The 115,343-nt window shown below is 53.2% G+C and carries 104 protein-coding genes, 6 tRNA genes and 1 riboswitch (2 of these 111 running past the window's edge); of the genes, 52 read left to right on the top strand and 58 right to left on the bottom strand.

The window, feature by feature from the left end; all coding sequences use genetic code 11:
• From ACX1CU_RS17540 to ACX1CU_RS17510, 7 genes are all read right to left on the bottom strand, one after another.
• On the bottom strand, positions 1-136 hold the start of the coding sequence (locus ACX1CU_RS17540; protein ID WP_459399532.1) for a fimbrial protein. Its footprint begins 386 nt before the window's first position; the window shows 136 of its 522 coding nt (coding positions 1-136); the start codon lies at positions 134-136; the stop codon falls past the left edge of the window.
• Positions 137-148: 12 nt separating this feature from the next.
• The gene (locus ACX1CU_RS17535; RefSeq protein ID WP_459399531.1) at positions 149-625 is read right to left on the bottom strand and encodes a fimbrial protein; all 477 of its coding nucleotides are present in this window, start codon (positions 623-625) and stop codon (positions 149-151) included.
• Positions 626-655: 30 nt separating this feature from the next.
• Positions 656-1,195: a fimbrial protein gene (locus tag ACX1CU_RS17530; protein WP_459399530.1), complete on the bottom strand. Its 540-nt coding sequence runs from the start codon at positions 1,193-1,195 to the stop codon at positions 656-658.
• Positions 1,196-1,229: 34 nt separating this feature from the next.
• The gene (locus ACX1CU_RS17525) at positions 1,230-1,985 is read right to left on the bottom strand and encodes a fimbria/pilus periplasmic chaperone (RefSeq protein WP_459399529.1); all 756 of its coding nucleotides are present in this window, start codon (positions 1,983-1,985) and stop codon (positions 1,230-1,232) included.
• Between the two features lie 36 nt (positions 1,986-2,021).
• Entirely contained in the window at positions 2,022-4,562 is a 2,541-nt protein-coding gene (locus tag ACX1CU_RS17520) for an outer membrane usher protein (protein ID WP_459399528.1), read from the bottom strand.
• A 121-nt stretch (positions 4,563-4,683) separates the two neighbouring features.
• On the bottom strand, positions 4,684-5,217 hold the full coding sequence (locus tag ACX1CU_RS17515; RefSeq protein WP_459399527.1) for a fimbrial protein: 534 nt from the start codon (positions 5,215-5,217) through the stop codon (positions 4,684-4,686).
• Positions 5,218-5,277: 60 nt separating this feature from the next.
• Positions 5,278-5,832 carry a fimbrial protein gene (locus ACX1CU_RS17510; protein WP_459399526.1) on the bottom strand — a complete coding sequence of 185 codons (555 nt, stop codon included), beginning with the start codon at positions 5,830-5,832 and terminating at the stop codon, positions 5,278-5,280.
• A 571-nt stretch (positions 5,833-6,403) separates the two neighbouring features.
• Between ACX1CU_RS17510 and ACX1CU_RS17505 the strand changes: the two genes are divergently transcribed.
• The 7 genes from ACX1CU_RS17505 (at position 6,404) to ACX1CU_RS17475 (ending at position 14,684) form a co-directional block, all read left to right on the top strand.
• Positions 6,404-7,006 carry a CDP-alcohol phosphatidyltransferase family protein gene (locus ACX1CU_RS17505; protein WP_459399525.1) on the top strand — a complete coding sequence of 201 codons (603 nt, stop codon included), beginning with the start codon at positions 6,404-6,406 and terminating at the stop codon, positions 7,004-7,006.
• Positions 7,003-7,920, top strand: a complete 918-nt coding sequence (locus ACX1CU_RS17500) for a phosphatidate cytidylyltransferase (protein WP_459402848.1) — start codon at positions 7,003-7,005, stop codon at positions 7,918-7,920. The genes ACX1CU_RS17505 and ACX1CU_RS17500 overlap by 4 nt, the downstream gene beginning before the upstream one ends.
• 4 nt (positions 7,921-7,924) lie before the next feature.
• Positions 7,925-8,569 carry a lysophospholipid acyltransferase family protein gene (locus ACX1CU_RS17495; RefSeq protein WP_459399524.1) on the top strand — a complete coding sequence of 215 codons (645 nt, stop codon included), beginning with the start codon at positions 7,925-7,927 and terminating at the stop codon, positions 8,567-8,569.
• Positions 8,559-10,319: a bifunctional alpha/beta hydrolase/class I SAM-dependent methyltransferase gene (locus tag ACX1CU_RS17490; protein ID WP_459399523.1), complete on the top strand. Its 1,761-nt coding sequence runs from the start codon at positions 8,559-8,561 to the stop codon at positions 10,317-10,319. The genes ACX1CU_RS17495 and ACX1CU_RS17490 overlap by 11 nt, the downstream gene beginning before the upstream one ends.
• Positions 10,316-11,611 carry a phosphatase PAP2/dual specificity phosphatase family protein gene (locus ACX1CU_RS17485; protein ID WP_459399522.1) on the top strand — a complete coding sequence of 432 codons (1,296 nt, stop codon included), beginning with the start codon at positions 10,316-10,318 and terminating at the stop codon, positions 11,609-11,611. The genes ACX1CU_RS17490 and ACX1CU_RS17485 overlap by 4 nt, the downstream gene beginning before the upstream one ends.
• Complete coding sequence (locus ACX1CU_RS17480; RefSeq protein WP_459399521.1) at positions 11,587-11,994, top strand: hypothetical protein; 408 nt, start codon at positions 11,587-11,589, stop codon at positions 11,992-11,994. The genes ACX1CU_RS17485 and ACX1CU_RS17480 overlap by 25 nt, the downstream gene beginning before the upstream one ends.
• 593 nt (positions 11,995-12,587) lie before the next feature.
• Positions 12,588-14,684: a glycosyl hydrolase family 28 protein gene (locus ACX1CU_RS17475; RefSeq protein ID WP_459399520.1), complete on the top strand. Its 2,097-nt coding sequence runs from the start codon at positions 12,588-12,590 to the stop codon at positions 14,682-14,684.
• A 165-nt stretch (positions 14,685-14,849) separates the two neighbouring features.
• Here ACX1CU_RS17475 and ACX1CU_RS17470 read toward each other — a convergent pair whose 3' ends face one another.
• On the bottom strand, positions 14,850-16,163 hold the full coding sequence (locus ACX1CU_RS17470) for an NAD(P)/FAD-dependent oxidoreductase (protein ID WP_459399519.1): 1,314 nt from the start codon (positions 16,161-16,163) through the stop codon (positions 14,850-14,852).
• A gap of 281 nt (positions 16,164-16,444) precedes the next feature.
• On the opposite strand from ACX1CU_RS17470, the gene ACX1CU_RS17465 reads away from it, so the two are divergent.
• The 8 genes from ACX1CU_RS17465 to ACX1CU_RS17430 all read left to right on the top strand — a co-directional run bounded on the left by ACX1CU_RS17465 (position 16,445) and on the right by ACX1CU_RS17430 (position 25,166).
• Positions 16,445-17,083: a TetR/AcrR family transcriptional regulator gene (locus ACX1CU_RS17465; protein WP_459399518.1), complete on the top strand. Its 639-nt coding sequence runs from the start codon at positions 16,445-16,447 to the stop codon at positions 17,081-17,083.
• 3 nt (positions 17,084-17,086) lie between these two features.
• Positions 17,087-17,713, top strand: a complete 627-nt coding sequence (locus ACX1CU_RS17460; RefSeq protein WP_459399517.1) for a CPBP family glutamic-type intramembrane protease — start codon at positions 17,087-17,089, stop codon at positions 17,711-17,713.
• Positions 17,714-17,993: 280 nt separating this feature from the next.
• Entirely contained in the window at positions 17,994-18,767 is a 774-nt protein-coding gene (locus ACX1CU_RS17455) for a MipA/OmpV family protein (protein WP_459399516.1), read from the top strand.
• A gap of 428 nt (positions 18,768-19,195) precedes the next feature.
• Positions 19,196-19,576, top strand: coding sequence for a putative holin (locus ACX1CU_RS17450; RefSeq protein ID WP_459399515.1), 381 nt, complete (start codon positions 19,196-19,198; stop codon positions 19,574-19,576).
• Complete coding sequence (locus ACX1CU_RS17445; RefSeq protein ID WP_459399514.1) at positions 19,566-19,850, top strand: phage holin family protein; 285 nt, start codon at positions 19,566-19,568, stop codon at positions 19,848-19,850. The genes ACX1CU_RS17450 and ACX1CU_RS17445 overlap by 11 nt, the downstream gene beginning before the upstream one ends.
• Positions 19,851-20,114: 264 nt before the next feature.
• Positions 20,115-22,709, top strand: coding sequence for a ZirU family protein (locus ACX1CU_RS17440; RefSeq protein WP_459399513.1), 2,595 nt, complete (start codon positions 20,115-20,117; stop codon positions 22,707-22,709).
• A gap of 83 nt (positions 22,710-22,792) precedes the next feature.
• Positions 22,793-23,473, top strand: coding sequence for a ZirU family protein (locus ACX1CU_RS17435; RefSeq protein ID WP_459399512.1), 681 nt, complete (start codon positions 22,793-22,795; stop codon positions 23,471-23,473).
• A 76-nt stretch (positions 23,474-23,549) separates the two neighbouring features.
• Entirely contained in the window at positions 23,550-25,166 is a 1,617-nt protein-coding gene (locus ACX1CU_RS17430) for an Ig-like domain-containing protein (protein ID WP_459399511.1), read from the top strand.
• 18 nt (positions 25,167-25,184) lie between these two features.
• Here the strand turns inward: ACX1CU_RS17430 and hcaR are convergent, their stop codons facing one another.
• Entirely contained in the window at positions 25,185-26,081 is an 897-nt protein-coding gene (gene hcaR / locus ACX1CU_RS17425) for a DNA-binding transcriptional regulator HcaR (protein WP_459399510.1), read from the bottom strand.
• A 136-nt stretch (positions 26,082-26,217) separates the two neighbouring features.
• Between hcaR and hcaE the strand changes: the two genes are divergently transcribed.
• The 5 genes from hcaE to hcaD are packed head-to-tail and all read left to right on the top strand — an operon-like array spanning position 26,218 to position 30,434.
• Positions 26,218-27,579: a 3-phenylpropionate/cinnamic acid dioxygenase subunit alpha gene (hcaE, locus tag ACX1CU_RS17420; RefSeq protein WP_459399509.1), complete on the top strand. Its 1,362-nt coding sequence runs from the start codon at positions 26,218-26,220 to the stop codon at positions 27,577-27,579.
• Positions 27,576-28,097: a 3-phenylpropionate/cinnamic acid dioxygenase subunit beta gene (gene hcaF, locus ACX1CU_RS17415; protein ID WP_459399508.1), complete on the top strand. Its 522-nt coding sequence runs from the start codon at positions 27,576-27,578 to the stop codon at positions 28,095-28,097. The genes hcaE and hcaF overlap by 4 nt, the downstream gene beginning before the upstream one ends.
• On the top strand, positions 28,097-28,414 hold the full coding sequence (gene hcaC / locus ACX1CU_RS17410; RefSeq protein ID WP_459399507.1) for a 3-phenylpropionate/cinnamic acid dioxygenase ferredoxin subunit: 318 nt from the start codon (positions 28,097-28,099) through the stop codon (positions 28,412-28,414). Before hcaF ends, hcaC begins: the two co-directional genes overlap by 1 nt.
• Positions 28,414-29,226 carry a 3-phenylpropionate-dihydrodiol/cinnamic acid-dihydrodiol dehydrogenase gene (gene hcaB, locus ACX1CU_RS17405; protein ID WP_459399506.1) on the top strand — a complete coding sequence of 271 codons (813 nt, stop codon included), beginning with the start codon at positions 28,414-28,416 and terminating at the stop codon, positions 29,224-29,226. Before hcaC ends, hcaB begins: the two co-directional genes overlap by 1 nt.
• 8 nt (positions 29,227-29,234) lie before the next feature.
• Positions 29,235-30,434, top strand: a complete 1,200-nt coding sequence (gene hcaD, locus ACX1CU_RS17400; RefSeq protein ID WP_459399505.1) for a 3-phenylpropionate/cinnamic acid dioxygenase ferredoxin--NAD(+) reductase subunit — start codon at positions 29,235-29,237, stop codon at positions 30,432-30,434.
• A 403-nt stretch (positions 30,435-30,837) separates the two neighbouring features.
• On the opposite strand, the gene ACX1CU_RS17395 is transcribed toward hcaD, so the two are convergent.
• Positions 30,838-31,647, bottom strand: a complete 810-nt coding sequence (locus ACX1CU_RS17395) for a DNA-binding transcriptional regulator (protein WP_459399504.1) — start codon at positions 31,645-31,647, stop codon at positions 30,838-30,840.
• Between the two features lie 133 nt (positions 31,648-31,780).
• Between ACX1CU_RS17395 and ACX1CU_RS17390 the strand changes: the two genes are divergently transcribed.
• The 19 genes from ACX1CU_RS17390 to ACX1CU_RS17300 all read left to right on the top strand — a co-directional run bounded on the left by ACX1CU_RS17390 (position 31,781) and on the right by ACX1CU_RS17300 (position 51,135).
• Entirely contained in the window at positions 31,781-33,448 is a 1,668-nt protein-coding gene (locus tag ACX1CU_RS17390) for a bifunctional 3-(3-hydroxy-phenyl)propionate/3-hydroxycinnamic acid hydroxylase (RefSeq protein ID WP_459399503.1), read from the top strand.
• A 1-nt stretch (position 33,449) separates the two neighbouring features.
• Complete coding sequence (gene mhpB, locus ACX1CU_RS17385) at positions 33,450-34,394, top strand: 3-carboxyethylcatechol 2,3-dioxygenase (protein ID WP_459399502.1); 945 nt, start codon at positions 33,450-33,452, stop codon at positions 34,392-34,394.
• A 26-nt stretch (positions 34,395-34,420) separates the two neighbouring features.
• Positions 34,421-35,278: an alpha/beta fold hydrolase gene (locus ACX1CU_RS17380; RefSeq protein ID WP_459399501.1), complete on the top strand. Its 858-nt coding sequence runs from the start codon at positions 34,421-34,423 to the stop codon at positions 35,276-35,278.
• 14 nt (positions 35,279-35,292) lie between these two features.
• Entirely contained in the window at positions 35,293-36,090 is a 798-nt protein-coding gene (gene mhpD / locus ACX1CU_RS17375; RefSeq protein ID WP_459399500.1) for a 2-keto-4-pentenoate hydratase, read from the top strand.
• Positions 36,087-37,025: an acetaldehyde dehydrogenase (acetylating) gene (locus tag ACX1CU_RS17370; RefSeq protein WP_459399499.1), complete on the top strand. Its 939-nt coding sequence runs from the start codon at positions 36,087-36,089 to the stop codon at positions 37,023-37,025. The genes mhpD and ACX1CU_RS17370 overlap by 4 nt, the downstream gene beginning before the upstream one ends.
• On the top strand, positions 37,022-38,032 hold the full coding sequence (mhpE, locus tag ACX1CU_RS17365) for a 4-hydroxy-2-oxovalerate aldolase (RefSeq protein ID WP_459399498.1): 1,011 nt from the start codon (positions 37,022-37,024) through the stop codon (positions 38,030-38,032). Before ACX1CU_RS17370 ends, mhpE begins: the two co-directional genes overlap by 4 nt.
• 123 nt (positions 38,033-38,155) lie before the next feature.
• The gene (gene mhpT / locus ACX1CU_RS17360) at positions 38,156-39,358 is read left to right on the top strand and encodes a 3-(3-hydroxy-phenyl)propionate transporter MhpT (protein ID WP_459399497.1); all 1,203 of its coding nucleotides are present in this window, start codon (positions 38,156-38,158) and stop codon (positions 39,356-39,358) included.
• 107 nt (positions 39,359-39,465) lie between these two features.
• Positions 39,466-40,392, top strand: a complete 927-nt coding sequence (locus ACX1CU_RS17355; protein WP_459399496.1) for a LysR substrate-binding domain-containing protein — start codon at positions 39,466-39,468, stop codon at positions 40,390-40,392.
• Between the two features lie 86 nt (positions 40,393-40,478).
• Positions 40,479-41,882 carry an FAD-dependent tricarballylate dehydrogenase TcuA gene (gene tcuA / locus ACX1CU_RS17350; RefSeq protein ID WP_459399495.1) on the top strand — a complete coding sequence of 468 codons (1,404 nt, stop codon included), beginning with the start codon at positions 40,479-40,481 and terminating at the stop codon, positions 41,880-41,882.
• Complete coding sequence (tcuB, locus tag ACX1CU_RS17345; protein ID WP_459399494.1) at positions 41,869-42,987, top strand: tricarballylate utilization 4Fe-4S protein TcuB; 1,119 nt, start codon at positions 41,869-41,871, stop codon at positions 42,985-42,987. Before tcuA ends, tcuB begins: the two co-directional genes overlap by 14 nt.
• A 148-nt stretch (positions 42,988-43,135) precedes the next feature.
• Positions 43,136-44,446: a tricarballylate/proton symporter TcuC gene (gene tcuC, locus ACX1CU_RS17340; RefSeq protein ID WP_459399493.1), complete on the top strand. Its 1,311-nt coding sequence runs from the start codon at positions 43,136-43,138 to the stop codon at positions 44,444-44,446.
• Positions 44,447-44,621: 175 nt separating this feature from the next.
• The gene (locus tag ACX1CU_RS17335; protein WP_459399492.1) at positions 44,622-45,593 is read left to right on the top strand and encodes a phosphotriesterase family protein; all 972 of its coding nucleotides are present in this window, start codon (positions 44,622-44,624) and stop codon (positions 45,591-45,593) included.
• A gap of 9 nt (positions 45,594-45,602) precedes the next feature.
• Entirely contained in the window at positions 45,603-46,364 is a 762-nt protein-coding gene (locus ACX1CU_RS17330) for a creatininase family protein (protein ID WP_459399491.1), read from the top strand.
• Positions 46,336-46,770: a PTS sugar transporter subunit IIA gene (locus ACX1CU_RS17325; protein ID WP_459399490.1), complete on the top strand. Its 435-nt coding sequence runs from the start codon at positions 46,336-46,338 to the stop codon at positions 46,768-46,770. Before ACX1CU_RS17330 ends, ACX1CU_RS17325 begins: the two co-directional genes overlap by 29 nt.
• A gap of 35 nt (positions 46,771-46,805) precedes the next feature.
• Complete coding sequence (locus tag ACX1CU_RS17320) at positions 46,806-47,087, top strand: PTS sugar transporter subunit IIB (protein WP_459399489.1); 282 nt, start codon at positions 46,806-46,808, stop codon at positions 47,085-47,087.
• A gap of 2 nt (positions 47,088-47,089) precedes the next feature.
• Complete coding sequence (locus ACX1CU_RS17315; RefSeq protein ID WP_459399488.1) at positions 47,090-48,400, top strand: PTS ascorbate transporter subunit IIC; 1,311 nt, start codon at positions 47,090-47,092, stop codon at positions 48,398-48,400.
• Positions 48,401-48,417: 17 nt separating this feature from the next.
• Positions 48,418-49,158: a sugar isomerase domain-containing protein gene (locus ACX1CU_RS17310; protein WP_459399487.1), complete on the top strand. Its 741-nt coding sequence runs from the start codon at positions 48,418-48,420 to the stop codon at positions 49,156-49,158.
• 13 nt (positions 49,159-49,171) lie between these two features.
• Positions 49,172-49,927, top strand: a complete 756-nt coding sequence (locus ACX1CU_RS17305) for a GntR family transcriptional regulator (RefSeq protein WP_459399486.1) — start codon at positions 49,172-49,174, stop codon at positions 49,925-49,927.
• A gap of 245 nt (positions 49,928-50,172) precedes the next feature.
• The gene (locus tag ACX1CU_RS17300) at positions 50,173-51,135 is read left to right on the top strand and encodes a LysR substrate-binding domain-containing protein (protein WP_459399485.1); all 963 of its coding nucleotides are present in this window, start codon (positions 50,173-50,175) and stop codon (positions 51,133-51,135) included.
• Between the two features lie 294 nt (positions 51,136-51,429).
• Here the strand turns inward: ACX1CU_RS17300 and dcuC are convergent, their stop codons facing one another.
• The 4 genes from dcuC to ACX1CU_RS17280 all read right to left on the bottom strand — a co-directional run bounded on the left by dcuC (position 51,430) and on the right by ACX1CU_RS17280 (position 55,108).
• Complete coding sequence (gene dcuC, locus ACX1CU_RS17295; protein ID WP_459402847.1) at positions 51,430-52,800, bottom strand: C4-dicarboxylate transporter DcuC; 1,371 nt, start codon at positions 52,798-52,800, stop codon at positions 51,430-51,432.
• A 15-nt stretch (positions 52,801-52,815) separates the two neighbouring features.
• Complete coding sequence (locus tag ACX1CU_RS17290) at positions 52,816-53,640, bottom strand: alpha/beta fold hydrolase (RefSeq protein ID WP_459399484.1); 825 nt, start codon at positions 53,638-53,640, stop codon at positions 52,816-52,818.
• 111 nt (positions 53,641-53,751) lie between these two features.
• The gene (locus ACX1CU_RS17285) at positions 53,752-54,609 is read right to left on the bottom strand and encodes a MurR/RpiR family transcriptional regulator (protein WP_459399483.1); all 858 of its coding nucleotides are present in this window, start codon (positions 54,607-54,609) and stop codon (positions 53,752-53,754) included.
• 292 nt (positions 54,610-54,901) lie between these two features.
• Positions 54,902-55,108: a hypothetical protein gene (locus ACX1CU_RS17280; protein ID WP_459399482.1), complete on the bottom strand. Its 207-nt coding sequence runs from the start codon at positions 55,106-55,108 to the stop codon at positions 54,902-54,904.
• An 895-nt stretch (positions 55,109-56,003) separates the two neighbouring features.
• Between ACX1CU_RS17280 and ACX1CU_RS17275 the strand changes: the two genes are divergently transcribed.
• Positions 56,004-57,452, top strand: coding sequence for a GGDEF domain-containing protein (locus tag ACX1CU_RS17275; protein ID WP_459399481.1), 1,449 nt, complete (start codon positions 56,004-56,006; stop codon positions 57,450-57,452).
• A 2-nt stretch (positions 57,453-57,454) separates the two neighbouring features.
• On the opposite strand, the gene ACX1CU_RS17270 is transcribed toward ACX1CU_RS17275, so the two are convergent.
• Both ACX1CU_RS17270 and ACX1CU_RS17265 read right to left on the bottom strand, forming a co-directional pair.
• On the bottom strand, positions 57,455-57,616 hold the full coding sequence (locus ACX1CU_RS17270) for a YnfU family zinc-binding protein (protein ID WP_459399480.1): 162 nt from the start codon (positions 57,614-57,616) through the stop codon (positions 57,455-57,457).
• A 76-nt stretch (positions 57,617-57,692) separates the two neighbouring features.
• Positions 57,693-58,172 (bottom strand): cold-shock protein, encoded by a 480-nt coding sequence (locus ACX1CU_RS17265; protein ID WP_459402846.1) that lies wholly within the window; start codon positions 58,170-58,172, stop codon positions 57,693-57,695.
• A 283-nt stretch (positions 58,173-58,455) separates the two neighbouring features.
• On the opposite strand from ACX1CU_RS17265, the gene cspE reads away from it, so the two are divergent.
• Positions 58,456-58,665 (top strand): transcription antiterminator/RNA stability regulator CspE, encoded by a 210-nt coding sequence (gene cspE / locus ACX1CU_RS17260; RefSeq protein WP_002210315.1) that lies wholly within the window; start codon positions 58,456-58,458, stop codon positions 58,663-58,665.
• Between the two features lie 46 nt (positions 58,666-58,711).
• Here cspE and crcB read toward each other — a convergent pair whose 3' ends face one another.
• The gene (gene crcB / locus ACX1CU_RS17255) at positions 58,712-59,095 is read right to left on the bottom strand and encodes a fluoride efflux transporter CrcB (RefSeq protein WP_459399479.1); all 384 of its coding nucleotides are present in this window, start codon (positions 59,093-59,095) and stop codon (positions 58,712-58,714) included.
• Between the two features lie 74 nt (positions 59,096-59,169).
• Positions 59,170-59,232, bottom strand: a riboswitch (Fluoride riboswitch).
• 68 nt (positions 59,233-59,300) lie between these two features.
• Entirely contained in the window at positions 59,301-60,365 is a 1,065-nt protein-coding gene (locus ACX1CU_RS17250; RefSeq protein WP_459399478.1) for a diguanylate cyclase, read from the bottom strand.
• 396 nt (positions 60,366-60,761) lie between these two features.
• Between ACX1CU_RS17250 and tatA the strand changes: the two genes are divergently transcribed.
• On the top strand, positions 60,762-60,968 hold the full coding sequence (gene tatA / locus ACX1CU_RS17245) for a Sec-independent protein translocase subunit TatA (protein WP_459399477.1): 207 nt from the start codon (positions 60,762-60,764) through the stop codon (positions 60,966-60,968).
• A gap of 95 nt (positions 60,969-61,063) precedes the next feature.
• Here the strand turns inward: tatA and lipA are convergent, their stop codons facing one another.
• From lipA to leuS, 13 genes are all read right to left on the bottom strand, one after another.
• Positions 61,064-62,029 carry a lipoyl synthase gene (gene lipA / locus ACX1CU_RS17240; RefSeq protein ID WP_459399476.1) on the bottom strand — a complete coding sequence of 322 codons (966 nt, stop codon included), beginning with the start codon at positions 62,027-62,029 and terminating at the stop codon, positions 61,064-61,066.
• Positions 62,022-62,690, bottom strand: coding sequence for a lipoyl(octanoyl) transferase LipB (gene lipB, locus ACX1CU_RS17235; RefSeq protein ID WP_459399475.1), 669 nt, complete (start codon positions 62,688-62,690; stop codon positions 62,022-62,024). The genes lipA and lipB overlap by 8 nt, the downstream gene beginning before the upstream one ends.
• Before the next feature lie 109 nt (positions 62,691-62,799).
• Entirely contained in the window at positions 62,800-63,066 is a 267-nt protein-coding gene (gene ybeD / locus ACX1CU_RS17230; protein ID WP_142010880.1) for a DUF493 family protein YbeD, read from the bottom strand.
• Between the two features lie 104 nt (positions 63,067-63,170).
• Positions 63,171-64,382 (bottom strand): D-alanyl-D-alanine carboxypeptidase DacA, encoded by a 1,212-nt coding sequence (gene dacA / locus ACX1CU_RS17225; protein ID WP_459399474.1) that lies wholly within the window; start codon positions 64,380-64,382, stop codon positions 63,171-63,173.
• Positions 64,383-64,552: 170 nt separating this feature from the next.
• Positions 64,553-65,623, bottom strand: a complete 1,071-nt coding sequence (rlpA, locus tag ACX1CU_RS17220) for an endolytic peptidoglycan transglycosylase RlpA (RefSeq protein ID WP_459399473.1) — start codon at positions 65,621-65,623, stop codon at positions 64,553-64,555.
• A gap of 10 nt (positions 65,624-65,633) precedes the next feature.
• Entirely contained in the window at positions 65,634-66,746 is a 1,113-nt protein-coding gene (mrdB, locus tag ACX1CU_RS17215) for a peptidoglycan glycosyltransferase MrdB (protein ID WP_459399472.1), read from the bottom strand.
• An 8-nt stretch (positions 66,747-66,754) separates the two neighbouring features.
• A complete protein-coding gene (mrdA, locus tag ACX1CU_RS17210) occupies positions 66,755-68,650 on the bottom strand; it encodes a peptidoglycan DD-transpeptidase MrdA (protein ID WP_459399471.1) in 1,896 nt (631 codons plus the stop codon).
• A 38-nt stretch (positions 68,651-68,688) separates the two neighbouring features.
• Entirely contained in the window at positions 68,689-69,159 is a 471-nt protein-coding gene (gene rlmH / locus ACX1CU_RS17205) for a 23S rRNA (pseudouridine(1915)-N(3))-methyltransferase RlmH (RefSeq protein ID WP_459399470.1), read from the bottom strand.
• A gap of 3 nt (positions 69,160-69,162) precedes the next feature.
• Positions 69,163-69,480 (bottom strand): ribosome silencing factor, encoded by a 318-nt coding sequence (gene rsfS, locus ACX1CU_RS17200; RefSeq protein ID WP_459399469.1) that lies wholly within the window; start codon positions 69,478-69,480, stop codon positions 69,163-69,165.
• 151 nt (positions 69,481-69,631) lie between these two features.
• Positions 69,632-70,294 (bottom strand): nicotinate-nucleotide adenylyltransferase, encoded by a 663-nt coding sequence (gene nadD / locus ACX1CU_RS17195; protein WP_459399468.1) that lies wholly within the window; start codon positions 70,292-70,294, stop codon positions 69,632-69,634.
• Positions 70,284-71,318 carry a DNA polymerase III subunit delta gene (gene holA, locus ACX1CU_RS17190; RefSeq protein WP_459399467.1) on the bottom strand — a complete coding sequence of 345 codons (1,035 nt, stop codon included), beginning with the start codon at positions 71,316-71,318 and terminating at the stop codon, positions 70,284-70,286. The genes nadD and holA overlap by 11 nt, the downstream gene beginning before the upstream one ends.
• A complete protein-coding gene (gene lptE, locus ACX1CU_RS17185; RefSeq protein ID WP_459399466.1) occupies positions 71,315-71,875 on the bottom strand; it encodes an LPS assembly lipoprotein LptE in 561 nt (186 codons plus the stop codon). The genes holA and lptE overlap by 4 nt, the downstream gene beginning before the upstream one ends.
• Positions 71,876-71,889: 14 nt before the next feature.
• Positions 71,890-74,472, bottom strand: coding sequence for a leucine--tRNA ligase (gene leuS / locus ACX1CU_RS17180; protein ID WP_459399465.1), 2,583 nt, complete (start codon positions 74,470-74,472; stop codon positions 71,890-71,892).
• Between the two features lie 251 nt (positions 74,473-74,723).
• On the opposite strand from leuS, the gene ACX1CU_RS17175 reads away from it, so the two are divergent.
• A complete protein-coding gene (locus tag ACX1CU_RS17175) occupies positions 74,724-75,206 on the top strand; it encodes a zinc ribbon-containing protein (RefSeq protein ID WP_459399464.1) in 483 nt (160 codons plus the stop codon).
• 46 nt (positions 75,207-75,252) lie between these two features.
• Here the strand turns inward: ACX1CU_RS17175 and ACX1CU_RS17170 are convergent, their stop codons facing one another.
• The 10 genes from ACX1CU_RS17170 to miaB all read right to left on the bottom strand — a co-directional run bounded on the left by ACX1CU_RS17170 (position 75,253) and on the right by miaB (position 85,022).
• Positions 75,253-75,978, bottom strand: a complete 726-nt coding sequence (locus ACX1CU_RS17170) for an amino acid ABC transporter ATP-binding protein (RefSeq protein WP_459399463.1) — start codon at positions 75,976-75,978, stop codon at positions 75,253-75,255.
• Entirely contained in the window at positions 75,978-76,652 is a 675-nt protein-coding gene (gltK, locus tag ACX1CU_RS17165; RefSeq protein WP_459399462.1) for a glutamate/aspartate ABC transporter permease GltK, read from the bottom strand. The genes ACX1CU_RS17170 and gltK overlap by 1 nt, the downstream gene beginning before the upstream one ends.
• Positions 76,652-77,392, bottom strand: coding sequence for an amino acid ABC transporter permease (locus ACX1CU_RS17160; protein ID WP_459399461.1), 741 nt, complete (start codon positions 77,390-77,392; stop codon positions 76,652-76,654). Before ACX1CU_RS17160 ends, gltK begins: the two co-directional genes overlap by 1 nt.
• Positions 77,393-77,677: 285 nt before the next feature.
• Positions 77,678-78,574, bottom strand: coding sequence for a glutamate/aspartate ABC transporter substrate-binding protein (locus tag ACX1CU_RS17155; RefSeq protein ID WP_459399460.1), 897 nt, complete (start codon positions 78,572-78,574; stop codon positions 77,678-77,680).
• A 355-nt stretch (positions 78,575-78,929) separates the two neighbouring features.
• Positions 78,930-80,459 carry an apolipoprotein N-acyltransferase gene (gene lnt, locus ACX1CU_RS17150; RefSeq protein WP_459399459.1) on the bottom strand — a complete coding sequence of 510 codons (1,530 nt, stop codon included), beginning with the start codon at positions 80,457-80,459 and terminating at the stop codon, positions 78,930-78,932.
• Between the two features lie 7 nt (positions 80,460-80,466).
• Positions 80,467-81,345, bottom strand: a complete 879-nt coding sequence (gene corC / locus ACX1CU_RS17145) for a CNNM family magnesium/cobalt transport protein CorC (protein WP_459399458.1) — start codon at positions 81,343-81,345, stop codon at positions 80,467-80,469.
• 74 nt (positions 81,346-81,419) lie between these two features.
• Entirely contained in the window at positions 81,420-81,893 is a 474-nt protein-coding gene (ybeY, locus tag ACX1CU_RS17140; RefSeq protein ID WP_459399457.1) for an rRNA maturation RNase YbeY, read from the bottom strand.
• Positions 81,890-82,945: a PhoH family protein gene (locus tag ACX1CU_RS17135; protein ID WP_459399456.1), complete on the bottom strand. Its 1,056-nt coding sequence runs from the start codon at positions 82,943-82,945 to the stop codon at positions 81,890-81,892. The genes ybeY and ACX1CU_RS17135 overlap by 4 nt, the downstream gene beginning before the upstream one ends.
• 211 nt (positions 82,946-83,156) lie before the next feature.
• Positions 83,157-83,492 (bottom strand): zinc ribbon domain-containing protein YjdM, encoded by a 336-nt coding sequence (locus ACX1CU_RS17130; protein ID WP_459399455.1) that lies wholly within the window; start codon positions 83,490-83,492, stop codon positions 83,157-83,159.
• A 105-nt stretch (positions 83,493-83,597) separates the two neighbouring features.
• A complete protein-coding gene (miaB, locus tag ACX1CU_RS17125) occupies positions 83,598-85,022 on the bottom strand; it encodes a tRNA (N6-isopentenyl adenosine(37)-C2)-methylthiotransferase MiaB (protein WP_459399454.1) in 1,425 nt (474 codons plus the stop codon).
• Between the two features lie 184 nt (positions 85,023-85,206).
• Between miaB and ubiF the strand changes: the two genes are divergently transcribed.
• Positions 85,207-86,388: a 3-demethoxyubiquinol 3-hydroxylase gene (gene ubiF / locus ACX1CU_RS17120; protein ID WP_459399453.1), complete on the top strand. Its 1,182-nt coding sequence runs from the start codon at positions 85,207-85,209 to the stop codon at positions 86,386-86,388.
• 91 nt (positions 86,389-86,479) lie between these two features.
• Here ubiF and ACX1CU_RS17115 read toward each other — a convergent pair.
• The 11 genes from ACX1CU_RS17115 to nagB all read right to left on the bottom strand — a co-directional run bounded on the left by ACX1CU_RS17115 (position 86,480) and on the right by nagB (position 93,327).
• Positions 86,480-86,554: transfer RNA gene (locus tag ACX1CU_RS17115), tRNA-Gln, on the bottom strand.
• Positions 86,555-86,569: 15 nt separating this feature from the next.
• Positions 86,570-86,646: transfer RNA gene (locus ACX1CU_RS17110), tRNA-Met, on the bottom strand.
• Positions 86,647-86,684: 38 nt separating this feature from the next.
• Positions 86,685-86,759: transfer RNA gene (locus ACX1CU_RS17105), tRNA-Gln, on the bottom strand.
• Between the two features lie 44 nt (positions 86,760-86,803).
• Positions 86,804-86,878 (bottom strand) — tRNA-Gln (locus tag ACX1CU_RS17100).
• Between the two features lie 30 nt (positions 86,879-86,908).
• Positions 86,909-86,993, bottom strand: a tRNA-Leu gene (locus ACX1CU_RS17095).
• A gap of 7 nt (positions 86,994-87,000) precedes the next feature.
• Positions 87,001-87,077: transfer RNA gene (locus ACX1CU_RS17090), tRNA-Met, on the bottom strand.
• Positions 87,078-87,295: 218 nt separating this feature from the next.
• The gene (asnB, locus tag ACX1CU_RS17085) at positions 87,296-88,960 is read right to left on the bottom strand and encodes an asparagine synthase B (protein WP_459399452.1); all 1,665 of its coding nucleotides are present in this window, start codon (positions 88,958-88,960) and stop codon (positions 87,296-87,298) included.
• A 371-nt stretch (positions 88,961-89,331) separates the two neighbouring features.
• On the bottom strand, positions 89,332-90,084 hold the full coding sequence (locus ACX1CU_RS17080; protein WP_459399451.1) for an HAD-IIA family hydrolase: 753 nt from the start codon (positions 90,082-90,084) through the stop codon (positions 89,332-89,334).
• Positions 90,085-90,122: 38 nt separating this feature from the next.
• Positions 90,123-91,343, bottom strand: a complete 1,221-nt coding sequence (nagC, locus tag ACX1CU_RS17075; RefSeq protein WP_459399450.1) for a DNA-binding transcriptional regulator NagC — start codon at positions 91,341-91,343, stop codon at positions 90,123-90,125.
• 26 nt (positions 91,344-91,369) lie between these two features.
• On the bottom strand, positions 91,370-92,509 hold the full coding sequence (gene nagA, locus ACX1CU_RS17070; protein ID WP_459399449.1) for an N-acetylglucosamine-6-phosphate deacetylase: 1,140 nt from the start codon (positions 92,507-92,509) through the stop codon (positions 91,370-91,372).
• A gap of 17 nt (positions 92,510-92,526) precedes the next feature.
• Positions 92,527-93,327, bottom strand: a complete 801-nt coding sequence (nagB, locus tag ACX1CU_RS17065) for a glucosamine-6-phosphate deaminase (protein WP_459402845.1) — start codon at positions 93,325-93,327, stop codon at positions 92,527-92,529.
• A 379-nt stretch (positions 93,328-93,706) separates the two neighbouring features.
• Between nagB and nagE the strand changes: the two genes are divergently transcribed.
• The 4 genes from nagE to ACX1CU_RS17045 all read left to right on the top strand — a co-directional run bounded on the left by nagE (position 93,707) and on the right by ACX1CU_RS17045 (position 102,389).
• A complete protein-coding gene (nagE, locus tag ACX1CU_RS17060) occupies positions 93,707-95,746 on the top strand; it encodes an N-acetylglucosamine-specific PTS transporter subunit IIBC (RefSeq protein WP_459399448.1) in 2,040 nt (679 codons plus the stop codon).
• Positions 95,747-95,935: 189 nt separating this feature from the next.
• Positions 95,936-97,600, top strand: a complete 1,665-nt coding sequence (gene glnS / locus ACX1CU_RS17055) for a glutamine--tRNA ligase (protein WP_459399447.1) — start codon at positions 95,936-95,938, stop codon at positions 97,598-97,600.
• Between the two features lie 580 nt (positions 97,601-98,180).
• Positions 98,181-99,569 carry a chitoporin ChiP gene (gene chiP, locus ACX1CU_RS17050; RefSeq protein ID WP_459399446.1) on the top strand — a complete coding sequence of 463 codons (1,389 nt, stop codon included), beginning with the start codon at positions 98,181-98,183 and terminating at the stop codon, positions 99,567-99,569.
• Positions 99,570-99,725: 156 nt separating this feature from the next.
• On the top strand, positions 99,726-102,389 hold the full coding sequence (locus ACX1CU_RS17045) for a beta-N-acetylhexosaminidase (protein WP_459399445.1): 2,664 nt from the start codon (positions 99,726-99,728) through the stop codon (positions 102,387-102,389).
• A 192-nt stretch (positions 102,390-102,581) separates the two neighbouring features.
• Here the strand turns inward: ACX1CU_RS17045 and fur are convergent, their stop codons facing one another.
• The 6 genes from fur to ACX1CU_RS17015 all read right to left on the bottom strand — a co-directional run bounded on the left by fur (position 102,582) and on the right by ACX1CU_RS17015 (position 108,031).
• Positions 102,582-103,028: a ferric iron uptake transcriptional regulator gene (gene fur, locus ACX1CU_RS17040; RefSeq protein WP_459399444.1), complete on the bottom strand. Its 447-nt coding sequence runs from the start codon at positions 103,026-103,028 to the stop codon at positions 102,582-102,584.
• A gap of 331 nt (positions 103,029-103,359) precedes the next feature.
• Positions 103,360-103,899 carry a flavodoxin FldA gene (gene fldA / locus ACX1CU_RS17035; protein WP_459399443.1) on the bottom strand — a complete coding sequence of 180 codons (540 nt, stop codon included), beginning with the start codon at positions 103,897-103,899 and terminating at the stop codon, positions 103,360-103,362.
• 263 nt (positions 103,900-104,162) lie between these two features.
• The gene (ybfE, locus tag ACX1CU_RS17030; protein WP_459399442.1) at positions 104,163-104,450 is read right to left on the bottom strand and encodes a LexA regulated protein; all 288 of its coding nucleotides are present in this window, start codon (positions 104,448-104,450) and stop codon (positions 104,163-104,165) included.
• Positions 104,451-104,747: 297 nt separating this feature from the next.
• Positions 104,748-105,509, bottom strand: a complete 762-nt coding sequence (gene ybfF / locus ACX1CU_RS17025; protein ID WP_459399441.1) for an esterase — start codon at positions 105,507-105,509, stop codon at positions 104,748-104,750.
• A 111-nt stretch (positions 105,510-105,620) separates the two neighbouring features.
• Positions 105,621-107,399 carry a hybrid sensor histidine kinase/response regulator gene (locus ACX1CU_RS17020; RefSeq protein ID WP_459402844.1) on the bottom strand — a complete coding sequence of 593 codons (1,779 nt, stop codon included), beginning with the start codon at positions 107,397-107,399 and terminating at the stop codon, positions 105,621-105,623.
• On the bottom strand, positions 107,399-108,031 hold the full coding sequence (locus ACX1CU_RS17015) for a LuxR C-terminal-related transcriptional regulator (protein ID WP_459399440.1): 633 nt from the start codon (positions 108,029-108,031) through the stop codon (positions 107,399-107,401). The genes ACX1CU_RS17020 and ACX1CU_RS17015 overlap by 1 nt, the downstream gene beginning before the upstream one ends.
• A 625-nt stretch (positions 108,032-108,656) precedes the next feature.
• Between ACX1CU_RS17015 and ACX1CU_RS17010 the strand changes: the two genes are divergently transcribed.
• From ACX1CU_RS17010 to pgm, 4 genes are all read left to right on the top strand, one after another.
• On the top strand, positions 108,657-109,073 hold the full coding sequence (locus tag ACX1CU_RS17010; protein WP_459399439.1) for a hypothetical protein: 417 nt from the start codon (positions 108,657-108,659) through the stop codon (positions 109,071-109,073).
• 561 nt (positions 109,074-109,634) lie between these two features.
• A complete protein-coding gene (locus ACX1CU_RS17005; protein ID WP_459399438.1) occupies positions 109,635-112,973 on the top strand; it encodes an autotransporter outer membrane beta-barrel domain-containing protein in 3,339 nt (1,112 codons plus the stop codon).
• Between the two features lie 417 nt (positions 112,974-113,390).
• The gene (seqA, locus tag ACX1CU_RS17000; RefSeq protein ID WP_459399437.1) at positions 113,391-113,927 is read left to right on the top strand and encodes a replication initiation negative regulator SeqA; all 537 of its coding nucleotides are present in this window, start codon (positions 113,391-113,393) and stop codon (positions 113,925-113,927) included.
• A 76-nt stretch (positions 113,928-114,003) separates the two neighbouring features.
• Positions 114,004-115,343 carry the 5' portion of a phosphoglucomutase (alpha-D-glucose-1,6-bisphosphate-dependent) gene (pgm, locus tag ACX1CU_RS16995; RefSeq protein ID WP_459399436.1) on the top strand. The gene runs 304 nt beyond the window's last position, so only the first 1,340 of its 1,644 coding nucleotides appear in the window; its start codon is at positions 114,004-114,006; its stop codon lies beyond the right edge, outside the window.

Genomic DNA, 115,343 nt, shown 5'->3' with positions numbered 1-115,343 from the left:
TCTTATCGTTCTCCAATGTGCAGGCGGGCTCAATTAACTCACCCATAAAGGTCATATCGGCCGCAATTACCGAATGGTTGCAGATGAGAATACCTGCAAGCAGCAAGGCTGGTTGGCTAATAGAGTATCTCATCATCGCCTCTCTCTTTTATGGATAATCAACAGTCATGGTTGCCGACGCGGAGAAAGGCTGAGCCGTCAATGCACTTCCTGTACGTTTTACCGGTACTGCATACAGGTCAGGTTTCAGTGCCGGGTTAAACGTCCAGGCGGTATTTAAGGTAATGGGAGCACTCCCTACCAGCAATTGAATACCTAAATCAGTGACTGAGGTCTGGATGGTTCCTGCCGACGTAAACGATGATGCGGCCCCCGAGATTTTCAACGAGAGCGGGACCGTCGCTGTACAGGTCAGGGTATAATCCACCAGTTTCTTTTTATACACGCCATCAATCTGAGTGATGACGACTTTGTCAAAAGGGACGGTAATCGCCGCACCGCTGTTTATCGTACAAGGGGGACTCACCAATTCCCCGCTAAACGACATGGCAGCGTCAACCGCCTGTGCGGAATGGCTGAACACGCCTGAAAAAAATAACGCTAGCACCGCTTGATATTGCTTCATAAAAATAACGCTCCTGTATCGATAATTGTTCTAGGGATATTCCACTCTCATGGTGGCCGAAGCTGAATAAAAACTGGCTGCATTTAACACCGCTCCCGCGCGTTTTACCGGTACGGCAAATAACGCAGGAGGGCTGACGGAGTTAAAGGCGATGGCCTCATTAAAAACCACCGGCGTACCGTTTTCTTTCAACAGTTGAATACCTAAATCTTGTGAATTTATCCCGCCCGTCACCAAGGTTCCCGCTCCATACCAGGTCGCAGCAGCGTTGGTGAGAATAGTCATCTTCAAATTGGTCGCGGTGCTGCATGTCAACGTATAAGGGATCAGCGTCTTGCGATAATTACCGTTAACCTGAGTCGTGACGATCTGGCCCAGATTCAGCGGATTAACCCGGCTTACATCAATCGTACAGGGCACCCCTGCCAGGATGTTGAGCGTGACCGTCACCGTACGGTTGTCCACTGCCTGTAGCGGGAACGCGAGCAGGCAGCTTAATAAACCCAGCGTTCGGCCTGCGATGAGCATTATGTTGCCCGATCCTGGCCGCCAAACGGACTTCCGTTGCATCGTCTCTCCTTGCCGATGAGGCTCATCAGCGCTGTTACTGACCACGCGTCTCCGGCACGACCAGGCAGGAGCTGGAAATACAATTGAACGCCAGCGCCGGACGGCCGCCATAATCATTGACGTAGGTCAGTACCGGGCTATTGCCCAGAGTATTGGCATTGATATTCAGGTTTCCGCTGCTTTTTGGCGCAACCATCAGCGGTTCAAAACCTTTAATGCTCTCCGCGCCTTTTCTGCTGCCCGCGTCTACGATCGTCACGTAGTAAGGGGTCGGGTTATTCACCTGATATTTGTCCCCCATTCTGGTCAGCGTCACTTTCTCTTGCCACGGATTGGCAAGCTCCGTGGCCGTCTGCACGATGCTTTTAGGGCGATAAAACAGTTTGATACGCGTTTGCAGCGCGATCTGTAGCGTATTGCCCCCATCGCTGCGGGGGGGTATTTCACGCAGATTGAAGTAAAAGACCGACTCCCGATCCTGCGGCAGTTGAGCAATTGCCGGCAGTGCCTGGATCTTGATCTGGCTTTTCGCTCCCGGCTCTATACGTTGTACCGGTGGCAAAACCGCCAGTGGGCTGCTGATCTTGTTGCCTTGGGCATCCTCAATCCAACCCTGTGCCAGATAAGGCAACTGCTTATTGTCATTGCCGACGCTCAGGCTGATGGATTTGTCTGTGCCGTTAAAAATCACCCGCGTCCGATCGAGTGCTATTGCCGCCTGTGCTGGCTGAATACCGAGCGCGCCAAGCAGCAGGCCAACGGTAAATGGGGTACTCGCATTCATTTTCATCACGTTTCTCATTGTTAAGCTTATTAAATAACCCGATCAGCCCGCTTTGCTGGTGGTTAACCGCTGGCAGGGTAATAGCAGCTCTGCCATTCTGTTGGCTGGCAACTTCTTCGGTAGTGAAAGCACGCACTGTTTGCTGCCGCTCCAATGGGCGGTCATTGTTTCCCCTTCGGTGATCCCACTCAGATAAACGTTGCCCTCATCACTGATCATGCCAACGGTTTTCTCTCTCTGATTCACCACCGTGGCCCCAAAGGGCGGGGTTGACCCATCGGCCAAACGAATCACGGCCATCACTTTTTCACCGGACACCACGTCAAAGCGGCGGTAGCCAATCGCGCCTTCGGTCAGCGTGGCTTGCACCACTGAACTGACGGCTTCGGCGTTATCCGGCAGTTGGTTCAGGTCAATACTGACGCTGTCTCGGTAGTAACTGTTGATGTCCGCCACCACCGCTTTACCAAAGCGATTACTCCAGGTGGCCGTGGTGTTATTACCCTGGATGGGGATCCCGGCAACGCCATCGGTATCCAGCAGCAGGCGCGATCCGCCCAGCGAGCTGACGCGGTGCAGCGCGGCGCCTTCCTGGGTTAGGGTGGCACCTCCTCTCAGCGACATCCCCAGCGCGGTGTAACTGTTGCGTGCATAACTGGCGCTGAGGTTGACCAATGCGCTATCCCCGTTATGGTTATAGAATCCGGCCAACTTCAGCCCGTCACGATCCGCGCCGGTTGTGATCTGATAATTGTCATCACCGTTAATCCGGTCGGCATAGCTCACGCGCTGGTCGTTATTTTGCCGGGTAAACATGCTGCTATAACCGAGGGAGCCCCGATCTCCCCATGGGATAGAAAGCGACAGATACGCGCCGTCATCATTGATCTTGTTGTATTGATGGCGATAAGCATTAAGCGACAGGCTCAGGTTCTTGAAACGACCAAGGTTGAAATAGCGCGCCAGAGACAGGCTATAGCGATCGTTATCCGCGCGATCCCAATAAGTGCGGTGCTCATAATTCAGATAGGCGCTTACCCCTGATTCGCGAAACTGTTTGGTCAGGGAGACGGTGTACATCTCTTTACTGTTCTGAGAACGCACACCGCCGTTATTACGCATGTCCAGAAACTCAGCCATGCTCATGAAGTTTTTCTCGGAAAAGCGGTAGCCGGCAAATTCCACTTCGCTGTCGTAATCATCGAAGCGTTTCGAGTAGCTGAGGCGGTATGAGCCACCGGACAGCGTTTTTTCCGGGTCTTCCACGCGTACGCGCGACTGGGTCACATCAAACGCCAGTGCGCCGAGTATCATCAGGTCACGCCCCAGGCCAAGAGCCAGGGTGTTGTACTGTTCCCCCATAATTGCGCCGCCGTAGAGCGACCAACCGTTACTGACGCCCCAGGAGAACTCGCCAGCGGTAAAAGTCGGATCGCTGGTGTGGCGGTTGATATCAGACGGGCGCCCGGCAACCAGCTTGTAACGCACCGTTCCTGCCCGGGTCAGATAGGGGATATTGGCGGTGCTGATGCTGAAAGACTGCACGCTGCCGTCTTGTTCTTCCACACGCACATCCAACTGACCGGAGACTGCGCTATTGATATCCTGAATACGGAATGGGCCAGCGGCCACCAAGGTTTCATACAGCACCCGCCCTTGCTGGCTGATAACCACCTTGGCATTGGTGCGGGCAATACCTCTGACTTCCGGGGCATAGCCGCGTAAGTTTGGTGGCAGCATCCGGTCGTCGGTCGCCAGGCTGATCCCGGTAAAGCGGAAGCTGTCAAAAAGGCTGGAATCCAGAAACTGTTCGCCCAGCATCAAGCGCGCTTTCAAACGCAGGATCGCCCGGTAGGCGTATAAACGCTCCCAGTCCCAGCTTCTTTGCGTTGGTTGCTCGCGACCGGTCTGGTGCTGGAGTTGGCTTTGCCAACCGGCTCGCAGCCGCCACGACCCTTGGTTGACGCCCAGAATACCGTTGCCGCTGAGATCCTGATTCTGGTTACCCGGCTGTTGGCGTTGCTGCTGAACCTGTGCGTTAAGGTTGTAATCCAGCAAGATGCCGGGGATGCCGTTATCCCAGCGTGAAGAGGGCTCCCAATTTGCTGCAACATATTCCAGGTAGGCCTGAGGAATGCTGATAGACAGAGTGGAAGTGGCCAAATCACCGTGGGCTTCCATCCCTTCAAGGCTGTTAACCTGTAGGCACTGCCCCTGATGCCACCAGCCAAGGTGCGTTTGTGCCTGGGGCTTGAGCCCCAGTTGCTCAACCAGCGCCGGGGAAATACAGGCTTCACTGCCTTTCGGGTCATTCTCCGGTGGATAAAACAGAATGGTTTGTTCCGGTAAAGCCTGGTTGTTAATTTTTACCGCCATGCTGTATTCGCCCGGCATGATGTAGCCGCCACGGGAAAACTGTTGCAGATCGATATTGGTGCTGTCTTTTAAATCCAGTACGTCAGTATTGAATTGAATCTCTTCGGCATTCAGCCGATGGCTTTCTCCCCATAATACGAGGACGATTAATCCCCCCAGCAGTCGAGGGCGAAATAGGCGTAAAAACAGATATGGGGAGATCATCATCCGTTGACCTTGAGTTATATTAATCAATCATCCCGGTGGCCATATAATCGAAAACGCTGCGGTTATTCAGCAAATTAGATATAAGTCGGCTCTACGACAGAGAGTAAATAAAATGCCAATATCAGTAGTAATCAATCTTGAAGCGTAAAATGGAGGAGTACTCCCCTGCTTGCAGTTGCTGAGAATTGCTCACCAAGCGTGCTGAATACTGAAGAAACATATTCCCCGAACTCAATTGACCGGCAGGTAGAGGGATGCCGGGAACGGCAATATTCCCCTGATTGTCGGAAATTTGCAGCGCAACGCCTGCGGCATTGCCATCAACACCAAACTTGCCATTATCGTTACGGCCATCAAAGGTTATCTGAAAGTAACGCCACTCCGGCAGTTGCCCGTTGATCTGGAATAATTCGCAGTTCACGAGTTTTATCGTAAAGTTGTGTGAGATTCCCTGCCCGTTACGAATAAGCTGCCAGGCTGGTAAAAACCCCATATCCAGCGTTTGATTGCGGCTGGCGGTATCAATGGAACAAGGGACATCAATAATCGAGCCAGAAAGAGTAATATCCTCTGCCTGGCAAGGTGTGAGTATTATGCTTACGTTCAACATGCACAGTGAAAACATAATGGCAAGAGTACGTACTTTCCATTGCATACCACAGCTCCATGGCTGGCGTACTGCATACGGTTGCTCCGCATGCAGTACAACTGATGATTACTCGTAGTTCATAATAAAGTTAGCCGTAGAGGTAAATGCGCCTTCTACGATCTGCGCCGGTGTTACCCCTGGGTTCGGTACCAAATAGGCCGTGAACTCCAACGTATTGCCGTTACCGTTACTGAGGGCCTGAGGGCTGGTTTTCTGGCCCAGAGTGATCGGAGCGTTAGAATAGTCCACCAGTTTGATGCTGGCCCCTTTTGCCGCTCCGGTAATACCCAGCAGATCGTTAGATAACGACCCACCTGGTATTCCGCCTTGCGGGCCGCTAAAGGTTACGCTGACTTTATTTGGCGCAGTAGCACCAGTACCGACGATGCAGTTCAACAATTTGATGGAGAATTTAACTTCAGGCCCATTAAGATTTGCCGCTAACCCCGGTTTTGATACGGCACCCAAATCTACCGTTTGTTTTTTACTGCCGGGATCGATAGAGCAAGGGGCATCAGTAATAGAACCCGTGAAATTAACTTCTCCGCCTGCCGCTGCGTTAGCCAGAGATATAGAGCCACATGCCAGCATTGCAGCTAGCGCCATTTTGTTCAGCTTCATTTTTTATCCTTAAAAAGAGTCATTAACCGTAGATTTAAGACTTTATAATGTTGCAAGCAAGTACATATATATCCTTTCTCAATAACGGTAGAGAAAGTTCCGCTATTTTTCACAGGCGAATCGTGTTTGTCAAAGATGATAAATTGGCCAGTAAAAACCACAGCCTATTGATTTGCAATGTTTTTTATTACGGTGAAATCAGATGCTCGCAATATGCATTTTTTTCACTCTTTACTGTGGGGTAGGAGTTGAAATTAGTTTTAAACTCTGCGGTTAAGTTTTTTTTTTAAGTTTTTAGAATTATTTATTTTTTTTATTATATAAATCCACTCCATTTAAGCTTCAGGTGTTTTTAAATATAAAAAATAAGATATCCGGAGATGTTTTTTTATAAATTATCCTTCTTTAAATGAATCATTTTCTGTTGTTTGTCAGGCTCCGGGCCCCAAACCTTGCAGATAGCTTCAGAGAACCACCGCTCAAAGCCGTTACGCCGGAGCAAAACAGTGGCGGAGTTATTGTTTTCTGAGGCAATATAAGGCTGTAACGTAAAATAAATCAGGGATGAAGTATGACGCTCTATAAGATTAAGCCTGCTTTTCAGGCGCTGTTACGGCCCACTATGCGTTGGTTGAATAGACGTCGGGTGACGGCCAACCATATCACTCTGGCGGCTATGCTGCTGTCGTTTCTGACGGGCGGATTGCTGGTGTTATTCCCGCAACCAAGCCTGTTTTATCTCCTGCCAATCGTCTTATTTATCCGCATGGCGCTCAATGCGCTTGATGGCATGCTGGCGCGGGAGTGCAACCAGAAAAGCCGCCTCGGCGCCATGCTTAATGAGATCGGCGATGTGCTCTCCGATGTCGCCTTGTATATCCCCTTTATCTTTCTGCCGGGCAGCTATGCGCCGCTGGTGCTGGCCATGCTGTTCTGCGCGGTGTTGAGCGAGTTTTGCGGCATTCTGGTGCAAACCATCAACGGCGTGCGCAACTATGCCGGGCCGCTGGGCAAAAGCGACCGGGCGCTGCTGTTTGGCACCTGGGGGCTGGTGCTGGCGATCTGGCCACAAGCGTTGGAATGGAACAACTTGCTGTGGGGCGCTGCGACGCTGCTGCTGATCTGGACGGTAGTGAATCGCTGCCGTAGCGCCTTGGTAGAGGAGCGCCAATAATGTTGCTGGAAAAATCACTGGCGGTAATTTTTGCCCTGTTGCTGTTCGCCACGCTGGTGAACGGCCTGCTGGTTTGGTTGCGACCGGGTAAAGATTGGCACGAACTGACGCTGCGCATTCGCACCTGGTGGGTGATTATCGTGCTGTTTTCACTGGCGATGATCAGCCCGCACTGGCTGGCGCTGACCTTTTTCGCGCTGGTCAGTTTTATGGCGTTGAAGGAGTTCCTGACGCTGGTTCCCTCCCGGCATTCCGACCGGATGCCGCTGCTGTGGATGTTTATCGCCATCCCCATTAACTACTGGCTGATCGGCATTGGCTGGTACGGCATGTTTATCGTGTTTATTCCGGTGTATGTCTTTTTATTCTTACCCGCGCGCATGGTGATAGCTGGCGATACTCAGGGTTTTTTGAGCACGGTTTCGCAGCTGCACTGGGGCTTGATGACCACCGTTTTTGCTTTCAGCCACGTGGCCTTTTTGCTGGTGCTGCCCGCAGATGGCCTGCAAACCGGGGCGCTGCTGGTGCTGTTTCTGGTCGGCCTGACCGAATTTAACGATATCGCCCAGTATCTGTGGGGCAAATCGCTGGGGCGGATTAAGGTCACGCCGAAGGTCAGCCCGAATAAAACCCTGGCGGGGCTGGTGGGCGGCATCGGCAGCACTGCGCTGGCGGCGCTGCTGCTTGGCCCACTGCTGACACCGTTAAGCTGGCATATGGCGCTGTTGGCGGGGCTGATCATCGGCGTGACCGGGTTCTGCGGCGATATTGTGATGTCGGCGATCAAGCGCGACATCGGCGTCAAAGACAGCGGCACGCTGCTGCCGGGCCACGGTGGCATTCTCGATCGCCTGGACTCGCTGATTTTCACCGCCCCGGTTTTCTTCCACTTTATCCGTTACTTCTGTTACTGAAGCCATGATGAAAAAATTTCTCAGAACGCTGTTTTCCCTGTGTATCGTCTGGCCGGTGATCTGGCTGTGGCTTGGGCTGCGGGTAAAGCACCGGGAGCGCCTGCCAAAGCATGGCCCGGCGATCGTGGTGGCGAACCATAACAGCCATATGGATGTGTTTGTGCTGCTGTCGCTGTTCTCTATCGGTCAGCAGCATATTGTGCACCCGGCCGCGGCCGCAGACTATTTTCTGCGCAACAAGTGGATGGCGTGGTTTTCGCTCAATATTCTCAACATCATTCCGGTCTCGCGTCAGGGCGGGGAGGCTAATCCGCTGGCGCTGTGCGAACAGGCGCTTAGAGACAACAAAATCCTGATTCTGTTTCCAGAAGGCACACGCGGTGAACCGGGGAAACTGGCACCGCTGAAATCGGGGCTGTGGTATCTCAGCCAGAGCATGCCGGAGGTGCCGATTATTCCGGTCTGGCTGAAAGGCACCGAACGGGTGATGGCGAAGGGCAACCGTATTCCGCTGCCGCTGTTTATTGACGCCAACGTGGGTGAGGCTTTGCATTTTCATCCGGATAAAAACCAGTTTAAGGACGCGCTGTTGCAGCGTTTACTACAACTCCGCCAGGAGACAAAAGGAAATGAATCCCATGGCCAATAGCCGCACGCCAGACGAAAAAAGCTTTCTCACCAGCGATCATACCGAGCTGTTTTACCGCCACTGGCCAGCGCTGGAAAACGGCGCGCAACCTAAAGTCATCGTGCTGTTTCATCGTGGTCATGAACACTCTGGGCGCTTGCAGCATATCGTTGATGAACTGGCGATGCCGGATACCGCGTTTTACGCCTGGGATGCGCGCGGCCACGGGCGCTCGCCGGGCCAACGTGGCCATAGCCCATCGTTGACCCGTTCAGTGCAGGATGTGGATGAGTTTGTCCGCTTTGCCGCTGCCGACAGCCGGGCGGCGTTGGAGGAGGTGATCGTGGTGGCGCAGAGCGTTGGCGCGGTGCTGGCAGCAACCTGGGCGCACGACTATGCGCCTGCGATCCGCGGCCTGGTGCTGGCGTCACCGGCCTTTAAGGTCAAACTGTACGTGCCGTTTGCCCGCCCTGGGCTGGCGCTGCTGCACCGCTTGCGTGGGCTGTTTTTTGTCAATTCCTACGTCAAAGGCAAATACCTGACGCACGATCCTGAGCGGGTAGAGAGTTTCAATCAGGATCCGCTGATTACCCGGCCGATTGCCGTCAATATTCTGCTCGATCTTTACCGCACCGCCGAGCGGATCGTCAGCGATGCAGCGGCGATTACGTTGCCGACGCAGTTGCTGATCTCCGGTGAGGACTATGTGGTTCACCGCAAGCCGCAGTTGGATTTCTACCAGCGCCTGCGCAGCCCGATCAAAGAGCTGCACGTGTTGCCGGGTTTCTATCACGACACTCTCGGCGAGCGCGATCGTCAAATCGCGTTCGACAAAATGCGCGCGTTTATCGGCACGCTGTACGCTATGCCGCCGCAGCGTTTCGATTACCAAAATGAAGATCGCTGGAGCCCCGGCGCGGATAGCTGGCGCATGCTGAGCGGCGGCCCGGCACCTTATTCCCTTGATGATGTGGCCTATCGCGCCATGCGCTACGGCATGAAAATGCTCGGTACCCAATCAACCGGCGTGAAGCTGGGATTCGATACTGGTTTTGACTCTGGCAGTACGCTGGATTATGTCTATCGCAATCAACCTCAGGGTAGCAGTTGGCTGGGGCGGCAGATCGATAAAAACTACCTCAATAGCGTGGGTTGGCGGGGGATTCGCCAGCGCAAGGTTCACCTACAGCAGCTTATCCAGCAGGCGGTGGCGCAACTGGTGGAGCAGGGCAAGCCGGTGCGAGTGGTGGACGTTGCCGCTGGGCACGGCCGTTATGTGCTGGATGCACTGGGGGGCGAAGCGGCGGTCAGCGAGGTTTTACTGCGTGATTACAGCGAACTGAACGTGGCGAAAGGGCAGGAGATGATCGCTGAGCGCGGGATGGCGGATAAAGCGCGCTTTGAGCGTGGCGACGCCTTTAATCGCGCTGAACTGGCGGCATTGGATCCGCGTCCAACGCTGGGCATCGTTTCCGGCCTCTACGAGCTGTTCCCGGAAAATACGCTGGTGCGTAGTTCGCTGGCCGGGCTGGCAGACGCCATCGAACCGGGTGGGATTTTGATCTATACCGGGCAACCTTGGCATCCACAGTTGAAAACCATCGCCTGGTCACTCACCAGCCATAAAGATGGCAAAGCCTGGGTGATGCGTGTGCGTACCCAGGGCGAGATGGATGCGCTGGTGCGGGAAGCCGGTTTTGATAAATGTACCCAGCTCATTGATGAGTGGGGGATTTTTACCGTCTCGCTGGCGGTACGACGCTACCCATGATCGGTTCAGTAACGCGCCGTAGCCTGGTCATACAAGGCGTTGGCTGGCTGCTTCTGCTGGCGCCATTTTTCTTCCTCACCTATGGCCAGGTGAATCAGTTCACTGCAGGTAGGGAGGGCGTAGGCAGCGTAGTGTTTGCCTGGGAGCGGCAGATTCCGTTTATTCCGCTGACCATTCTTCCCTACTGGAGCCTGGATCTGCTGTATGGCCTGTCGCTGTTTGTCTGTTTCTCGCTCAGCGAACAGCGCCGTCTGGTTTGTCGGCTGGTACTGGCTTCTGTGGTGGCCTGCGTCGGGTTCTTGCTGTTTCCGCTGCGCTTTAGCTTTGTTCGGCCGCCGGTTTCCGGCTTTTCCGGTTGGCTGTTCGGGCAACTGGAGCAGTTTGATCTCCCCTATAACCAGTCGCCCTCGCTGCATATTATTCTCTGTTGGCTGCTGTGGCGTCATTTCAGCCGCCACTTGACCGGCCACTGGCGGCGGCTGTGCGCCGCGTGGTTTCTGCTGATCGCGGTCTCGGTACTGACCACCTGGCAGCACCATTTCATTGATGTGCTTGCCGGGCTGGCGATTGGGATGGTGATTGACTGGCTGGTGCCAGAGCAAGAGCGCTGGCGCTGGCAGCGACCGAGCGCCAGCGCTAAAACGTTGGCAGGGCGTTATCTGTGCGGTGCGCTGGTCTGCTTGGTGGCAGGATGGTTTTTCCCGTGGCTGTGGTGGCCCGCGATCGCGCTGAGCATTGTCACGCTGGGATATGCCGGGCTTGGCGTTGCCGCGTTGCAGAAAGATCAACAAGGGAAACTGACGCCCGCAGCCCGTTGGCTGCTGCTGCCCTGGCGGTGGGGGATGTTTATTTCCCTGTTATGCTACACGCGTCGTTTGCCTGCGATCAGCCCGCTGACGGCCGAAGTCTATCTTGGGTTTTACCCCCGTCGCCAGCCAGCGCAGCACGCGGTGCTGGATGTAACCAGTGAATTTCCCCGGTCGCGCCACCTAACGGGAGTTGCTTACCACTGTGTGCCGATGCTGGATCTGCTGTGCCCGGATGACACGCAACTCCGGCAGGCGGTAACGGTGCTGGAACAGCTGCGGCAATCTCAGGGTACCGTGCTAATCCATTGTGCGCTGGGGCTGTCGCGCAGCGCGATGGTTGCCGCAGCCTGGTTGTTAGAGCAACAGCCAGCGCTGACGGTGGCCCAAGCGGTGGCACATATTCGCGAGAAACGGCCGCAGGTCGTTTTCACCTCTCAACATCTGGAGCGGCTGGAACAATGGCGAACGAACATGATGAAGTAACCAAAGAGAGTGCGCTACAGGCGGCGCTGCTTGAACGAACGTTTGAAAGCTGGCGTTTTCTGCTGCTGATGGCTGCGCCACCGCTGCTGTGGACGATTTTCGCCGCCCCACCTGGCGCACTGCGTGCGGTGATTGCGCTGCTGATTGGCGCGAGTGGCTATGGCTGCTGGCGGCTGTGGTTGGACGTGGGATATTTCGCCCGCTTCAACGAAGCGCAGAATCAGCGAGCAGGGGAAGCGCTGGCGTTTATCTGGCAGCGGGAAAGGCTCACGCGGCTGTCATTTACCGAGCGGCAGCAGGGAGCAGTACGCCAACTCAGGCATACGATCATAATAACCGCGCTGTTGTGGGCACTTTGGCTACTCGCCCTGACGCTGTACTAGGAGTAACTATAGGCTCCTAAGCATCTGCCAAAAGCTTTTATCCACATCTATCTTTCAGCGGTATTCCTGACGAAGGCGTACCAGCCTGAAACAGACCATTTATTCTGTGAGCTGAATTATACTTTTGCTAAAAACAGCCTCTTCATTTAGTCAGTCAGGGATGAAAGTTTGAACTCTGTCGCGAAAAAAAGATAAGAACATAATTTAATAAAACAATGTTTTGTTATTTTTGGTATGTTGTTTTTGTTGTTGATTTTATCAAGGATTTATTATAATTAAATGCGATGAAAGTGATATTATTATCTGATTGTTACAAGTAACGGCATACCTTTATTACTTAATGCTGGGTGTGTAAAACGGCTTTGTTTTGAGAATGCGATAATATTTCGTAGGGGGTTTTATTGTATTTTAAAAAGCACCCTGATGTTGTTGTGCTGTTAATTCTATTTTTAGCCTTTTCCTGAAAGATTGGGAACATGTCTGACCCTAAATAATTCGAGTTACAGATAGGAGCTTACGGAGCGCGGATTGAAAGGTAACGGATATAAAGGAGAAGGCTCTTAGTACGTGATATTAATCATACAGGAGGTTGCATGTTTTATTCTTTACCCAAAATTCGTCTGACTCTCGGTGCTATTGTGGTTCTAAGCGGCCTGATGGCGGGGTGTGATAACGGTTCGAGCACGAATAACACCTTGAGCAGTGATAACGCTTCGGGCAGCAATAACACGTCGGGCGGTGAGAACACGTCGGGTGGTGAGAACACATCGGGTGGTGAGAACACATCGGGTGGTGAGAACACATCGGGCGGTAACAGCGTGGTGGATCGTTCCGCTGCGCCGCAAAAGGTTCAGGTACCTACGCTGGCGTATGATGAAGGCAGTGTGGTTCTGGTATGGGAAAAGCCCGAACAGTACAGCGATATCAAAGATTACAACGTCTACATGAACGGCCAACTGATTGGCAGTGCTAATGCTAATCACGATCTCCACTCACCGGCCAAACCTTATATCGATAATTTCTATCAGAATATCGACAGCGAAAGCTGGCACACCAAGATTGGCTTGCATAATTTTACGGTGACCGGGTTAACGCCAGCCACTGAGTACAGCTTCACCGTCCGCGCGGTTTATGCCGATGGTAAAGAGTCGGTAGACAGCGAAACCGTGAAGCAGGAAACCACGGCTAAACCCTATCTGATTGATGTGAAAGACTTTGGGGCAAAAGGGGATGGCGCGACGTTGGATACGGCCGCGATCCAGAGCGCTATCGATAACTGTACGCTGGAACGCTATGCACAAGGCTGTAAGGTGCAACTTACCGAGGGAACATACAAGTCCGGTGCGCTGTTCCTGCACAGCAACATGACCTTTGAGGTGGCCGAGAATGCCGTGCTGTTGGGCTCCGCCGATGCGGCTGATTACCCGCTGGAAAAGGGGTATATCCTGTATCCTTATACCGTACCGGCACCGCTGCCAAAACGCCCGCCATCGCTGTTGAACGTGTTGGAAGAGAACGATCAGGGCAGCACTCATGCGGGGACTTTTGAAAATATCCGCATTGTGGGTAAAGGCACTATTGATGGCAATGGCTGGACGCGCGGCATCAGCTCGGGCGGTGTGGATGAGATTACCGATGAAGTCGGTAATAAATTGCCGCAGTATCGCGCCAGTAAAGAAGACAAGGTTCACAACGACGGTATTCTGGCGAAATCCCAGGTTGCGGTCGCCGTGGGTGAGGGCATGTCGCTGACGGAGGCTTACAAGAACCGCCGTTCCAGCCTGATGACCCTGCGCGGGGTGCGTAATCTGTACGTTGATGGCCTGACGATCCTCAACCCGGCGTTCCACGGCGTGATGGTGCTAGAGTCTGAGAACGTGGTGATGAATGCGTTATCGCATACTACGTTTGATGCCAACAACGCCGACGGCATTGAGTTTGGCAACAGCCAGAATGTGATGGTATTCAATAACTTCTTTGATACCGGCGATGACTGCGTCAACTTTGCCGCAGGCTTTGGTGCTGGCGTGCAGGAGTTTGGTCAGAAAGCGCAGAGCGGAGCCTGGATCTTCAATAACTATTTCCGTAATGGTCATGGTGCGGTGGTGGCAGGGAGCCATACCGGTGCATGGATTGAGAAGATCCGTGCAGAAGATAACGTGATGTACCTTACCTTTGTCGGCCTGCGCATGAAGAGCCGCCCTTACTATGGCGGCGGCGCGCGTGACGTGCTGTTCCGTGATAACGCGATGGTGGCAATTAACGAACAACCGTTTGTTTTCACCATTAAATACGCTTCTGATGTTAATGACACGGTGCCTGCCAGCGAGCCTGCGCAGTTCCGCGACGTGACGGTGAAGAACGTGACGATTGACGGCACCAGCAAGAAAAACAGTATCCTGGTTGACGGCATGACCATCGCCGAGATGGAGAGCGCCTACGGTTTTGCCTTTGAACGTGATGCTTTCCACAGCGGCTTACATTTCGAAAACGTGAAGTTCAAGAATACCAAAGCGACGGATATTTCATTCCTGAGAGACAGCCAGTTTAATCAGGTGATATTCGAAAACGTGCCGGCGGCATGGAAATTTATGCAGGCAATCAATATCGCTCTGAAAGACAGCGTTAACGATGACGTGGTTAGCGTTACAGGTGCTGGAGTGATGACGTTGGAAGCAGCAACCGAGTAGTGAAGGTTTTCCCTGCGTCTTTGGCATGTAATGCTTACCGGTTGAAGCTAACCCTAACCCTCTCCTTGAGAGGGTTAGGGGAGTATCACCGTACGACAAGCCCCCGGTCCTCTCCCACAGGGATAGGGGCATCACGGTTATCATTGTGCCGAATGATTATGCTGATTAAATCTCTTTCCTACCCAGATATCTTTCCTTCATCAGCGACAGAGCGATAGCCACATCAAGCACCGGCGAAGGCGGCAGGTAATTCGCGTTGCCAAGCTCTAACATTGCGCCAATCAGCGGATTATCATGGCCCAGCGCATAGTCAGCCAACAGCGTCCCGGCGATGGTTTGCTTAGAAACGCCCGCGCCGTTACAGCCGCCTGCGGTATAAATCCCTTTTTTCAATTCCCCCCAAACCGGCGCGCCATTTCTGGTGACGCTGATGGTGCCTGACCAGGTGCGGGTGATCGGCACATCCTTCAACTGCGGGTAGATTTTATTGAATATCTGCTGGTGCAACTGGGTGGCTTGATAAGTCTGCGCGGCGGTTATTCTGCCGTTTAAAGCCGGTGTCACATGCTGGCGGATTAAGAAACGGTGATCCTGGGTATAGCGCAATGTTGCCCCGGCAATCGCATTGACCGGGGTTAACCCCCAACTGCTCATCGCCGGGAGTTTTTGCCGTTGTTCTGCGGTTAATGGCGCGGTGATGCTGGCGAAGGTGGCCATGGCCGCCTGCTGGCTGGTGACCGGAGCAAGCTCTCTGGAAAGGGCATTGGTGGCCAGCATGACTTTGCTGGTCTTAATGGTGCCGTAAGGGGTGAGCACTTGGGTAACTTTGCCGGGGCGGATCTCCAGAACCGGCGTATGGTTATAGACGGTCACATTACTCGGCAAATGATTCGCCAGGCCGGTAATCAGGCTGGCGGGATTCACCAGAATAGCGCTCGGGGTATAAATGCCTTTATGGTAAAAACGGCTGCCTAATTTCTGGTAGAGCGCATCTTGATCGAGAATGTGATACGGCTCGCTCATGACATCAAGGTTATCCGTATATTCCTTCAGCACGCGCTCATTGCGGGTATCGACCTGGCAATGATATTTGCCGACATTCTCCCACTCACAGTCAATTCCCTGTTGTTCAATCAGGGTGGCTAATTGACGGATGCCCTCTTGCAGCAAAGCACGATAAGACTGCGCCTTTTTAAGTTCTGCCGTTGAGCTGCCGATATTATGCGGTAACCCGATAATAAACCCTGAGTTTCTCGCCGAGGAACTCTCTGCCGCGCAGGCTGCATCAATGACGATGATCTTCAGGTGCGGCGCATGGGTTGCCAGCCTTCTGGCGAAGGAGATACCGGCAAACCCGGATCCGACCACCACCCAGTCCGCCTCGGTATCGCCGATCAGCACGGGATAGGCTGCGGGTAACAGATCGTCTTTTAGCCAACCATTCTGGTTCTGATTTAACGGCACTGATGCATATTTCAAACGTATTGTCCTTGTTAAATTTCGTCTGGCATCAATGCCGCAAGCTCGTATTGATACCACTTCAGCCTATGATACATGGAGCGATGCTCCCACTCACCTGCCTCGGCTGTCATTGACTGGAGTCAGGTCAACTCAAATGAAAGATAAAATAAAGCCTATTGGTTGCTTGCACCATCCCTAATCCGAGCCTGACGTGCTCAAAAAAATCTCACTTTTTTATTGACTGACCGTCAGTCATTATATATTGTGTCGATATTATCTACACAACACAGGAAAGGGTTATGGCTCGTACGGTGAAAAAACCAGAGGTGCGCCGAGCAGAAATTCTCAATGCTGCGGGTAACCTGTTTCAGACTCAGGGGTATGAAACCACCTCTGTGGATGAGATTGTCCGCGCGGCTGGCATCGCCAAAGGCACGTTTTATTACTATTTCAAATCAAAGGAAGAGATACTTGCGGCGCTGGCGCAGCAGATGTGTGCCGAAATTACTGCCCAATCACAAGTTATCGCTGACGATCCACATCTGGGGGCAATTGAAAAATTCTGCGCCATCATCGCGGCGCAAAATCAAACGGTAGATAGTGGGCAGTCTCTGGTCGAGGATTTACATCGCCCAGAAAACCGCGCGCTCCATGAACGCAGCAATATTGAAACGGTATTGGTTTTTGGCCCGGTGCTGGCAGCGGTCGTGGAGCAAGGTAACCGAGAAGGGGTTTTTCAGGTCGACGATCCGTTATCCACCGTTCAGTTTATTTTGGCCGGTTCGCTGTCGCTGTTTGGCCATCAAACTTTTCATTGGACGCTCGAAGAAGAAGCCGCGCGCATGCAGGCAATGCTGCTGCTGATTGAGCGCGCTTTCGGCGCAGCTCCCGGATCTTTTGCCAAAGTGCTTGGTGCCAGTATTCAAGGGCAGGGGTGATGTATGGCCAATCTCACCCATTCAAGCCGTTATTTCCCGCTGCGTTTTTTTTGCCTGGCGCTTGGGTTGTCGTGGTTACCATGGATGGTAGCCGCTTATATGAGCCATTTACCGGATAAACAGCCACTGACCACGGCGATGGCTCTGGTGGGTTTACTCGGCCCGGCCATTGCGGCAGGGATCATGATCCGCCCCGGAGCTAGCAGCAGGCTGTGGCAGGACTGCCGTAAGCGGTTGTTTTCGCTGACGGGGATAACACCAAGTCGCTTATTAATGATGTTCGGGTTGATCCTGCTGCCGTTGGTAATAGCCACCTGGCTGTCGGTACGGATGGGGCAGAACGCCGCCCAGTTTTCTTTTTCCGCTGGGTTTCTACCGATGTTGCCATTGGCGCTGATCGCAGCGCTAATGGAGGAGCTGGGCTGGCGCAGTTATGGCGTAGATAGTTTGAGAAGCATCTGGCGAATGCTATTACCGGTTACTCTGGTATTCAGCGGATTATGGGCGCTCTGGCATCTACCCTTATTCTTTATTCAAGGTACTTACCAGCATCAATTATGGCAGGCAGGCAGGCGGTATATACGTTGCCAATTTCTTTATCAGTATGTTTCCTGCTACCGTAATGGCTAATTGGTTCTATTACCGCTGCCAACGCAGTATTCCGGCTGCCGTTCTATTTCACTTTACTCTGGTAATGGCGGCAGAGTTATTACAGACAGAACCTTTGACCAAATGTATCTGGACTGCAATATTGTTTTTGGTTGCAGCATTATTGATTGCTATTGAACAAGATTTTTTCTGTAAAGAATAACTCGCACCATTTAATTACAACAATACTTTGATTCACTAAAAAAGCGCTGTTCAGCGCTGACGGTAAACTTTTAACTAAAAATACTCTGGGAACTTTATTATGACTAACTCAACTTATAGCTCTATTCGTACTTCATTGCTGTCAGCAGGTGTGTTTTCACTGATAACTCTATTATTCACCGGCAGTGTACAGGCAGGGGAATGGTCCGTAGGTGCAGGTGTGGCGGCAGAACAATTAGCCTATCGGGATTATGATACGCAGTTTATGCCAGTACCCATTATCACTTATCAAGGAGAGCAGTTTTTTATTAGCGGCCAAGGTGCGGGGATCAATATCATCAATACCGATACCCACGGGTTGAGCTTTAATGTTGATTACTCCCCGCTGAGTTTTAAACCCTCAGACAGCAGTGACCCAGCAATGAAAAAACTGGATAAGCGGCGTGCCACGGCCATGGCAGGTATGGGGTATCAATATAATGCCGACTGGGGAACCGTCAGCGGTAAAGTGGCGACAGATGTTCTGGGTTATAGCAACGGGGTGTTGGTGGATGTTGGCTATCAGTATTTATTCCAGTTTGGCAAATTGCAGCTGGTGCCGGGTATCGGCATGCAGTGGCAAAGCCGTTCTTTTAATGACTATTACTTTGGTGTCAGCAAGCAGGAATCACAACGCAGTGGGGTAGCAGAATACCGTGCGAAGAGCGGCGTCTCCTCTTATTTATCCCTCACCAGTTATTATGTGGTTAACGACAACTGGCAACTGTTCCTGATGGGTAACTATGAGCAGATGAGTGGTACGGTGAAAGATAGCCCGATGACCGGACGTGATTATAGTGTCACCGTAGCCACCGGGGTTTTATATAAGTTTTGATGGGCGGCACGAACGGGCTTAAGCATAGGCAACGTTATTCAGAACGTTGTGTGGTGACCAATACAATACTTTTGACATGCTTCGGAACCCATCTTCGGCTAGAATATGTTTACTGTATATAAAAACAGTTCAGTGCGTAGGCATTGATTAATGAAGATGCTGTTTATCTTCAATTTGATTAACCCTATAAAAAGTGGCTAATGATTTTATATTAAATTGGCTGAAAATAATTCGTATAGCTAGCTTAACTCAGACTGGGAGCAGGTACTATTGCGTGATGATAAATTGGCAGTAGTGAATTAACACCGCTCCTCAGTATATTTCCCTGCCTTCTTAAGCAAGAACAGCAGGATTTTCAGAGCCGTGCTCACGCGCGGCTTTTTTTATCTCTAACGCCTGGCGTTCGCTGAGTGAACAAAGGAGTCATAATGGGTGAACCAAGTTTGACCGTCATTGGTGGTATTACTTTGGCGGGAACCAGTGCCATGGCGCCCTTTGCCGGTATTGATTACGGCGTAGTATTCGGTGCATTTATCGGGGCGATGTATTTCGTTACGCGAGCTAAAGACATTTCTCACTTACGCCGGGGGATTTATTTCGTGGTGTCATTTGGGTCTGGTGTATTGGGGGCCGGAGTCGGGGGTGACAAACTCGAACACTGGCTTAATTACAGCGACAAACCGCTGGATGCATTGGGCGCATTAATCATCTCCGCCATAGCCATTGAGCTGCTGCAGTTTGTCAGCGAGAAGATGGAAGACCCGGCATCACTGCTGGCAAAGTGGCGAGGAGGTTCAAATGGTAAATGATCCGTTGGTGATTCTGAACGTGATGCTGTGTACCGCCATCGTCATTCGTATGGCGTTTTTTCAGCGCCAGGGCAAGCGGCATCGCGTCTTTGTCTCTTGGTTGGCGCTGGGGATTATCATTCTGTATGCGTCTGTCCCTATCCGCTTTTTTTATCAACTTTATACCGAGACCCATTGGTGGATGGTGGCCAGTAACCTGGTCATCTGCATTGCGGTATTTCGGGCAAAGGGGAACGTGGCAAAGTTTTTTGCTGTACCTAAGGCATCAGAGTAAAACGCCGATGCACGATTAAAACGCACCTGCCGCAGAACGTCGTGGCACCGATGATAAAATTGATTGTTTTTTAAAGGAAAAAAACGAGCTCCATATCATTGCGGTTACCGATCTGGTTTGAGAAAAACCGGAAGCGAGTCTACGCTAACTGATATCCAGAAGGAGTTTTCCTCGGTGACATGCAAACCTATTGTTGTGTGGATTAATATAGTCTTACAACTGCTTTTGCCGTTGAGCCTATCTTTTTACCCAGCAATAGCCAAAATGCTGACCCCTTCTCCCCAGACAGTGGCACCTTATGAAACGGTGCCCTACACCATGGCAGCGGGTGAAACGGTTTATCTGGTGGCAAAAAAACACCATCTTACGGTCGATGAATTAAAAAAAGTTAATCAGTTTCGTGCATTTTCAAAGCCCTTCGAACGGTTGGGTAGCGGCGATGAAATTGATATTCCGCGCAGTACCTCGTTACCTGTGAAAACCCACCAGGACGATGCTCAAACGACGCCGCCTGCTCAGTATCAAGAGCGCTTGGCGCATAACCTGCTGAAAGGTGCGACGCTGGTGGCCGACGACAACACGCCGCTGGCCGCTGCCGGTATGGCGCGCTCGATGGTGGTCGGCGAAGCCAACGATTCCGTGCAGCATTGGCTGAGCCAGTTTGGTACCGCACGTGTCCAGCTTAGTCTGAATGACCAACTCAGCCTTGAGGGCAGCTCATTCGACATGCTGGTGCCGCTTTATGATGACCAGCAATCCTTATTCTTCAGCCAGTTTGGCCTGCGCAATAAAGACAGCCGCAATACCGTCAACATTGGCGCGGGCATCCGCACCTTGCAGGATAACTGGATGTACGGCGCTAACGCTTTTTTTGATCGTGATATGACGGGCAAAAATAGCCGGGTAGGTTTTGGTGCCGAAGCCTGGACGGATTACCTCAAGCTCTCGGCGAACAGCTATTTACGCATGACGGGCTGGCATCAGTCCCGTGACTTTGCTGATTACAATGAACGCCCGGCCAATGGCTACGATCTGCGTGTCGATGCTTATTTACCGGCTTATCCGCAGCTCGGCGGTAACTTGATGTATGAACATTACTGGGGCAACGAAGTGGCGCTGTTCGGCAAGGACGACAGGCAGAAAGATCCTTATGCCTTCACCGCCGGGATCAACTACACGCCAATCCCCTTGATCACCATTGGGGCAGAGCACCGCGCTGGTAAAAGTGGCAGAAACGACAGCAATATCAGCGTCCAACTGAATTATCACCTTGGGGAACCCTGGCAGACACAGATCGATCCTTCCGCAGTGGCCGCCAGCCGCACGCTGGCCGGTAGCCGTTATGATCTGGTGGAGCGTAACAACGATATTGTGCTGGAGTATCAGAAACAGGATCTGATCCAGTTGGCATTGCCAGATCAAATGACCGGCAGCGCGTATGAAATCATCAAAATCGATGCGCAGGTAACGGCTAAATATGGGCTTGAGCGAATCGATTGGGATACCGCATCGTTAGTCGCAGCGGGTGGCGTGGTGCAACAAGTCTCCTCGCAAAGTATCTCGATAAAACTGCCGTCTTATACGGCAGGCAGCAATATTTATACGCTGGGCGCCGTGGCCTACGACAGTCAGGGTAATGCCTCAAACCACAGCACGACGCAGATTATCGTCACGCAGCAAGTGGTCAGTAAATACAATTCCACCTTAGAGGTTGCCCCGGCGGAAATACCGGCGGATGGTGTTGCCGATAGCCAGATTACCCTGAATTTAAAAGACGTGAATAATCTGCCGGTGAAGGGAATGGCGGATCAGCTGACGCTGGATTTACATTTTACGCCAGGCGCTACGGCGGCACAGCCAGCCAATCAACCGCTGTTGAGTGAGGTGGCTGAAACCGCTCCGGGTGTTTATACCGCCCAGCTAACGGCAGGTTTCACCCAAGGGGAAGCCGTTATTGTTCCAACTATTCAAAACATCTCTCTGGCATCAGCTAAAGTTATTTTAACCGAGAGCAATCATGCACCGATCTTGGATAACTCTTCTTTCAGCGTTGAGCCAGCAGAGATTATTGCTGATGGTGTGCACACCAGCACCCTGAGTTTTAGCGTCCAGGATAGTCACCATCAGCCGATTACAGGATTAACGGTGGCCTTTGACGTTACCGGCGAGCCGGAGGTGACTCTGAGCACAGTCACGGAAATTAACGGCGTGTATAGCGCAACACTGAGCGGGGTTGTGGCAGGCACCGTGACGGTGGCTCCTACGGTGAATGGTGACGCTGTGGCTGTGGAATCACACGAGGTTATTCTCATCGCCGATCACAGCACGGCCACTATTGGCCTGACGGTCATTAACGATGAGGCATTAGCGGATGGGGTTGATGTCAACAAAGTCAAAGCGCGCGTGACAGATCAACACGGCAATCCTCTAGTAGATGTGCCGGTAGAGTTTGATGCCGATAACGGTGCGACGGTGATACCTCCTGAAGGCATTACGGACGCCGAGGGGGAGGTGACGGTGCAACTGGCCAATATCAATCCAGGGGTGACCACGGTAACCGCCATTACCGGTGGGCATGAGGAACGGGTTGAAATCTATTTTATGCCAGAGACGCCGGAGAAATTGTTGATCTACCATAACGGTGTTGAATTGACTGAGCACCCGGTGGTTGGGGATACCCTGGTGGCAGTTGCGATGTGCTCGATTGCGCTGTGTAACGGGGTATCAATGAATTATCAGTGGGAAGTTGAGTCTGCGGTCGGTTCTGGGGTGTTCATCGCTATTCCTGGTGCCACTTCAGAAACATTGACGGTGACAGGTGATTTACAGAAACGGACAATTAGAGTGGTTTCGCATTAACGCTGGGTTTTTATCACCATTCCAAGCGGTTCTGGAATGCTATTCAAACATTGATTTTGAGTACAGATAGAGGATAGAAAACGATGAAGCATAAAATTGGCTCTCTGCTCTCGGGGATATTGCTCAGCGTGCTGATTGTCGGCTCGGCCTGGTCGGCAGTCACATCCAGCCCGACCACCACCGTAAGGGGCCGTGCACCTGTTGTGACGCAAAGCACCATTATTTCTGACGATGCTGGCGGCAACGGTCTGGTTGATGTCGGCGATACGTTAAGTATCGGCACTGCAGGGACGTTCAGCGATGAGGATGGCGATGCGGCGATACCGGAAACCTATCAATGGCAGGCTGATGGCGCAGATATTGCCGGCGCCACTGGCAATAGCTACACCATTGTTGCCGGTGACTTGGGCAAAGCCATTACGGTGGTCGTGACCCCACATACCGATCCGACTATCACCGATCCGGCCGAGGGTTTGGCCGTTGCGTCTAATGCCCTGACGGTGGTTGAGGGTGGTATCGTTACTAGCGTAGAGGTGACCGGTGAAGTGGGTGGCTATCCACAAGTTGATACGGCTCTGACCGCAACAGCAACCTGTGCGGGCGGTACCTGTATTGGTGTGACCTACCAGTGGCAGATCGAAACTGGCGTAGGTACTAATACCTTCACTGACATTAGCGGAGCAACCAGCAGCACCTATACACCAGTGCGGACCGACCAGAGACTGAGAGTCCAGGTGGTTGTAGGTAATTCACCAACTCGTTAATAAAGCGTCAGCCCAGGCAGGTGTGATCACTGCCTGGGCCTATTAATTTAATCAATCAGTATGATGGATACGCTGGATGCTGCGCCGCGACGATATCTTTAAGGTTTTTTTATTCAGGATATTACTGGTTCTGATTGTCGTCATGAGCCAGGTGGTGCAGGCCGTCCAGCAATCCACCACGCCAGTTCACGGGCGAGCGCCAACGGCCACGCTCTCGGTAAATAATACACAACCGCAGGCTGGAGACGTTATCACGGTCACCTCGGCCTTCAACGATGCAGATGGTGATGCCGAACAGGGCACCACCTATCAGTGGACGCTGGACGGTGCCGCGATCGGCGGGGCGACAGCGCCAAGCTATACCCTGGATCTCAGCGATATTCTGGCGGGCAGTGAGCTGAATGTGATCGTCACCCCGCAGACCGACCCCAATATCACCGTACCCAGCGAAGGCTTGCCGGTACAGCTCGCTAATCCGATCAATATCAAATGGCAACGAACTATTGCCAGCCTGACGTGGGCGGAAGCGCCATTGGGCGTGGTGGCCGATGGGCAGGCGGTGAATACCGTGCGCGCTAGCGTGCAATATCTGGATGGTACCCCCGCCGTGGGGGCCACCGTGCTGTTTGATGCAGACAACCTGGGCGTCATCTCCGCCACTGCGCAAACTGGCGTCGATGGCGTAGCGACGGCCTACGTGACCAACGTGAGCGCCGGTATCACCCACGTAACGGCCAGCATTGATAATGACAGCAAGTCTATCGATACGCTGTTTGTTGCAGGCCCGGCCTATGTAGTCGATGCGGAAGTGACCCAGAACAATGCGCTGGCCAACGGCGCTGACGATAACAATGTGCTGGTCAGCGTGGAGGATAGCCGTGGCAACAGTGTGGTAGGCGAAACCATTACTTTCACCGCCACCAACGGCGTGACGCTGAATACCACCAGCGCTCAAACCGACAGCGACGGCGAAGTGACCTTATCATTGACCAGCGAATCGGCGGTCAGCAGTGAGGTTACGGCCACCGCCAGCAACGGCGTGTCTTCTACGGTGACCGTTAATTTCTCTGAGGAGCTCAATATGACGCAAATCCTGGTCAACGGGGTTTCTTTCTCGGTCGATGACGGATTCCCAAGAACGGGGTTTGTTGGCGCGGCATTCCAATTGGTCATTGGCGAAAGCCCGGCAGATAACAGCGCCTATAACTGGAGTACCAATCAGAGCTGGGCCAGCGTGGATGGCAGCGGCAACGTCAGATTCAATCAGGAGCCGACATCGGGCAATAACAGCGTCACCGTTACGGCTGAGAACCCAGACAATGGCACCACATTAACCTACCAGTTCACCGTGAATCGCTGGTTTAGAAATAATGACTTCAACATTATGACATACAGCGCTGCCGCAGCCTGGTGCAGCTCCCAAGGCAGCGGCTACGCCGTTCCGGGGTATGGCCAGATGACCGATAGAACCCCGGCCAGCCAGACCGGTGCCAACCGGGATGCCGACGGCAGACTGTGGAATGAATGGGGCACGATGAACAGTTACTCTAACGGCTGGTTCGCCGGTAACTATTGGGTGACTGAACTGGTCAGCGGTGGTAACGCCCGGCATTACGTTTATCTGGGGAATGGCAGTTTGTTCGATTTCCCGCTGGATGGCTCAACCTATGTCACCTGTTCGACATCGCTGTAAGTCAGCATGGGGATGATCCTACACGGGTTCTTCTAACGCCTCTGCCTGCTCGACAACCAGCTCGAGCATTTGAGCCAAACCGGGGCTGTTATTTTCTTTGTGCCAGGCCATCAGCAGTTCGATCTGCGGGGCATTGGCCGGTAACGGCCGGAACACCACGTTCGCCGACTGAAAATGGCAAACATAGCGCGGCACAATGGAAATCCCGAGCCCCATCCCTACCAGATTCATGGTGACCAGAATATTGGTGGCGGCCTGCACGGTATTGGGCTTGCTGTGGGCTTGCGCCAGGTAAGTTTCTACCATCTGATACAGCGCGCCAGAGTGAGCCGGATCGGTGCTGATAAAGTTTTCGCCATCAAGATGCTGTGGGCTGAGCTGCGTTTCTTTGCTTAATGGGTGATTGACGTGCATCACCACCATCAGCGGTTCACGATAAACCACCCGATAGTTTAACTGGTTACTGACAATCGGCCGCCGCATAAAGCCGACGTCAATTTCCCCTTTCAATAATTTCTCTTCCTGCTGAGTAGTAATGATGCTGACCAATTCAATACCGGCAGCGGGGAGCTGCTGGCGCAACTTTGGCAGAACCTCGGGCAGGATATTCACTTCCGCACAGGGAACAAAACCGATAGTCAGCCGTACCTGTTCTTCCATCGCCTTGCGCGCCAACTGTTTGGCCTGTTCGGACAGTTCAAGAATATTGATCGCTTGCTGTAAAAACACCTCACCCGCGCGGGTCAGTGAAACCTGACGACTATTTCTGGCCAATAACGGCACGCCGATGCAGTGCTCAAGATCTTTGATCTGGCTGCTCAGGGAAGGCTGCGATGTGTGCAGTTTTTCCGCTGCCCGGGTGAAATTAAGCTCCTCGGCTACCGCGACAAAATAACGTAAATGCCTTAGCTCCATACCTTTTCCTCCCATCATAGAAAAAATGTCTAGCACGGTAGATTTTTACTATTTCACAAACTAGCAACTGGAAAGCAACATCCTTTGTGCAACCCCTACGAAGGTCAATACATCTCTTGGATGAGGATCAAATAATATGACCACGAGCGCAAAATTAGACATCTACAGCTTGATCGACGCTAAAAACGGGCAGGTTACGCCGCGTATCTATACCGATCCAGAAATTTATCAACTGGAACTGGAGCGGATTTTTGGTCGTTGCTGGCTGTTTCTGGCCCATGAAAGCCAGATCCCAAAACCAGGAGACTTCTTTAACACCTACATGGGTGAAGACGCGGTGGTGGTGATTCGCCAGAAAGATGGCTCCATCAAAGCGTTTCTCAACCAGTGTCGGCACCGCGCAATGCGCGTCAGCTATGCTGATAGCGGCAACACCCGCGCTTTTACCTGTCCTTATCACGGCTGGTCCTATGGCATTGACGGCGAACTGGTCGAAGTACCACTGGAACCGCGTGCCTATCCGCAAGGGCTGTGCAAATCGCACTGGGGGCTGAAAGAAGTTCCCTGCGTGGAATCGTACAAAGGCCTGATTTTCGGCAACTGGGACACCAGCGCCCCTGCGCTGACGGACTATCTGGGTGATATGGCCTGGTATCTTGACGGCCTGCTAGATCGTCGAGAAGGCGGCACCGAAATCGTCGGCGGCGTGCAGAAATGGGTGATTAACTGTAACTGGAAATTCCCTGCTGAGCAATTTGCCAGCGATCAGTATCACGCCCTGTTCAGCCACGTCTCGGCGGTGCAGGTGCTAGGCGGCATGGCGGACGGTAGCGATAAAAAACTTGGTAACGATCAGACCCCTCGTCCGGTGTGGGAAACCGCCAAAGACGCGGTGCAGTTTGGCCAGGACGGCCACGGCTGCGGCTTCTTCTTCACCGAGCAACCGGATGCCAACGTGTGGGTCGATGGTGAAGTCTCGCGTTACTACCGTGAAAGCTATGCAGAAGCGGAACAGCGCCTTGGCAAGACCCGTGCTTTGCGTCTGGCCGGGCATAACAACATTTTCCCTACCCTTTCCTGGCTTAATGGCACTGCGACTTTGCGCGTCTGGCACCCACGCGGGCCGGATCAGGTCGAAGTCTGGGCGTTCTGCATTACCGACAAAGCCGCATCGGACGAAACCAAAGCTGCGTTCGAAAACAGTGCCACCCGTGCCTTCGGCCCGGCCGGTTTCCTCGAACAGGATGATTCGGAAAACTGGTGCGAGATCCAGAAACTGCTTAAAGGCCATCAGGCCCGCAACAACCCGCTGTGTTTGGAGATGGGGTTAAATCAGGAAAAACGCCGTACTGACGGTGTCCCAGGCATCACCAACTACATCTTTTCTGAAACTGCCGCGCGCGGAATGTACCAGCGTTGGGCGGATTTACTGAGCAGCGACACCTGGAAAGAAGTACAAGAGAAAACCGCTGCGTATCAACAGGAGGTGATGAAATGAGTATGTCCGTCTCTTTTGAGCTCCATCATCAAATAAGCCAATTTCTCTATTACGAAGCGGCGCTGCTCGACGACTGGGAGTTCCGTGCTTGGTTGGAACTGCTGGATGACGATTTGCGCTACACCATGCGCACCACCGTCAATACCCAGACCCGCGATCGACGCAAAGGGGCACAGCCACCGACTACCTGGATTTTCAACGACACCAAATCGCAGTTGGAGCGCCGCGTCGCACGTCTGGAAACCGGTATGGCCTGGGCTGAAGAACCACCGTCGCGCACGCGTCACTTGGTCAGTAACTGCGTGGTGACTGAAACCGCGCAGCCCGATGTGTTTTCCGTACGGGTTAACTATCTGCTGTATCGGGCGCAAAAAGAGCGCGACGAGACCATTTACATTGGTACCCGAACCGATCTGTTACGCCGCCGTGAAACATCGGCAGGTTGGGGCCTGTGCGGGCGTGAAATCGTTCTCGATCAGGCGGTTATTACCTCCCACAACCTGAGTGTCCTGTTCTGATGAAGCGAATTCATGCCTGTTTTGCTGAGGAGCTGCCGGAGGGTGAAGCCCTCCGGTTGGATACCACGCCGGTGATCGCGCTGTTCCACGTGGGCGGCGAATATTATGCCATTAACGATCAGTGCAGCCATGGCAATGCCTCTATGTCTGAGGGGTATATCGAGGATGACGCTACCGTGGAGTGCCCGCTGCATGCCACCAGCTTTTGCCTGAAAACCGGCAAAGCGCTGTGCCTGCCAGCCACGATACCGTTGCAAACTTACCCGGTCACCGTCGCAGAAGGGGCGGTGTTTATCGATATCCCGGAGGAAGCCTGATGTCCGATCTCAATGACGACGTAGTGCTGATTACCGGCGGGGGCTCGGGTCTGGGGCTGGCGCTGGTGGCACGTTTTATAGAAGAGGGCGCCCGAGTGGCGACCCTCGAACGCTCGGCAGAGAAAGTCAGCCAGTTACAGCGGCAGTTTGGCGAGCAGATTGTGGCGGTACAGGGCGATGTCACCTGTTTTGCCGATAATCAGCGCGCGGTTGAGATGACGCTATCCCGCTTTGGCCGCCTGGACTGTTTTATTGGCAATGCCGGGATCTGGGATCACAACGCTTCGCTGTTGGCGACCCCAGCGGAACAGCTGCAATCCGGTTTTAACGAACTGTTTGGCGTCAACGTCAAAGGCTATCTGCTGGGGGCCAAGGCCAGCGCTCCGGCGCTGATCGAATCCGGCGGCAGCATGATCTTTACGCTCTCCAACGCTGCCTGGTATCCGGGCGGCGGCGGCCCGCTGTACACCGCCAGCAAGCACGCCGCCGTGGGGCTGATTCGCCAACTGGCCTATGAGCTGGCCCCTAAGGTGCGGGTCAACGGCGTTGGGCCGTGCGGCATGGCGAGCGATCTGCGTGGCCCACAGGCACTGGGGCAGCAGGACACCTCGATTATGCAATCCCTGACGCCAGAAAAGATCGCCGCTATTTTGCCTTTGCAGTTCTCTCCTGCGCCGGAAGATTTTACCGGCCCTTATGTCATGCTCGCGTCGCGCCGTAACAATCGCACGCTGAGCGGTGTGATGATCAATGCCGATGCGGGCCTGGCAATCCGAGGTATCCGCCACGTTGCTGGTGGCTTGTCGTTATAGGAGCCTAAATGAAACAGATAGTGATTATCGGCGGCGGTCAGGCGGGAGCCATGGCTGCTGCCGCGTTACGCGCACAACAGTTTACCGGCAGCATCACCCTAATCAGCGAAGAGCCAGAGCTCCCTTATGAGCGCCCGCCGCTGTCGAAAGACATGCTGCTGTCGCCAACCCCGCAGTTGCAAGACATTCTGCCGGCCACCTTCTATGAAGAAAATCGCATCACCCTGTGCAGCAATACGCGGGTGGTTGCCATTGATATCAGCCAAAACAGCGTGGTATTGGCCGATGGCGAAGAGCTGGCGTGGGATAAATTGTTGTTAGCGACCGGAGCCAAAGCGCGCCGTTTAGCGCAGTTGGACGCGCTGGGTGAAAAATCACACACGCTGCGTACGGCGGCAGATGCCCGGCGGTTGCGCTCTGTGCTGAACGAAAACCAGCAGATCCTGATTGTGGGGGCGGGCACCATCGGTATGGAACTGGCGGCCAGCGCCACGCAGCGCGGCTGCAAGGTGACGGTGATTGAACAGGCACCGATAGTGATGGGGCGTAACGCACCACCGCCGGTGCGTGATTATCTGACGAGCCTGCATCAACACCATCAGGTGCGTTTTTGCCTGAATGCGCGGATTGAGCACGCTGCCATCGAGCAGGATCGGGTGGTGCTGACCTTGCAGAGCGGCGAGCGGCTGACGGGTGACGCGGTGATTTATGGCATCGGGATTGAAGCCAACGATCAACTGGCTACCCAGGCCGGGCTGGCGACTAACAACGGCATCATCGTTGACGATCGTTGCCGTACTTCGGTTGCCCAGATTTACGCGGCCGGTGATGTCACTTTGCGTCGCCAGGGTGAGCAACTGGTACGGCTGGAAACCTGGGACAACGCCAACCAGCAAGCGCTGGCGGCGGCCAGCGCCATGCTGGATAAACCGCTGCCAGCGCCGGTACCCGTGTGGTTCTGGACCGATCAGTTCGACAGTAATATCCAGTTTGTTGGCGCGATGCAGAGCGAGCGCTGGCTGATGCGCGGCAATACCGAGGGGCACAGCGCGATCTGGTTTGCATTGCAAAACGGCAAGCTGATCGGGGCCATCACGCTGAATCAGGGCCGCGAAATCCGCCATCTGCGCAAGCTGATTCAACAGGGCGTAACGGTGGATGAAAAACAACTGGTTGATCCGCAGGTGGCGCTGAAAAGCCTGGTTTAGCGCGGTGACGGTTTTCCCCTCACCCCAACCCTCTCCCCAAGGGAGAGGGAGTTGATGCGGTGCTGATTTTCAGGTTTAGGGGAAGCAGTGGCACTGATACTTCCCTCTACCAGTAAGAGATGTCTTGTATGAGGGGATTTGGCTCGGCGCTTGACCTTAGGCACAGGATAAACCCGTGGCACGGGCAGTTCCCTCTCCCTGTGGGAGAAGGCTAGGGTGAGGGTATTTGGCTCGGCGCTTGACCTCAGGCACAACATAAACTCGTGGCACGGACAGTTCCCTCTCCCTGTGGGAGAGGGCTAGGGTGAGGGGATTTGGCTCGGCGCTTGACCTCAGGCACAGGATCACCCCGTGGCACGGGCAGTTCCCTCTCCCTGCGGGAGAGGGCTAGGGTGAGGGGCGCTTAGGCACTATGCCCAGATATTTCACGGCGTATGCCCGCTTCAATATGCCGTGCGGTTTCCTGTAGCGCGGCCAGATGGCGTTCGACGGCCTGCTCAATCGACATCGCTTTGGCGATATACACCAGGTTCAGGCTAGCGATCACCCGCTGTTGACTATGGATAGGCACGGCAATTGAGGCGATCTTCTGCTCTTGCTGCCAACCCATGTAGTTCTCGCCGTAACCGCGCTGCCGGATGCGTTGCAGAATACTACCCAAGCGCAGCGGCTCCCGCGCCAGGCGGTATTCCACTTCATCGCGGGTGGCCAGCAGTGAGATCAACGCTTCCCGCTCATGAGCCGGGCAAAACGCCAGATAAGTCAGCCCGGAAGCGGTCAACAGCAGGGGCAGGCGGCGGCCGACCATTGAGCGGTGGAACGACAGGCGGCTGAAACGGTGGGTGGTTTCACGCACCACCATGGCGTCGACATTCAGGGTGGTGAGGTCGGTGGGCCACACCACCTCTTGCAACAGCTTCCCCAGCAGCGGGGCCGCGATGGCCGAGATCCATTGCTCATCGCGGAACCCTTCGCTCAATTCACGCACTTTGAGCGTGAGCTGGTAGCTGTCGTCCGAGGAGCTGCGGCGCACATAGCCCTCTTCCTGCAATGTTTCCAGCAGGCGGCGCACGGTGGTGCGGTGCAAAAGTGTGATGGCGCTCAACTGCGCAATGCTGGCACCGCCGTCCAACCGATTCAGCACGTTGATCAACGCCAATCCGCGCGTCAGGCCGCGCACGGTTTTGTATTCGGTATTGTGGTCGGGTTGCATGATTAGCCTCAATAAATCCTTTTAAAACATTATTGTGCACCTGGTGCACAGCTTAAAGGGTTTTCATTGTAGGCGAAAAATGCGCCTCATATACTCCCAAAACAATAAAAAATTGTTAACAAGTGAGTAACCTATGCCCTACAACAATTCTTCAGAACAAAGTCTGGTTGCCGATTACCAGACTCAGGTTGCTATCGTCGGTGCTGGCCCGGTCGGCTTGATGATGGCGAATTATCTCGGCCAAATGGGGATTGAGGCTCTGCTGATCGAGAAGCTCGATACCCTGATCGATTACCCACGAGCCATTGGCATTGACGACGAAGCCCTGCGCACCATTCAGGCCGTCGGCTTAGTTGATAACGTGTTGCCACATACCACCCCGTGGCACGCGATGCGCTTTCTGACGCCCAAAGGGCGCTGCTTTGCCGACATTCAGCCGATGACCGACGAGTTTGGTTGGTCACGCCGCAACGCCTTTATTCAGCCGCAGGTGGATGCCGTGCTGTTCGATGGCCTGAAGCGCTTTCCCAAGGTGCGCAGCATCTTCTCCCGCAGCCTGATGGCGTTCAGCCAGGACGCCACCGGCGTCACGCTACAAATTGAGGATGACGAAGGCCAGCGCGAAACGGTGCGTGCCGCTTGGCTGGTGGCCTGTGACGGCGGCAGCAGCTTCGTGCGCCGTACTCTGGGCATCGCCTTTGATGGCAAAACCGCCCCCAATCAGTGGGTGGTGGTGGATATCGCCAACGATCCGCTCAGCACGCCGCATATCTATATGTGTTGCGACCCGGTGCGGCCCTATGTCTCGGCGGCGTTGCCCCACGGCGTGCGGCGTTTCGAATTTATGGTAATGCCGGGTGAGACCGAAAGCGAACTGAGCAAGCCGGAAAAAATGCGCGAACTGCTGGCGAAGGTGCTGCCCGATCCCGATCGGGTGGAACTGATCCGCCAGCGGGTTTATACCCATAACGCCCGTTTGGCCGCGCAGTTCCGCGTCGATCGCATTGTGCTGGCAGGGGATGCGGTGCATATCATGCCGGTGTGGCAAGGGCAGGGCTACAACAGCGGTATGCGCGATGCGTTCAACCTGGCCTGGAAACTGGCGATGGTGGTCAACGAGCAGGCAAAAGAGACGCTGCTCAACACCTATCAACAGGAGCGCCGTGATCACGCCAAAGCGATGATCGATCTCTCGGTGACCGCCGGGCATGTGTTGGCACCGCCACACCGCTGGCAGGGCAAAGTGCGCGATGGTCTTGCTTGGGCATTCAACTACCTGCCGCCGATCAAACGTTACTTCCTCGAAATGCGCTTTAAGCCGATGCCGCAGTACCAAACCGGCGCGCTGGTGGCGGGTAAAGAGAAAAACTCACCGGTCGGGCGCATGTTTATTCAACCCAAAATCATGCTCAGTAGCGGCCAGAAACGGCTGCTGGACGACGTCATTGGGCCGCACTTTGCCATTATCGCCTGGGGCTGTAACCCGCAATGGGGCCTGAGCGATGAGCAGATTGCCCAGTGGCAACAGGCGGGTACGCAGTTCATTCAGGTGGTGCCGGAAGTACAGCTACCGGCCGTAGGCCAACGTCCGGCCGGTGTGATTTGCCTCGGCGATACCACCGGGCGGCTCAAAGAGTGGTTCGCCAGTCAGCAGCATTCGATTGTCGTACTGCGCCCCGATCGTTTTATCGCCGGTATAGCGACGCCACAAACGCTTGGCACCCTGATGGATGCTCTGGCCGTGGCCGTTTCGCTGCGCTCTCCGGTGCTCACTCCCATTATTGAAAATAAGGTGGCTTGATATGAACGCTTATCTCCATTGCCTCTCTCACTCACCGCTGGTGGGGTACGTTGATCCGGCTCCCGACGTGTTGGCTGAAGTGGAAAAAACCATTGCTGATGCGCGGGAACGGATCCGCGTATTCGATCCCGAACTGGTGATTTTGTTCGCGCCGGATCATTACAACGGTTTCTTCTACGACATTATGCCGTCGTTCTGTATTGGTACGGCCGCCACGGCGATCGGCGACTTCAGCAGTGCCGCGGGCGAAATCCCGGTTCCTGCCGAGCTGGCCGAAGCCTGTGCCCAAGCGGTGATGGATGCCGGGGTGGATGTGGCGGTTTCCTACTGTATGCAGGTGGATCACGGTTTTGCTCAGCCGCTGGAGTATCTGCTCGGCGGCTTGGCCAATTACCCGGTGCTGCCGGTGTTCGTCAACGGCGTGGCACCGCCGATGCCAAGCTTCCAGCGCACGCGCCTGCTGGGTGAAGCCGTTGGCCGTTTTGCTCGTGGCCTCAATAAGCGGGTGCTGTTCCTCGGCTCTGGCGGGTTATCGCACCAACCACCGGTACCGCAACTGGCCGGGGCCGATGCTCACACGCGTGATCGCCTGTTGGGCAGCGGCCGCCACTTACCGCCAGACGAGCGTCAGGCACGTCAGCACCGCGTTATTTCTGCGGCGCGCGGCTTTGTGGAGGATAAACACTCGCTGCATCCGCTCAACCCGGTTTGGGATAACCAGTTTATGGACATTCTTTCCAGCGGCAAGCTTGCTGAACTGGATGCGCTCGGTAATCAGGAACTGTCAGACATTGCGGGCCGCTCGACCCATGAGGTTAAAGCCTGGATGGCCGCCTTTGCGGCGCTGTCGGCATTTGGCCCGTATCAGGCCGAAAGCCGTTATTACCGCGAACTGCCGGAGTGGATCACCGGATTTGGCTCCCTCAGCGCTGCACCACGCCGCTGAAATCACCAGGATGACAGGAGAAAGTCATGACATCATTTACTGAAGAAAATACCAGCCACTTCGTGCAAATCCGTGAAGGCGAAGCCGATCTGCGTATCCATTACAACGACTGTGGCAGCGGCGCAGAAACCGTGGTGATGCTGCACGGCTCCGGCCCCGGTGCCAGCGGCTGGGCCAACTTCAGCCGCAACATCGAACCACTGGTGGCGGCCGGTTACCGCGTGATCCTGCTGGATTGCCCTGGCTGGAGCAAAAGCGACTCGATCGTCAGCACCGGTTCCCGTTCGGATCTCAATGCCCGCATCCTGAAAGGGCTGGTGGACGCGCTGGATCTGCAACAGGTGCATCTGCTGGGGAACTCGATGGGCGGCCACAGCGCGGTAGCCTTTACCCTGAACTGGCCGGAGCGCGTCGGCAAGCTGGTGTTGATGGGCGGCGGTACCGGCGGGGCCAGCCCGTTTGTGCCGATGCCGACGGAAGGTATCAAACTGCTGCAAGGGCTGTATCGCGAACCCAATATCGACAACCTGCGCAAAATGATGAACGTTTTTGTTTACGATCCGAGCGATCTGACCGAAGCCCTGTTCAAAGCGCGTCTCGACAATATTCTGGCGAATCGCGATCACCTGGAAAACTTCATCAAAAGCCTGACGATCAATCCAAAGCAGTTCCCGGATTTCAGCCCGCGCTTGGGTGAGATCAAGGCTAAAACGCTGATTGTCTGGGGGCGTAACGATCGCTTTGTACCGATGGATACCGGCCTGCGCCTGCTGGCGGGCATTGCCGGATCTCAACTGCACGTGTTCAGCAACTGCGGGCATTGGGCGCAATGGGAACATGCTGAGACCTTTAACCGTATGGTGCTGGATTTCCTCAGCCATTAGTCAGGGAGTGAGTCATGAGTGATTACAGTCTGGAGCAGTTGGCTGAGGCGTTGCGCAAGTCAGAGGCCAGCGGCAAGGTGATTGAACCCTTGCGCGATCGCCTCGGCGTTGGCAATGGCGAAGCGGCTTATGCCATCCAGCAACTGAATGTGCAGCATTGGCAGGCCGCAGGCCGCCGCGTGGTGGGGCGCAAAGTGGGCCTCACCCACCCTAAAGTCCAGCAGCAACTGGGGGTAGACCAGCCTGACTTTGGCACGCTGTTTGCCGACATGTGCTACGGCGATAACCAGGGCATCCCGTTTTCACGCGTGATGCAGCCGCGCATCGAGGCAGAGATTGCCTTGGTGCTGAATCGCGATCTGCCGCATGCCGATACCACCTTTGATGAGCTGTGCAGTGCGGTGGAATGGGTGATGCCCGCGCTGGAAGTGGTCGGCAGCCGCATCAAAGATTGGTCGATCAAGTTTGTCGATACCGTAGCGGATAACGCTTCCTGCGGCGTGTACGTATTGGGCGGCCCCGCGCGCCGCTTTGCCGGGCTGGACTTGCAGAATTGCGCCATGCGCATGACGCGCAATCACGACGTGGTGTCCACCGGGCGCGGCAGCGAGTGCCTGGGGCATCCGATTAATGCGGCGGTTTGGCTGGCACGCACCATGGCCAGCCTGGGCACGCCGCTGCGAGCGGGTGATGTGGTGTTAACCGGAGCGCTGGGGCCGATGGTCGCAGTGAATTCCGGCGACAGTTTTACGGCAGAAATTGACGGTGTTGGCACGGTAGCGACCTATTTTTATGAGGATAACGCGTCATGAGTAAGAGAAAAGTGGCGATCATCGGTTCCGGCAACATCGGTACCGATCTGATGATCAAAATTATGCGTAACGCCAAACACCTGGAAATGGGGGTGCTGGTGGGGATCGATCCGGAGTCAGATGGTTTAGCGCGTGCCCGCCGCTTGGGCGTGCCGACCTGCCATGCCGGTGTGCAGGGATTGATCGCGATGCCGGAGTTTGCCGGGATCGACTTTGTGTTTGATGCTACCAGCGCCAGTGCGCATGTGAAGAATGACGCGGTACTGCGGGCGGCCAAACCGGGGATCAGGCTAATCGACCTCACCCCGGCGGCGATTGGCCCTTATTGCGTTCCTGTGGTGAATCTGGAACAGAATCTCAGCCAGGGTAACGTCAACATGGTGACCTGCGGCGGGCAGGCGACTATTCCGATGGTGGCGGCGATCTCTAGGGTGGCGAAAGTGCATTACGCCGAAATCATCGCCTCGATCGCCAGTAAATCTGCCGGGCCAGGCACCCGTGCCAATATCGATGAATTTACCGAAACCACCAGTAAAGCCATTGAAGTGGTGGGCGGTGCCGTGCGCGGCAAAGCCATCATCGTGCTGAACCCGGCGGAACCGCCGCTGATGATGCGCGATACCGTTTATGTGCTCAGCGAAGCGGTGGATCAGGCCAAAGTCGAGGCGTCGATCAATGAAATGGCCGCCGCGGTGCAGGCCTATGTGCCGGGTTACCGCCTGAAGCAGAAAGTGCAGTTTGATGTGATCCCGCCAGAAGCCCCGCTCAATCTGCCGGGGATTGGCCGTTTTTCCGGCCTGAAAACCTCGGTATTTGTGGAAGTTGAAGGGGCGGCGCACTATCTGCCTGCCTACGCTGGCAACCTCGATATCATGACTTCTGCTGCGCTGGCGACCGCCGAGCGTATGGCTCAGGCGATGGGAGAACGGGTATGAACGGGAAAAAAATCTACATCTCGGATGTGACATTACGCGACGGCATGCACGCGGTTCGCCACCAATATACGCTGCAAAACGTACAGGACATTGCCCGCGTGCTGGATGCGGCGAAGGTGGATTCGATCGAAGTGGCGCATGGCGATGGCCTGCAAGGTTCCAGCTTCAACTACGGCTTTGGCGCACATACCGATCTGGAGTGGATCGCTGCGGCGGCAGACGTTACCCAGCACGCGAAGATTGCCACATTGCTGCTGCCGGGGATCGGCACCATCCACGATCTGAAAGACGCCTATAACGCCGGGGCGCGGGTGGTGCGCGTGGCGACCCATTGCACCGAAGCGGATGTGTCAAAACAGCACATTGCCTATGCCCGTGAACTGGGGATGGATACCGTGGGCTTCCTGATGATGAGCCACATGACTACGCCGGAAAATCTGGCCAGCCAGGCCAAGCTGATGGAAAGCTACGGCGCGACCTGTATCTACGTGGTGGATTCCGGCGGTGCGATGAATATGAACGATATTCGTGCCCGTTTCCGCGCGCTGAAAGCGGTGCTGAAGCCGGAAACTCACACCGGTATGCACGCGCATCACAACCTCAGCCTTGGCGTGGCAAACTCGCTTGTTGCGGTGGAAGAAGGGTGCGATCGCGTGGATGCCAGCCTGGCAGGCATGGGGGCCGGGGCAGGCAATGCGCCGTTGGAAGTGTTTATCGCGGCGGCGGATAAGCTTGGCTGGAACCATGGCACCGATCTGTATGCCTTGATGGACGCCGCCGACGATCTGATTCGTCCATTGCAGGATCGGCCAGTGCGGGTCGATCGCGAAACGCTGGCGCTCGGTTACGCTGGGGTCTATTCCAGCTTCCTGCGCCACTGCGAAGTGGCGGCGAAGAAATACGGCATCAACGCGGTGGATATTCTGGTTGAGCTGGGTAAACGCCGGATGGTGGGCGGTCAGGAAGATATGATCGTTGATGTGGCTTTGGATTTACGTTCTCGATAATTATAAGCAGGCCAGCTCGACTGGCCTGCACTCTATCTGCTCATTCGATCGCCAGATCGAAGGGCTGCCTGCGTTTGAACATCTTCACCTCATCGAATAATCGCTTATTCCAAAGGTACCTTTATGAATGTCGCTTTGTCTAAAGTCGATTCACGTTTGGTCATTACAATAGGTTTATGTTTCCTGGTTGCCCTGATGGAAGGGCTGGATCTACAGGCAATGGGGATTGCAGCCGTTGCCATCGCTCAGGTATTCGAGCTGCAAAAGATGCAAATGGGTTGGATTTTCAGCGCTGGGATTCTGGGATTGTTACCCGGAGCTTTTGCTGGCGGGCGGCTTGCCGATCGCTATGGCCGCAAGAAAGTGCTGATAGGCTCGGTGGCGCTGTTTGGTCTGTTTTCCATTGCGACAGCATTAGCCTGGGATTTCAGCACGCTGGTGATTGCCCGCTTGATGACGGGCATTGGGCTAGGTGCGGCACTGCCTAATCTTATTGCACTGACCTCTGAGGCGGCTGGGCCTCGCTTGCGCGGGTTTGCTGTCAGCATGATGTATTGTGGTGTTCCTCTGGGAGCAGCATTGGCTGCAACCGTGGGGATCGCGGGGGTGACCTTGCCCTGGCAAACTATCTTCTGGCTTGGCGGTGTGGTGCCGTTAATTTTGGTGCCGCTATTGGTCAACATGTTACCCGAATCTCGCCTGTTCAGCGATCATCGGCAGGCGATCGCCGCATTGCCATTGGCCGATCTGTTCCGCCACGGAGCTGCGTTACCCACGTTACTGTTGTGGCTCAGCTATTTTTTCACTCTGCTGGTGGTTTACATGCTGATTAACTGGTTGCCGACCTTGCTGGTTAATCAAGGGTTTCAGGCTTCGGAAGCATCCTGGGTGGTGTTTACGCTACAGATTGGCGCGGCGGTTGGCACGCTTATTCTAGGGGCTTTGATGAACAGGTTACGCCCGTTGGTGATGTCGGCACTGATTTACGTTGGCATGCTGCTCTCACTGGTTTCGTTGGGATTCTCAACCCATTTTGACACCATGCTGGCCGCCGGATTTGTTGCCGGGTTGTTCGCCACCGGTGGGCAAAGCGTGCTCTATGCCCTCGCTCCGCAGTTTTATCCGACCGAGATACGTGCGACAGGCGTTGGTACCGCCGTCGCCGTTGGCCGCTTAGGGGCGATGAGTGGCCCATTGATCGCCGGTAAGATGCTGGCATTAGGGACTGGGACGGTAGGAGTGATGGCGGCATCGGCGCCGGGGATCGTAATTGCTGGGATTGCCGTATTCTGGCTGCTTAACCTCAACCGGCGCAATGTGGGTTGAAGAACCGATAGCGGTGATGGACGTTACAACTAGGCCAGGTATTTTTCCTAGCGAGCTTTCCATGATAACTATAAGGGCAATACCTTGCGGATGAGTGGGAGAACAACATGGAGCTGAGACAGTTACGCTATTTTGTACGAGCCGTTGAGTTAAGCAGCATGGGCAAAGCGGCACTCGATCTGAATATCGGCGTTTCTGCCCTGAGCCAGCAAATCAGCCGGCTAGAGAACGAACTGGCCATCCGCTTATTGCAAAGAACCTCGCGCGGTATCGTGGCAACGGATGCCGGTCTGGCCTTTTTCTCCCAGGCTCAACTGGCCTTGCGCCATGCCGATGATGCGGTGCGGGCGGCAAAGCAGGCCCGGCTCTCCGGACACGTCAGCGTCGGGATGGCACCCAGCACCGCCTCGGTGCTGGGGCTACCTTTTATGCTGGCGATGCAGGAGCGTTACCCGCATATCCGGCTGCATATGGTGGAAAGCCTGTCGGGCAATCTGGCGGCGATGATTAACACCCGCCAGTTGGATTTGGCGATTCTGTTTCAGCATAAAACCGTCCAGACCTGGAGCGCGCTGCCGATTTTGGCAGAACGGTTATTTCTGATTGGCAGACAGGAGATCGTCGGGCGTTTTCAGCACCAATCCATTACGCCTGAAGAGTTGGCCAGCTTACCGTTGATTTTACCCAGCCAGACGCACGGTTTGCGGGCGCTGCTCAACACGGTTTTTGCCCGGCAACGGGTAGAGTTGAATATTCTGGCGGAGATCGACGGCTTGGCGATGTTGATGGATGCGGTTCGCCATGGGCTGGGGGCCACTATTCAGCCGGGTGCGGCAGTATCGCGCATGGTGGATGACAATCTGAAGGTGATCGCCATAGATAATCCGCTATTAAGCCGCCCCAATTTTCTGGTCAGCCTGTCTGATGATGAACTCTCCCCGGTTGGGCTGGCCGCCAGGGTGGTGCTGCAAAGCGTGATCCAGCAGTTGGTGACGCAAGGCAGTTGGCCGGGGGCGACCCTTCACGATCGCTAAACCCCCGTTAAGCGCTACCCGCTAGCTGCTTGTTTAGACCGCAGGTTACATTTTAGTCACAAAAGGATAACACCGAGAGTGTGACTATGTTTGATGTTGTGGTCATCGGCGGGGGCAATGCGGCGCTGTGCGCGGCCCTCACCGCCAGGGAACGGGGGGCTTCCGTCCTGCTGTTGGAAGCGGCACCCAAAGAGTGGCGCGGCGGGAATTCTCAGCACACGCGCAATTTACGCTGCATGCATGATGCGCCACAGGATGTGTTGGTCGACAGCTATCCCGAGGAAGAATTCTGGCAAGACCTGCTGAAGGTCACCGGTGGGTTGACCGATGAACCGCTGGCCAGAATGGCGATCAGGGCATCCGCCACCTGCCGTGGTTGGATGAAACAACACGGCGTGCATTTTCAACCGCCGCTTTCCGGCGCATTACACGTCGCCCGCACCAACGCCTTCTTTATGGGCGGTGGGAAAGCATTAATCAATGCTTACTATCGCAGTGCAGAAAAACTGGGCGTGGTGATCCGCTATAACAGCCCGGTAGATTCCCTGGAGTTGCAGGACGGGCAATTTGTTGCGGCGCGGATTGGCGAGCAGCGCATAGCGGCCCGTGCCTGCGTGCTGGCCGCCGGTGGGTTTGAATCTAACCGCGACTGGCTGCGTGAGGCCTGGGGGCAAAATGCCGCCGGTGAATGGCCCGCAGACAACTTTCTGATCCGTGGTACCCGGTTTAATCAGGGCGTATTGCTGAAGTTTATGATGGAGGCTGGGGCGGATGCGATCGGCGATCCTTCCCAGTCCCACTGTGTGGCGATCGATGCGCGTGCTCCGTTGTATGACGGCGGGATCTGCACCCGTGTTGACTGCGTTTCGCTGGGGGTTGTGTTGAATCGCCAAGCGCAGCGTTTCTATGATGAAGGGGAAGACTTCTGGCCGAAGCGTTATGCGATCTGGGGCCGCCTGGTGGCGCAGCAGGCCGGTCAAATTGGTTACTCGATTATTGATAGCAAAGCCATCGGGCGCTTTATGCCGCCGGTATTCCCTGGGGTGAAAGCCGATAGCCTGCACGATCTGGCCGTGAAACTGGAGCTGGATCCCGAGCAGTTTGTCCAAACCCTAGAGGCTTATAACCGCGCCTGTCAGCCAGGTACCTTCAACCATACCCTGTTGGACGATTGCCACACCGAGGGCCTGACTCCGGCGAAAACCCACTGGGCGTTACCGATCGACACCCCTCCTTTTTATGGCTATGCGCTACGGCCGGGTATCACCTTTACCTACCTGGGTTTGAAGGTGAATGAGCAGGCTGCGGTGCATTTTAACGGCCAGCCTAGCCGCAATCTGTTTGTCGCCGGAGAGATGATGGCGGGTAACGTACTGGGTAAGGGCTATACCGCAGGCGTTGGCATGTCTATCGGCACGGCCTTCGGTCGTATCGCCGGTCATCAAGCGGCATTGGCCGCACAGCAGGAGGCTGAGTATGCAACAGCTTGAATTGCTAATCCGTGAGGCACAATCCCTGACCGATAACGAGCAGGAGGTGGAACGGGTGATGCAAATCTGTAACGCCTGCCGTTACTGCGAAGGTTTTTGCGCCGTGTTCCCTGCCATGACTTACCGACTGACGTTCGGCAAGGCTGATATCAACTATCTGGCTAATCTTTGCCATAACTGTGGTGCCTGCCAGCACGCCTGCCAATACGCACCGCCCCATGAGTTCGGCGTGAATGTGCCGCAGGCGATGGCCAAAGTGCGCGTCGAAACCTATCAGGAATACGCTTGGCCAGCCAGGTTAGGCGTGTTGTATCAGCGGGCGGGAACGGCGGTAGCCGTGGCGCTGGCTTTTGCTCTGGGGTTATTTTTGCTATTGATGATGTATATCAATGGTTCACTAATACATCCGCCGCTGGCCGGTGATTTCTATCAGATATTCCCGCATAACCTGCTGGCGGTGATGTTCGGCAGCGTATTTGTATTTTCCCTTGGCTCATTGCTGTTCAGCACCCGCAAGTTCTGGCGCGAGATCTCACCGGCTGCGGGAAGCCTGCCTGCGCTGGCAGAAACCACCCGCAACGTACTGACCTTGACCTATCTGGACGGTGGTCATGGTGAAGGCTGCAATGATGAGGACGATGCCTTTACCCTGCGGCGGCGCCGGTTCCATCACTTTACCTTCTACGGGTTTATGCTGTGCTTTGCCGCCACGCTGGTGGCTACCGGCTACCACTACCTGTTGGGAGAAGAGGCACCCTATGACCTGCTGAGTTTGCCGGTGATATTGGGCATATTGGGCGGCATAGGCTTGATTATTGGCCCGGCAGGCCTGCTGTGGCTGAACCTGCGCCGCAACCCGGCTCACGGCGACGCGGCGCAAAAACCGATGGATCGCGGTTTTATTCTGTTACTGCTGCTGGTGAGCGTGACCGGCATCGCGTTACTGATTGGCCGTGATTCTGCGCTGATGGGAGCACTGCTGGCTATTCATTTGGCAACCGTGATGGCGCTGTTTTTATTGCTGCCTTACGGCAAGTTTGCCCATGGTTTTTATCGTACTGCGGCTTTATTAAAGTGGGCGATAGAAAAAAGGCGTAAAGCCTGATTCAACTTTCAAGGTGTTTAATAAATCTACCCTACATAATTTTACCCTAAATACTTCGAGCTGCAGGAAAGCCAACGTAGATGCAACTTGAAGTATGGCGGGTATATATAAATATGGCGACAAATGATTGCCATGGAGAACATATACAATGGTTGAAAATACCGTCAAAAAAGCCAACCCGCGATTCGCCAAATTGGGTGCCATATTGCGCGTGACCAGCGGGAATTTCCTTGAGCAATTCGATTTCTTTCTGTTCGGGTTTTATGCCACCTATATCGCTAAAACCTTTTTCCCAACCGATAATGAATTTGCCTCACTGATGCTGACGTTTGCCGTATTTGGTGCCGGGTTTCTGATGCGCCCGATCGGGGCTATCGTGCTCGGGGCTTATATTGACCGGATTGGCCGCCGCAAAGGGCTGATGGTGACGTTATCCATTATGGCCTGCGGAACCTTGTTGATCGCCATAGTGCCCGGTTATAACACCATCGGTTTATTGGCACCTGCGCTGGTGCTGCTGGGCCGTTTACTACAGGGGTTCTCTGCCGGTGTGGAACTGGGGGGCGTGTCGGTTTATCTGGCCGAAATTGCCACGCCGGGAAATAAAGGTTTTTATACCAGTTGGCAATCTGCTAGCCAGCAAATTGCTATTATTGCGGCGGCGCTGATTGGTTATTACCTGAATGCCCATCTGACGCCAACGGAAATATCCGCCTGGGGTTGGCGTATTCCATTCTTTATTGGCTGCATGATTATTCCATTAATCTTTGTATTACGCCGATCGCTGGTGGAAACCGAGGAGTTCCTCAATCGTAAGCATCGGCCTGATACGCGGGAGATTCTATATACGGTGGTACAAAACTGGCAGGTGATCCTGGCGGGCATGCTGCTGGTGGCGATGACCACCACCACTTTCTACTTTATTACCGTTTATACGCCCACCTATGGCAAAAGCGTGTTGCATCTCAGCGCCGAGGACAGCCTGATCGTGACCATGCTGGTTGGCTTGTCCAACTTCTTCTGGTTGCCGATCGGCGGGGCGATATCCGATCGCATTGGCCGCAGAGCGGTCTTAATGACCATCACCGTATTGGCATTACTGACCACTTATCCGGCATTGGAATGGCTGACTCAGGCACCGAGCTTTGAACGCATGACGGTGGTATTGCTGTGGCTGTCGTTTTTCTTTGGGATGTATAACGGCGCGATGGTGGCGGCATTGACCGAGGTGATGCCTGTCTATGTGCGTACGGTAGGTTTTTCGTTGGCCTTCAGCCTGGCAACGGCGGTGTTTGGTGGCCTGACGCCGATCATTTCAACCGGCCTGGTGGAGATCACCGGGAGTAAAAGTTCGCCTTCTTACTGGCTGATGTTTGCCGCGTTTTCTGGATTGATCGCTACCTGGATGCTCTTTTTCAAATTAGCCAAAAACGGTAAGGCGGTGAGTGAGGCGGCTTAGCGAATCAGGTCATTTCCCTTCTCTTGATGGCTGCGCTAGGGCGTGGCCATCGTTATTTATCAAGTAGCAAAGTTAATCATATATTGGTTGATTTGCGAGCTTGATCACTTGACCGATCAAGTGATCCTATCCTATGTTGAGAGCACCTTCTTTTCCGATCCAGGGAGCGGTTCTCATGGGATCTATTCGCACGCTAAACGGTGATATTGACGCCAGCCAACTCGGTGTGACCTACAGCCACGATCACATCTATTGCATTCCACCCTACTGGGCAGAACGTCAGGATGACGATTTGCTGCTGGATGATCCAGACGCTTCCGAACGAGAACTGGCAGATTTTTATCAGGCGGGTGGACGGGCCATTTACGATGCTACCGCCCCCGATTATGGCCGCCAGGTGGTTGCCGTCGCTGAAATGGCCAAGCGCCAGCAGGTGCAGGTTATTGCTACCAGCGGCTTTAACAAAGGATTCCTCTGGAGCAGCAACCGGCCAGGATCAACACAAATCTTTGCCGACTGGATTGAACGCTCGTCGATCGAGGCATTGGTGGAGCACGTTTGCCATGAAGTCACTACCGGCATTGAAGGGAGCCATTATCGCGCCGGAGTGGTGAAGTGCGGCACCGGCTACAACACCATTTCCCCGTTAGAACGCAAAACCATGGAAGTCATCGTCAGGGCCCAGCAATGCACTGGCGCGCCGATGCATAGCCATACGGAAATGGGCACCATGGGGCTGGAACAGGCGCAGATATTTCGAGGTTTGGGGCTGGATTTGTCCCGCCTATGTTTTGCTCATATGGATCGTAATCCCGATCCGTGGCTCCACCGTCAGATTGCCAACACCGGGGCATTTCTCTCCTTTGACGGGATGAGCCGCATCAAATACTACCCAGAACATGTCCGCACGCAGGCCATATTGGCACTGTGCAAACGCGGCTATCAGAAACAAATTTTGATTGGCGGCGATTTCGCCCGTAAATCTATGAGTGCCCACTACGGCAAAGGCGGCCTGGGGCTGAAGTTTATCCTGACCGATTGGCGGCCAAGATTTATTGCCGAAGCTCAGGAAGAGGGGCTGGATGGCGAAGCCTTGCTGCATGACTTCCTGGTAGAAAACCCCGCCCGTTATTTTGCTTTCGGCTAAGGGGGCACCATGAAACTGCACGGCTTAAATGAGCAGCAGGCCAAACAGGCGCTGGCAAAGGCGCAGATTGCCCTGTTGCCGCTGGGCGCGGTGGAGCCGCATGGCGATCATCTGCCGCTGGATACCGACAATCTACTGGCCGAACGTTTCTGTGCCTTGCTGGATAAGCAACTGGGAGAAGCGGCGATCAGCCTGCCGGTAGTGCCTTATAGCCAGGTGTGGTCACTGCGCGGGCATGCGGGGGCGATCGATATTGGTAACGATCTGCTGGTGCAACTGCTGGTGTCGCTGGCACGCAATATGGCCAGCTATGGCATTGCGACCACGGCGGTGATTAACGCCCATTACGGCAATTTTGACGCCATCAAAGCCGCCGCCAGAATGCTGAAGGAAGAGGGTATTACGCTGCTCAGCTATAGCTGGGCCGGTATCGATGACTGCGTTAAGCGGTTGCGAACTTCTGCCGTTGCCTACCCCGGCTATATGCATGCCGATGAGATTGAAACGTCCCTGATGCTGGCATTAGCACCGGAACATGTCGATATGGCGCTGGCGCAAGCGCACTACCCGCTATTCCCAGAAAATTTCCGCTACCGGCCGGTACGCTGGACGGAGTTTTCTGACTATGCGGTGTTAGGGGACCCTAGCTGCGCCAGCCAGGAAAAAGGACAGGAATTTGTGCAGCAGGCGCTGGAGGCCACGCTGGCTTCCATCCGCCTTCATTTGGCAGAGGGAGGCAACAATGATCGTTCGGCAAGCCATCAGTATTGATTATCCGGCCAGCAACGCGGAACAGGCCATTCAAGCGGCTGGGGACGCGCTGTGCCAAGCGGGTGCCTGCCAGCCGGAATATGTGCAGGCGATGGTGGCCAGCTACCGGGAGTTTGGCCCCTACTTTGTGATTGCCCCCGGTTTGGCAATGCCACATGCCCGCCCGGAGCAAGGGGCAATCAAGCCACAGTTCAGCCTGATACGGCTGCGCGAGCCCGTGGTGTTTGGCCATGCCGAAAACGATCCGGTGCAGGTGGTGCTGGGGCTGTCTGCCACCAGCAGCGATCGGCATATTCAACTGATTCAACACATTGTCACCCTGCTGGCAGACGAAAATAACCTGCATACGTTAATGAATTCCCGCGACCCTGAGCAGCTTTATCGGCTGATGGCCTGCGCGGTATAACCCGATCTTGATGGTTTAACACGGAGTGAACAGCAATGAAAATTCTGACGGTGTGCGGTTTGGGTATGGGCTCCAGCCTGATTCTTAAAATGAACGTGGAGTCGGTGTTAAAACAGCACGGAATTCAGGCTTCCGTTGAACATATGGATGTCTCTTCGGCGGCTTCGGCCAGTGCCGATTTGGTGATCACCAATGCAGAGCTGGTGGACAATCTGCAGCATATGTCTTGCCCGGTAGTGATCGTTAATAACTATATCGACAACAAAGAGATTGCCCAGGCGTTGGAACAGGCCGGTATTCTGCAACAGGGAGCATAGCCATGAGCGAATTTCTGGGGGTATTGCGCTGGATTACGGTCAATATTTTTGGGGAAGCTTCTATTTTAATCGGCCTGATTGTGCTGTTGGGGCTGGTATTACAAGGCAAACCGCTGGCGGATATTGTCTCTGGCACGCTGAAAGGCATTTTGGGATTCCTGATTATTGGTGCGGGGGCGGGCATTATCGTCTCGGCGCTGCTGATCTTTCAGCCCATCTGGACGGAAGTGTTCGGCCTGAGTTCGATGAACCTAACCAATATCATCGGCCAGGTGCATTTCACCGAGCGCTATGGCAGCAGCGTCACCATTGCCATCGCCGGGGGATTTGCGCTCAACCTGCTGCTGGCTCGCCTGACGCGGTTTAAATATATCTACCTGACCGGCCATATGATGTTCTGGACCACCATGATTTTTGCCGGTGTGATGGTCAACAGCAACCCGGCGATTTCCGGCCTGCAACTGACGCTGATGCTGACGGTGATCATGGGGCTGTATTGGACGTTGCAACCGGCGCTGGTGCAGCCCTGGGTGCGCAAAATTACCGGCAACGACAACGTGGCCTTGGGGCACACCTCGGCTTCCGTCGCGTTGTTAGGGGCGCTGTTTGGCCAGCTTTTCTCGGCGAATAAAATCAGTTCTGAAGATATCAAGGTGCCGAAAAAGCTCGGTTTCCTGCGTGATTCCAACGTGGTTACTGCGCTGACGATGTCGCTGCTGTTCTTTATCGGCACCTTTATTCTGCAAATCAAAGGCACGCCAAAAGCGGCGGAAATTCTGGCGCAGTCTGGTGACTTGAGTTTCTATATTTATGCGTTGAAGCAATCGCTGATGTTTACCGGCGGCATTGCCGTGGTGCTGCTCGGCGTGCGGATGTTTATTGGTGAAATGGTGCCTGCTTTTAACGGCATTGGCTCGCGGTTGGTGCCCGGTGCCAAACCCGCGCTCGACTGCCCGATCCTGTTCAACTTTGCCCCTAATGCGGTGGTACTGGGCTTCGTCGGTGCTTTTGTCGGTTCACTGCTGTGGCTCACCCTGATTGGCCATTATACCGGCTATGTTTTCATTCCCAGCATGATTGTCATTTTCTTCCATGCGGGTACGGCGGGGGTATTTGGCAATATCACCGGTGGGTACAAAGGGGCTCTGTTGGCTGGGTTTGTGACTTCTACCGTGGTGGCTTGGGGGCAATACTTCTGCGTTAATTACTTTATCAGTGACACCATTCCTGACACCGCGCTGTGGGCCGGTGACAGCGATATGTTTATGCTCGCACCGCTGATTAGTGCGTTGACCAAGCTGCTGACATTCTGAATAGATGAGGGAAGGTTATGAGCAAGGCATTAAGCCAATACTACGAGCAAATTCGGCAGAAGTTGGCCCTGTTGGAACAGCAGCCGGAGCCGATTAATCGCGCGGCAGAAGTGATGGCAGAAACGGCGCTGGCTGGCCGCAACCTGTTTGTGTTTGGTGCCAGCCATGCGGGCATTCTTGCGGAGGAGATGAGCTACCGGGCAGGGGGGTTGGCTATCGTCAACCCGTTGTTCACGCCCGCACTGATGCTTAACGTGCGGCCATTGACGCTGACCAGTGCCGTGGAAAACGTAGAACATCTGGGCAGGGTGCTGATTGAACAATCACCGCTGCAAGCGGGCGATACGCTGTTAGTTCATTCGGTTTCTGGCCGCAATGCCATCACCATTGATGTGGCGCTAGCCGCCCGGGCCTTGGGTGCCAAGGTGATTGCTATCACCAGCCTGGCTACCGCCGCGCGCGTCAGTTCGCGTCACTCCAGCGGCAAGCTGTTGGTGGATATTGCGGACATCACCATCGATAACCAGTGCGATTATGGCGATGCCGCCGTCAGCCTGCCGGGCTTGGCGCAAAAAGCCGCGCCGTTGTCGACCATTATGGGGGCGACCATCGCCAACAGCCTGGTTCTGCGTATTTGCGAACTGATGCAGCAGCAACAGCGCACGCCGCCGATCCTGGCGAGTGCAAACATAGACGGTAATCAGCAGATAAATCAGGATATACTTGACGCTTACAGGAGCCAAATACACTACCTCTGAGTGGAGCATGAGTATGTTTGAGTCTGACGGACTTCCACTGTATCTCAGGATAAAAGGCATTATCCTGCAACGAATCATCACCTTTACCTATAACGATAAACTCCCCGGCGAACTGCTGCTCGCCGACGAGTTCAAAGTTGCGCGCGGTACCATCAAACAAGCGATTGATTCACTAGCCAGCATCGGCATGGTTTACCGTGAGCAGGGTAAAGGCACCTTTATCAATCGTGATGCGCTGCATAAACACTATACCGATCTGCCGGATGCCTTGGTGACCTTCAACTCGGCAACGCCGGTTGAGGTGGAAATCCTCTCACTGCTTTCGACCATGGCCAGCCAAGACGTGGCGGAGCGGATGGGGTTGGATTTGGGCAGCCAACTGATGCGCCTTGAGCGTTTGTTTATGCAGGAGGAGAAAGTGGTTGGCCATGCGGTCACCTACTTAAATAGCCGGGTGTATAACGATCTGAGCCATGTCGACAGTAGCAGCCCGTTGTATGGGCAACTGCGGGAAACCTTCGGCTATTCCCCGACCAAGGCAGCGGAGCGCTATTCGCCGGTGATCTGCGACGCCAAATTAGCCCATCTGTTGAACATCGAGCAGGGTTGCGCACTGTTTAGAATCGAGCGCACCGCCAGTAATCTGGATGATGTGGTGCTGGAGTACAGCGTTACACATATGCAGGACGCGGCATTATCGTTACAGATCGTTGCTAATCAGAGCGTGGTGAACCAGCAGTGGAATTGCACCATAGATAAAGCCCGGTGAGCTTTATTTTGACTGGTGAGTTTATTCTTTTGCTATATTTTCATTGAAGCGATGTGTTTGCTGATGTCTCTTTATGTATTCCCTTAGTTCTTCAAGTTGCGGGGCGCGGCAAGTTTGAAAACCTCGGAGACAGATGACATGTCTTGGGCCTTCCAGCCTGGCGAACCCTTAGGCCACGTGAAGTATGACGAGTATAGAAAGAGCTTTGGAAAGTGGTTCTAAATTGATTAGCCCAGAGGTGCCTTGTGTCGCGTCTGCCTACAGTCAGTCATCTCAAAATTTTTGAGGCCATTATTCAGCATGGCAGCATGCGTGCGGCCGCAAAGGTGTTAAACCAAACTCAATCGAATATGTCCCGTTCTCTGCGTGAGCTGGAGACGATTTTGGGGGCGAAATTGATGGTTGTAAGCTCGCAAGGTATGGTGCTGACCGATATTGGAAGGCGCTTCGAGTCCCGTGTCAGACGGGTGCTGAGTGAGTTAGAGACTGCGGTAAACGAAGTGAAACAGGTCAAGGAGTTGCACCAGGGGAGTGTTTCATTTGGTTGTTCGCACATCAGGGTGTTCAAATTTATCTCCAGTGCCGTTACTGGCATTCTGCAGGCTTATCCCAATGCAGAGATAACACTTTACGAAGGCCAGCAGTCTGAGATTTTGCCCGCCCTGCGGGAAGGGAAGCTGGATTTCTTTATTGGCATAATCTCTGATGCAATCTCCCTGGGAGAGTTTATCGAAGAGCCTCTCTTTTCCTGTTCATTCGGTGTCATTGCCAGAAAAGGCCATCCTTTGGCGCATGCGACCTCTTTGGCAGCGCTTCGCAATGCCAAATGGTATCTCCCTGTGGCCGATGCTGGATATTACAACGATCTCGAGTCTCTTGTTTTTCCGGCAGAAGCAAAAGCAGAAAACTGGATATTGAAAGGGGATTCTGTCGCCATGGCAGAACATCTGATTTTAGAGGCTGACTATCTGTCAATCAGCCCCAAGCTGATTGAACACACGGATTCGATGAAAGATCTTTTTTGCTTCATCCCGCTAAAAGAAAAACTGCCTGATGGCCATTACAGTTTGCTCTACCGCCAGCAAACCACGTTACCCCCGCTAGCACGGCTTTTAATCTCGGAGATCCACAAAGAGTGCAGCAATGATATTGCCATAAATAGAGGACGGAGCGTTTCCAGCATCAGCACCTCGCAGGAGAGGGGGTGAGGCTGTTGCTGGCCCATCACGGTGTTATACCATTGGGCGGATGATTGCCCACATCCGTTCCCAGTTAATCAGCACCAACAATACTGCGGCAGCGAACAGGACAAACATAATCCTCGAGAACATATCAACACTCCTTGTTAATAAAAGCAGAACTTTTCACGCCAAGTGGCCGATAGGCAGTGTACAACTGGATCACGAGGTTATATATACCCGTTTGATGATTTCAGAATTGACTAGGTAAATAGGTAGGCACTTGGGTAGGGCGGCGAGTTTGCCGCCCTAAACATAAGGGAGTTAATTCAGAATACCGTTCAGCACCAGCATGGTAATCATCCCACCTGCTGCCGGGATCAGCGTGCGGCGCACGATCATAAATGGCGAGCACTCACCGGCTTTACTGACCGCAATAATCACGCCAGCCACCGGGGAAATCGATCTTCCCATCCCCGCCATAAGTTGCATCGGCAGGATCATGCTCACGGCGCTTTCACCAAACTTGGCGGCAATACCGGGTGCCAGACCGGAAAACGAGAAGAAAGCGGCCACGCCAGAACCGGTCAGAGCAGCGGTTACGCAGACCAACAGCGCCATCACAACGGTCATATTGCCGAAGCCAAAACCGGCAGCCTGAACGGTTTGGATGATAAAGTCCACGGCACCGATGATTTGCAGCCCTTGGGCGAAAACGTCGGCACATACCAGCAGGGAAACGATGCTGGTAAACATTGAGCCCATCCCTTTGAAGAACACCTGAATGCCTTTACAGGCCGCTTTGAAATCCCGTCTGACCAGCAGTTCGCAGAAAAAGGCCAGCAAAGTACCGATAATCATCGCGGTGACTACGTCGATCTTGATACTGCTGACAACCAGCGGGCTGAACACAATCACCAGAATCACCGGGAAAACCGGCAGAAAGGCGTAGAACGCCGGTACTTTTTCGCTGCTCTCCTCGGTTTGTGGCTGGTGGTGTTGCTGGGCAACCACGTGCCCGTCTTTGGCATCAAAATAGCGCGCGGTGAAGAAAATTAAGACGGCCACCACCAGCATGACCCCGGTAGCTACCGGCAGTTGGTAGTGAGCAAAGTAGATCGCCGTTTCCATACCGGCATGTTTCGCCGCCAGGTTCGCGGTGCCCACCGCCGGGCCGAGATCCATAAATGCCGACATACCGATCATTGATGCGGCTGCGGCTTTACTGACCCCTAAACGCACCAATACCGGGAAGAAGGTGACCAATAACAGCATGGCCAAACCAGCCGCGCTGGAGATCGCCACATGCAGCAATTGAGACAAGATGTAGCCGATTGCCAGGATCAGATAGGGCGCCTTGATCATCTGCAACGGTTTGATGCACAGATTCACCATCGAGTTCGAGGCTTTAATGTGATCCATATAATCGGCAAAACCGCCTGCCGCCATAATGATCAGACCGATACCGGCGATCTGGGTGGTCAAAGACTCTTTAACAAACGCGAAAATATCCCCGCCGACCCAGCCGATGGATTTTGCTTTGCCGTACAGTATTGATTGTTCAGGAAAGAAGATTGCCGTGATGAGCAATAAACTCAACCCGGCCAACAGCAGTACGGCCTGTGGTTGATAGTTTTTGATAATAAACCAGGCGGCAAGTACGGTAACGATTATGCCGATTATAAATCCAGTCATCATAATCCCCTATATTCAGTGATTGGCGATAAATTCATGCAGCAAAGCGTTGTAATATTCCGGGGCCTGAAAATAAGGCGCATGACCCAGACCGGGCATATCAATATGTTGGGTATAAGGCACCAGTGCTAACAGATCGGCTTTTAATTTCGGCTGAACAACACCATCTTTTTCGCCGGTCAAGATTAACGTCGGCACGGCTATTTGCGGCAACAGAGGGCGGTTATCAGCCAGTTGCAGCATCCGCGTTGCGCGCCTCAGGCCTTCCAGGTTGGTTTCGGCCGCAATTTCAGCGGCATAATCCAACACCGAAGCGGGCACCTCCGGGAACGGTAACAAATCACGCGCGCGGTTTTTGCCGTAGGCTTCACGGCCGATTTCGGCCAGCTCTCTAAGCCGTATTTCCAGCTTTTCCGAGATGGGGGCCGTCTCTGGCGCGCCATAGCCCGGATGGGTACAGGACAATACCAGACTCTTGATTTTGTCGGGATGCCGGGCAGCGTAGCGGCTGGCAATAGTTCCCCCCATCGAGTGCCCGACCAGGGACACTTTTTTATCACCAAGGTGCACAATCAGGTTATGCAGCATCTGTTCGTAGGCATCTATATCGGCGGCTACCAGCGCAGAACCGGCGTAACCCGGCGCATCCCAGGCGGCAACGCGGTAATTAGGGGACAGTGCGGCAAATTGGAATGGCCAGGCTTTGGAGCTGCCGAGAATACCGTGTAAGAAGATAATAGTTTCACCCTCTCCGCAGGTGCGGAAGGATAAATTCCCCTGTGATGTAGTGAGTGTTTGTTGCTCAGGGCAAACAGGAATTGCTCTGTTTTCACTGCTCATAATAAAAACCTCGTTGAATAAAATAAACGCCAATGCGGGGTGTGGCTAATTTCAGATAAAAGCTGTCCGTAGATAAAGAAGTTATTTATCCTAACGTTAATTAATGTCTATTTATTTGTTAAAAACATTAAAGGCTTCAAATAAGGATTCCATAACATGGAAGTTGTCACCCAATTCATTATCGGTCACTTCCCCCATGTAATTCACCAGCGCTTCAATCAACACAAATCCGGCGCTGCGGCTACTGAACAGCCCGCTGTGCTGGCTCTCCATCAGTAGCAGTGCGGTAGCGAAGTGGCTGAAAGGATTGACCGCGTTATCGGTGATCACGATGGTATCTCCGCGGTTTTGATAAAACCATTTTATCAGCCGCGTGGTCACGCTGGAGAAGCGGTAATAGGAGATGGCAAGCAACACATCACCTTTGCGTGAGTCGATTAATTTATGCGGCAGATTGGCAATATTGGCATCAAGCAGCACAATGTCCTTCTTGATATATCGGCCAAGCAGATAAAAATATTCTGCTAAAGCGTGTGCCGTTGCGCTGCCAATAACATAAAGCCGCTTTTCCGGATCGCAAATCAGCGCAATGGTTTTCTCCAGATCCTTTCTATTAATGTTCTTTAGCGTATTGTTAATATTATTGGTGATTTCGCTACAGTGTTTCTCAATATAATCAATGCCATTTTTTGTGCTGTTCTTCTTATTAAAGCGCTCGATGGGCGAAATGTTTCTGCGCAGCTCCGGCTCACCGGTGGACTCTTTAAAATCTCGGAACCCATTGAAGCCGATTTTCATCATAAATCGCCCCAGCGTTGACTTGGCAATATCGACTTCATTACAGATATCAACGACTTTGCTGTAGGGTATCGACTCAAAATGTTTGTCAAAGTAGTCAATGATGCGCCTGTCGGTATCGGTAAGGTTACCCAGGTTGGCAACGCGTTGAGAGAAATCAGCTCTGTTCATGTCACCTTTCCCTCTGCGCTAATTCTTTATCCATTAATAACAAAACCCAAGGTAGAAAAAAGGGGAATCAAAAATTCCCTTGTCGGAAGTGTGTGCCATCTCTCATTCCCCCGCAGATCTGCGCCGCTGTTGTGCTACGGTTTGTTGTTCAAAGCAAGCAGTGGGTAAGAGAGGGGGAGGGCGGGAAGCCGCGCTATGAATGATGTCGGTAGGATTTCAAGTATCTTGACTAACCCCCGCACAATATCAGCGTTCAGCATTGTGCGGGGGTGGATTCAACCTTGTGGCGGAGTTACTTTTTTTCTACGGCAGTCTGGATGGCATCAGCGAGAGAGCCAATGTATTTTTCTGCCGTCTTTAATTGGTACTCAACACCGTTGCCGTCGTTGGTGTCAGACAGCGTTGCCTTCAAGAGTTCCAGTGCCGCCTGCACGGCCAGTAATCTGCGCTTTTGCTCTTCTGTTGGTACGAGCCCGGAGCCAAAATAATTCTCTAACATATTCGTTTTCCTTTGCTAGACCTACCGAAATGGCAGACAACATGCTGTATATTGAGGTTGTCTCCGCATTTTTCAAGGTATTTCCTAAATATTTTGCTGCTTATTCAAGGGTTGCCCCCCTTTGCTGCTGAATCCGGTGGGGGCCGAGCTGGTAGCCAGCAAAAGCTAGGTAATACATTTACGCGCGGTGTGAAAATCAGGAGGGCTTATTTATTCGCCAAGTTGACGCAACTCGCTGATGATTCCATCAGAAGTTACATCTATCAGATTAGACTTACTTTTACATGACAGTTCTATACATTTTTGCTGGTAGTTTAGAACTTACCCGATGATGTTGTGTTATTTCTTTTCTGTAGCGTATAGATATCCCTAATTGACGTTTATCCCGCCTTGTGCGGGATTTTTTTTATGCTATGCAGGTTCAGCCGCCCGGGGGAAGAGCCCCTGTGCTGCCTGATGGTGGCAGCAGCAGTGAAGCGCAAGTGCGTCGTCGTGAGGTGGGGCCTGAAGGACCCGTGAATCATGCTAATGATTATGGCTGGCTTTTTTGATTGCGCTTTGGTGAGACTTGCAGGAAAATAAGCAGTGATTTAGAAACATCTTAAAAATAAGTTATATCCTTTTAATTTATCAGTGTTAACTATTTTTCAAGCTGTAACATTTTAAGCTATGCTTTCATTAGTCGTGTGCTATTAAGGATTAATTCCTGTAAACGTGATCCTCCAATTCCCCAATAAGTGAATTAAGCTGATTCCGTTCAATAAGGAGTTGTACAGTTTTCTGATTGATTAATTTGGTTTTTTTAGATGAAAACTGGATTTGTCATTCTCACTTTGTCGGGTAAAGACGATATGCACAAAATTTTTATGGTTATTCCCACGTCTTGGTTCAGGTTATGAACGCCCGATTACATTCGACGCAACGTTTGCCTGCCATGATCCTGCTGATAAATCTTTTTATGTTGGCCTTTGTGCTTTCTTTGGTGGGTATTTTTACTCGCCCTATGGGAGCGCTTTCGCTGTTTTGGCCCGTGAATGCCATTCTGCTTGGGTTGCTGCTGCGCAAACCCGGTTATGCCACTTTTGTGGGGTGGGGAGCCATCTACTTTGGCATGGTTACTGCCGATTTGGCCACCGCTGAGGGATGGTCGCTCGCGCTTTGGCTCAACGCCTGCAATATGGCGCTGATAGCGACCGGTTATGTGGTGATGCTGATGTTGCCACAATCCCAGCGACGGCTAGGGAAACCGCAGGCAATTTTATACATGTTCACGGCGTGTTTTCTCGGTGCTGCGTTCTCTGCCACGCTGTCGGTGCTGCGTCATGACAGCCTGTACAACAATACGGTCTTTATCGCCTGGGGAGCGTGGTTCAGTGAGCAATTCTCGACTAACCTGCTGATCTTGCCTGTGATCCTGGCTGCTCCACGCTTGAAACAGCTGCTGCGTATTCAGATACATTGGCAATGGCGTACCAGTATGCCGTTACTGGCTTTGCTGTGTTCACTGGCGTACAGCGTGTATATCGGTGGGCCGGGAGCGATAGCGTTCCCTATTCCGGCATTGCTGTGGTGTGCGGTGAGCTACCAGCTGTTTACCGTCACTTTGCTGACGTTAATCACCGGGGTGACCCAGATTATCAGCGTTTCTACCAACATGATGTTGTATGAAATACCGGGGCCTCGTGTTGCCATGCTTGATACGCTGATGTCAGCCCGGTTGGGTATTGCCATGTTGGTGATGGGGCCGCTGATCCTCGCCAGTTCGCTGGTCGTGAACCGCAAGCTGCTGCGCCAACTGAACCACACTGCCAATCATGATCTGCTTACCGGCGCATTGGGGCGTAGTGCATTTACGCGTAAAGCCAGGGAATTGCTGGAACATAAGTATCAAGCGAAAGAGGCGGTGTCATTGCTGTTGATCGACATCGATCATTTTAAATTGATTAATGATATGTATGGCCATGTAATCGGCGATCAGGTGTTGGCAACATTTTCTCATCTCCTACGGCGTGAATTGCGCCACGATCAGCTATTTGGCCGTCTAGGTGGTGAGGAGTTTGCCATCATGATGCCGCGTGCGCTGGCTGTGCAGGCCGTTGCATTAGGGGAGCATCTGCGCAGGCGAGTGGAAAATGCAGATATGAACCCAACGGGTAAAACACCGCTGCGGATCACCATAAGCGTCGGGGTTGCCAGCTTGGCAATGAATGAGGTGAAATCCCTCGAGCAACTGATGAATATGGCGGATATTGCGCTGTACCGTGCCAAGTCTCAAGGCCACAATCGTGTTGAATCCTTTAACATGCTCAACAGTAATACACTGAATCATAACATGTTCAAATAATATCAACCCTGTTTTGGTGTGAACTGTGTGCCGCAATTAGGGCAGATCAGCGTGATATTCTTACGCAGTTTAGAACATTGCTGTTTGGTAACATAGCTGCACTTAGGGCAGGCAATCTGGGTAGTGCGGTTGTTAAAACCTTTGACGCTAATGGATTCAGACATGGCATATACCTGTGTCAGGTGAAAGCCCACGCTAACACAGGTGACATTAAATAGCTTTGATTGTTTTTCTACTGCGTTACAGTGCTTTTAATGCCTGTAGCGTTTCATCAATATCGACTTCATGTTCTGAGAAGGTGTGGGTCGCATTCTGGAATGTGGTAATCGACAGCATACGCAATGTCTCCATCGCCTGCGGTGTTTCAGCCACTTGCGGGCGGATACGGTTCATCAGTAAACCGACCGAGAGCACGGTGTTTTCTTTATCAATATCTGCCTTTACCGGCACTTCTTTGCTGAAGGTATGAAAGGATTTGATGCTGGATATTTTGATTCTTTCATTAGCAATGGTGATGTATTTGCTGAGCGCCTGCACTTTAACCGCATAAGCGGATGGCCCTTTGCTATTGTTGGTGGGTTCAAAAGTCACCAGCGCATTTTTCTTAATCAGCTCTGGGTTTTGCACTTTAATCACGTGAAAATAACGATTTTCCCCGTTCTCGTCGGTGATAAAGCCGAAGCCTTTGTCTTCAAAAAAAGTCGTTATCTTGCCGTTCATCATCATTCTCATAAAGTCGTTCGTAACAGTGCTTATAATAGCGCGGAATGCCCTGTTGCGACAGGGGCGCGGTATTCTACGGTAAAAGCATGGGGGTTCTCAGAGGATCGGGCTGCTTTGCTAAAAATTGCTGACTGTAACAATCAATTTACTGCGCCGATTGCGGACTTTTTCACTTTTTATCGATTTTATGTGATCTCGGTTGTGGACAAAATCCCATCTAATTGCTGTACTGTATTTGACACACGTTTTGTGTCTTACATTCACGTTAAAGGTAAGTTTGATGTCTAAGATTAAAGGTAGCGTTAAGTGGTTTAATGAATCCAAAGGTTTCGGCTTCATTACTCCGGAAGATGGTAGCAAAGACGTTTTCGTCCACTTCTCTGCCATCGCTAGCAATGGTTTCAAAACTCTTGCTGAAGGCCAGCGTGTAGAATTTGAAATCACGAACGGTGCCAAAGGGCCATCTGCTGCTAACGTTATCGCTATTTAAGCTACAGTAGCCAAAATTCTTAAAACCCGCTCTATGAGCGGGTTTTTTATTGCCCGCTAAGCCAACTGACCAGCATGAATGCCAGCAGCGTCATGGCCAATGAGCCAGCCAGGTTGAGCAGCATATTAGCGATTGCCCAAACCAGACGCCCATCCTGCAACAGATAAACCACTTCGACAGAGAATGTAGAGAAAGTGGTTAATCCACCACAAAAACCGGTGGTGATCAGCAGTTTCCAGGTTGAATCTAGGTGCGTCATACGCGTAAACAGCGCGAGGGCCAAACCGATGATGAACCCTCCGAGCAGATTCACGGTCAGCGTGCCCAAGGGAATATGCTGGTGCAATGGATTCATCTTCATACTCACTATCCAGCGCAGCGCACTGCCTAAACCACCGCCAATAAATACTGCCAGTAAAGAACTCAACATGATCGAAAACCCTTTCACAAAAAATTGAGGAAACTCAGAAAGGTTCAGGCATAACGCTACGTACCCCTCTGAGAGGTTACGTAGACATCATCAGCCTGTGAGGGCGGTTATGGAGGAATGTCATCTCCGTCTGTCGGCTCAGGTATTTTCCGGGCCTGGGAGATTTTACACGCTGCAGCTGCCGTTTTGTAGTCTGACCATTCAGTCAGGATTGAGGGATCGCGAGTTCTTGACGGTTGCGGCCATTATTTTTAGCTCGGTACAGGGCACCATCAGCCGCTTTCAGCCATTCCTGATAGCCGCGCATCTCTGGTTGATACTCAGCGATGCCGGCACTGATGTGCAGCCTCAGCTCAGGGGCTTCGCGGAAAATGATTTCGCTTAAACGCTCCTGAATGCGTTTGAGGGCCAGGCTGGCTTGATCGGAGGTAGTGTTCGGCAACACGGCACCAAATTCATCACCGCCGTAACGGCCTACGATATCGACCACGCGTAACCCCAAGAGCATCTCTTCCGCAAGAACGATCAGCGCTTCATCCCCCACAGCATGGCCGAAGGTGTCATTAATGGTTTTGAAGCGATCGATATCTATCAGGATCAGCGTGGCTTTACGGTCATAACGTCGGCAGCTGTCAAACTCATTGTGCAGCAGGTGTTCCCAATGACGACGGTTATAGAGGCCCGTCAAACCATCCCGCATACTAATGCGCAGCAATTCTCGCTTTTTTTCTGCCAGGTGTTTGGCGGTATGATAGGTGACAAAACCAAGAAATGTTGGGTAGATGAAGATCATGGGCAAACAAAGATACACCTGCTGTGGTGTGGTTTGTGGGTAGAACGGGAAACCGAGTGCGGCACTGGTCAGCACGGCCCCAATAATCTGTGCTAACAGCCCTTTAAAGAACAGTGACAGCCCACCGGAAGCAATATTGTTCATACCCATCATTGACAGGATCACTACCGCAGGCAGAGCATTAAAGCCCATGACGGCCGCCCAGACACCGCCCATCAAGGCATCTATCAGCAGATTACGGGTTTCGGTGGCAAAGGGATTTTCAGAACGGATCGACCACTGATAAGCGATGTGTGGCCAGATAAAGCCATTAAATGCCAGTAGGATCCACATGCCAAACGGTGGGTGTAAAGGGATGATTGCGGCGAGCACGCAAAAAAAACCAATCCCCAGGCCGACGATACGTGGCAGGTAAGTACGTTTGGCAAAACTGATACCCGAACGTCGGGAATTGGTCGCTGATGGAGCGATTGGCATCCAACGCCTCCCCTGTGATTAATGATGCAGCGTATCATGCACTTGAGAAACGCTAAATATACCCTTCATACTTCAAGTTGCTTGGGTGTTGGCTGCGTAACTCGGCCCATGCTGGGCCACCGCAAGCGGTGTTCAAATCTGCCAAGCAGATTTGTCGTTCACCCTAGTCACATAGTTATCTATGCTCCTAGGGCTTCACTCCGTTGCCGCCTACAAGTAACTCGAATTATTTTGGGTATAGATATATGCCCCATAGTGTAAGCATAGATCATCTCTGGCAGATCTCACTCTGTTACATGTTGTTGTTGTCCTAAGGGGAAGAAAGTAGCTAAATATTGATAGGCAAGGCTTGTTCCCTCGCTGCACTTTGCAGCCATAATGAAAAAGAAGGTGAATATGGAAGGTATCAGTATTACCAAACTTCTGGTGATTGCGGTGTTGATCGTCTTGCTGTTTGGCACCAGCAAACTGCGCACCCTCGGGGCGGATTTAGGCGCGGCGCTGAAAGGCTTCAAAAAAGCGGTGGGGGAAGATGCTCCACCCGCGCAAAATACGGCTGAAAGCCAGTCTGCACCGCAGAGCGTCGAGAAGAAAGACGTTTAATCCTGCTTTCACTGACGCCATAAAAAACGGATGCCGTGAGGACATCCGTTTTTTGGCGTTTTCATTCGCCGAAGCGTAACAAAAAATTACCGGGCTTATTTCACTTCCACCCCTTTCGCCTGTAGGTCGGCATGATAGGAAGAGCGCACAAACGGGCCGCAGGCGGCATGGGTAAAGCCCATCGCCATCGCTTCTTCTTTCATCTCGTCAAACTCTGCTGGGCTGACATAGCGCTGCACCGGCAGGTGATGGCGGCTAGGTTGCAGATACTGGCCCAGAGTCAGCATGGTGACGCCATGGCGGCGCAGATCGCGCATGACTTCTACGATTTCCGCATTGGTTTCCCCCAGGCCGACCATCAGGCCTGACTTGGTTGGGATATCCGGATGAGCTTCTTTAAAACGCTCCAGCAACTTCAGTGACCACTCATAGTTAGCACCTGGGCGCACCTGGCGATAAATACGCGGCACGTTTTCCAGATTGTGGTTGAACACGTCCGGTGGGGTCGCGGTCAGGATTTCCAGCGCGCGATCCATACGGCCACGGAAATCGGGCACCAGCGTTTCAATCTTGATATTGGGGCTTTTGGCACGAATCGCAGCGATACAATCGGCAAAGTGCTGTGCACCGCCATCGCGCAAGTCGTCGCGGTCAACCGAAGTAATAACCACATAACGCAGCGCCATATCGGCGATGGTTTGCGCCAGTTTTTCCGGCTCATTGGCATCCGGCGCGACCGGGCGGCCATGGGCGACGTCGCAGAACGGGCAGCGGCGGGTGCAGATGGCACCCAGGATCATGAAGGTTGCTGTACCATGATTGAAGCATTCAGACAGGTTCGGACACGAGGCCTCTTCGCACACCGAATGCAGGCCATTTTTGCGCATCGCGGCTTTGATGCCCTGAATGCGCGTAGAGTCAGCAGGGAGTTTGATCTTCAGCCACTCGGGTTTGCGTAACAGCTCCTGCCGTTCGGTGACCACCGTTTTTACCGGGATCAACGCCATTTTGTCTGCATCGCGGTATTTGACGCCGCGTTCCATCTGAATTGGTTTACTCATAATCGTGCAGGTTCCAGTTACGAAGCTCGACCGTCTGGTAGCCGAGTAAATGAACAAATTCCTGTACCAGGATTGGATGAACGTCTTCGATGCTAACGCCAGGCACCAGCGCGCTGACTTGTGTCATCTGCATTCCGGCATAACCACAGGGGTTGATGCGCTGAAATGGGGCCAGATCCATGGCGACGTTCAGGGCCAGGCCATGAAATGAACTGCCTTTGCGGATACGCAAACCCAGTGAACAAATCTTTTGCTCCCCCACATAAACGCCGGGCGCATCTGGGCGTGCGCGCGATGTTATTTCGAAATGGGCGAGGGTATTGATAACCGTGTCTTCCAAGGCGGTGACCAGCTGGCGCACGCCAACTTTGTTGCGTTTCAGATCCACCATCACGTACAGCACCTGCTGGCCGGGGCCATGGTAGGTTACCTGGCCGCCGCGATCGCTCTGCACCACCGGGATATCGCCTGGCATCAGAACGTGTTCCGCTTTGCCTGCCTGCCCTTGGGTAAACACCGGCTGATGCTGCACCAGCCACAGCTCATCGGGCGTGGATTCGGTGCGACAATCGGTGAAGTTGTGCATGGCTTGGGATACAGGCTCATAGGGCTGCAACCCCAGTTGACGCAAAATGATCTTATTATGTTGCAAACGAGTCATCGTCAGGTTACAGAAGTGAGAAAGTCATTATACCGAGCGCTCTGGCTCACGACCAGCACTTATCCCTCAGGATCCTGGCACAACCCGAACAGGCTGTGCCAGTATGAAATTACAGCACCATGCGGACAATCTCAATGTTGCCCAACTCTTCGTATAACGTTTCCACCTGATCGATATGGGTGGCGGTAATGGTGATGGAAACGGAGTGGTAATTGCCTTTGCTGCTCGGTTTAACCTGTGGGTTATAGTCCCCAGGAGCATGGCGCTGCACCACTTCAACCACCTGGTCTACCAACTCGGGTTGTGCCAGGCCCATTACTTTGTAGGTAAAGGTGCAAGGGAATTCGAGCAGTTCGTTCAGTTTAGTTTTTTGCATGTGAATGCGCTCCGTGGGTAAAGCTTGTCTATAAAGTATAACTCCCGCCGGAGCGGGAGTGATTGTTAAGTAAGATATGGGGCCAAAATTCCCCGTTTCAAGCTTTAGCCGAACCAGTGGTGGAACATCAGCCTGATGTAATCCACCAGACGGCTGAATATGCCGCCTTCTTTCACTTCGTTCAGCACCACCAGCGGGCGTTGATCGATGGTCTTGCCATCCAACTGGAAATTAATGCTGCCGACAACCTGGTTTTTGGCCAGCGGCGCGTGGATTTCTGGCGTGTTCAGCACATAGCTGGCTTTCAGGTCTTTCATCCGGCCGCGCGGGATGGTCAGGAAAACGTCTTTATCCACGCCCAACTCGACGCGATCGGCATCGCCAAACCAGACGGGTTCGGAGGCAAACTCTTTACCGGCTTTGAGCGGCGAGACGGTTTCGAAGAAGCGGAAGCCCCAGGTCAGCAACTTTTTACTTTCGGTTTCACGGCCTTTGAAGGTACGGCCACCCAACACGGCGGAGATCAGCCGCATCTGGCCTTCGGTGGCGGAAGCCACCAGATTGTAGCCTGCGGCTTCGGTATGACCGGTTTTGATGCCGTCAACGTTCAGGCTGGTATCCCACAGCAGACCGTTACGGTTCATCTGGCGGATGTTGTTGAAAGTGAACTCTTTTTCTTTATAGATGGCGTATTCGTCTGGTACGTCACGGATCAGTGCCTGGCCGATCAGCGCCATATCACGCGCAGAGCTGAACTGGCCTTCAGCATCCAGGCCGTGCACGGTCTGGAAGTGGGTATTTTGCAGACCAAGCTGTTTGACGTAGGTATTCATCAGGTTAACAAACGCATCCTGGCTGCCGGCCACGTAATCAGCCATGGCGACACAGGCGTCGTTGCCTGATTGCAGGTTGATACCGCGCGTCAGTTTGGATACTGGTACCCGATCGCCGGGTTTAAGGAACATCAGCGAGGAGCCTTTAAACACCGGGTTGCCGGTTGCCCAAGCATCTTGACCGACGGTGACCATATCATCCTGGCCAATCTTGCCGGACTTCAGCGCCTGGCCGATGACATAGCTGGTCATCATTTTGGTCAGGCTGGCGGGGTCACGACGGGCGTCGGCGTTAGATTCTGCCAATACTTTACCGGAGTTGTAATCAATCAGGATGTACGCTTGCGCATCAATTTGCGGGACACCTGGGATCATGGTTTTGATATTAACATCGTCTGCATGGGCAACTGACGCTGCGCTTATCGCGATGACGGTGCCGAGTGTTATGCTCTTGATTAAGCGAAAAGAAGTTACATGTTTCATGATCGGAACGACAACATCCGTGAGATTAAGTTAAAAAACGAGCCACACTATAACAGATGGGATCCCGGCAGGCATTAAGCATTCACCCGGCTGATAGTGGTTTAGCTGCAAGAAAATGTTTCAGCTAAAAAACGGGCTATCAGCCGTGTTGGCCTAGCGGGCTTCACGTTTTAGGGTGCAGCAGTGATGAAAGATTGCTGTTGCGCTTCGCTGGTCAGTCGCTGCTGTAGCTGCGCTGCCTGCTGACGGTTATTGAACGGGCCTAACTGCACGCGGTAGATGCTACCATTGGCAGAGACTTTACCGGGAACGCTAAACTGTTGACTCAGTTGCTGCTGCCAGCTTTGTGCGCGCTCGGCGTTGCTCAAGGCACCGACCTGAACCACGAAGTTGCCGCCTTCAATGGCCGTGTTTGCCACCACTGGAGCGACAACAGCAGGAGCGATGATGGCCGGTGGCGGTTCTGAGCCTTCCAGCACTCCAGCCGGCAAGGCGCTTGGCGCACCTAGGAACCCACCTCTACGCACAGGCTCACCGTTGCTGTCATCAACGTTCAGGCTGCTGTTGTCAATCGGGCGTACGGCGGCATCATTGGCGGCAGGGGTTTGCTGCTGTATTGGTGTTCCCATGCTGCTAGAACCGAGATCCGGGCGTTGCGGCAGGGCGTAACTCTGTTTGGCGACCACGGTGCCAATGGTGCCGGGGCCGCTCAGTGAACCATCAGGGGCAACGCTGATAAAGTCTACTTTCACCTTGGTGTTGCTCGTCAGGTTAAGGCGATCGGCAACCGCTTTTGACAGATCGATAATCCGACCTTGCGTATAAGGGCCGCGATCGTTGACGCGTACCACCAACTGGCGGCCATTGGCCAGGTTGGTAACGCGCACATAGCTTGGGATCGGCAGAGTCGGGTGTGCGGCGGTCAGAGCATTGGGATCGAATCGTTCACCAATGGCGGTGGTATTGCCGTTGGCTTCTTCGCCATACCAGGCCGCCAGGCCGGTCTGTGAGAAGTTTTGTGGATCTTTCACGATGCGATAAGTATCGCCATTAACCTTATAGTCCTGCAACGTACCAGGGTTATAGGGTTCATAGTGAGGTTCCACACCGCCGATTTCGGTCACTGGCCCGCTGTAGGGTTGCTGCTGTGGCGGAGCCTGTGTTTCTTCCTGCGTGGTGGTACAGGCTGAAAGTAATACCGCAACAGCAACTGCACCGACCCAAAGCCATTCCTTACGCATTACTCACCTCTTATAGATTTTTAGACAGCATTTTCCGGTGCGTGTGGATCGACATGACGATACCGAACCCGGCCATGAGGACGATCAGCGCCGACCCCCCATAGCTGACCAGAGGCAAAGGTACGCCAACTACCGGTAAAATGCCACTGACCATGCCAATGTTAACAAACACATAAACGAACAGTATCAGCATCAAGCCACCGACCATGACGCGGCCAAAGGTGGTCTGCGCCCGCGCGGCGATCATCAACCCGCGGATGATCACCAGCAAATACAGTACCAGCAACACCAGAACGCCGATCAGGCCAAGCTCTTCTGCCAGCACCGCGAAGATGAAGTCGGTATGGCGTTCGGGCAGGAATTCCAGCTGTGACTGCGTGCCGTGTAACCAGCCTTTACCGGACAGACCACCGGAGCCGATGGCGATTTTTGACTGAATAATGTGGTAACCGGCCCCCAAAGGGTCACTTTCCGGATCGAGCAGCATCATCACGCGGTCCCGCTGATAGTCATGCATCAGGAAGAACCACAGCACCGGAATAAAGGCCGCCACTAGTACGGCGGCAAACGCAATCAGCTTCCAACTCATGCCAGACAGGAACAGCACAAACAGCCCGGAAGCGGCGATCAGAATCGAGGTGCCGAGATCGGGCTGTGCGGCTACCAACAGGGTAGGTAGGAAGATCAGTACCAGCGCGATGCCGGTATTTTTCAGCGAAGGCGGGCACACGTCACGGTTCATAAAGCGGGCCACCATCAGCGGCACGGCGATTTTAGCGATTTCCGACGGTTGGAAACGGACAAAGCCCAGATCCAGCCAGCGCTGTGCCCCTTTACTGATCTGGCCGAAGGCATCCACCAGAATCAGCAGGATGACACAGAAAATATACAGGTAGGGTGCCCAGCTCTCATACACCCGTGGTGGGATCTGCGCCATGACGCCCATGACGATCAGACCCATCAGGATCTGGCCGATCTTGCGTTCCATCATACCGACATCCTGGCCGCTGGCGCTCCACATCACAACGGCGCTGTAGACCAGCAATGCCAGAATAAATAACAGGAAAGTGGGGTCGATGTGGATTTTGGTCCAGATGGAGCCCTTTTGTTGGCTTTCAGTCATGTTCTACCTTAATCACCTTCTATACCTGGCGGCAGTGGGGCTGCATCCGGTAATTGCGTATTGTTGTCGCCCAACAGGATGTGGTCGAGGATCTGGCGGGTGATGGTACCTACCGCCGGGCCTGAACCGCCGTTCTCCAGAATGATGGCGACTGAGACCGTCGGGTTGTCGTACGGTGCGAAGGCGGTCATCAATTTATGGTCGCGCAGATGCTCTGCGAGTTTGTGGGCGTTATAGGTTTCATAGCCGAATACCTGCGCGGTACCCGACTTAGCCGCGGCTTTATAAGGGGTTCCCTCAAAGTACTTGCGGGCCGTACCGTTTGGCCGGTTGGCAACGCCGTACATACCGTCTTTGGCTATTTCCCAGAAGCCAGAATGAATATCACCAATCTGCTTATGCTCTTCCTGTTGATACGGCACCAGAACCCCGTTGATTCTGGTGCTTTGCTGCAGGTGAGGTATTTTGACATTACCGTCGTTGATCAGCGTATTCAGTGCCTTGGACATCTGAATCGGCGTAGCGGTCCAGTAGCCCTGGCCGATACCCACCGGAATGGTGTCCCCTTGATACCAAGGTTTCTTGTAGCGTTTGAACTTCCAGTCGCGCGTCGGCATCAGCCCGGAGCGCTCTTCAGAAAGATCGATACCGGTGTAGTCACCATAGCCGAATTTGCTCAGCCAACTCGACAGACGATCAATCCCCATATCATAGGCAACCTGATAGAAGAAAGTATCCGCAGACTCTTCCAATGCTTTGGTGACGTTGAGGCGGCCATGGCCCCATTTTTTCCAGTCGCGGAAGCGTTTTTCTGAACCTGGCAGTTGCCACCAGCCGGGATCGAACACGATGGTATTGCGGGTGATCACCCCGGCGCTGAGGGCCGATACGGCAATATAGGGTTTCACCGTTGACGCAGGTGGATAAACCCCTTGCGTGGCGCGGTTGATCAGCGGGCGGTTCGGATCGTTGAGCAGCCCTTGATAATCTTTGTTGGAAATACCGTCAACGAACAGGTTCGGATCGTAGCTGGGGTTGGAAACCATCGCCAGAATGCCACCGGTCCGTGGGTCGCTGACCACGACCGCTGCACGGCTGCCCACCAGCAGTTGTTCGATGTAACGTTGCAGGTTGAGATCGAGGGTCAGATAAACGTCTTTACCGGCGGAGGGCGGTTGCTCATGCAACTGGCGGATCACGCGGCCACGGTTGTTGACCTCAACCTCTTCATAGCCGGTTTTGCCGTGCAGGGTATCTTCGTAAAAACGTTCGATACCCAACTTGCCAATATCGTGCGTGGCGGCATAGTTGGCCAGCTTGCCATCTTTATCGAGGCGTTCGACGTCGCGATCGTTAATCTTCGACACATAGCCGATCACGTGGGTGAGGGCAGAACCATAGGGATAATAGCGGCGCTGATAGCCTTTCACTTCCACGCCGGGGAAGCGGAACTGGTTGACGGCAAAACGGGCGACCTGAACTTCGGTCAGCGCGGTTTTGACCGGGATCGAAACAAAACGACGTGAGCGTTTGCGCTCTTTCTCAAAGTTGGCGATGTCTTCATCGGTAAGATCAACGATCGGGCGTAACGCCTGTAGCGTGGCGTTGAGATCGTCAACTTTTTCTGGCATCAGCTCTAACTGGTAAATGGTGCGATTCAGCGCCAGCGGCGTGCCGTTACGATCGTAAATAATGCCGCGGCTGGGTGGGATCGGTACCAGCTTGATGCGGTTTTCATTGGAACGGGTACGGTAATCCTCAAAGCGAACGATTTGCAGATTATACAGATTGGCAATCAGGATGCCTGTCAGCACCAGAATAACCAAAAGCGCCACCAGGGCGCGGCGTACAAACAGGGCAGATTCTGCCGTATAGTCGCGAAAAGGGTTACGATCTATTTTCATCCCGTTACTTTATTTCACTCTGTTACTGTCACCACCGGCTATTCCCGATGGTAAGGATGATTTGTGGTAATACTCCAGGCGCGGTAGAGACTTTCGGCTACCAAAACACGCACTAAAGGATGCGGTAACGTCAATGGCGAGAGCGACCAGCTCTGTTCTGCCGCCGTTTTACACGCCGGAGCCAGCCCTTCCGGGCCACCGATCAGCAGGCTGACGTTGCGGCCATCCTGCTTCCAGCGTTCGAGCTGTTGCGCCAACTGAGGTGTCTCCCACGGTGTTCCTGGGATATCCAATGTGACAATGCGGTTGCCTTTGCCGACCGCTGCCAGCATCTGCTCGCCTTCTTTTTCCAGAATGCGTTTGATATCCGCATTCTTGCCGCGCTTGCCCGCCGGGATTTCGGTCAGCTCAAACGGCATGTCTTTCGGAAAGCGATGCAGGTAATCCATAAAGCCGGTCTGCACCCAGTCAGGCATTTTGGTGCCGACTGCAATCAATTGCAGTTTCACCGCTTAACTCCAGAGCTTTTCCAGTTCGTACAATTGACGGCTTTCTTCCTGCATCACGTGCACAATCACTTCGCCCAGATCAACCACCACCCAGTCAGAAACTGCCTGGCCTTTCATGCCATACAGTTCCATGCCGATGGCCCGGGCTTCATCTATCACGTGCTCGGCAATCGACATTACGTGACGGGTTGAGGTACCGGTGCAGATAATCATGCAATCGGTGATGCTGGATTTGCCCTGTACATCCAGAGCGATAATATCTTGGCCTTTCATGTCATCAATTTTATCGATGACGAAATCTTGGAGCGCTTTACCTTGCAAAGGTTCCCCCTCGGGTATGTTCTGTTTATCGGACCACGGTGTGGCCTGAATTATGATGGTATCGGTAGGATCCTACTCTGTGACTTCTGGTCATCGCCCGGTCAACCAAGGTTTTCAGCGGATACCTGAAAAAGAGCGGCGCAGTATAGCACTATCTGTATAAACCCTGTAACTCGATATAGCGTTGCACGGCGCGCGGTAACAAATCATCACAACTGATGCCCTGATGGCGGCGCTGGCGTATTTCGGTGGCCGATATTTCCAGCAACGGGGTATCGGCCAGATAGACATAACCCTGCGGCTGCTGGCTGAGCTGGCGGGCATCGGTAACCTGATGCTGTTCCAGCCAGTGCTGCAACTCTGGCGTATCCATCCGGTTGTTATAGCCGGGGCGTGCCAGTACCAGCAGATGACAGACCTCCATCAGCGCCTGCCAGCGATGCCATTTGTGCAGCGTCAACAGTGAATCCTGGCCAATGATAAACGCCAGAGGCAGTGCGGTGCCACGTTCTTTACGAATCGTTTCCAACGTCTCAATGGTGTAGGAGGGAGTGGTGCGATGCAGTTCACGATCGTCCACTGTAAACAACGGATTGCCGATGATCGCCAACTCAACCATTTTCAACCGTTGTTGTGGGTTAGCTTCCGGCTGCGGACGGTGAGGGGGCACATGATTTGGCAACAGGGTTACCTGATTCAGGCTAACTTCTTGAGCCAGAGCTTCAACCGGGCGCAGATGGCCGTAGTGAATCGGGTCAAAGGTGCCGCCAAAAAAGGCATGCAGCGTATTGGCATGTTCCGGTTTACTGACCATCTGAGAGACTCGTGATAAGAGGTTTACCGCAAATCAGCATCGATAGGGATTCCAGCTCCGACCAGACAGACTGACCGTAATCCTGCTTAAGGGTAATTTCAATCTGTGCCAGCAGGTGTACGGCCTGCTGCAATTGCTGGCCTGACAGGCGTTGCAGTGCCTGGGTAATCAGGCTGCGGCGATTCTGCCAGACTTTGAACTGGTCGAACAGCGTGCGCAGCGGGGTGTTTGCCATACGGCGCTGTAGGGTAAGCAACATCAGCAGTTCGCGTTGCAGGGTACGTAACAGAATCACCGGTTCGACATCTTCTTGCTGCAATTGTTGCAGTATATGCCAGGCGCGCTTGCTCTTGCCTGCCAGCAGGGCATCCAGCCAGTGAAAGGGGCTGAAATGTGCGGCGTCGTTAACCGCCTGCTCAACGCGCGGCAGAGGCAACTTGCCATCTGGATACAGCAAGGAGAGGCGTTCCAGCGCCTGCGACAGTGCCAGCAGGTTGCCTTCATAGCAATAACACAGCAGTTGATTGGCGGCGTCATCCAGCTCTAACTGCATGGATTTTGCACGCTGTGCCACCCAACGTGGCAGTTGCGCCTGCTCAGGGGTTTGGCAACTGATCAACGCGCCGTTCGAGCTGAGCGCTTTAAACCAGGCGCTGTTTTCCTGCGCTTTGGTCAGCCGAGGGCCACGCAGCACCAGCAGAATATCGTCATGCAGCAAACCCGCCAGCTTGACCAATTGCTCGCCAATCGGCGCGGTTGGGCCATTTTCCGGGAAAATCAGCAGCAGGGTTTGTCGGCTGGCAAACAGGCTCATTGCCTGGCAGATGCTGAAAATGGCATCCCAGTCGGTATGAACATCGAGGGAAATACTGTAATGCTCGGTGAACTGCTGTTGCTGTGCCGCTTGGCGGATCAAATCCTGGCTTTCTTGCAGCAGCAGCGGATCGTTACCGCTCAATAAATAACAAGCGCGCAACCCCTCACGGAGCTGCGCGGCAAGTTGTTCAGGATAGAGACGAATCATTGTGCTGATTGGCTGGCCGCTTTTTCATCGGCGGCAGCGGCTTTCTGTTGAATCCCTATTTCCGCGGCATGCACTGTCATCAACTTACGTACAAGCTGCTGCGCGGCCTGCTGGCGCATTTCCCGCAGAATGATCTCCTGCTCGGCGTCTTTGGCCAGTGCCGTCAATGGGTTATCAAAGAACGCACGAAACACGGTGACGTTCAACGGATAGATATCACGACCCGGGATCAAGACCTGGGCCTGAACGGTCATCACCATCTGGTTTTCTGCCGTTTTACCATCCTGAAAGATCGAAACGGTATCCTGGCTCTGGGTCGACGTGACGATACGCAGAGACGGCACATCTTTGCGAGTGGTATCACTCACAATGGTGACGCCGTTGATACGCAACTGAGAGCGCACAGCACGCGTCAGCGGGCCAAAGGGATCGTAGCTGTCCAGCATCAGCTGGTGCATTTCCGTGGGGACCTGCGTGGTACCACGCAGGTGAAAACCGCAGCCAGCGGTGACTAGCACCGCCAACCCCAGCAACAACGTCAGAATGCGATGTCGCACAATGCCTCCTTGTGTTAACCCACAACCAGGTTAAGCAATTTGCCTGGAACGTAGATCACTTTACGTATCGTGACCCCTTCCAGATATTTGGCCACCAGATGTTCTTCAGCGGCGCGCTCACGCACTTGCTCTTCGGTTGCATCGGCAGCCACGGTGATTTTAGCGCGGACTTTACCGTTGACCTGTACCACCACCAGCTTGGAGTCTTCCACCATGGCAGCCTCATCGGCCACTGGCCAGGCAGCGGTATCCACATCACCTTCGCCGTTCAGCGCCTGCCACAGGGTGAAACAGATGTGCGGAGTGAATGGATACAGCATGCGAACCACTGCCAGCAAGGCTTCTTGCAGCAGCGCACGATCCTGTTCGGTTTCCTGCGGCGCGCGGCCCAGCTTGTTCATCAGTTCCATCACGGCGGCAATCGCGGTGTTGAAAGTCTGACGGCGGCCGATATCGTCGGTCACTTTGGCGATGGTTTTGTGTACGTCGCGGCGCAATGCTTTCTGATCTTCATTCAGCGCAGCCACGTCCAGCGGCTGAACGGCACCTTTTTCAACGTGATCGTAAGCCAGTTTCCAGACGCGTTTCAGGAAGCGGTTTGCCCCTTCAACCCCGGATTCCTGCCATTCCAGCGTCATTTCTGCCGGTGAGGCAAACATCATGAACAGGCGAACGGTATCCGCGCCGTATTTTTCCACCATCAACTGCGGATCGATGCCGTTGTTCTTCGACTTCGACATTTTGCTCATGCCCGCATAGACCAACTCGTGGCCTTCTGGGTCGGTGGCTTTGGTGATGCGGCCTTTCTCGTCGCGCTCAACGATGGCATCCGCTGGGGAAACCCAGATACGTTCGCCGTTGCTGCCGCTGTAATAGAACGCATCGGCCAGCACCATGCCTTGGCACAGCAGGCGTTTAGCGGGTTCATCTGAATCCACCAAGCCAGCGTCACGCATCAGTTTGTGGAAGAAGCGGAAGTACATCAGGTGCATGATCGCGTGTTCGATACCGCCGATATACTGATCGACCGGCAGCCAGTAGTTGGCGGCCGCCGGATCCAGCATCCCTTCGTCATACTGCGGGCAGGTGTAACGCGCGTAGTACCAGGACGACTCCATAAAGGTATCGAAGGTGTCGGTTTCGCGCAGCGCTGGCTGGCCGTTAACGGTGGTTTTCGCCCACTCAGGATCGGCTTTGATCGGGCTGGTAATGCCATCCATGACCACATCTTCCGGCAGGATCACCGGCAGTTGATCTTCTGGCGTTGGCATCACGGTGCCGTCTTCCAAGGTCACCATTGGGATCGGTGCGCCCCAGTAGCGCTGGCGGGAAACCCCCCAGTCGCGCAGGCGATAGTTGACTTTGCGCTGGCCAACGCCGAGGGCAACCAGTTTATCCGCGATGGCATTGAAGCCCGCTTCGTGCTCCAGGCCGTCGAATTCGCCAGAGTTAAACAGCACGCCTTTCTCGGTCATCGCTTCGACATGAATATCTGGCTGGCTGCCATCCAGATTCAAGATTACCGGCTTGATCTGCAGGTCATACTTGGTGGCGAATTCCCAGTCACGCTGATCGTGTGCGGGTACTGCCATTACGGCACCGGTGCCATATTCCATCAGCACGAAGTTGGCCACCCAAATCGGCAGCTTCTCGTCGTTCAGCGGGTGAATGGCAAACAGGCCGGTAGCCATGCCTTTTTTCTCCATGGTGGCCATTTCAGCTTCGGCAACCTTGGTATTACGGCATTCGTCGATAAATTCAACCAGCGCCGGGTTATTCTCTGCACCCAACTGTGCCAGCGGGTGACCGGCTGCCACGGCCACATAGGTGGCACCCATAAAGGTATCCGGGCGGGTGGTGTAAACGGTGACCTGCTCGTCGCTGTTGGCCACGCTGAAGGTGATCTCTACGCCTTCGGAACGGCCAATCCAGTTGCGCTGCATGGTTTTCACCTGCTCTGGCCAGCTTTCAAGCGTATCCAGATCGTTCAGCAACTGATCGGCGTAAGCGGTGATTTTGATGAACCACTGTGGGATCTCTTTGCGCTCAACTTTGGTATCGCAGCGCCAGCAGCAGCCGTCAATCACCTGTTCGTTGGCCAGCACGGTCAGATCGTGCGGGCACCAGTTCACCGCAGAGGTCTTCTTGTAAACCAGGCCTTTTTCGTAAAGCTTGGTGAAGAACCATTGTTCCCAGCGGTAGTAGTCTGGTTTACAGGTGGCGATCTCGCGATCCCAGTCATAACCGAAGCCCAGCAGTTTCAGCTGGTTCTTCATATATTCGATGTTGTCGTAGGTCCATGGAGCCGGTGCGGTGTTGTTTTTCACCGCCGCGCCTTCTGCCGGCAAACCGAACGCATCCCAACCGATTGGCTGCAGAACGTTTTTGCCCAACATACGTTGGTAGCGGGAGATCACGTCGCCTATGGTGTAGTTACGAACATGGCCCATGTGTAGGCGACCCGAAGGGTATGGCAACATGGAAAGGCAGTAATACTTTTCCTTGCTCGTATCTTCGGTAACCTTGAAAGTTTGCTTCTCTTGCCAGTGAAGCTGTACGTTCGATTCTATCTCTTCGGGGCGGTATTGCTCTTGCATGGCGGCCGGTGGTCCTGTAGGTGTGTAACAGCTACATCCGTAGCATTCTGTTGAGTACTGAGATCCGCATAGCATAGCTGATAAGACCTCCCGGCAACAACACCAAGCGCCCCGCACGGCGTATTTAAAAAAAACATCGCTACGATGTGATCTACAACCGGTCAATCTGTCACCTTATCAAGTTTCATCAGTGTTTTAAGGCTAAAATAAAGGAAGAAAGCCCTGTCACAGTGGTTCATCGAGGAGAGACTATGAACAAGGTTGCTCAGTATTACCGCGAATTAGTGGCATCTCTGACGGAACGTTTGAAGAACGGGGAGCGTGATATCGACGAATTGGTTGCCAGCGCCGAGAAACGTCTGAACGAGGTAGGTGAATTGACGCGTACGGAGGTGGAACAGGTTACTCAAGCCGTGCGCCGAGATTTAGAAGAGTTTGCCCGCAGCTATAAAGAGAACCAGGATGATCTCACCGACAGCGTATTTATGCGGGTGATTAAAGAAAGTCTCTGGCAGGAACTGGCGGATATCACCGATAAAACCCAGTTGGAATGGCGTGAGGTTTTCAAGGATGTCAGCCATCACGGCGTGTATCACAGTGGTGAAGTGGTGGGGCTGGGCAATCTGGTGTGTGAGCAATGTCACCACCATCTGGCATTTTACACGCCGGAAGTGCTGCCGCTGTGTCCGAAGTGTGGGCACGATCAGTTCCAGCGTCGGCCGTTTGAGCCTTAAGAGACATTAAGTAGAGAGCGCCCCATAGCGGGGCGCATTATGCGTTTTAATGAAGAATTTTGGCCAGGAAGTCTTTGGCGCGATCGGACTGTGGATTGTTGAAGAAATCATCTTTATTACGATCTTCAACGATTTTCCCTTCATCCATAAAGATCACCCGGTGAGCCACCTTACGGGCAAAGCCCATTTCGTGCGTCACCACCATCATGGTCATCCCTTCTTGCGCCAGCTTCACCATCACGTCCAGTACTTCGTTGATCATTTCCGGGTCGAGCGCGGAAGTGGGCTCATCGAACAGCATGGCGATCGGATCCATACAGAGCGCACGGGCAATCGCCACGCGCTGCTGCTGGCCGCCGGATAACTGCCCAGGGAACTTGTTGGCATGTGCGGAAAGGCCCACGCGCTCAAGCAATTTCAGCGCTTTCTCGCGTGAGGCTTCTTTATCGCGCTTAAGCACTTTGATCTGCGCCAACGTCAGATTTTCAATGATCGACAAATGGGGGAACAGCTCAAAGTGCTGGAACACCATGCCGACTTTGGAACGCAGCTGTGCCAGATTGGTACTTTTGTCGTTGACCGGCGTGCCGTTAACCAGGATATCGCCTTTCTGAATCGGCTCCAGCCCGTTGACCGTTTTAATCAGGGTAGACTTGCCTGAGCCTGAAGGACCGCAGACTACCACCACTTCGCCTTTTTTGACTTCAGTGGTGCAATCGGTCAGAACCTGAAAGTGACCGTACCACTTAGAAACATTTTTCAGGGATATCATCAAACAGTCCTTTTCTTCAAATAGCTTACCAGCGCCGACGCGGCGATACTGATAACAAAATAGACAAGACCCGCAAACAGGATCATTTCAACCTGCGTGCCGTCGCGCTCGCCAATGGTCGATGCGGTACGGAAGAAGTCAGCCAGGCTCAGCACGTAAACCAGCGAGGTATCCTGGAACAGAACGATCCCCTGGGTCAACAGCAGTGGCACCATGGCGCGGAACGCCTGCGGCAGGATCACCAGCCGCATTGACTGCCAGTTTGTCATCCCCAGCGCCAAGGCCGCTGAAGACTGGCCGCGAGACACGCTCTCAATACCGGCGCGGATAATTTCCGAGTAATAAGCAGCTTCAAACAGGGAAAAGGCTACCATAGCCGAGATCAGGCGAATATCGGTTTTCGGTGACAGGCCTAGAACCTGTTGTAATAAGCTTGGCACCACCAGATAGAACCACAGCAGTACCATAACCAGCGGAACGGAGCGGAACAGGTTGACGTACAGTGCCGCAAACCAGCTGATCGGCTTGATCGGCGACAGGCGCATCACCGCCAGAACGGTGCCCCAGAGGATACCGAAGACGATGGCGATCACGGTGATTTTCAGCGTGATCATCAAGCCTTGCAGCAGATACGGGAAGCTCGGGACAATGGATCCCCAATCAAATTCGTACATTATTTGCTCCCCATATTGCCAGGTAACTGCACTTTCTTCTCGACGACACGCATAAACAACATAATGACGGCGTTGATACCGATATACGCGAGAGTGATGGCAGTAAAGGATTCATAGGCATGCGCGGAGTAATCGAGCAGTTTACCGGCCTGAGCAGCCATATCCACCAATCCGATGGTGGAAGCGATGGCGGAGTTTTTCACCAGGTTGAGCATTTCCGAGGTCATCGGCGGCACAATCACCCGGTAGGCATTCGGCAACAGCACGTAACGATAGGTTTGTGGCAGCGTCAGGCCCATTGCCAGCCCAGCGGCACGCTGACCGCGCGGCAGGGATTGGATCCCGGCGCGTACCTGCTCACACACTCGGGCGGCGGTGAACAATCCAAGGCACAGCATGGAAGAGACGAAGAACTGAATGTTGGGATCCAACTGGGTTTTAAACCACATGCCAAGATCGGCTGGCAGCAGTTCCGGCATGACCAGATACCAGGTGAAAAACTGTACGATCAGCGGCACGTTACGGAACAGCTCGACGTAGCAAGTTCCCAGGGTTGAGAGAAAACGGTTTGGCACGGTTCGCAAAATACCGAACAGTGAACCGACAAAGAAAGCGATAACCCATGCACAGACGGAGAGGGCTACCGTGACCTGAAAGCCGGACCAAATCCAGCCAAGGTAAGTGGTATTCCCAAACGGGGCCTGCTGCAGGAAGATACCCCAGTTCCAATCTATTGACATAACAAACTCCGTTAAGCAGGTGCAGAGCACCTTAAAGCTTGATGACTATTCAGTAGGGGCCCTGAGTGAAGGGAGAATGCGGGAGGGGAACGGCCTCCCGCAGTCTTGTCTGCCCATTGTCAGCCATCAACAAAGCCGGTTGCTCCGGCCTTATACCCGTCATACTTCAAGTTGCATGTGCGTTGGCTTTTCTCACTCACCCCAGTCACTTACTTAAGTAAGCTCCTGGGGATTCGCTGCGTCGCCGCCTTCCTGCAACTCGAATTATTTAGGGTAAATCTTTTATTAGTTCAGTGCTTTGTCGTTAGGCTCTTTGAACAGTTGCTTCATGTCGTCAGACAGTTCGAAGTTCATGTTGAGATTTTTTGGTGGGATCGGTTGTTTGAACCAGACATCAAAGCGTTTGGCGGCTTCACCCGAGGTCTGTGCCTGAGCGATGGTGTCGTCGACCAGTTTTTTGAATTCTGCATCGTCTTTACGCATCATGCAGCCATAGGCTTCTTTGGATTGTGGAGTGCCCACGATTTCCCACTGATCGGGTTTTTTGGCCTTCGCACGTTCACCCGCCAGCAGAGCATCATCCATCATAAAGGCCACTGCGCGGCTGCTTTCCAGAGTACGGAAAGAGTCACCATGGTCTTTGGCGCTGATGATGCGCATTTTCATCTGGTCTTTGTCGTTCAGTTTGTTGAGCAGCACTTCAGAAGTGGTGCCCGAGGTCACGACGACCGGTTTACCCGCCAGATCTTTGAACTCTTTGATATCGGAACCTTTCTTCACCAGCAGGCGGGTGCCTACGACGAAGATGGTATTGGAGAACGCGGCCTGCTGCTGACGCTCAAGGTTGTTGGTGGTGGAGCCACATTCAAAGTCGAAGGTGCCATTTTGCAGCAGTGGAATACGGTTTTGCGAGGTGATCGGCAGCATTTTCACCTGTAGGTTCGGGGCATCCAATTTTTTCTTAACTGCATCAATAATCAGGTTTGAGTAATCCTGGGAGTAGCCCACAACTTTCTGCTGGTTATCGTAGTAGGAGAACGGAACTGAGGATTCACGGTGGCCAACAACAATCACACCGTTGTCTTTGATTTTCTTCAGCGTACCGGTCAGTTCTTCCGCATGGGCTACGCTACAAGACATACCGATCAGCAGTAACGATAACGCCACTTTGCGCATTTGCATGGTCCAACTCCTCTGATGTTGTGATTGCCCGAGCTCAAGGAGCAACGGGTGAAAACGGCTACTAACGACTTGTGTTATAGAGACTCTTAGACGGATTACCGATAGAAAATAGCCGATTGTGAACAGTATGAAACTAAGTTGTTTCATTTTTTGCGACATCACGCGCACCAAATGGATGCAATAAACCGCCTGTGCACTGTGAAGGTGCATATTATGCTCTGGCGTTGTGCATCAAGTGCCGCACGATATCGGTAAAAGTAAATCAACAACCTATACGGAATAATTAAAGCAAGGAGCGTGCCAGAAAAGGGAGGAACAGCGGTGAGGCAGGGCGCATTAGCGCCCTGAAAAGTCATTACTTACGACGTAACCCAGCGATCAGTGCCATGCCACCCAGTAGCACGGTGATGATCCAAACCGGCGCGGAGCCGAAGCGGGCATACGGCGTGACGCCAGTGGTTGGGGTCACTTCCACTGCCAGCACTTTGCGGGTGAACTGCGGGATCGACGCCTGCACTTCGCCCAGCGGGCCAACCACTGCGGTAATACCATTATTGGTGCTGCGCAGCAGAGGACGGCCCAATTCCAGTGCACGCATGCGCGCCATCTGGAAATGCTGCCACGGGCCAATAGAGTGGCCGAACCAGGCATCGTTAGAGACGGTTAGCAGGAAGTTGGTATCTGGCCGGAAGTTGTCACGCACCTGTTGGCCAAGCACGATTTCATAGCAGATGGCCGCCGTCAGGTTGAAGCCGCGTACGCTCAACTGCGGCTGTACGTAATCGCCACGGCTGAAAGAGGACATCGGCAAATCGAACAAGGGTGCAAGCGGGCGTAGCAGCATTTCTAATGGCACGAATTCGCCGAACGGCACCAGGTGATGCTTGTTGTAGCGATTGGCCGCCGGGTAGTTGTACAGGGTTTCTTCACCCAAGACGATCACGCTGTTGAAGAACTGCGTGCCTTGCGGGGTGGCGCGTGCATCAACGATCCCGGTAATCAGGCTGCTGTTTTTGGCGCGCATCAGGTCATCCATCATGGTGAGAAAACCGTTCTGGTTGCTCTCCACGTCTGGAATAGCAGATTCCGGCCAGATGATGATTGGCGCTTTGCCCATAAATGGACGGCTTTCATCCAGATAGGTTTGCAGCGTACTGACCAGCACCTTGGGATCCCACTTCATCGATTGTGCGATGTTGCCCTGCACCATGGCGATGTTCACCGCTTTTTCCGGCAGTGGAGTGAACCAGTGCAACTGGCGCAGCGGCCAAGGCAGCAACAGCATGGCGATGGCAATCACCGCCGGAGCGATACGGCGTTGAGCCACGGCAAACACCAGCAGGCCGCTGAGAGACATCAGAATAAAAGTGATGGCATCCACGCCCAACAGTGGCGCAATACCTTTCAGCGGGCCGTCGAGCTGGCTATAGCCAAACTGCAGCCAAGGGAAGCCGGTGAGCACCCAACCACGCAGGAACTCCGTCAGTTGCCACAGGGCCGGTGCGGCAATCGCCAGCCGCCACCAGGTGGTGCGTGGCCAGATGCGCGTCAGCAACCCGGCAAACAGCCCGGTATACAGCGAAAGATAGGCCGCCAGCAGCGCAACCAGGAAAATATTGATGGCAAACGGCATACCGCCGAAATCGGCAATGCTGACGTAAACCCAGTTCACCCCGCTGCCAAATAACCCTAATCCCCAGCAGAAGCCGAGCAGTGCGGATTGGCGGGTGGTGCGGTTGAGGGTAACGGCCAGCAGGCCAAACAGCGAGACAATGGCAGCGGGCCAAAAATCGTAAGGGGAGAATGCCAGCGTGCCACAAGCACCTGACAATAGCGCCAGCAGGGCGCGAACCCGCTGGCGTTCAATTAAATAGGCTTTAGCCATGTGTGATTTATTCTTCCAGTTTCGGTTGCGGAGAATCGTCCGGAATTTTGACATGAACTTGGATGATGCGTCGACTGTCGGCCATCGCCACTTTAAACAGGTAACCTTCAATTTCAATGGTTTCCCCGCGCGCAGGCAGGTGGCCGAACGCTTGCATCACTAAGCCGCCGATGGTGTCGACTTCGTCATCGCTGAAGTGGGTGCCGAAAACCTCATTGAAGTCTTCGATCGGTGCCAGCGCACGCACAGTGAACATGTGGCGGCTGAGCTGGCGCACATCCAGATCGTCTTCATCGTCATATTCGTCTTCAATTTCGCCGACAATCAGTTCCAGGATATCTTCAATGGTCACCAGGCCGGATACGCCGCCGAATTCATCAATGACGATCGCCATATGATAACGCTGGGAGCGGAACTCCTTCAGCATCCGGTCAACCCGCTTGCTTTCTGGCACCACCACGGCGGGGCGCAGCACTTTGTCGATGCTGAATGGCTCGGAATCGGCGCGCATAAACGGCAGCAGATCCTTGGCCATCAAAATGCCTTCAATGTGATCTTTATCTTCACTGATCACCGGGAAGCGCGAGTGGGCGGATTCGATAATCACATCCAGGCACTCTTCCAGCCGTTGGTTGCGCTTGAGCGTCACCATCTGGGAGCGCGGGATCATGATATCGCGCACGCGCTGCTCGGCGATATCCATCACGCCTTCCAGCATGTCGCGGGTATCGGGATCGATCAGATCGTTTTGTTCGGAATCACGGATCAGCTCGACCAGATCGCCACGGTTCTTAGGTTCACCGTGGAATAGCTGGTTAAGGATAAGAGTAAAAAACCCCTTTTTGGGACTGGGGCTGTCATTGCTTTGTGAATGGTCGTCGCTCATGGCGTTTAGTGAATATCACTCATGTCAGAGTTAAGGTAGTCAGCTTCAGCGCCAGATCGGGGCTGATGCTGACGTCAGTTGGGGTCTTTTTCCGCCAGATAAGGGTCTGGATAGCCCATATCTTGCATGATCTCGGTTTCCAAAGACTCCATTTCTTCGGCTTCATCGTCATCAATATGGTCATACCCTAGCAGATGAAGGCTACCGTGAACAACCATATGCGCCCAGTGCGCTTCAAGCTGCTTCTGTTGTTCAATGGCTTCCTGTTCAACCACCTGGCGGCAAATGATCAGATCGCCCAGCAGCGGTAGCTCAATCCCCGGCGGCGCTTCGAACGGGAATGACAGCACGTTGGTAGGCTTATCTTTACCGCGGTAAGTCAGGTTCAACTCATTACTTTCTGCTTCATCCACGATGCGAATGGTGACTTCGGCCTCTTCCTGAAACTGCGGTAGCACGCCCTCTAGCCAACGCTGGAAGGTGGCTTCATCCGGCAGCCCTTGGCTGCTGGCGCAGGCAATTTGTAAATCCAGGATCACCAGGCTCATGGGGCCTCCTGCTCAGAGGCGATATATGCCTCACGTTTACGCTGTTCGGCGACAGCGTCTTTGCGTTTCTGCTCGGCGGCCTCCCAGGCTTCATAGGCGATCACCACACGGGCGACGACCGGGTGGCGCACCACGTCTTCACTGTGGAAGAAGTTAAAGCTGATCTCTTCCACTTCAGACAGCACTTCCACGGCGTGGCGCAGGCCAGATTTCTGGTTGCGCGGCAGATCGATCTGGGTGACATCACCGGTGATCACCGCCTTGGAGTTAAAACCGATGCGCGTCAGGAACATCTTCATCTGTTCGATGGTGGTGTTCTGGCTTTCATCCAGAATAATAAAGGCATCATTCAGGGTGCGGCCGCGCATGTAGGCCAGTGGGGCGACTTCGATCACGTTACGCTCGATCAGCTTTTCCACCCGCTCAAAGCCCAGCATTTCGAACAGGGCGTCATACAGTGGGCGCAGATACGGGTCCACTTTCTGGCTCAGATCCCCTGGCAAAAAGCCCAGTTTTTCACCGGCTTCAACCGCCGGGCGGGTCAGCATGATACGGCGGATTTCCTGGCGCTCCAGCGCATCGACCGCTGCGGCGACCGCCAGATAGGTTTTACCGGTACCCGCCGGGCCAATGCCGAAGGTGATGTCGTGAGCGAAAATATTGGCGACATACTGCGCCTGATTCGGCGTGCGGGGTTTAACCATGCCGCGCTTGGTCTTGATGGTGACCGCTTTGCCGTAATCCGGCACGCTGTCGGCAACCTGCTCCAGCACCCGGCTCTCTTTGATCGCCAGGTGGATCTGTTCCGGGTCGATATCCGGGATCACACCGCGGATCGGGGCGGTATCCACATACAGATGGCGCAGGATATCGGCGGCGGCAACCACGCACAGGTTTTTACCGACCAGCTTGAAGCGGTTGTCACGGCGATTGATTTCGATCCCCAACCGGCGTTCGAGCTGTTTGATGTTGTCATCAAACGGGCCGCACAGGCTCAGCAGGCGCTGGTTGTCTGCGGGCTCTAACAGGATTTCTTGTGTTGCGACGTTCAAACTATTCCTCAAGGCTCACACAGGGCCTGGTTGATGTCACGTAACGTGTTTTCAGCACGCGCGTTCAAGGCAAACCCCGAACGCTGTTTCTTGAATTATTCATGGTGTACCGCATGGGCGCAAGTCTACCCGGATCTATCTGTGCGCCAAGAGGAGAATTCAAGGGGGAAATGATGGGGCCAATGAGTTTGGCCCTTGAAATCGGCAGGAATCAGTTCTTCTTCACAAACTCGGATTTCAGCTTCATCGGGCCAAAGCCATCGATTTTGCAGTCGATATTGTGATCGCCTTCCACCAGACGGATGTTTTTCACTTTGGTGCCGATCTTCAGCATAGAAGAGCTGCCTTTAACTTTCAGATCCTTGATTACGGTCACCGCATCGCCATCGGCCAGCAGATTGCCGTTGGCATCTTTGACGATCAGAGTATCTGCGTCTTCTGCCGGGGCACTGTCGCTCCACTCGTGGGCGCATTCAGGGCAGATGAACATCTCGTTGTCCTGATAGGTATATTCGGAGTTGCACTTCGGGCAGTGTGGGAGTTGCATTATTGTATTGCCTCATCATCAAAATAAAAAAATCGCCGGGCAAAGACAGCCCGGCAGAGAAAAAGGGTTGCCGAGCAGAACAGGCTGCCCGGTATTAGCATGGTATCAAGGCTGGTAGGTGCCTACACCCAGTTCATTTTCCTTACGGGTACGTGCGATCACCGCCTGGGGTGACTCATGCACGCGCAGATCCATCTGTTGTTCGGTGCGGACGAGGGTACCGCGCAGTGAATTGGCCAGCACTTCGGTAATTTCGACATCAACAAACTGGCCGACCATCTCCGGCGAGCCTTCGAAGTTGACCATGCGATTGCACTCGGTACGGCCAGCCAGATGCATCACGCTTTTGCGCGATGTGCCCTCCACCAGTATACGCTGTACGGTGCCGACCAGACGGCGGCTGAATTCTAATACCTGCTGATGAATACGATCTTGCAGGATATACAGCCGCTGTTTTTTCTCTTCTTCGCTGATATCGTCAGGCAGATCGGCGGCAGGTGTGCCAGGGCGCGATGAATAGATAAAGCTGAAGCTGTTATCGAACTTCACTTCGGCGATCAGATTCATGGTCTGTTCGAAATCGGCCTGGGTTTCGCCAGGGAAGCCGATAATAAAGTCGGAACTGATCTGAATATTGGGCCGCACTTTACGCAACTTGCGGATAATGGCTTTGTATTCCAGCGCAGTATGCGAGCGTTTCATCATGGTCAGAATACGATCTGAACCGCTCTGCACCGGCAGATGCAGGAAGCTCACCAGCTCTGGCGTGTCTTCATACACCGCAATAATATCATCGGTGAATTCGATCGGATGGCTGGTGGTGAAGCGGATGCGGTCAATACCGTCGATCGTAGCAACCAGGCGCAGCAGTTCGGCAAAGGAGCAGATCCCGCCATCGTAGGTTGCGCCACGATAGGCGTTAACGTTCTGGCCGAGCAGGTTCACTTCGCGCACGCCCTGAGCGGCCAATTGGGCGATCTCAAACAGCACGTCATCGCTCGGTCGGCTGACTTCTTCACCACGGGTGTAAGGCACCACGCAGAAGGTGCAGTATTTGTTGCAGCCTTCCATGATCGAGACAAAAGCGGTTGGCCCTTCGGCACGGGGTTCCGGCAAGCGGTCAAACTTCTCGATTTCCGGGAAGCTGATATCCACGATCGGGCTGTGCGTCCCTTTGACGTGGTTGATCATCTCCGGCAGGCGGTGCAGCGTCTGTGGGCCAAAAATGATGTCGACACAGGGCGCACGTTTGCGGATATGTTCGCCTTCCTGCGAGGCGACACAGCCCCCTACGCCGATAATCAGCTCTGGATTCTTCTCTTTCAGCAGCTTCCAGCGGCCCAGCATACCGAAAACTTTTTCCTGCGCTTTCTCACGAATCGAGCAGGTATTCAGCAGCAACACGTCCGCTTCTTCAACGTTATCAGTCCATTCGTAACCGTGTGTGCTTCCCAGTAGATCGGCCATCTTGGATGAGTCGTACTCATTCATCTGGCAACCCCAGGTTTTGATATGCAGTTTTTTCATCATTGATTTGCCATTACTCAGTGCGAAGAGAAAATTGCGTTAAGCGCTATGCAGGAGAGGTATTGTAAACATTTGCTGCGGTTGTGACCAGCAGAGCGACCTGAAGCCAAATTAAAAATCCGTTACACTGGCGGGAAATGTCGTAACCGGTCGGGCGGCGCTCAATTAATCGAAAAGTATGGCCAAAATGAAGACTTCGCAAAAACGGGTTGATGTGGTGGTGGTCGGCGGCGGTATGGTCGGTGCGGCGGCGGCCTTGGGGTTGGCGCAGGCCGGATTATCTGTTGCATTGCTGGAGCATCAGGCTCCCGATGCGTTTGATGCGCAAAGCCCGCCGGATCTGCGTATTTCCGCTATCGGCTGCACTTCTGTGGGCTTATTGAAACAGCTCGGTGCTTGGCAGGCGGTGGAAAAGATGCGTTTGGCACCCTATCGCCGGTTGGAAACCTGGGAGTGGGAATCCTCACGGGTGGCGTTTGATGCGGCATCGCTCGGGTTGCCAGAGCTGGGTTTTATGGTCGAGAACCGCATTTTGCAGTTGGCGCTGTGGCAGCAATTGGAACAGTGCGAGAATCTGACGCTCCATTGCCCGGCCAGGCTGCAATCGATGCAACATGCCCAAGACCATTGGCAAGTGACGTTAAGCTCGTCTGAGACCTTACAGGCGCGTTTGGTGATAGGGGCGGACGGGGCGCACTCGCAGGTACGCAAACTGGCGGCGATTGGCACCAGTGGCTGGCAATACCGTCAGTCCTGCATGTTGATCACCGTGGAAACCGGCGCGCCGCAGCAGGATGTGACCTGGCAGCAGTTTTTCCCTTCTGGCCCGCGTGCTTTCTTACCCTTATACCATCAGTGGGCTTCTCTGGTGTGGTACGACAGCCCAGCGCGCATCCGTCAGCTACAGGCTTTGCCACTGGAGCAGCTTGAGCGTGAAATTGCTGCGGCTTTCCCGGCGCGGTTAGGGGCGGTGAAAGTGCATGCGGCCGGATCTTTCCCTCTGGTGCGCAGTCATGCGCAGCGCTACATACAACCAGGGCTGGTATTGCTGGGTGATGCCGCCCATACCATCAATCCGTTGGCCGGGCAGGGGGTTAATTTGGGGTACCGGGATGTGGATGCGTTGTTGGATGTGATCAGCAGTGCCCGTGAGCTGGGGGAAGATTGGGCCAGCGAAGCGGTATTGATGCGCTATCAGCGCCGTCGGCGTACCGATAACCTGCTGATGCAAAGCGGTATGGATCTGTTTTATACCGCCTTCAGCAACAATCTGGCTCCGCTGGGCGTGGCGCGTAATCTGGCGCTGATGGTGGCGCAGCGGGCGGGCAAGCTGAAGGAGCATGCGCTGAAATATGCGTTGGGGTTGTGATCTTCTGTCGGTAAGGCTCAGCACGGCTGGGCCAGCCAATTGTTCAGGCACAAAAAAGCAAAAAGCCCGCCGAAGCGAGCTTTTCTGAATTTGGCTGGGGTGCCAGGATTCGAACCTGGGTATGCTGGTATCAGAAACCAGAGCCTTACCGCTTGGCGACACCCCAATAGAGCAAACTACATGGTGGCTACGACGGGATTTGAACCTGTGACCCCATCATTATGAGTGATGTGCTCTAACCAACTGAGCTACGTAGCCATTTTCACTACTTGTACCGATAAGTCAATGTGCTTGTATGGCTGGGGTACCTGGATTCGAACCAGGGAATGCTGGTATCAAAAACCAGTGCCTTACCGCTTGGCGATACCCCAATAACACAATCAACTTTTTATACAGCTCCCCATCCTGAAAGAGATGGCTGGGGTACCTGGATTCGAACCAGGGAATGCCGGTATCAAAAACCGGTGCCTTACCGCTTGGCGATACCCCACCTGCTGTTACACAACGTGATGAAAGAAAATGGTGCGGGAGGCGAGACTTGAACTCGCACACCTTGCGGCGCTAGAACCTAAATCTAGTGCGTCTACCAATTTCGCCACTCCCGCAAAAAGATGGTGGCTACGACGGGATTCGAACCTGTGACCCCATCATTATGAGTGATGTGCTCTAACCAACTGAGCTACGTAGCCATCTTTTTTCGCGCAACCTTCATCGGCGTTGCGGGGCGCATTATGCGTATATGGTCGTTTTGCGTCAACAAGTTTTTTCCCGAAAAAGCACCTGAACGTCTCGTTTGTCTGGGTTGTGAACAGGTTGGCGACAAAACCAGCAATTAAGGCAATTAATGCGTGAAAACAGCAACAAAAAGGCGGGCCTGAGGCCCGCCGAGGGTAAAAAAGATCAAGATCTACTTATAGGCCGACTGGTGAACGCCCACGGCACGGCCGGACGGGTCGTCCATCTTTTTGAAAGATTCATCCCATTCAATGGCTTTTGCTGACGAACAAGCCACAGACGGGCCGCCAGGAACGCATTCAGCCGCGCTTGGCAGTGGGAACAGTTCTTCGAAAATCTCGCGGTACAGGTAGCCTTCTTTCGAGCTTGGCGTGTTGTACGGGAAACGGAAACGTGCGGTTTCAAGCTGTTGGTCGCTGATCTGCTGGGCAGCCACTTCTTTCAGCGTATCGATCCAACTGTAACCTACGCCATCGGAGAACTGCTCTTTCTGGCGCCAGGCGACGCTGGCTGGCAGGTAGGATTCAAAACACTGGCGGATTATGTGTTTTTCCATTTTGCCGTTGCCGCACATTTTGTCTTTCGGGTTGATGCGCATGGCCACATCGAGGAAGTTTTTATCCAGGAACGGAACGCGGGCTTCTACGCCCCAGGCCGACATGGCTTTGTTGGCACGGGCACAGTCATACATATGCAGCGCCAGCAGCTTACGCACGGTTTCCTCGTGGAATTCTTTGGCATTCGGCGCTTTATGGAAGTACAGATAGCCACCGAATACTTCATCAGCGCCTTCGCCGGACAGCACCATTTTGATCCCCATTGCCTTGATTTTACGCGACATCAGGTACATCGGCGTTGAGGCACGGATGGTGGTCACATCGTAGGTTTCGATGTGGTAAATCACGTCACGGATCGCATCCAGCCCTTCCTGCACCGTAAAGTGAATTTCATGGTGTACGGTGCCAAGATGGTTAGCCACTTCTTGGGCGGCACGCAGGTCTGGTGAACCTTCCAGGCCGACGGCAAAGGAGTGCAACTGCGGCCACCAGGCTTCGCTGCGCTCGTCATCTTCCACGCGGCGTGCGGCATATTTCTTGGTAATGGCAGAAATCACCGAAGAATCCAGACCGCCGGAGAGCAGCACACCGTAAGGCACGTCGGACATCAGATGGCTCTTCACCGCCTCTTCCAGCGCGTTACGCAGCGCGTTGGCATCGGTTACGTTGTCTTTGACGTTTTCATAGTCAAACCAATCACGCTGATAGTATTCACGGATCTCCCCGTCCTGACTCCACAGGTAGCTACCGGCCGGGAACTCTTTGATGCTGCGGCATACCGGCACCAGCGCTTTCATTTCAGAAGCAACAAACAGGTTGCCATGCTCGTCATGGCCCATATACAGCGGGATGATGCCAAGATGGTCGCGGCCAATCAGGTAAGCATCTTTTTCTGTGTCATACAGTGCAAAGGCGAACATACCCTGCAGGTCATCGAGGAAGTCCGGGCCTTTTTCCTGGTACAGCGCCAGAATCACTTCGCAATCGGAACCGGTCTGGAATTCATAGCGATCGCCCAGTTGCTGGCGCAGCGCCTGGTGGTTGTATATTTCACCGTTGACGGCCAAAACATGGGTGTGCGCAGCGTTATACAGCGGTTGGGCACCATTATTGACGTCGACAATCGACAGGCGCTCATGCACCAGAATGGCTTTATCGCTTGCATAGACGCCGGACCAGTCCGGGCCGCGATGGCGCATCAGGCGAGACAGTTCCAGCGCTTTTTTACGCAGTTCAACCGGATCGGACTTCAGATCGAGCACACCGAAAATAGAACACATACAAACTCTCCTAACGACTTTTCTTGGGCTGTGATGTTGATGTACGGCATTACCGTTTTATCAAGGATAGTGCGGTTTTATTGCCTTCTGATGATGAAAATGCGTCAAAACCTGAGGAAGATGCAAGCGTTTTAACGTTGCGTTGAAAAATAGTCATTCAGATGCTCTCGAAAATTAGCGGATCTTCAGTTTTAGGCTTAAAAAGTGAGTGAATGTGTAATTTTTAAGGTGATACGGGGATTCCGCTGGAAATTTTCGCCAATCTATTGAGTAGATTCTAGGCCATAGCTAACAAGGTTGTAGCGTGAAAAACGCAGAGGGGCTTTGGGGGGGCGAAAATGACCGGGCGGCTGAGATGGCCGCCCTGGAGATTAGAAAATATTGATATCTGCCACCGAAGGGAAGATATAACTCGGGCGGAACGGCATGGTTTCGACATCATTCAAGGTGGAAACACCGGATAACACCAGAATGGTTTCCAACCCGGCCTGGAAGCCGGCCAAAATATCGGTGCGCAGGTTGTCACCGACAATCACGGTTTCTTCAGAGTGAGCCTGTAGTTTGTTCAGCGCGGCGCGGATAATCCATGGGCTCGGTTTACCCACGTAAAAAGGTTTACGCCCGGTGATCTTTTCGATCGGCGCGCACAGCGCTCCGCAGGCAGGCACAAATCCGTGGCCGTGGGTGTCTGGGTTGGTAGCGATAAACCGCGCGCCATTGTTCACGAAGTAGGCCGCTTTATGCATCATATCCCAGTTGTACGAGCGCGTTTCACCGACGATGACGAAATCCGGGTTGATATCGGTAATGGTAAAACCGGCTTTGTACAGTTCGTGAATCAGTGCGCCTTCACCAATCACATAGGCTTTTTTACCTTCCTGTCGACGCAGGAAATCGGCGGTGGCCATGGCCGAGGTATAAAACGCGCTTTCCGGCACGTCCAGCCCGGCGGCGGCAAAGCGATTGGCCAGATCCTGCGCAGTCTGCGACGGGTAGTTGGTTAGCATCACCAGCGGCATACCCTTTTCCTGAATGCGAGCCAGGAACAAATCGGCACCAGGAACGGCGGTGTTGTCGTGCATCAGCACGCCGTCGATGTCACATATTACGTTTTTAATCATCATTGTTGCTGTTTCTCTTGATTGACTTACCGGAGGGCGGTTCAGCTTTCCAGCAGCCGCTGTAAGAGCACACCATTGAGCATGGCCCGTTTGGCCAGAGCGAAAGCGCCGATCGCCGAGCGATGATTGAGTTCTGAGGTGACCACCGGCAGATTTTTGCGGAAATCCTTCAACACTTGAGTATTGATGCAGCTTTGGATCGCTGGCAACAACACTTTGTCGGCTTCGGTAATATCACCGGCAATCACCACTTTTTGTGGGTTGAACAGGTTGATGGCGATCGCCACCGCTTTACCCAGATAGCGGCCAACGTGTTCGATCACTTCACTTGCCAGCAAATCACCACGGTTAGCCGCTTTGCAGATGGCGGCGACGCTACAGTCGTCCAGCGTCAGTTTGCTCGGGTAGCCCTGTGCCAGCAGATGGCGCACGCGCTGCTCGATCGCTGCGTTAGAGGCTACGGTTTCCAGGCAACCAAAATTGCCGCAGTGACAGCGTTCGCCGAGGGGATCGATCTGAATATGGCCGATCTCGCCGACGTTGCCATTATTACTCAGGAAGATTTGACCATGGACGATAATCCCGGCACCGGTACCGCGGTGCAAACGCACCAGAATGGAGTCTTCACAATCCCGCGTGGCACCGAAGTAATGCTCCGCCAGCGCCAGGCTGCGAATGTCATGGCCGACAAAACTGGTGACGTTGAAGCGTTGCTGAAGGTTATCCACCAGCGTCCAGTTATTGACGCTGATGTGCGGCATGTAGTGCACCACGCCCTTGGACGGAGCGACTAAGCCGGGCAGGACAACGGTGATGGCGATCAGCTCGCGCAGCTTGCGCTGGTAGCTGTCAATAAACTGCTCAATCGCGTTGAACAGTGCGTTTTCCAGTGTCTCCTGGGTGCGCTCCGGCAGCGGATAGTGCTCCTCGCCCAGCGATTTTCCGCTCATGTCATACAGCGTAATGGTGGCATCATGTCGGCCAAGGCGCACGGCGACGGTATGGAACTGGCGGGTTTCGGAGACAATGGAAATGGCACGGCGGCCGCCGGTGGAGGCTTGCTGATCAACTTCTTTGATCAGCCCGCGCTCCAACAGCTGACGAGTAATTTTAGTGACGCTGGCGGGGGCAAGCTGGCTGAGTTCAGCAATCTGAATCCGCGAGATCGGGCCTTGTTGGTCGATCAGGCGGTAAACGGCTGCGCCGTTAAGTTGTTTGACTAAGTCAACGTTTCCTATTTGTGCCTGTCCGCCAGTGCTCATCAATAATTTTACTCTCTGTCTATGAGTTAAACCTCGTTACCGTTAACGAAGGTTTTTGTGATCTGGTAATCACGGGTAAATGCGGTCAGGTTTGCCACCTTACCGGCTTCGATCGTGCCTAAGCGTCGTGCAACGCCAATGGCGCGCGCTGGATACAGCGTGGCCATACGCAGCGCTTCGTCCAGTGCGATACCTACGTGTTCTACACTGTTCTGCACCGCTTCGATCATGGTCAATGCGGAACCACTTAGGGTACCGTTTTCATCAACGCATAATCCATCACGATAGTATATTGTTTTTCCAGCGAAAATAAATTGGTCAATATCCGCGCCTGCGGGTGCGGTGGCATCGGTAACCAGAACCAATTTATCATCTTTTACCCGTTTGGCGTTACGGATACTCGCCCAGGCGACGTGGTGCCCATCGGCAATAATGCCGGTATAGACCTCAGGCGTGTCGAAAATAGCGCCCATCAGGCCGGGTTCACGCCCGGTAATATACGGCATGGCGTTGTACAGATGCGTGGCGAAGGTGATGCCCGCCGCGAAACCGATACGTGCCTGATCGTAGGTGGCGTTTGAATGACCGGCGGAAACCACGATACCGGCCTGGGTCAATTGCTTGATGAAGTGAGGCTCAACCATTTCCGGTGCCAGCGTCACTTTGGTAATCACGTCTGCGTTGGCACACAGGTAGTCGATCATCTCGCTGGTCGGTTTGCGGATAAACGCCGGGTTGTGCGTCCCTTTCTTGACCGGGCTCAGGTATGGCCCTTCCAGATGCAGGCCAAGTGCCTGATTTGGATTATTCTTCAAATAAGCGCGCATCACGTTGATGCCGTGCTTCATAAAGTCGTCGCTACAGGTGATCAGCGTGGGCAGATAACTGGTACAGCCCGATTTCTCATTGGCACGCTGCATGATTTCCAGCGTGGTTTCCGAGATGGCTTCCAACGAGTCGTTGAATTGCACGCCGCCACAGCCATTAAGCTGAACGTCAATAAAACCGGGGGCTAGGATGGCACCACCCAGATCGCGCGTTTCAATACCCGCAGGCAGTTCAGCCAGCGGACAGACCCGTTCAATCAGACCATCAGCAATCACTACCGCATGGTTATCAAGCACGTCTAGGCCGGTAAAAATCCGGCATTGGGTTAAAGCGAACATGTAGCCCCCTGCAAAAATTAAAGACTATTAACGCTTTCCGCTTCTAATTCACGGAAATATTTAACGGTTTTCACCTTGAGTTCCATGGTGGAAGGCTCATCGCAGACCACGACGGATTTCGCGTGCAACTGCAGGCAGCTGATGGTCCACATGTGGTTGACACAGCCTTCCACGGCGGCTTCCAGTGCTTGTGCCTTGCCACGGCCGGTGACCAGGATCATCACTTCTTCCGCATCCAGCAGAGTGCCGACGCCTACGGTCAGGGCGTATTTTGGTACCTGGCTGACGTCGCCGTCAAAGAAGCGAGAGTTGGCGATGCGGGTTTCTTCCGTCAGCGTTTTGATGCGAGTACGTGAAGACAGGGAAGAGGCTGGTTCGTTAAAGGCAATGTGCCCGTCGACGCCCACGCCGCCCATGAACAGGTGGACTTTACCATAGGACTTGATTTTGGCTTCGTACTGGCGGCACTCTTCGTCCACGTCTGGCGCATTGCCGTTCAGCAGATTGATATTTTCGCTTGGGATATCAACATGATTAAAGAAGTTGCTGTACATAAAGGTATGATAGCTTTCAGGGTGCTCCTGCGGTAAGCCAACATATTCATCCATGTTGAAGGTGACCACGTGCTTAAAGCTGACTTCCCCTGCTTTGTGCATGGCAATCAGGTGTTTGTAGGCTTCAAGCGGGGTACCACCGGTCGGCAGACCAAGTACAAATGGGCGATCGGCCGTTGGCTGGAACGCATTAATACGCTGGACGATATGGCGTGCAGCCCATTTGCCGACTTGTGCAGTATCTTTCAGTGGGATAAGTCTCATCATACACCTCTTAGTAAAATAAACTGTGGCTATACTGTGATGGGTCAGAGCTGGAGTCATAAGCGTAACCCAGCTTTGCGAAGCTCGCGTTAAACGTCAGCGCCCTTTGATTTTTTGAATGATAAAATAAGTTTTGTGCGATGGCTAGCAATGTGGCAGCTTAAGACTGCTTTTTGGTGATGTAAATCACAAAAAAGGAGGTTTTAATTTGCGATACGAAATAATTTTTTTACACTCCGCATTAAGAGAATGTATCCCACCGTTAATCCGGTTGAGATACGGTCTGTTAGGTACCATGCGTTGTTTATTTCTAAAAAGGTAGTGAGTTTTCTCAATAAACTACTAATAGGGTCCGTCCGCGGACGAATAGGGGGAAAAGGTGAACATTCTTAGTTATTTGCAAAAGGTAGGCCGGGCCTTGATGGTTCCGGTCGCCACGTTGCCTGCTGCTGCCATTTTGATGGGCGTCGGGTACTGGATTGACCCTATTGGCTGGGGCGGTGACAATGCCTTCGCAGCTTTATTAATCAAATCTGGGGCAGCCATCATCGACAATATGGCGGTGCTGTTTGCCGTCGGTGTGGCTTATGGTATGTCAAAAGACAAAGACGGTGCTGCTGCGCTGACCGGTTTTGTCGGTTTTCTGGTATTAACCACCCTATGTTCACCGGGTGCCGTGGCAATGATCCAGAAAATCCCAGTCGATCAGGTGCCTGCTGCGTTCGGTAAAATTCAGAACCAGTTCGTCGGTATTCTGGTGGGGATCATCTCAGCCGAGGTTTACAACCGTTTCAGCGGAGTTGAGCTGCCGAAGGCGCTGTCGTTCTTCAGCGGCCGTCGTCTGGTGCCGATCCTGATCTCGTTCCTGATGATCCTGGTCGCTTTCATCATGATGTACGTCTGGCCGGTAGTCTTCAGTGGCCTGGTGAACTTCGGTGAGCACATTCAGAAATTAGGTTCTACTGGCGCGGGTATCTACGCGTTCTTCAACCGTCTGTTAATCCCGGTGGGTCTGCACCATGCGCTGAACTCCGTATTCTGGTTTGACGTTGCCGGTATTAACGACATTCCTAACTTCCTGGGTGGCCAGCAGTCAATCGAATCCGGTAAAGGTATCGTCGGTATTACCGGCCGCTACCAGGCGGGCTTCTTCCCAATCATGATGTTCGGCTTGCCGGGTGCGGCATTGGCGATTTATCACTGTGCCCGTCCTGAGAACAAAGCCAAAGTGCTGGGGATTATGCTGGCAGGGGCTTTTGCGTCCTTCTTTACCGGTATCACCGAACCGCTGGAATTCTCCTTCATGTTCGTGGCTCCGGTGCTGTATGTGATTCACGCCGTGCTGACCGGTATCTCCGTGTTCATCGCTGCCAGTATGCAGTGGATTTCTGGCTTCGGCTTCAGTGCAGGTCTGGTGGATATGATGCTGTGGGTACGTAACCCGCTGGCAACCCACTGGTATATGCTGATCCCACAAGGTCTGGTGTTCTTCGTTATCTACTACGTGATATTCCGTTTCACTATTAACAAATTCAACCTGATGACCCCAGGCCGTGAACTGGCTGTTGCCGGTGACGAAACCGACGGTTATGACGTGAATGTGAATAGCGACGCAGGTAAAGACGAAAATGAAACCACAGCATTGGCTCGTCGCTATGTTGGGGCGATCGGTGGTTCTGAAAACCTGACCGGTATTGATGCCTGTATCACTCGTCTGCGTCTGAATGTGAAAGACTCTGCACTGGTTAACGATGCCGTTGCCAAACGCCTGGGTGCTTCCGGTGTGATCCGTCTGAACAAGCAAAGCGTGCAGGTTATCGTCGGTACCCGTGCCGAACTGATTGCCAGCGCTATGCGCAATATCGTGGCCGCAGGCCCGGTAGCCGCAGCCACTACGGCACCTGCCGCTGTTGCAGCAGCAGAAGTGAAGCCGCAGGCGGTGCCTAACGCGCAGAAAGCCTCTTTCCAGGTGCTGGTAGCGCCGGTAACCGGTGACGTTGTGGCACTGGACCAGGTACCTGACGAAGCTTTCGCCAGCAAAGCGGTGGGTGATGGTGTGGCGATTCGCCCAACCGACAAAACCGTGGTAGCGCCAGCCGATGGCACCGTGGTGAAGATTTTCAACACCAACCATGCTTTCTGCCTGGAAACCGACAAAGGCGCGGAAATTGTGGTGCACATGGGCATCGACACCGTGGCGCTGAATGGCCAGGGCTTTAAACGCCTGGTGGAAGAGGGGGCAGAAGTGAAAGCAGGTCAGCCGATTCTGGAAATGGATCTGGAATACCTGAACGCTAATGCGCGCTCGATGATCAGCCCAGTGGTGGTCAGTAATGCGGATGATTACGCAGGCCTGACGGCGCTGGCAACCGGCCATGTGGTGGCTGGCCAGACCAAATTGTTCGAGATTCAAAAATAAGCCTGTTTTCCCCGAGTCATTTCGGGTGTTAAACCAGTCATAATCTTGGCGGGAAAAGAGCGATCTTTTCCCGCTTTTTTGTTTTTGTACGGTGCAGCCTATTTTCGTGAAACTAACGGTTGTTTCCAGACGTGGCTTGTTGGAGTATAGGGGGTTATGTGTAGCGTTTTGCATTAGAGGAATAGTGATATGAGTGAGGCAGAAGCCCGCCCAACCAATTTTATCCGTCAGATCATTGATGAAGATCTGGCGTCAGGGAAGCATACGTCGGTACAGACCCGTTTCCCACCGGAGCCGAATGGTTATTTGCATATTGGCCATGCGAAATCTATCTGCCTGAACTTTGGCATTGCGCAGGATTACCAAGGCAAGTGTAACCTGCGTTTCGATGACACCAACCCGGCAAAAGAAGACATCGAATATGTTGATTCGATCAAACACGATGTGGAGTGGTTAGGGTTCAAGTGGAGCGGCGATGTCCGTTACTCTTCCGACTATTTCGATCAACTGCATCAGTATGCGGTTGAACTGATCGGCAAAGGCTTGGCCTATGTCGACGAACTGACGCCTGAGCAGATCCGTGAGTATCGCGGCACCCTGACCGCGCCGGGTAAAGACAGCCCTTACCGCAACCGCTCGGTGGAAGAGAACCTGGCGTTGTTCGAAAAAATGCGCAACGGCGAGTTTGCCGAGGGCAGCGTTTGCCTGCGTGCCAAGATCGATATGGCCTCACCTTTCATTGTGATGCGCGATCCGGTGATCTACCGCATCAAGTTTGCCGAGCACCATCAGACCGGCAACAAATGGTGCATCTACCCGATGTATGATTTCACCCACTGCATTTCCGATGCGTTGGAAGGGATCACCCATTCGCTGTGTACGCTGGAGTTCCAGGATAACCGTCGCCTGTACGACTGGGTGCTGGATAACATCACTATTGCGTGCCACCCACGCCAGTATGAGTTCTCGCGCCTTAATCTTGAGTACGCCATCATGTCAAAGCGCAAGCTGAGCCTGCTGGTGAGCGAAAAGGTAGTGGAAGGTTGGGATGACCCGCGTATGCCGACCGTTTCCGGCTTGCGCCGCCGTGGCTACACCGCCGCGTCTATCCGCGAGTTCTGCCAGCGTATCGGTGTGACCAAACAGGACAACAACGTCGAGATGATGGCGCTGGAATCCTGTATTCGTGACGATCTCAATGAGAATGCCCCACGGGCCATGGCCGTGCTGGATCCGGTAAAAGTGATCATTGAGAACATGACGGATGATGTGCAGATGGTCACCATGCCTCACCATCCGAACAAGCCTGAAATGGGCAGCCGCGAAGTACCGTTCAGCCGTGAAGTGTATATCGATCGTGCCGACTTCCGTGAAGAAGCCAACAAGCAGTACAAGCGCCTGGTGTTGGGTAAAGAAGTTCGCCTGCGTAATGCCTATGTGATTAAGGCCGAGCGTGTAGAGAAAGATGCTGCGGGTGAAATCACCACCATCTTCTGTACCTACGATCCTGAGACGTTAAGCAAGGATCCGGCAGATGGCCGCAAGGTGAAAGGCGTGATCCACTGGGTGTCTGCGGCACACGCGCTGCCAGCGGAAATCCGTCTGTATGACCGTTTGTTCAGCGTCGCCAACCCGGCTGCGGCAGAGGATTTCTTGGCTACCATCAACCCGGAATCGCTGGTGATTAAGCAGGGCTTTGTTGAGCCAAGCCTGGCGGCGGCACAGCCAGAGAAAGCCTATCAGTTTGAACGTGAAGGCTATTTCTGTGCTGACAGCCGTTACTCTTCAGCAGAGAATCTGGTGTTTAACCGTACCGTTGGCCTGCGTGATACCTGGGCTAAAATGGGCGAATAAACGCTGATTTTGTCACTGTTTTAAAGCGCAGCTCAGGCTGCGCTTTTTTATTGATTGAAATAACGTGTTTTTCATTGGTAGCGCTCCATCTTTTCACTGATAACTTGGCATTATCTTTTCTCTTTTGCTATGAAACCCCCTGATTTTGATGTTTTTCACTGCTTGTATAACTTCATCCTGTATATTCGCGATGCAAATTAATATCATTTGTAGAGCGCTCTCATTTTTTTATAAATATTTGTTCATGTTAGGATGAAACCATTCTTTTCATGATGATTTTACTGGGATATCAGTAATTATTCTGATTTTATTGAATTTTTTATTCAAAAATGAGCAATGCTCATTCGTGTAACAAAATCTCATCAATATGTGCTCCTTGTCATACTTTAACAATTCTATCTCACTTTTCATTTGATAATTCGCGTCGCGAAAAATAGTCTAGCGCTAGCAATAAAGCTGGGTGGAGTTTTCTCCTATCAGCAGAACTTTTACCCGATTGGGTTTTTATTAGCGGCCGTTCAGGGCAGTGGTGAACACTGGCGGACGCACTTTTAACGTCAAGTCAAAGAGGAATTTTCTTATGGGTATGCACGGTGCTCAGCGTAAAACGTTGGTACTCGCTATCGCGGGTGCGTTATTAGGAACTGGATTTACCATGGCGCCTGAAGCGCAAGCTGCCGGATTCATTGATGACTCTACGCTGACTGGCGGAGTTTATTACTGGCAACGCCAGCGCGATCGCAAAGACGTTGAGACCGGTGAGTTCAAAACCAACCTTTCCCACTCAACGTGGAATGCTAACCTCGATTTCACGTCTGGCTATGCGGCCGACATGTTTGGTATCGATGTGGCGGCATTTACCGCCATCGAAATGGCAGAGTCGAGTGAAAGTGGCCACCCTAACGAAATCGCCTTCTCCAGCCGTAATCGTACCTATGATGAAGATTACTCCGGCGATAAAAGCGGTATCAGCCTGTATAAGGCCGCCGGTAAGTTCAAATATGGCCCGATGTGGGCTCGTGCCGGTTATATCCAGCCAAGCGGCCAGACGTTGCTGGCTCCACACTGGAGCTTAATGCCTGGCACCTACCAAGGGGCCGAGGCCGGTGCCAACTTTGACTACGGTGACTCCGGTGCTCTGAGCTTCTCCTACATGTGGACCAACAGGTATAAAGCGCCTTGGCATCTCGAGTTGGATGATTTCCGTCAGAACGATCGCAACACTCGCGTTTCCTACCTGCATTCATTGGGCGCCAAGTACGACTTCAAAAACGATCTGGTGCTGGAAGCCGCTTTCGGTCAGGCACAGGGGTATGTGAATCAGTATTTCACCAAAGCCTCTTACAAATTTGATGTTGCAGGCAACCCACTGACCACCAGCTATCAGTTCTACGGCGCTGAAGATCGTATCAGTGACAGCCGCGACCCTAACAGCATTTATGATGGCCTGGCCTGGTTGCAGGCGCTGACCTTCGGTTATACCACCGGTCAGTTCAACTGGCGCCTGGAAGGCACCATGGTCAAGGCTGAGGGCAACCAGGGCTTCTTCCTGCAGCGTATGACCCCGACTTATGCCTCTTCCAACGGCCGTCTCGATATCTGGTGGGATAACCGTTCCGATTTCAACGCCAACGGTGAAAAAGCAGTTTACGGCGGCGTGATGTATGACCTGAGCAAGTGGGATATTCCTGGCATGTCGGTCGGTGCCTCTTACGTTTATGCCTGGGACGCGAAGCCAAGCACTAACCCGATTTACGATCAGAGCCAGCGCCTGAGAGAGAGCGCTTATAGCCTGGATGCGGCCTATACCCTGCAGGATGGTCGTGCCAAAGGCACGTCGTTCAAACTGCACTTCACGCAATACGGCAACCACTCAGACCTGCCTAGCTGGAGCGGTGGTTACGGCAATATTTTCCAGGATGAGAGAGACGTTAAGTTCATCGTTATTGCCCCATTCACTATCTTCTAATGCTTTCCCCGGTGGCCATGCTGCCGGGGAAATAACGCTTTAAAAGCGAATCTGCTACCGCCTGCTGCTAAAGCAAAGATGCTTTTAGACGGCACGCCGCAAAAAATCTGGCAAGAGATTCGCGATAACAACAACTGATTACCTAAGAGGTTGAAGATGAACAAGTTCAAGATGAGTGCTCTCGCAGCCCTGACGGCCACCGTCGGGCTATTTGGCAGCGTGGGTTCAGCCATGGCTAACCAGCAGGTTGTTGATCAACTCAGCCAGCTGAAAGTGAATCTGAAGATGCTGGACAACCGTGCTGCTGATAATGGCGTTGACTGCGCCAAGCTGGGTGCCGATTGGGCATCTTGCAATAAGGTGTTGATCACGCTGGCCAACGATGGTCAGGAAATCAAAGATAAAGACTGGGCAATTTATTTCCACAGCCCGCGTCAGACGCTGAAAGTGGATAACGAACAGTTCAAGATTACCCATATCACTGGCGATCTGTACAAGCTGGAACCTACCGACAAATTCACCAGCTTCCCGGCCAAGCAGGCCGTTGAAATTCCGATTATTGCCGAATACTGGCAGGTGTTCCACAGTGATTTCTTACCGCGCTGGTATGCCACTTCAGGCGATGCCAAGCCTAAGATCCTGACGAATACCGATACCGAAGATGTGAACCAGTTTGTTACCCCGTTCACCGGTGATCAGTGGAAGCGCACCAAGGACGACCATAACATTCTGATGGTGCCAGAAAGCCGTTTCACCAAGAATCAGGATCTGAAAGTGCTGCCAGCGGCAGCATTGCGCGGCCAGATCATCCCTACGCCGATGGAAGTTAACATTCATAAGCATGATGTTGACCTGAGCAAAGGCGTTACCTTGGATCTGAGCGCTTTGGCCAAGCCAGCGGCAGATGCGGCAGCCAAGCGCTTTGAACTGCTGGGCGTTGCAAACCAGGCTGGTGGTTATCCGATCAAAACCGATATTCAGCCGGGCGCATTTAAAGGCGATCTGGCAGTTTCCGGCGCTTACCAACTGAAGATTGGCGAGAAAGGAGCCGTGATCACCGGCTTCGATCAGGCCGGGGTGTTCTATGGTCTGCAATCCATTCTGTCGCTGATCCCAACCGACGGCAGCAAGAAGATCGCCACACTGGATGCCAAAGATGCACCGCGTTTCCAATACCGTGGCATCTTCCTGGACGTTGCGCGTAACTTCCACCATAAAGATGCGGTGCTGCGTCTGTTGGATCAGATGGCTGCCTATAAGCTGAATAAATTCCATTTCCACCTGACGGATGATGAAGGCTGGCGTATTGAGATCCCAGGCTTGCCGGAACTGACCGAGGTGGGTGGGCAGCGTTGCCATGACCTGAGTGAAACCACCTGCCTGCTGCCGCAATACGGTTCAGGCCCAGAACCGCACGGTGGTTTCTTCTCCCGTCAGGACTACATCGATATCGTTAAATATGCTCAGGCGCGCCAGATTGAAGTGATCCCTGAGATCGACATGCCTGCACATGCCCGCGCTGCGATTGTTTCTATGGAAGCGCGCTACAAGAAACTGCTGGCCGAAGGCAAAGAGAAAGAGGCGAATGAGTTCCGCCTGGTGGATCCGACCGATACCTCTAATACCACTTCAGTGCAGTATTTTAACCGTCAGAGCTACCTGAACCCGTGCCTGGATTCATCCAAAAACTTTGTTGATAAAGTGATTGGTGAAGTCGCCCAGATGCACAAAGAAGCCGGTCAGCCACTGCAAACCTGGCACTTTGGTGGGGATGAAGCGAAGAACATCCGCTTGGGTGCTGGTTATACCGATGTGAAGAAGCCGGAAGCGGGCAAGGGCATTCTTGATCTGAGCAAAGAAGATAAACCTTGGGCCAAGTCTGAGGTTTGTCAGGCGATCATCAAAGACGGCAAAGTGGAAGATATGGAACACTTGCCGAGCTACTTCGGGCTGGAAGTTAGCCAACTGGTGAAAGCGCACGGCATTGACAGAATGCAGGCGTGGCAGGATGGTTTGAAAGATGCCAAAGACGCGAAAGCTTTCGCGACTAAGAATGTCGCGGTGAACTTCTGGGATACCCTGTACTGGGGCGGTTTCGACTCGGCTAACGACTGGGCGAACAAGGGTTATGACGTTGTACTTTCCAATCCAGATTACGTTTACATGGACTTCCCATATGAAGTGACCCCGGAAGAGCATGGTTACTACTGGGGCACCCGCTTCAGCGATGAGCAGAAGATCTTCAGCTTCGCGCCAGACAACCTGCCGCAAAACGCCGAAACTTCGGTTGACCGTGATGGTAACCACTTCACTGCCAAGAGCGACAAACCATGGCCGGGTGCTTATGGTCTTTCAGCCCAGCTGTGGAGTGAGGTTGTGCGTACCGATCAGCAAATGGAATATATGATTTACCCACGAGCGCTGTCTGTTGCGGAACGTGCTTGGCACCGTGCGAGTTGGGAACAGGACTATAAAGCTGGCCGTGAATACAAAGGTGGCGAAACCCATCAGGTCGATACCAAGGCGCTGGAAAAAGACTGGCTGCACTTTGCCAACCTGATCGGGCAACGTGAGTTGGCCAAGCTGGATAAAGGTGGCGTGAGCTACCGCTTGCCAGTTCCGGGGGCTCGCGTTGTCGATGGCAAACTGGAGGCTAATATCGCCTTGCCAGGTCTGGGGATTGAATATTCTACCGATGGTGGCAAACAGTGGCAGCGCTATGACGATCGGGCTCGCCCGGCCGTTGCGGGTGATGTTCAAATCCGTGCAGTCAGCCCGGATGGTAAACGCTTCAGCCGTGCCGAGCCGGTAAAAGCCTAAGCCAAAACTCAGCCCATCTGCGTGTCGGCGGATGGGCTGCAGGTGAAGTCCCGTGTCAGAGAGAAGTGCTACAAGAGAGTGTAATATTTGGCGTTATCATTGTCCCCGGCCTGTCCGGGGATTTTTTATCTGCAAGTTACAGGCACAAAAAAACCGCCATCAAGGCGGTTTCTCATTTCTGGCAGGCCAGAGTTATCGCTTATCGTGCAGCGTATCGTTTTCGCGGCAATCACCAACCTCACAATGGCCGTACAAGTACAGGCTGTGATTGGTGAGCTTGATACCGTGCTGTTTGGCGATATCGCGCTGACGTACTTCGATAGGCTCGTCGCTGAACTCGATCACTTTGCCACAGTCCAGGCAAATCAGGTGGTCGTGATGATGTTGCTGGGTCAGTTCGAACACGGATTTACCGCCTTCAAAATTGTGACGAGTCACAATGCCTGCGTCATCAAACTGGTTCAGCACGCGGTAAACCGTTGCCAAGCCAATTTCTTCACCCATATCTATCAGTTTTTTGTACAGATCTTCCGCACTGACGTGATGGCATGCCGGATCCTGCAAGACTTCCAGGATTTTGAGTCGCGGAAGCGTGACTTTTAAGCCGGCCTTCTTCAATGCGTTATTGTTGTCAGTCATGCGGATTCAGTCCTGTTACTATGCTAATCAAGTTGAGGCGTTTTAGCCTATGGCATCGGTCGGCACAAAGAGTTAATTGCGTCTCATTATAGAACCGCTTGCCCTAAATAGAAACCGTCGGTCGTTAACAAAGGTATATCTGCGCTGTTGCATAGGGTACATGCAACGTCTTGATGATGGATGGGATAAACCGATGCCGCAGTTTACCCTGATGGTGCGGGAAGTTACAGACTTGTTGCTTCTATTACTCTAATCCGCGATACCGATAGCAGCCCTGTAGCCAATACTATGCGCTTTGCAGGGCTTTTGTACAATATCTGGAAAGGGGTACTTAGCCGACGATGTCAGCCAGGCTCAGCTCTTCGCTGATTTGTTTGACCCAGGCATCTACGCGTTCGTTGGTCAACTCAGGCTGACGATCTTCGTCAATGGCCAAGCCGACAAAGTGATGGTCGTCTGCCAAGCCTTTAGAGGCTTCGAAGTGGTAACCTTTGGTTGGCCAGTGGCCGACGATCGCAGCACCGCGTGGTTCAATGATGTCACGGATGGTACCCATCGCATCGCAGAAATATTCTGCATAGTCTTCTTGGTCACCACAACCAAACAGCGCCACCAGCTTGCCGTTGAAGTCAATATCTTCCAGCGTTGGGAAGAAGTCATCCCAGTCACACTGGGCTTCACCGTAATACCAGGTTGGGATGCCGAGCAGCAGGATGTCGAAAGCTTCCAGATCTTCTTTACTGCTCTTGGCAATGTCGTGAATTTCAGCCACGTCTTTGCCATATTTTTGCTGAAGATTTTTCTGGATCATCTTGGCAATGTTTTCGGTATTGCCAGTGTCGCTGCCAAAGAAAATGCCTACATGAGCCATATTGCAGATAACCTTTTTAATTCAGTGGATATACCTTCGGAGTTCGCGGGTTGCTTACCTGCAACGTCGAGCCTTTTGGGTATCGTCTTACGTAAGATCAAGGCAAGAGTTCAGCGTGGATACTCTCTCTTACCGGTAAATATCTATCATGCCAGAAATGTGCTCTGGGGTTTTATCGCATTTATGCGATGCCGGGGAATCACTACAAGCGGTGTTGATCCGGCGTCATCCTTAACGCCAAGCCGCGCGTGCGGCTGAAGAGATCATGACTCTGGCTGCTCTTCCGCCAGTTTTGCCAGCAGCATTTGCTCAATCAATTCGCTGCGGCTGATGTTGCGCTGGTCCGCCAGTTTGTTCAGAGCATCCACGGCGTCTGCGTTGATTTTCAGCTCCACACGCCGTAATCCACGCACTTTGTCACGCCGTAGCTGATTCCGCTTATTGATTCTAAGCTGTTCATCACGGGAGAGCGGGTTGGTTTTCGGGCGCCCTGGACGGCGTTCATCTGCGAACAGATCCAGCGTCGTGCGATCCGTTTGTTCTTTTGCCATTGTTGCGGACTACTGCAAGGGAGTTTGCATCAGAAAGCGTTTTCACACTTCCAGACGGTTCAGTTAACACCATTCGGGCCAATAAACCCTAAGCCAAAATTTACCCCCAGCCAGGCGATGATTTGCACGTTGGACAGGGCGGCAAAATTATATCCCGCAGGATCCAAGCTATAGCAGCTTGAAAGACGTCGGAAATAGCGCGCCATATTACCCCAGCAGATAGAGCAACGACAATGCTTAACTTAGCCAAAAACGCGCTAACTCGTTCTCTCTAGCGCGTTTTTTCACCACTTTGTTTCAGGCTTCATCTAGAAAGCGGTGGATGGCCCTTAGCACTGCGTCCGGTTTCTCCGCATGAACCCAATGGCCGGTGCCTGCGACGACGTAAGCTCGAGCCTGCGGGAATTGGCGGGCAATATCTTCGCGGTATTCATCCTGCACATAAGGCGAAAGCCCACCGCGGATAAATAGCGTTGGATGTGGCCAAGAGGGGACATTCTGCCAGCCGATAATGCTGTCGTATTGTGCGATCAATACCGGCAGGTTGAAGCGCCAGGTTCCGGCATGAAAAGACTTCAGCAGGAACTGGATCACGCCTTCTTCATCCAGATATTCGCGCATCAGCTGTGCTGCCGGTTGCCGTTGGCTAATACCGGCATCGGTGACCGCTTGCAGAGCAGCAAAAATCTTGTCGTGGCGGCGGGTGTCATAAGCCACCGGGGCGATATCGATCACGATCAGCCGTTCAATTCGCTCGGGGGCTATTGCGGTCAGCGCCATGGCGGCTTTACCGCCCATTGAATGGCCGATGACGATAACCTTATCCAACTGCAAGTCATCCAACAGCGTCAGCAGGTCTTGCGCCATCGCCGGGTAGGTCATCTCTTCGGCGCGCGGCGAAAGCCCATGATTGCGCAGATCGACCTTGATCACCGTATGCCGCTGATTCAGATCGCGTGCCAGTATGCCAAGGTTATCCAGGTTGCCGAACATTCCGTGGATCAGCACCACCGGTAGTGTCGGTGCCTCGGCCGCCAAGAGTTGATAATGTAATTTCATGGTGAGTTCGCGATTTAAAGACATTGGGTCAGGGTATCATGCACAGGTAGATATTTATAAGTCGGATAAATGCCATCAATACCTTTCAGGCCGTACATTCTTGATGCCAAGCTACTCAGAAGAAAGCCACTGTGAAAGCAGAGCATGAAGCTGCGAGGGCTCTAGTGGTTTAGATAACACCAGGTAACCCTCTCTTTCCGCTTGTTGTAAGATCTCCGAGTTAAATTCACCGCTGACCATCGCGCCACTGGCCTGTGGTAAACGTTGGAGTAACTCCTGCAAAATATCGAACCCACTCTCACCTGAACGCAGGCGCTGATCGCACAAAATTGCCTGCGGAGAGAAGCCACTTTCAAGCGCGGCAAAAGCTTCGTTGGCAGAAGCAACGCAGCGCACCGTCACTCCCCAGGCCTGCATCAGGCTCTCCCAGGCGGAGGTAACCAATGGATCGTCGTCAACCACCAGACAGGTTCCGGAAAGCGACCTGTGTGGTGCGGATAAGGATTTCTGCTGTACTGCCAATGGTGCCATGGCTGCCATTGTGTCGCTGGCTGGCAGACGCATCCAAAAACGTGAACCTTTCCCTTCTACCGAACTCATTCCGCACTGCACTTTCATCAGTTTCGCGCATCTTGCTACCACCGCCAGACCGAGCCCATGCCCGGCACTGTCTATACGCCAGGCAAGCTCCGGGCGATAGAAGGGAGAGAAAATCTGGTTTTTTTCAGCATCAGCAACGCCAATCCCGGTATCCCATACTTCTATTAACCACTCTTTGCCACGCGGGCGAACAGAGATCAGCACCCCACCTTGTGGAGTATACCGAAGTGCATTGTGTGCCAGATTGATTAACGACTGCTTGAGCAACGAGAGATCGCCTAATGCCACGCAGCGTTGCCGAGGGAATCTCGAGCGTAGCATTAAGCCCCTGTTATTCGCCTCTTCACGAAACAGAGTGATGATAGAGTCGATTAATGGCACTAACTCCACTTCTGTCGCTGGGACATTGACGGCATTATTTTCTATGATGGTCAGGTCCAACAGTGAGTTGAACATTAAATGTAACGAGCGCACACTCTCTTGCAGATCATAGAGTTGCGGGTTCAACAGGGGGTCGCGATTCTTGTGTACGATCGCTTCAATCAAAAATCCCATCGCGTGAATCGGCTGGCGGAGATCGTGACTGGCCGTGGTGAGAAACAGGTTTTTATCATGTAACGCCTGTTCCGCCTCCTCTTTTGCTACACGGAATTTCTCAGCCAATAAGATGCTGTCTTCTTCCAGCCTGACCTGCTGAAGGAAGAAGGCATGTGAGGTCAAAGCATGACGATAAATAGCAAAGGCATACAGCAGATTAAGCAAGAAAATGATTGGCCAGATCTCACCCGATCGCCAAGGGATCAGCACCAACAGCATTCCCCAACAGCTGATGAAAAAGCGCTGGAATGCACCCAGTAGCGGGGTCAGATGCGTTGCGTTGGCGGCGATGATAGCGGCAATACTGATATTGAGCAGCAGAGTAAAATCAAAAGATTGGGTCATGGCTGTCACGATCATCAACGAAGACAGGCCGATGCCGTGCAGTAAGGCTACCCAATTCACCCAAGGCAGCCACTGGGCCAGCATGGTGGTATCCGCCGTTGTACTCAGTTTCTGGCGATAGCGGTGGTGCCAAATCCTGACGAGCACGGCCGCAATAAGATATAGCACAATCCAACAGATGACGGGCGTCAGCGGCAGTTGCAGCTTATACAACCAAATGGCGAACACCATTCCGACAAAAGGCACCGCATTGATGCTAAAAACCAATCGCGCTAACACATTGTTCAACAAACGGAGCTGCGAGTGCGGCTTGATGCCGTGCGGAGCTTTATCACTGAGGGTTTTCATCATAGCGTGAAGCGTCGTCCCTGAAGTAACGTGATAGCCTCGACTCGGTTATTGACGCCAAGCTTGCTGAGAATGCCAGTAATATGCTCTTTGATCGTCGGTTCAGACACTGCCAGCGTCATGGCAATGCGTTTATTTGAGAATCCCCGTAGCATCATTGCCAGCACTTCCCCCTGACGCTTGGTCAGCCCGAATTCCTGATAATTAACCGTTGATGAGGATAAAGAGGGGGGGGCCAAGGCTTCTGGAAACCAGAGCTGCCCGTTTTGCAGCGCCGTAACGGCTTGATTGAAGATCTGTGGTGAGTCGTGTTTATGAACAAAACCGTGTGCCCCCATCTCACGGGCCTTGTGTTGAACATTGTTATTCTCATCCCCGCTGATCACCAATAGACGAATATTGGGATTTCCCTGTGGCAGTTTCTTGATTAACTGAAGGGCTGTGCCATCAGGTAACCAGAAATCTAAAACCAGCAGTTGAGGAGGGCCTTTCTCTTCTATCAGACAATCGCACTCTTGACGACTTGCGGCGACGTACACCTGTTTGTAACCACAATGCGTGCTTAAGAACGCTGCAATCCCCCCAGCAACCAACGGGTGATCGTCAACGACTAAAGCGTAAGGTTTACTCACGTCACTCTCCCTTTGTCACCCATGTAACGTCCGCGTTGACTTTTGCATGCCGTGATCTACTTTTATCTGATGCCAACTCGAGTGCATGCTGGCAGGTAACAATACACTAGCGGCGATATTTTTTGTGTTAAATAAGCACTGTGAATAACGTATTTTCTTAATAGATTCGTCCTATACCCTAATTAATGGCAAATTGTAGGGCAGAGTGCTACGCAGTGAGTCTTCAGGAACTGACTCCAGCGAGCGACTGGATAAGCTGAGGAAGGCTATCACACATGTAACTTGAAGTAAGCGAGCGTACGGTAACACAGAGATGTGCGCTGAATCATACCTAGATTAACGAGACTCTCGAACCCTACCTCGGTAGGGTTGTGGCTTTTTGATTATGTCCATATCATTCCAATGCATTAATAAGAGCCTGCTGTAATAGGCAAGTATTTGGTGGAGTTCTTATCATTTTTCCAATTACTCGCTAATACTATTGATATAAAAAGGCTGTGCTATCCTGTTAGTGTTATCGCTCGGTGTATTCTTAGGTAATATACTCGATACATTCATTAATGCAAAAACAGCTGATGACCCCGGTTATTAGCATTAATAAATAGTTAATCAATTGGATTGAAATATGCGCAAGTATTTATGGAGTATGATGGTAATTTTGCTTCTTGCCGGGTGCAGTTCCACGGGAGAGGATAAATTCAGTGCATCGTATGTGAAGGCACATATTATACCTAAACAGACAACCAAGGCGCAGGTTCAGGCAATTTACGGTGTGCCGGATGACCAGTCTGCGGATTCTGGTGGCGAGGTACGATGGGAGTATGAAGTAAAAGGTAATCTGAGCGCAGCCTCATCTATTGCTGGCTATATCCCCGGGGCAAGTGCCGTTTCCAGTGCTCTTGGCCTGGCTAGCTCGGCATCGGATGCCGCAGACAGTGCAAACAAGGCATCCGCTAAAGTATCAGGAAATACGGAATACCATTCGGATTTTCTTTATATTACTTTCGATAGCACGGGTATAGTTGATCGGTGGCACATGTAGTTGATACTGCCCTCGACGTTGGCTTAGCCGTCAATGATAACTCGTTATGTGGCGTCAATTAGGCTCCCAGCAAACTTTTTCTGGGAGCATCGATAAATGTTTTGAAATTTTTAGAAAGCATTAACATCATCACAATTATTACCGCCGAAGGGAAAGAATAAAGTTGAGATATAACGTCTGTACATGGTTATTTTTCTTGACTTCCTGAAAATAGGTGGTGATTAATCAGGCTCTACGCTGCATAAAACCACTATTTCTTATTAGACCGAAAAATAATTTATTTCTATCGGGGGTAATGTGGGGGAATGATTAGGCTTTTTAACAAATATGTGTGTAGGTTACTCTTGTATATCTGAGTAAGAAGTTAATAGGGAGCTTTAAATGGCTAATAAGATGATGGTTTCCTATGGTTATTAACATGCTCCGTTAATGATTAATGCATATGTGAAAATAATTTAGCGTAGCTTCCTTAAATGGGAGTTTTTTATTTCTGTGGTTGTAAAAATAACTTATCTAATAATATCTGAATGCTTATTAAACTCATTGGAGGAGTTGATTTGTATGAATAAAGTTTATCGCCTGGTACGCCATCGCCGTACTGGTTCTCTGGTCCCCGTTTCTGAACTTTCCCGCAGTGGTGGCAAATCACCTCAAAACTGCAAAGTCGGTATTACACCGAGTCTGCTTCTGGCAATGGCCGGTATGGTCAGTTCCATAGGCGGTGCCAGCGCCGCTGAAATAGTGATTGATGGTGGCACGGAAGAGACCGTGCCGGGCACCAAGCCAGACGGTTGGAAAACAGGTAACCGCGTGGATCTGGTCATTGGAGATACCAGTTCAGGCAAGCTAACCATCAGTGAAGGGGCCAAAGCGACCACGGTCGGTGCTGGCTATCTGGCAAGGGAAATTGGTTCAGTCGGAGAGGCTTCCATTTCAGGGGCGAATTCTCGTTGGACGCTCTACAACTACGACCCTCTTTATGGCCAGGATCTGAAAGTTGGTGTGGGTGGTGAAGGTAAAGTTTCCGTATTTGATGCAGGAACTCTGAGCGTTTCATTTATCGAACTGGGCGTAAAAGAAGGTTCCAAAGGCACTCTGAATATCACAGGGGCTGACTCCCAGCTCTTGGGCCATCAGGTAATGGTTGGTAACCAAGGAGTCGGTGAATTCAACATTTCTGACAGCGGTAAGTTTGTACTGGATACCTTCGACAAGGTAATCGTTGGCTATGGTGCCACGGGGCAGGGAACCATTAATGTTGACGGTGCAGGGAGCCAGCTTTATCACAACAAGTACGGTTCTTCGAATATGTATGTGGGCTATGGTGGTAAGGGGGTGATGAATGTGTCCAACGGCGCCAAAGCGGGCGCAGAAGAGATACATTTGGGAACCCAGGCTGGTGCCTATGGCGAGCTTAATATTTCCGGCGCGGGATCGGTGGTGTCTTCCCCTGGCGGGGTAGTTATTCGGGCTGGTGAACAAGGAGAGGGAAAGGTCAGTATTACCGACGGTGGAGTGTTTGATGGCGGCTCTTACAGAAATTATCTGGGTGACAGTGCGGGTGGAAAGGGAACTCTGCTGGTTTCTGGTACTGGTTCTACCTGGAAGTCCTCGGTATTGACGGTGGGTAATGGGGGGGAAGGGCAACTACAAGTCATAAATGGCGGGCTGATTGAGGCCGCAGGGCTTGATATTGCTTCGAAGGTCAAAAGCCAGGGCAGCGCCGTGGTTAGCGGTGCAACCTCTTCAGTGAAGGTAGCCGAACTGAATGTCGGCGTAGATGGCGTTGGCAGCTTGACCATCGCCGATGGTGCGCAGGTGACAAGCACAGGGGCGGATAAATACAGTGGCGTTTCCATTGGCGAACGCGTGTTCTATTCCGGCACCTCGCCTGCAAGCGGTAACATTACGGTCAAAGACCAAGGATCGTTGCTATCGGCCGGATATATCAATATTGGCGGAACTAATGGCGATGGTACCTTGACCATCGCTGACGGTGGTTTAGTGAAGGTAAGCAGCACTGGAGAAGTACGAGTCGGTGATAGTCCAATCAGCGGCGGGGGCTCACTTAAACAGGCGGTGCTCAACATCGGTACGGGCGGCAAAGCGGGTACTCTGGAAGCCCCCAGCGTTTTTCTTCACAGCCGCGGTATTTTAAATTTCAACTACTCGGATAATCAGGATTTCGCTTCCAAGCTAAGCGGCATGGGCACCATCAATCATCTAGGAACCGGGATTACACGCCTGATGTCCAAAGATAATATGATCGGTGGTCAAGTGAACGTTGTGGCTGGCACTCTACAGGCGGGTGTGGCAAACGGTTTTGGTGCCAACTATTTTAGCCCTGCCGTTTTTAGCGTTGGTCAGGCAGGGACGCTGGATCTGGCGGGTTTCAGCGCCTATTTCAGCGGGTTGAATAATGCGGGCGTTGTCAATCTGGGCGGTACTGACAAAGCGGGGATGACACTGACTCTGTCTAATGCCACTTTCTTTAGCGGTGGCGACGGCAGCTACAAGGGAGAAGGCGGTACGCTGAGGCTGAATACGGTACTTGGCGGCGATGACTCGGTTACCGACCGTCTGGTCATCGGTGGCAGCAGCAGTGGCCAATCCTGGCTGCAAATCAATAACGTGGGGGGCCAGGGCGCGAGTACCGTTGAAGGTATTGAGGTTATCAGCGTGGCTAAAGAGTCCAACGGCGTATTTAACCTGCAAAAACCGGTTGTTGCTGGCGCATACGAGTATCTGCTGCACAAAGGAGGGAAACAGGATCCTGACAACGGCAACTGGTACTTGCGTTCTGAGGCGGTAAGTACGCCACAACCGCCTAAACCTGCATTGCCTAAACCTGAAACACCAACACCAGAAACGCCAGACCCTTTGGTGCCTCAACCTGAAACTCCTGCGGCTGGAACTACAGATCCGTTGATCCCACAGTCAGGAAACTCACCCTCTTTGCTACGCGTTGATGCGGCCGCCTATCTGAATAACCAGAATGCTGCGGTACATATGTTCGATCATACTCGTTCCGATCGCCTGGGTGAGCCTGGATTGGGTGCCGTAGGCAAGGAGGGCAATGGAGCGGTCTGGATACGCGCACATCGCAATAACCTGGATGCTGGCGTGGTTGGCGAGCAATTGTCGGTTGAGACGGATCTGGACGTGATGCAGATCGGTGGTGAATTGCAACATACACTTGGCGCAAGCCGCTTGCACACGGGGATAATGCTGGGTTATGGCAGCGCCGATACTCAAGCAACTTCCGATCTGAGCGAGCGTAACGCCAAAGGCAAGGTCACGGGAACCAGCTTTGGTGTTTACGGTAGTTGGTACCAGAATGCCTCTTCGCCAGTCGGGCTCTACTTAGACAGTTGGCTGCAATATGGCCGCTACGACAACGAAGTCCAAGGCAGCGGGCTGGCCCGCGAAGAGTATAAATCCAATACCTGGAGCGGATCGCTGGAACTGGGTTATGCATTGCCATTGTATGAAGGCATTAGCCGCGGCCTGTATCTGGAGCCACAGGGCCAGATGATTTTTACCCGCTATAGTGGTGATGCTCATACTGAAGAAAATGGTACCAGGATTGCGGAACAGCGGAAAAATCAGACCACTACCCGCCTCGGCGTAAGGTTATTTAGTAATGCATTGGCTCCTAAAGCAAATCAGATCCAACCGTTCCTGCAACTGAACTGGTGGTCAGGTGGCAACGACGCGACGGTTGAGATGAACGAAACTAAAGTTCGCCATAAGCTGGCTGATAATGTGTATGAAGCTAAAGCTGGCGTTCAGGTTGTGCTGGGCAAAGGTTGGAGCGCTGCTGGTAATATCGGGGTCCAGCGAGGCAGTCATGATTTTAAGGATGTTAATGGTCAGTTAGGGTTGAGGTACAGCTTCTGATCAAGGATCTGTCCTGGCACGCCTAGGGTTATGATGGGGCACATTGGGTGTCCCATCTTTCTCTGACTACATAAAATGGTTCAAGTTTGCTCCCCTGAGTCTGCTATTGCCCTATTTACCTGATAACGGGCTTTGTCCGCGGCCTGAAAAGACTCGATTTGTCACCGCATCACCCAGGCACATCCTGAAAGCCTGTTGTCGACCCCCTTGTTGAATATCAATCCGGAAAAACTCATGGTGACAACCCAATGTCACTGCGGGGGAAGTTGGCTGGCCCTCTAGAGTCTGTTAATCTACGCCAAAGCAGTGAAATATCGTAAAAACCAGATGGTTGGAAAAATGTAGGACAGCATTGAGATTTTCTTTAATGTCCGTCAAACATTATAAAAATCAATTGAATTATTGTTTTGGATAAAGATGAAAACTATAGAAGTCGACGAAGAACTTTACCGTTATATTGCCAGCCACACGCAGCATATTGGTGAAAGTGCGTCCGATATTTTACGGCGTATGTTGAAGTTTACCGCTGGGCAGCCGGTGCGCGTCGCGCCTGTCGCTGCGGGTGCCAAGGCAGAGGCGCCTGCCGTTGCGGTACCACCCGCGCGCGATCGCGTACGTGCCGTGCGCGAACTGTTGTTGTCAGATGAATACGCCGAACAGAGCAAAGCTGTAAATCGTTTTATGCTGGTACTTTCCACACTGTATACGATTGATGCAGTGGGTTTTACCGCGGCGACCGATGCATTGCATGGCCGTACCCGTACTTATTTTGCCGGCGATCAGCAAACCCTGCTGGCAAATGGAACGCATACAAAACCGAAACACGTTCCGGGGACGCCTTACTGGGTAATTACCAATACCAATACTGGCCGCAAACGCAGCATGGTCGAACATATCATGCAGGCTATGCAGTTCCCGGCGGAACTGATCGAGAAAGTTTGCGGAACTGTCTAATTTAGCAAACAGCCCGTCACGGTGGCCGTCAGCGACACATTGCCCGGCTGCAGTACTGGCATTAGGGAGAGAGTCGATGGCGAATGACCCACGTGCCGGGCAACCTGCTCAGCAAAGTGATTTAATCAACGTAGCCCAACTGACATCGCAGTACTACGTGCTGCAACCGGAAGCCGGCAATGCCGCTCATGCGGTAAAATTCGGCACCTCAGGCCATCGCGGCAGTGCGTTGCGCCAAAGCTTCAATGAAGCCCATATTCTGGCCATCGCTCAGGCGATTGCAGAAGTACGCCGTCAGCAAGGCACCACCGGCCCTTGCTACGTAGGTAAAGATACCCATGCCCTGTCTGAACCGGCGTTTATTTCCGTGCTGGAAGTGTTGACGGCCAACGGCGTGGACGTGGTTATTCAGGAAAACAACGGCTTTACCCCAACGCCGGCGGTTTCACATGCGATCCTGTGCTACAACCGCAAGGGCGGCGCGCATGCTGATGGCATCGTCATCACTCCGTCGCACAATCCGCCAGAAGACGGCGGCATCAAATATAATCCACCTAACGGCGGCCCGGCCGACACCAATCTGACTTCGGTGATCGAAAAACGTGCCAACGAACTGCTGGAGCTTAAGCTACAGGGCGTTCAGCGCCAAACGCTGGCACAGGCCTGGAACAGCGGTCATTTGCATGCGCAGGATCTGGTGCAGCCGTATGTGGAAGGGCTGGTTGAGGTGGTTGATATGCCAGCCATTCAGCGCGCAGGCCTGAAACTGGGTGTCGATCCGCTTGGCGGTTCCGGCATTGCCTACTGGCAGCGCATTGCTGAGCATTACAAGCTGGATCTGACGCTGGTGAACGACTCCATCGATCAGACCTTCCGCTTTATGCACCTTGATCACGACGGCATTATCCGCATGGATTGCTCGTCCGAATCAGCCATGGCTGGTCTATTGGCGCTGCGTGACAAGTTTGATCTGGCGTTTGCCAACGATCCTGACTATGACCGCCACGGTATCGTTACGCCAAAAGGCCTGATGAACCCGAACCACTATCTGGCTGTTGCGATCAATTACCTGTTCCAGCACCGTCCACGCTGGGGCGCTGACGTTGCCGTCGGTAAAACGTTGGTTTCCAGCGCGATGATTGACCGCGTGGTGGCCGATCTGGGCCGCAAGCTGGTGGAAGTGCCGGTTGGTTTCAAATGGTTCGTTGATGGCCTGTTCGACGGCAGCTTCGGTTTTGGCGGTGAAGAAAGTGCTGGGGCATCGTTCCTGCGTTTCGATGGTACGCCATGGTCCACCGATAAAGACGGCATTATCATGTGTTTGCTGGCGGCAGAAATCACCGCCGTAACCGGTGAGAATCCGCAGCACCACTATGATGGGCTGGCTGAGCGCTTTGGCGCACCGAGCTATAACCG

Source organism: Serratia sp. D1N4 (assembly GCF_054552755.1).
This window is presented reverse-complemented; position numbering and strand designations above follow the sequence as displayed.

Coding starts and splice junctions, on each gene's coding strand:
- ACX1CU_RS17475 (WP_459399520.1), top strand. CDS start 12,588: ATGTTTTATTCTTTACCCAAAATTCGTCTGACTCTCGGTGCTATTGTG.
- ACX1CU_RS17395 (WP_459399504.1), bottom strand. CDS start 31,647: ATGCAACCCGACCACAATACCGAATACAAAACCGTGCGCGGCCTGACG.
- mhpB (WP_459399502.1), top strand. CDS start 33,450: ATGAACGCTTATCTCCATTGCCTCTCTCACTCACCGCTGGTGGGGTAC.
- lnt (WP_459399459.1), bottom strand. CDS start 80,459: ATGGCTAAAGCCTATTTAATTGAACGCCAGCGGGTTCGCGCCCTGCTG.
- rlpA (WP_459399473.1), bottom strand. CDS start 65,623: ATGCGTAAGGAATGGCTTTGGGTCGGTGCAGTTGCTGTTGCGGTATTA.
- ybfE (WP_459399442.1), bottom strand. CDS start 104,450: ATGGCAAAAGAACAAACGGATCGCACGACGCTGGATCTGTTCGCAGAT.
- ACX1CU_RS17270 (WP_459399480.1), bottom strand. CDS start 57,616: ATGTCTGAATCCATTAGCGTCAAAGGTTTTAACAACCGCACTACCCAG.
- ACX1CU_RS17160 (WP_459399461.1), bottom strand. CDS start 77,392: ATGTCAATAGATTGGAACTGGGGTATCTTCCTGCAGCAGGCCCCGTTT.
- hcaB (WP_459399506.1), top strand. CDS start 28,414: ATGTCCGATCTCAATGACGACGTAGTGCTGATTACCGGCGGGGGCTCG.
- ACX1CU_RS17480 (WP_459399521.1), top strand. CDS start 11,587: ATGGCGAACGAACATGATGAAGTAACCAAAGAGAGTGCGCTACAGGCG.
- corC (WP_459399458.1), bottom strand. CDS start 81,345: ATGAGCGACGACCATTCACAAAGCAATGACAGCCCCAGTCCCAAAAAG.
- dcuC (WP_459402847.1), bottom strand. CDS start 52,800: ATGACTGGATTTATAATCGGCATAATCGTTACCGTACTTGCCGCCTGG.
- nagC (WP_459399450.1), bottom strand. CDS start 91,343: ATGAGCACTGGCGGACAGGCACAAATAGGAAACGTTGACTTAGTCAAA.
- tcuC (WP_459399493.1), top strand. CDS start 43,136: ATGGTTGAAAATACCGTCAAAAAAGCCAACCCGCGATTCGCCAAATTG.
- mrdA (WP_459399471.1), bottom strand. CDS start 68,650: ATGAAAATAGATCGTAACCCTTTTCGCGACTATACGGCAGAATCTGCC.
- ACX1CU_RS17170 (WP_459399463.1), bottom strand. CDS start 75,978: ATGATATCCCTGAAAAATGTTTCTAAGTGGTACGGTCACTTTCAGGTT.
- tcuB (WP_459399494.1), top strand. CDS start 41,869: ATGCAACAGCTTGAATTGCTAATCCGTGAGGCACAATCCCTGACCGAT.
- miaB (WP_459399454.1), bottom strand. CDS start 85,022: ATGATGAAAAAACTGCATATCAAAACCTGGGGTTGCCAGATGAATGAG.
- ACX1CU_RS17515 (WP_459399527.1), bottom strand. CDS start 5,217: ATGCAATGGAAAGTACGTACTCTTGCCATTATGTTTTCACTGTGCATG.
- ACX1CU_RS17440 (WP_459399513.1), top strand. CDS start 20,115: ATGCTGACCCCTTCTCCCCAGACAGTGGCACCTTATGAAACGGTGCCC.
- asnB (WP_459399452.1), bottom strand. CDS start 88,960: ATGTGTTCTATTTTCGGTGTGCTCGATCTGAAGTCCGATCCGGTTGAA.
- ACX1CU_RS17325 (WP_459399490.1), top strand. CDS start 46,336: ATGATCGTTCGGCAAGCCATCAGTATTGATTATCCGGCCAGCAACGCG.
- ACX1CU_RS17505 (WP_459399525.1), top strand. CDS start 6,404: ATGACGCTCTATAAGATTAAGCCTGCTTTTCAGGCGCTGTTACGGCCC.
- ybfF (WP_459399441.1), bottom strand. CDS start 105,509: ATGAAATTACATTATCAACTCTTGGCGGCCGAGGCACCGACACTACCG.
- holA (WP_459399467.1), bottom strand. CDS start 71,318: ATGATTCGTCTCTATCCTGAACAACTTGCCGCGCAGCTCCGTGAGGGG.
- chiP (WP_459399446.1), top strand. CDS start 98,181: ATGGGTATGCACGGTGCTCAGCGTAAAACGTTGGTACTCGCTATCGCG.
- ACX1CU_RS17280 (WP_459399482.1), bottom strand. CDS start 55,108: ATGTTAGAGAATTATTTTGGCTCCGGGCTCGTACCAACAGAAGAGCAA.
- ACX1CU_RS17320 (WP_459399489.1), top strand. CDS start 46,806: ATGAAAATTCTGACGGTGTGCGGTTTGGGTATGGGCTCCAGCCTGATT.
- nagA (WP_459399449.1), bottom strand. CDS start 92,509: ATGTTCGCTTTAACCCAATGCCGGATTTTTACCGGCCTAGACGTGCTT.
- lipA (WP_459399476.1), bottom strand. CDS start 62,029: ATGAGTAAACCAATTCAGATGGAACGCGGCGTCAAATACCGCGATGCA.
- ACX1CU_RS17130 (WP_459399455.1), bottom strand. CDS start 83,492: ATGCAACTCCCACACTGCCCGAAGTGCAACTCCGAATATACCTATCAG.
- ACX1CU_RS17390 (WP_459399503.1), top strand. CDS start 31,781: ATGCCCTACAACAATTCTTCAGAACAAAGTCTGGTTGCCGATTACCAG.
- hcaC (WP_459399507.1), top strand. CDS start 28,097: ATGAAGCGAATTCATGCCTGTTTTGCTGAGGAGCTGCCGGAGGGTGAA.
- ACX1CU_RS17310 (WP_459399487.1), top strand. CDS start 48,418: ATGAGCAAGGCATTAAGCCAATACTACGAGCAAATTCGGCAGAAGTTG.
- tatA (WP_459399477.1), top strand. CDS start 60,762: ATGGAAGGTATCAGTATTACCAAACTTCTGGTGATTGCGGTGTTGATC.
- ACX1CU_RS17520 (WP_459399528.1), bottom strand. CDS start 4,562: ATGATGATCTCCCCATATCTGTTTTTACGCCTATTTCGCCCTCGACTG.
- ACX1CU_RS17305 (WP_459399486.1), top strand. CDS start 49,172: ATGTTTGAGTCTGACGGACTTCCACTGTATCTCAGGATAAAAGGCATT.
- ACX1CU_RS17010 (WP_459399439.1), top strand. CDS start 108,657: ATGCGCAAGTATTTATGGAGTATGATGGTAATTTTGCTTCTTGCCGGG.
- ACX1CU_RS17155 (WP_459399460.1), bottom strand. CDS start 78,574: ATGCAAATGCGCAAAGTGGCGTTATCGTTACTGCTGATCGGTATGTCT.
- hcaD (WP_459399505.1), top strand. CDS start 29,235: ATGAAACAGATAGTGATTATCGGCGGCGGTCAGGCGGGAGCCATGGCT.
- ACX1CU_RS17455 (WP_459399516.1), top strand. CDS start 17,994: ATGACTAACTCAACTTATAGCTCTATTCGTACTTCATTGCTGTCAGCA.
- ACX1CU_RS17380 (WP_459399501.1), top strand. CDS start 34,421: ATGACATCATTTACTGAAGAAAATACCAGCCACTTCGTGCAAATCCGT.
- ACX1CU_RS17330 (WP_459399491.1), top strand. CDS start 45,603: ATGAAACTGCACGGCTTAAATGAGCAGCAGGCCAAACAGGCGCTGGCA.
- lipB (WP_459399475.1), bottom strand. CDS start 62,690: ATGACTCGTTTGCAACATAATAAGATCATTTTGCGTCAACTGGGGTTG.
- ACX1CU_RS17335 (WP_459399492.1), top strand. CDS start 44,622: ATGGGATCTATTCGCACGCTAAACGGTGATATTGACGCCAGCCAACTC.
- ACX1CU_RS17495 (WP_459399524.1), top strand. CDS start 7,925: ATGATGAAAAAATTTCTCAGAACGCTGTTTTCCCTGTGTATCGTCTGG.
- ACX1CU_RS17535 (WP_459399531.1), bottom strand. CDS start 625: ATGAAGCAATATCAAGCGGTGCTAGCGTTATTTTTTTCAGGCGTGTTC.
- ACX1CU_RS17445 (WP_459399514.1), top strand. CDS start 19,566: ATGGTAAATGATCCGTTGGTGATTCTGAACGTGATGCTGTGTACCGCC.
- ACX1CU_RS17485 (WP_459399522.1), top strand. CDS start 10,316: ATGATCGGTTCAGTAACGCGCCGTAGCCTGGTCATACAAGGCGTTGGC.
- hcaR (WP_459399510.1), bottom strand. CDS start 26,081: ATGGAGCTAAGGCATTTACGTTATTTTGTCGCGGTAGCCGAGGAGCTT.
- ACX1CU_RS17275 (WP_459399481.1), top strand. CDS start 56,004: ATGAACGCCCGATTACATTCGACGCAACGTTTGCCTGCCATGATCCTG.
- ACX1CU_RS17045 (WP_459399445.1), top strand. CDS start 99,726: ATGAACAAGTTCAAGATGAGTGCTCTCGCAGCCCTGACGGCCACCGTC.
- ubiF (WP_459399453.1), top strand. CDS start 85,207: ATGAAGACTTCGCAAAAACGGGTTGATGTGGTGGTGGTCGGCGGCGGT.
- ACX1CU_RS17530 (WP_459399530.1), bottom strand. CDS start 1,195: ATGCAACGGAAGTCCGTTTGGCGGCCAGGATCGGGCAACATAATGCTC.
- ACX1CU_RS17290 (WP_459399484.1), bottom strand. CDS start 53,640: ATGAGCAGTGAAAACAGAGCAATTCCTGTTTGCCCTGAGCAACAAACA.
- ACX1CU_RS17525 (WP_459399529.1), bottom strand. CDS start 1,985: ATGAAAATGAATGCGAGTACCCCATTTACCGTTGGCCTGCTGCTTGGC.
- nagB (WP_459402845.1), bottom strand. CDS start 93,327: ATGAGACTTATCCCACTGAAAGATACTGCACAAGTCGGCAAATGGGCT.
- mhpT (WP_459399497.1), top strand. CDS start 38,156: ATGAATGTCGCTTTGTCTAAAGTCGATTCACGTTTGGTCATTACAATA.
- ACX1CU_RS17465 (WP_459399518.1), top strand. CDS start 16,445: ATGGCTCGTACGGTGAAAAAACCAGAGGTGCGCCGAGCAGAAATTCTC.
- ACX1CU_RS17510 (WP_459399526.1), bottom strand. CDS start 5,832: ATGAAGCTGAACAAAATGGCGCTAGCTGCAATGCTGGCATGTGGCTCT.
- ACX1CU_RS17250 (WP_459399478.1), bottom strand. CDS start 60,365: ATGCCAATCGCTCCATCAGCGACCAATTCCCGACGTTCGGGTATCAGT.
- ACX1CU_RS17355 (WP_459399496.1), top strand. CDS start 39,466: ATGGAGCTGAGACAGTTACGCTATTTTGTACGAGCCGTTGAGTTAAGC.
- ACX1CU_RS17490 (WP_459399523.1), top strand. CDS start 8,559: ATGGCCAATAGCCGCACGCCAGACGAAAAAAGCTTTCTCACCAGCGAT.
- ACX1CU_RS17315 (WP_459399488.1), top strand. CDS start 47,090: ATGAGCGAATTTCTGGGGGTATTGCGCTGGATTACGGTCAATATTTTT.
- gltK (WP_459399462.1), bottom strand. CDS start 76,652: ATGTACGAATTTGATTGGGGATCCATTGTCCCGAGCTTCCCGTATCTG.
- seqA (WP_459399437.1), top strand. CDS start 113,391: ATGAAAACTATAGAAGTCGACGAAGAACTTTACCGTTATATTGCCAGC.
- mrdB (WP_459399472.1), bottom strand. CDS start 66,746: ATGACTGAAAGCCAACAAAAGGGCTCCATCTGGACCAAAATCCACATC.
- ACX1CU_RS17175 (WP_459399464.1), top strand. CDS start 74,724: ATGAACAAGGTTGCTCAGTATTACCGCGAATTAGTGGCATCTCTGACG.
- nadD (WP_459399468.1), bottom strand. CDS start 70,294: ATGGTCAGTAAACCGGAACATGCCAATACGCTGCATGCCTTTTTTGGC.
- ACX1CU_RS17435 (WP_459399512.1), top strand. CDS start 22,793: ATGAAGCATAAAATTGGCTCTCTGCTCTCGGGGATATTGCTCAGCGTG.
- fldA (WP_459399443.1), bottom strand. CDS start 103,899: ATGGCTCATGTAGGCATTTTCTTTGGCAGCGACACTGGCAATACCGAA.
- ACX1CU_RS17285 (WP_459399483.1), bottom strand. CDS start 54,609: ATGAACAGAGCTGATTTCTCTCAACGCGTTGCCAACCTGGGTAACCTT.
- ACX1CU_RS17020 (WP_459402844.1), bottom strand. CDS start 107,399: ATGAAAACCCTCAGTGATAAAGCTCCGCACGGCATCAAGCCGCACTCG.
- mhpD (WP_459399500.1), top strand. CDS start 35,293: ATGAGTGATTACAGTCTGGAGCAGTTGGCTGAGGCGTTGCGCAAGTCA.
- crcB (WP_459399479.1), bottom strand. CDS start 59,095: ATGTTGAGTTCTTTACTGGCAGTATTTATTGGCGGTGGTTTAGGCAGT.
- ybeD (WP_142010880.1), bottom strand. CDS start 63,066: ATGCAAAAAACTAAACTGAACGAACTGCTCGAATTCCCTTGCACCTTT.
- leuS (WP_459399465.1), bottom strand. CDS start 74,472: ATGCAAGAGCAATACCGCCCCGAAGAGATAGAATCGAACGTACAGCTT.
- ACX1CU_RS17005 (WP_459399438.1), top strand. CDS start 109,635: ATGAATAAAGTTTATCGCCTGGTACGCCATCGCCGTACTGGTTCTCTG.
- glnS (WP_459399447.1), top strand. CDS start 95,936: ATGAGTGAGGCAGAAGCCCGCCCAACCAATTTTATCCGTCAGATCATT.
- ybeY (WP_459399457.1), bottom strand. CDS start 81,893: ATGAGCCTGGTGATCCTGGATTTACAAATTGCCTGCGCCAGCAGCCAA.
- mhpE (WP_459399498.1), top strand. CDS start 37,022: ATGAACGGGAAAAAAATCTACATCTCGGATGTGACATTACGCGACGGC.
- hcaF (WP_459399508.1), top strand. CDS start 27,576: ATGAGTATGTCCGTCTCTTTTGAGCTCCATCATCAAATAAGCCAATTT.
- ACX1CU_RS17450 (WP_459399515.1), top strand. CDS start 19,196: ATGGGTGAACCAAGTTTGACCGTCATTGGTGGTATTACTTTGGCGGGA.
- ACX1CU_RS17265 (WP_459402846.1), bottom strand. CDS start 58,172: ATGAACGGCAAGATAACGACTTTTTTTGAAGACAAAGGCTTCGGCTTT.
- dacA (WP_459399474.1), bottom strand. CDS start 64,382: ATGAAACATGTAACTTCTTTTCGCTTAATCAAGAGCATAACACTCGGC.
- tcuA (WP_459399495.1), top strand. CDS start 40,479: ATGTTTGATGTTGTGGTCATCGGCGGGGGCAATGCGGCGCTGTGCGCG.
- hcaE (WP_459399509.1), top strand. CDS start 26,218: ATGACCACGAGCGCAAAATTAGACATCTACAGCTTGATCGACGCTAAA.
- ACX1CU_RS17370 (WP_459399499.1), top strand. CDS start 36,087: ATGAGTAAGAGAAAAGTGGCGATCATCGGTTCCGGCAACATCGGTACC.
- ACX1CU_RS17430 (WP_459399511.1), top strand. CDS start 23,550: ATGCTGCGCCGCGACGATATCTTTAAGGTTTTTTTATTCAGGATATTA.
- ACX1CU_RS17080 (WP_459399451.1), bottom strand. CDS start 90,084: ATGATGATTAAAAACGTAATATGTGACATCGACGGCGTGCTGATGCAC.
- fur (WP_459399444.1), bottom strand. CDS start 103,028: ATGACTGACAACAATAACGCATTGAAGAAGGCCGGCTTAAAAGTCACG.
- ACX1CU_RS17460 (WP_459399517.1), top strand. CDS start 17,087: ATGGCCAATCTCACCCATTCAAGCCGTTATTTCCCGCTGCGTTTTTTT.
- cspE (WP_002210315.1), top strand. CDS start 58,456: ATGTCTAAGATTAAAGGTAGCGTTAAGTGGTTTAATGAATCCAAAGGT.